This is a genomic window from Xanthomonas hortorum pv. pelargonii (assembly GCF_024499015.1).
Lineage (GTDB): Bacteria > Pseudomonadota > Gammaproteobacteria > Xanthomonadales > Xanthomonadaceae > Xanthomonas > Xanthomonas hortorum_B.
This window is the reverse complement of record NZ_CP098604.1, coordinates 2,299,851-2,415,193: the sequence shown is the minus strand read 5'-3', so window position 1 is coordinate 2,415,193 and position 115,343 is coordinate 2,299,851. Positions and strand designations below refer to the sequence as shown.

The 115,343-nt window shown below is 64.9% G+C and carries 90 protein-coding genes, 2 other RNA genes and 4 pseudogenes (2 of these 96 cut by a window edge); 55 read left to right on the top strand and 41 right to left on the bottom strand.

Translation table 11 applies throughout. The features are described 5' to 3' along the window. Positions 1-672, bottom strand: partial view of an acid phosphatase gene (locus tag NDY25_RS10590; protein WP_168959006.1) — the 5' portion only. The gene continues 186 nt to the left of window position 1, outside the view; the window shows 672 of its 858 coding nt (coding positions 1-672); the start codon lies at positions 670-672; the stop codon falls past the left edge of the window. 194 nt (positions 673-866) lie between these two features. Here NDY25_RS10590 and NDY25_RS10585 point away from each other — a divergent pair, with 194 nt between their 5' ends. Continuing rightward, a complete protein-coding gene (locus tag NDY25_RS10585) occupies positions 867-3,167 on the top strand; it encodes a TonB-dependent receptor (protein ID WP_251755174.1) in 2,301 nt (766 codons plus the stop codon). 97 nt (positions 3,168-3,264) lie between these two features. Here the strand turns inward: NDY25_RS10585 and NDY25_RS10580 are convergent. Continuing rightward, a non-coding RNA gene (locus NDY25_RS10580) (sX9 sRNA) lies at positions 3,265-3,341 on the bottom strand. A 77-nt stretch (positions 3,342-3,418) separates the two neighbouring features. Between NDY25_RS10580 and NDY25_RS10575 the strand changes: the two genes are divergently transcribed. After that, the gene (locus tag NDY25_RS10575; protein ID WP_168959008.1) at positions 3,419-4,519 is read left to right on the top strand and encodes a glycerophosphodiester phosphodiesterase; all 1,101 of its coding nucleotides are present in this window, start codon (positions 3,419-3,421) and stop codon (positions 4,517-4,519) included. Between the two features lie 79 nt (positions 4,520-4,598). Here the strand turns inward: NDY25_RS10575 and NDY25_RS10570 are convergent, their stop codons facing one another. Next, complete coding sequence (locus NDY25_RS10570; RefSeq protein WP_168959009.1) at positions 4,599-5,387, bottom strand: rhomboid family intramembrane serine protease; 789 nt, start codon at positions 5,385-5,387, stop codon at positions 4,599-4,601. 847 nt (positions 5,388-6,234) lie between these two features. After that, positions 6,235-7,191 (bottom strand): TerC family protein, encoded by a 957-nt coding sequence (locus tag NDY25_RS10565; protein ID WP_168959010.1) that lies wholly within the window; start codon positions 7,189-7,191, stop codon positions 6,235-6,237. Between the two features lie 318 nt (positions 7,192-7,509). Here NDY25_RS10565 and NDY25_RS10560 point away from each other — a divergent pair, with 318 nt between their 5' ends. The 3 genes from NDY25_RS10560 to NDY25_RS10550 all read left to right on the top strand — a co-directional run bounded on the left by NDY25_RS10560 (position 7,510) and on the right by NDY25_RS10550 (position 9,182). Next, positions 7,510-8,676, top strand: coding sequence for a class I SAM-dependent rRNA methyltransferase (locus tag NDY25_RS10560; RefSeq protein ID WP_168959011.1), 1,167 nt, complete (start codon positions 7,510-7,512; stop codon positions 8,674-8,676). 72 nt (positions 8,677-8,748) lie between these two features. Beyond that, a non-coding RNA gene (locus NDY25_RS10555) (sX9 sRNA) lies at positions 8,749-8,825 on the top strand. A gap of 39 nt (positions 8,826-8,864) precedes the next feature. Continuing rightward, positions 8,865-9,182: a hypothetical protein gene (locus NDY25_RS10550; protein ID WP_115041082.1), complete on the top strand. Its 318-nt coding sequence runs from the start codon at positions 8,865-8,867 to the stop codon at positions 9,180-9,182. Between the two features lie 89 nt (positions 9,183-9,271). On the opposite strand, the gene NDY25_RS23150 is transcribed toward NDY25_RS10550, so the two are convergent. Then, positions 9,272-9,412 (bottom strand): hypothetical protein, encoded by a 141-nt coding sequence (locus NDY25_RS23150; protein ID WP_256627926.1) that lies wholly within the window; start codon positions 9,410-9,412, stop codon positions 9,272-9,274. A gap of 375 nt (positions 9,413-9,787) precedes the next feature. Between NDY25_RS23150 and NDY25_RS10540 the strand changes: the two genes are divergently transcribed. The 14 genes and pseudogenes from NDY25_RS10540 (at position 9,788) to NDY25_RS10475 (ending at position 33,423) form a co-directional block, all read left to right on the top strand. Then, a complete protein-coding gene (locus NDY25_RS10540) occupies positions 9,788-10,375 on the top strand; it encodes an RNA polymerase sigma factor (protein ID WP_168959012.1) in 588 nt (195 codons plus the stop codon). A gap of 2 nt (positions 10,376-10,377) precedes the next feature. Further along, on the top strand, positions 10,378-11,361 hold the full coding sequence (locus NDY25_RS10535) for a FecR family protein (protein WP_256627925.1): 984 nt from the start codon (positions 10,378-10,380) through the stop codon (positions 11,359-11,361). 147 nt (positions 11,362-11,508) lie between these two features. After that, positions 11,509-14,277, top strand: a complete 2,769-nt coding sequence (locus tag NDY25_RS10530) for a TonB-dependent receptor (RefSeq protein WP_256627924.1) — start codon at positions 11,509-11,511, stop codon at positions 14,275-14,277. An 11-nt stretch (positions 14,278-14,288) separates the two neighbouring features. Next, complete coding sequence (locus tag NDY25_RS10525; protein WP_233366570.1) at positions 14,289-16,424, top strand: penicillin acylase family protein; 2,136 nt, start codon at positions 14,289-14,291, stop codon at positions 16,422-16,424. An 82-nt stretch (positions 16,425-16,506) separates the two neighbouring features. Then, positions 16,507-16,983 carry a hypothetical protein gene (locus NDY25_RS10520; RefSeq protein WP_023905845.1) on the top strand — a complete coding sequence of 159 codons (477 nt, stop codon included), beginning with the start codon at positions 16,507-16,509 and terminating at the stop codon, positions 16,981-16,983. A gap of 138 nt (positions 16,984-17,121) precedes the next feature. Then, on the top strand, positions 17,122-18,378 hold the full coding sequence (locus NDY25_RS10515; RefSeq protein WP_168959015.1) for a dipeptidase: 1,257 nt from the start codon (positions 17,122-17,124) through the stop codon (positions 18,376-18,378). 456 nt (positions 18,379-18,834) lie between these two features. Continuing rightward, on the top strand, positions 18,835-20,145 hold the full coding sequence (locus NDY25_RS10510) for an MFS transporter (protein ID WP_168959016.1): 1,311 nt from the start codon (positions 18,835-18,837) through the stop codon (positions 20,143-20,145). Positions 20,146-20,170: 25 nt separating this feature from the next. After that, on the top strand, positions 20,171-21,340 hold the full coding sequence (locus NDY25_RS10505) for a glycerate kinase (RefSeq protein ID WP_256627923.1): 1,170 nt from the start codon (positions 20,171-20,173) through the stop codon (positions 21,338-21,340). A 360-nt stretch (positions 21,341-21,700) separates the two neighbouring features. Next, positions 21,701-22,891: a sugar diacid recognition domain-containing protein gene (locus tag NDY25_RS10500; protein ID WP_168959018.1), complete on the top strand. Its 1,191-nt coding sequence runs from the start codon at positions 21,701-21,703 to the stop codon at positions 22,889-22,891. Between the two features lie 139 nt (positions 22,892-23,030). Further along, positions 23,031-24,779: a sensor domain-containing diguanylate cyclase gene (locus NDY25_RS10495; RefSeq protein ID WP_168959019.1), complete on the top strand. Its 1,749-nt coding sequence runs from the start codon at positions 23,031-23,033 to the stop codon at positions 24,777-24,779. 138 nt (positions 24,780-24,917) lie between these two features. Continuing rightward, positions 24,918-25,310 carry a DUF2628 domain-containing protein gene (locus NDY25_RS10490; protein ID WP_168959020.1) on the top strand — a complete coding sequence of 131 codons (393 nt, stop codon included), beginning with the start codon at positions 24,918-24,920 and terminating at the stop codon, positions 25,308-25,310. A 566-nt stretch (positions 25,311-25,876) separates the two neighbouring features. Next, positions 25,877-28,730, top strand: a pseudogene (locus NDY25_RS10485) (TonB-dependent receptor plug domain-containing protein). 454 nt (positions 28,731-29,184) lie between these two features. After that, entirely contained in the window at positions 29,185-30,543 is a 1,359-nt protein-coding gene (gene xopAH, locus NDY25_RS10480; protein ID WP_256627922.1) for a XopAH/AvrB family type III secretion system effector, read from the top strand. Between the two features lie 402 nt (positions 30,544-30,945). Next, positions 30,946-33,423, top strand: a complete 2,478-nt coding sequence (locus tag NDY25_RS10475) for a GH92 family glycosyl hydrolase (RefSeq protein ID WP_168959022.1) — start codon at positions 30,946-30,948, stop codon at positions 33,421-33,423. 350 nt (positions 33,424-33,773) lie between these two features. On the opposite strand, the gene NDY25_RS10470 is transcribed toward NDY25_RS10475, so the two are convergent. Both NDY25_RS10470 and NDY25_RS10465 read right to left on the bottom strand, forming a co-directional pair. Beyond that, positions 33,774-35,189, bottom strand: coding sequence for an amino acid permease (locus NDY25_RS10470; protein ID WP_074056183.1), 1,416 nt, complete (start codon positions 35,187-35,189; stop codon positions 33,774-33,776). Between the two features lie 334 nt (positions 35,190-35,523). Continuing rightward, complete coding sequence (locus tag NDY25_RS10465) at positions 35,524-36,147, bottom strand: glutathione S-transferase family protein (protein ID WP_168959023.1); 624 nt, start codon at positions 36,145-36,147, stop codon at positions 35,524-35,526. A gap of 355 nt (positions 36,148-36,502) precedes the next feature. Between NDY25_RS10465 and NDY25_RS10460 the strand changes: the two genes are divergently transcribed. The 4 genes from NDY25_RS10460 (at position 36,503) to NDY25_RS10445 (ending at position 40,008) form a co-directional block, all read left to right on the top strand. Next, complete coding sequence (locus NDY25_RS10460) at positions 36,503-38,089, top strand: DNA recombination protein RmuC (protein ID WP_168959024.1); 1,587 nt, start codon at positions 36,503-36,505, stop codon at positions 38,087-38,089. A gap of 242 nt (positions 38,090-38,331) precedes the next feature. Beyond that, complete coding sequence (locus NDY25_RS10455; protein WP_168959025.1) at positions 38,332-38,712, top strand: hypothetical protein; 381 nt, start codon at positions 38,332-38,334, stop codon at positions 38,710-38,712. A gap of 217 nt (positions 38,713-38,929) precedes the next feature. Next, positions 38,930-39,478: a glutathione peroxidase gene (locus NDY25_RS10450; protein ID WP_168959026.1), complete on the top strand. Its 549-nt coding sequence runs from the start codon at positions 38,930-38,932 to the stop codon at positions 39,476-39,478. A gap of 110 nt (positions 39,479-39,588) precedes the next feature. Further along, a complete protein-coding gene (locus tag NDY25_RS10445; RefSeq protein ID WP_168959027.1) occupies positions 39,589-40,008 on the top strand; it encodes a lysozyme inhibitor LprI family protein in 420 nt (139 codons plus the stop codon). A gap of 154 nt (positions 40,009-40,162) precedes the next feature. Here the strand turns inward: NDY25_RS10445 and NDY25_RS10440 are convergent, their stop codons facing one another. From NDY25_RS10440 to NDY25_RS10405, 8 genes are all read right to left on the bottom strand, one after another. After that, positions 40,163-41,776 (bottom strand): GMC family oxidoreductase, encoded by a 1,614-nt coding sequence (locus NDY25_RS10440; RefSeq protein WP_168959028.1) that lies wholly within the window; start codon positions 41,774-41,776, stop codon positions 40,163-40,165. 252 nt (positions 41,777-42,028) lie between these two features. After that, a complete protein-coding gene (locus NDY25_RS10435) occupies positions 42,029-42,817 on the bottom strand; it encodes an AraC family transcriptional regulator (protein WP_343243428.1) in 789 nt (262 codons plus the stop codon). Positions 42,818-43,285: 468 nt separating this feature from the next. Continuing rightward, complete coding sequence (locus NDY25_RS10430) at positions 43,286-44,347, bottom strand: MlaA family lipoprotein (RefSeq protein WP_168959030.1); 1,062 nt, start codon at positions 44,345-44,347, stop codon at positions 43,286-43,288. Between the two features lie 10 nt (positions 44,348-44,357). Next, entirely contained in the window at positions 44,358-44,651 is a 294-nt protein-coding gene (locus NDY25_RS10425) for an STAS domain-containing protein (RefSeq protein ID WP_168959031.1), read from the bottom strand. Then, complete coding sequence (locus tag NDY25_RS10420; protein ID WP_006451567.1) at positions 44,641-45,303, bottom strand: MlaC/ttg2D family ABC transporter substrate-binding protein; 663 nt, start codon at positions 45,301-45,303, stop codon at positions 44,641-44,643. The genes NDY25_RS10425 and NDY25_RS10420 overlap by 11 nt, the downstream gene beginning before the upstream one ends. Beyond that, positions 45,300-45,851, bottom strand: coding sequence for an outer membrane lipid asymmetry maintenance protein MlaD (gene mlaD / locus NDY25_RS10415; protein WP_023905821.1), 552 nt, complete (start codon positions 45,849-45,851; stop codon positions 45,300-45,302). The genes NDY25_RS10420 and mlaD overlap by 4 nt, the downstream gene beginning before the upstream one ends. A gap of 11 nt (positions 45,852-45,862) precedes the next feature. After that, a complete protein-coding gene (locus NDY25_RS10410) occupies positions 45,863-46,612 on the bottom strand; it encodes an MlaE family lipid ABC transporter permease subunit (protein WP_006451569.1) in 750 nt (249 codons plus the stop codon). Next, entirely contained in the window at positions 46,612-47,406 is a 795-nt protein-coding gene (locus tag NDY25_RS10405; protein ID WP_168959032.1) for an ABC transporter ATP-binding protein, read from the bottom strand. Before NDY25_RS10405 ends, NDY25_RS10410 begins: the two co-directional genes overlap by 1 nt. A 235-nt stretch (positions 47,407-47,641) precedes the next feature. Here NDY25_RS10405 and NDY25_RS10400 point away from each other — a divergent pair, with 235 nt between their 5' ends. Further along, positions 47,642-47,929 carry a DUF6916 family protein gene (locus tag NDY25_RS10400; protein ID WP_168959033.1) on the top strand — a complete coding sequence of 96 codons (288 nt, stop codon included), beginning with the start codon at positions 47,642-47,644 and terminating at the stop codon, positions 47,927-47,929. Here the strand turns inward: NDY25_RS10400 and NDY25_RS10395 are convergent. The 4 genes from NDY25_RS10395 to NDY25_RS10380 form a co-directional block, all read right to left on the bottom strand. Continuing rightward, the gene (locus NDY25_RS10395) at positions 47,922-48,485 is read right to left on the bottom strand and encodes a GNAT family N-acetyltransferase (protein WP_168959034.1); all 564 of its coding nucleotides are present in this window, start codon (positions 48,483-48,485) and stop codon (positions 47,922-47,924) included. The two genes, NDY25_RS10400 and NDY25_RS10395, sit on opposite strands and share 8 nt — an antisense overlap. A 14-nt stretch (positions 48,486-48,499) precedes the next feature. After that, positions 48,500-49,036: a phage tail protein gene (locus tag NDY25_RS10390; protein ID WP_168959071.1), complete on the bottom strand. Its 537-nt coding sequence runs from the start codon at positions 49,034-49,036 to the stop codon at positions 48,500-48,502. Positions 49,037-49,098: 62 nt separating this feature from the next. Continuing rightward, positions 49,099-49,626, bottom strand: coding sequence for a phage tail protein (locus tag NDY25_RS10385; protein WP_168959035.1), 528 nt, complete (start codon positions 49,624-49,626; stop codon positions 49,099-49,101). Positions 49,627-49,697: 71 nt separating this feature from the next. After that, positions 49,698-50,237 (bottom strand): phage tail protein, encoded by a 540-nt coding sequence (locus NDY25_RS10380; protein WP_168959036.1) that lies wholly within the window; start codon positions 50,235-50,237, stop codon positions 49,698-49,700. Between the two features lie 320 nt (positions 50,238-50,557). On the opposite strand from NDY25_RS10380, the gene NDY25_RS10375 reads away from it, so the two are divergent. The 7 genes and pseudogenes from NDY25_RS10375 to NDY25_RS10340 all read left to right on the top strand — a co-directional run bounded on the left by NDY25_RS10375 (position 50,558) and on the right by NDY25_RS10340 (position 67,801). After that, positions 50,558-55,738 carry a putative Ig domain-containing protein gene (locus NDY25_RS10375; RefSeq protein ID WP_425525864.1) on the top strand — a complete coding sequence of 1,727 codons (5,181 nt, stop codon included), beginning with the start codon at positions 50,558-50,560 and terminating at the stop codon, positions 55,736-55,738. A 154-nt stretch (positions 55,739-55,892) separates the two neighbouring features. Continuing rightward, positions 55,893-59,297 carry an exodeoxyribonuclease V subunit gamma gene (gene recC, locus NDY25_RS10370; protein ID WP_168959037.1) on the top strand — a complete coding sequence of 1,135 codons (3,405 nt, stop codon included), beginning with the start codon at positions 55,893-55,895 and terminating at the stop codon, positions 59,295-59,297. After that, on the top strand, positions 59,294-63,403 hold the full coding sequence (gene recB / locus NDY25_RS10365; protein WP_251756642.1) for an exodeoxyribonuclease V subunit beta: 4,110 nt from the start codon (positions 59,294-59,296) through the stop codon (positions 63,401-63,403). The genes recC and recB overlap by 4 nt, the downstream gene beginning before the upstream one ends. Further along, positions 63,400-65,804, top strand: a pseudogene (gene recD / locus NDY25_RS10360) (exodeoxyribonuclease V subunit alpha). The gene recB and the pseudogene recD overlap by 4 nt, the downstream one beginning before the upstream one ends. Positions 65,805-65,942: 138 nt before the next feature. Continuing rightward, on the top strand, positions 65,943-66,998 hold the full coding sequence (locus tag NDY25_RS10350; protein ID WP_168959040.1) for a virulence RhuM family protein: 1,056 nt from the start codon (positions 65,943-65,945) through the stop codon (positions 66,996-66,998). A 213-nt stretch (positions 66,999-67,211) separates the two neighbouring features. Next, entirely contained in the window at positions 67,212-67,493 is a 282-nt protein-coding gene (locus NDY25_RS10345; protein ID WP_168959041.1) for a type II toxin-antitoxin system RelE/ParE family toxin, read from the top strand. 17 nt (positions 67,494-67,510) lie between these two features. Continuing rightward, the gene (locus NDY25_RS10340; RefSeq protein WP_168959042.1) at positions 67,511-67,801 is read left to right on the top strand and encodes a HigA family addiction module antitoxin; all 291 of its coding nucleotides are present in this window, start codon (positions 67,511-67,513) and stop codon (positions 67,799-67,801) included. Positions 67,802-67,923: 122 nt separating this feature from the next. On the opposite strand, the gene NDY25_RS10335 is transcribed toward NDY25_RS10340, so the two are convergent. Further along, positions 67,924-68,667, bottom strand: a complete 744-nt coding sequence (locus NDY25_RS10335; RefSeq protein WP_168959043.1) for an SDR family NAD(P)-dependent oxidoreductase — start codon at positions 68,665-68,667, stop codon at positions 67,924-67,926. 218 nt (positions 68,668-68,885) lie between these two features. Between NDY25_RS10335 and NDY25_RS10330 the strand changes: the two genes are divergently transcribed. From NDY25_RS10330 to NDY25_RS10315, 3 genes are all read left to right on the top strand, one after another. After that, a complete protein-coding gene (locus tag NDY25_RS10330; protein ID WP_218974083.1) occupies positions 68,886-69,704 on the top strand; it encodes an AraC family transcriptional regulator in 819 nt (272 codons plus the stop codon). Between the two features lie 875 nt (positions 69,705-70,579). Continuing rightward, positions 70,580-70,987, top strand: a complete 408-nt coding sequence (locus NDY25_RS10320; RefSeq protein WP_168959045.1) for a hypothetical protein — start codon at positions 70,580-70,582, stop codon at positions 70,985-70,987. 34 nt (positions 70,988-71,021) lie between these two features. Next, positions 71,022-72,176, top strand: a complete 1,155-nt coding sequence (locus NDY25_RS10315) for an XVIPCD domain-containing protein (RefSeq protein ID WP_233366566.1) — start codon at positions 71,022-71,024, stop codon at positions 72,174-72,176. Positions 72,177-72,290: 114 nt separating this feature from the next. On the opposite strand, the gene NDY25_RS10310 is transcribed toward NDY25_RS10315, so the two are convergent. Continuing rightward, a complete protein-coding gene (locus tag NDY25_RS10310) occupies positions 72,291-72,623 on the bottom strand; it encodes a hypothetical protein (protein ID WP_168959046.1) in 333 nt (110 codons plus the stop codon). Positions 72,624-72,855: 232 nt separating this feature from the next. Here NDY25_RS10310 and NDY25_RS10305 point away from each other — a divergent pair, with 232 nt between their 5' ends. The 3 genes from NDY25_RS10305 (at position 72,856) to NDY25_RS23145 (ending at position 74,201) form a co-directional block, all read left to right on the top strand. Next, positions 72,856-73,140, top strand: a complete 285-nt coding sequence (locus NDY25_RS10305) for a hypothetical protein (RefSeq protein WP_168959047.1) — start codon at positions 72,856-72,858, stop codon at positions 73,138-73,140. A 456-nt stretch (positions 73,141-73,596) separates the two neighbouring features. Further along, complete coding sequence (locus NDY25_RS10300; RefSeq protein WP_256627919.1) at positions 73,597-73,950, top strand: hypothetical protein; 354 nt, start codon at positions 73,597-73,599, stop codon at positions 73,948-73,950. Continuing rightward, on the top strand, positions 73,887-74,201 hold the full coding sequence (locus NDY25_RS23145) for an ImmA/IrrE family metallo-endopeptidase (protein WP_425526353.1): 315 nt from the start codon (positions 73,887-73,889) through the stop codon (positions 74,199-74,201). The genes NDY25_RS10300 and NDY25_RS23145 overlap by 64 nt, the downstream gene beginning before the upstream one ends. Here NDY25_RS23145 and NDY25_RS10295 read toward each other — a convergent pair. Both NDY25_RS10295 and NDY25_RS23140 read right to left on the bottom strand, forming a co-directional pair. Next, complete coding sequence (locus tag NDY25_RS10295) at positions 74,191-74,757, bottom strand: alpha-glutamyl/putrescinyl thymine pyrophosphorylase clade 3 protein (RefSeq protein WP_256627918.1); 567 nt, start codon at positions 74,755-74,757, stop codon at positions 74,191-74,193. The genes NDY25_RS23145 and NDY25_RS10295 overlap by 11 nt on opposite strands. Beyond that, on the bottom strand, positions 74,681-74,989 hold the full coding sequence (locus tag NDY25_RS23140; RefSeq protein WP_425526363.1) for an alpha-glutamyl/putrescinyl thymine pyrophosphorylase clade 3 protein: 309 nt from the start codon (positions 74,987-74,989) through the stop codon (positions 74,681-74,683). Before NDY25_RS23140 ends, NDY25_RS10295 begins: the two co-directional genes overlap by 77 nt. 646 nt (positions 74,990-75,635) lie before the next feature. Between NDY25_RS23140 and NDY25_RS10290 the strand changes: the two genes are divergently transcribed. Beyond that, positions 75,636-76,742: an IS3 family transposase gene (locus NDY25_RS10290; protein WP_256627888.1), complete on the top strand. Its 1,107-nt coding sequence runs from the start codon at positions 75,636-75,638 to the stop codon at positions 76,740-76,742. 1 nt (position 76,743) lies between these two features. Here NDY25_RS10290 and NDY25_RS23135 read toward each other — a convergent pair whose 3' ends face one another. After that, the gene (locus tag NDY25_RS23135) at positions 76,744-77,220 is read right to left on the bottom strand and encodes a thymidylate synthase (RefSeq protein WP_425526362.1); all 477 of its coding nucleotides are present in this window, start codon (positions 77,218-77,220) and stop codon (positions 76,744-76,746) included. Between the two features lie 286 nt (positions 77,221-77,506). Further along, positions 77,507-78,343, bottom strand: coding sequence for a restriction endonuclease (locus NDY25_RS10285; RefSeq protein WP_168959051.1), 837 nt, complete (start codon positions 78,341-78,343; stop codon positions 77,507-77,509). A gap of 363 nt (positions 78,344-78,706) precedes the next feature. On the opposite strand from NDY25_RS10285, the pseudogene NDY25_RS10280 reads away from it, so the two are divergent. Further along, positions 78,707-79,602 (top strand): annotated as a pseudogene (locus NDY25_RS10280) (RluA family pseudouridine synthase). A gap of 26 nt (positions 79,603-79,628) precedes the next feature. Here the strand turns inward: NDY25_RS10280 and NDY25_RS10275 are convergent. Beyond that, entirely contained in the window at positions 79,629-79,874 is a 246-nt protein-coding gene (locus tag NDY25_RS10275; protein WP_014509625.1) for a helix-turn-helix domain-containing protein, read from the bottom strand. A gap of 111 nt (positions 79,875-79,985) precedes the next feature. Here NDY25_RS10275 and NDY25_RS10270 point away from each other — a divergent pair, with 111 nt between their 5' ends. Continuing rightward, positions 79,986-80,279: a hypothetical protein gene (locus tag NDY25_RS10270; RefSeq protein WP_168959053.1), complete on the top strand. Its 294-nt coding sequence runs from the start codon at positions 79,986-79,988 to the stop codon at positions 80,277-80,279. 47 nt (positions 80,280-80,326) lie between these two features. Here the strand turns inward: NDY25_RS10270 and NDY25_RS10265 are convergent, their stop codons facing one another. The 3 genes from NDY25_RS10265 to NDY25_RS10255 all read right to left on the bottom strand — a co-directional run bounded on the left by NDY25_RS10265 (position 80,327) and on the right by NDY25_RS10255 (position 83,107). Further along, on the bottom strand, positions 80,327-81,658 hold the full coding sequence (locus NDY25_RS10265) for an XVIPCD domain-containing protein (RefSeq protein ID WP_168959054.1): 1,332 nt from the start codon (positions 81,656-81,658) through the stop codon (positions 80,327-80,329). A 29-nt stretch (positions 81,659-81,687) separates the two neighbouring features. Next, positions 81,688-82,446 (bottom strand): hypothetical protein, encoded by a 759-nt coding sequence (locus NDY25_RS10260; RefSeq protein ID WP_168959074.1) that lies wholly within the window; start codon positions 82,444-82,446, stop codon positions 81,688-81,690. Between the two features lie 205 nt (positions 82,447-82,651). After that, complete coding sequence (locus tag NDY25_RS10255; RefSeq protein ID WP_074056314.1) at positions 82,652-83,107, bottom strand: hypothetical protein; 456 nt, start codon at positions 83,105-83,107, stop codon at positions 82,652-82,654. Between the two features lie 305 nt (positions 83,108-83,412). Between NDY25_RS10255 and NDY25_RS10250 the strand changes: the two genes are divergently transcribed. Further along, the gene (locus tag NDY25_RS10250) at positions 83,413-83,814 is read left to right on the top strand and encodes an antitoxin Xre/MbcA/ParS toxin-binding domain-containing protein (RefSeq protein WP_168959055.1); all 402 of its coding nucleotides are present in this window, start codon (positions 83,413-83,415) and stop codon (positions 83,812-83,814) included. An 82-nt stretch (positions 83,815-83,896) separates the two neighbouring features. Here the strand turns inward: NDY25_RS10250 and NDY25_RS10245 are convergent, their stop codons facing one another. Together NDY25_RS10245 and NDY25_RS10240 are read right to left on the bottom strand one after the other, a co-directional pair. Continuing rightward, positions 83,897-85,525 carry an alpha/beta hydrolase gene (locus NDY25_RS10245; RefSeq protein ID WP_425526361.1) on the bottom strand — a complete coding sequence of 543 codons (1,629 nt, stop codon included), beginning with the start codon at positions 85,523-85,525 and terminating at the stop codon, positions 83,897-83,899. Positions 85,526-85,686: 161 nt separating this feature from the next. Then, positions 85,687-86,124, bottom strand: a complete 438-nt coding sequence (locus NDY25_RS10240) for a DUF6393 family protein (RefSeq protein WP_233366564.1) — start codon at positions 86,122-86,124, stop codon at positions 85,687-85,689. A 390-nt stretch (positions 86,125-86,514) separates the two neighbouring features. On the opposite strand from NDY25_RS10240, the gene NDY25_RS10235 reads away from it, so the two are divergent. Next, the gene (locus NDY25_RS10235) at positions 86,515-87,075 is read left to right on the top strand and encodes a hypothetical protein (protein WP_168959057.1); all 561 of its coding nucleotides are present in this window, start codon (positions 86,515-86,517) and stop codon (positions 87,073-87,075) included. Positions 87,076-87,252: 177 nt separating this feature from the next. On the opposite strand, the gene NDY25_RS10230 is transcribed toward NDY25_RS10235, so the two are convergent. Next, the gene (locus NDY25_RS10230) at positions 87,253-88,365 is read right to left on the bottom strand and encodes a type II toxin-antitoxin system RelE/ParE family toxin (protein ID WP_168959058.1); all 1,113 of its coding nucleotides are present in this window, start codon (positions 88,363-88,365) and stop codon (positions 87,253-87,255) included. Further along, positions 88,352-88,558 (bottom strand): hypothetical protein, encoded by a 207-nt coding sequence (locus tag NDY25_RS10225; protein WP_006448389.1) that lies wholly within the window; start codon positions 88,556-88,558, stop codon positions 88,352-88,354. The genes NDY25_RS10230 and NDY25_RS10225 overlap by 14 nt, the downstream gene beginning before the upstream one ends. A 280-nt stretch (positions 88,559-88,838) precedes the next feature. On the opposite strand from NDY25_RS10225, the gene NDY25_RS10220 reads away from it, so the two are divergent. Further along, complete coding sequence (locus NDY25_RS10220; RefSeq protein ID WP_074056319.1) at positions 88,839-89,345, top strand: CcdC protein domain-containing protein; 507 nt, start codon at positions 88,839-88,841, stop codon at positions 89,343-89,345. A 68-nt stretch (positions 89,346-89,413) separates the two neighbouring features. Here the strand turns inward: NDY25_RS10220 and NDY25_RS10215 are convergent, their stop codons facing one another. Then, positions 89,414-90,679 (bottom strand): phospholipase D-like domain-containing protein, encoded by a 1,266-nt coding sequence (locus NDY25_RS10215; RefSeq protein ID WP_168959059.1) that lies wholly within the window; start codon positions 90,677-90,679, stop codon positions 89,414-89,416. Between NDY25_RS10215 and NDY25_RS10210 the strand changes: the two genes are divergently transcribed. Both NDY25_RS10210 and NDY25_RS10205 read left to right on the top strand, forming a co-directional pair. After that, positions 90,651-90,875: a hypothetical protein gene (locus NDY25_RS10210; RefSeq protein ID WP_233366563.1), complete on the top strand. Its 225-nt coding sequence runs from the start codon at positions 90,651-90,653 to the stop codon at positions 90,873-90,875. The genes NDY25_RS10215 and NDY25_RS10210 overlap by 29 nt on opposite strands. A 158-nt stretch (positions 90,876-91,033) precedes the next feature. Continuing rightward, entirely contained in the window at positions 91,034-92,395 is a 1,362-nt protein-coding gene (locus NDY25_RS10205) for an MFS transporter (RefSeq protein WP_115041031.1), read from the top strand. Positions 92,396-92,600: 205 nt separating this feature from the next. On the opposite strand, the gene NDY25_RS10200 is transcribed toward NDY25_RS10205, so the two are convergent. The 5 genes from NDY25_RS10200 to NDY25_RS10180 form a co-directional block, all read right to left on the bottom strand. Beyond that, positions 92,601-95,024, bottom strand: coding sequence for an FUSC family protein (locus NDY25_RS10200; protein WP_168959061.1), 2,424 nt, complete (start codon positions 95,022-95,024; stop codon positions 92,601-92,603). Continuing rightward, positions 95,021-96,481 (bottom strand): efflux transporter outer membrane subunit, encoded by a 1,461-nt coding sequence (locus tag NDY25_RS10195; protein WP_168959062.1) that lies wholly within the window; start codon positions 96,479-96,481, stop codon positions 95,021-95,023. Before NDY25_RS10195 ends, NDY25_RS10200 begins: the two co-directional genes overlap by 4 nt. Continuing rightward, positions 96,478-97,401, bottom strand: a complete 924-nt coding sequence (locus NDY25_RS10190; protein WP_168959063.1) for an efflux RND transporter periplasmic adaptor subunit — start codon at positions 97,399-97,401, stop codon at positions 96,478-96,480. The genes NDY25_RS10195 and NDY25_RS10190 overlap by 4 nt, the downstream gene beginning before the upstream one ends. Beyond that, positions 97,398-97,607 (bottom strand): DUF1656 domain-containing protein, encoded by a 210-nt coding sequence (locus NDY25_RS10185; protein ID WP_016902171.1) that lies wholly within the window; start codon positions 97,605-97,607, stop codon positions 97,398-97,400. The genes NDY25_RS10190 and NDY25_RS10185 overlap by 4 nt, the downstream gene beginning before the upstream one ends. A 94-nt stretch (positions 97,608-97,701) precedes the next feature. Further along, positions 97,702-98,157, bottom strand: a complete 456-nt coding sequence (locus NDY25_RS10180) for a MarR family winged helix-turn-helix transcriptional regulator (RefSeq protein WP_168959064.1) — start codon at positions 98,155-98,157, stop codon at positions 97,702-97,704. 130 nt (positions 98,158-98,287) lie between these two features. On the opposite strand from NDY25_RS10180, the gene folE reads away from it, so the two are divergent. The 6 genes from folE to NDY25_RS10150 all read left to right on the top strand — a co-directional run bounded on the left by folE (position 98,288) and on the right by NDY25_RS10150 (position 108,175). Next, positions 98,288-98,890 carry a GTP cyclohydrolase I FolE gene (gene folE / locus NDY25_RS10175; RefSeq protein WP_168959065.1) on the top strand — a complete coding sequence of 201 codons (603 nt, stop codon included), beginning with the start codon at positions 98,288-98,290 and terminating at the stop codon, positions 98,888-98,890. A gap of 173 nt (positions 98,891-99,063) precedes the next feature. Further along, complete coding sequence (locus NDY25_RS10170) at positions 99,064-100,533, top strand: DUF3375 domain-containing protein (RefSeq protein ID WP_168959066.1); 1,470 nt, start codon at positions 99,064-99,066, stop codon at positions 100,531-100,533. After that, positions 100,520-101,224, top strand: a complete 705-nt coding sequence (locus tag NDY25_RS10165; RefSeq protein ID WP_006452466.1) for a DUF4194 domain-containing protein — start codon at positions 100,520-100,522, stop codon at positions 101,222-101,224. The genes NDY25_RS10170 and NDY25_RS10165 overlap by 14 nt, the downstream gene beginning before the upstream one ends. Positions 101,225-101,288: 64 nt before the next feature. Beyond that, positions 101,289-104,681 (top strand): ATP-binding protein, encoded by a 3,393-nt coding sequence (locus tag NDY25_RS10160; RefSeq protein WP_168959067.1) that lies wholly within the window; start codon positions 101,289-101,291, stop codon positions 104,679-104,681. 4 nt (positions 104,682-104,685) lie between these two features. Beyond that, positions 104,686-105,867, top strand: a complete 1,182-nt coding sequence (locus NDY25_RS10155) for a Wadjet anti-phage system protein JetD domain-containing protein (protein ID WP_180336572.1) — start codon at positions 104,686-104,688, stop codon at positions 105,865-105,867. A 247-nt stretch (positions 105,868-106,114) separates the two neighbouring features. Continuing rightward, on the top strand, positions 106,115-108,175 hold the full coding sequence (locus NDY25_RS10150; RefSeq protein WP_251754895.1) for a TonB-dependent siderophore receptor: 2,061 nt from the start codon (positions 106,115-106,117) through the stop codon (positions 108,173-108,175). A 233-nt stretch (positions 108,176-108,408) separates the two neighbouring features. On the opposite strand, the pseudogene NDY25_RS10145 reads toward NDY25_RS10150, so the two are convergent. Together NDY25_RS10145 and NDY25_RS10140 are read right to left on the bottom strand one after the other, a co-directional pair. After that, positions 108,409-109,331: pseudogene (locus NDY25_RS10145) on the bottom strand (IS110 family RNA-guided transposase). A 346-nt stretch (positions 109,332-109,677) separates the two neighbouring features. Then, positions 109,678-110,451 carry a sulfite exporter TauE/SafE family protein gene (locus tag NDY25_RS10140; RefSeq protein WP_180336620.1) on the bottom strand — a complete coding sequence of 258 codons (774 nt, stop codon included), beginning with the start codon at positions 110,449-110,451 and terminating at the stop codon, positions 109,678-109,680. A gap of 114 nt (positions 110,452-110,565) precedes the next feature. On the opposite strand from NDY25_RS10140, the gene NDY25_RS10135 reads away from it, so the two are divergent. The 4 genes from NDY25_RS10135 to NDY25_RS10120 form a co-directional block, all read left to right on the top strand. Then, the gene (locus tag NDY25_RS10135) at positions 110,566-110,955 is read left to right on the top strand and encodes a YchJ family protein (RefSeq protein ID WP_168960076.1); all 390 of its coding nucleotides are present in this window, start codon (positions 110,566-110,568) and stop codon (positions 110,953-110,955) included. Positions 110,956-111,115: 160 nt separating this feature from the next. Beyond that, positions 111,116-111,322: a hypothetical protein gene (locus tag NDY25_RS10130; protein WP_006449007.1), complete on the top strand. Its 207-nt coding sequence runs from the start codon at positions 111,116-111,118 to the stop codon at positions 111,320-111,322. 311 nt (positions 111,323-111,633) lie between these two features. Next, complete coding sequence (locus tag NDY25_RS10125; RefSeq protein WP_256627916.1) at positions 111,634-113,796, top strand: lytic murein transglycosylase; 2,163 nt, start codon at positions 111,634-111,636, stop codon at positions 113,794-113,796. A 384-nt stretch (positions 113,797-114,180) separates the two neighbouring features. Continuing rightward, positions 114,181-115,343 carry the 5' portion of a TCR/Tet family MFS transporter gene (locus NDY25_RS10120; RefSeq protein WP_256627915.1) on the top strand. Its footprint extends 109 nt past the window's final position, so only the first 1,163 of its 1,272 coding nucleotides appear in the window; the start codon lies at positions 114,181-114,183; its stop codon lies beyond the right edge, outside the window.

The window sequence follows — 115,343 nt, the reverse complement described above, 5'->3', positions numbered from 1 at the left end:
GATGACATCGCTCTGCCAGTGCACGTTGCAGACCAGGCGGCTGTCGCCGAAGGCGCGGCCGCGCGCGAGCAGGGCATCGCGTTGTGCAGGGGCGAGTTCGGCCAGGATCAGGCCCCAGCTCCAGCCGATGGCGGTGTGGCCGGAGGGGTAGGAGCCGTTCTTGCGCAGCGCGTTGTCGTCGGCGGGCGTGCACATCGGTTGGTCGTTGCGCATGAACGGTCGTGGGCGTTGGTAGCGTGCCTTGGCCGCGCTGGTGCTGCTGCTGGCGTCGCGCATGCTGCGTTCGAGCAGGCGCAGCAGGTGTGGGGTGCTGGTCTGGTCGATCTGCACGCCAAGCGCGCAGCTGAAGTGACTGGCGGCAGCGGGGAAAGTCAGTGCGGCGTCCTGTGTGGCCAGGTTCCAACGCGGTGTGCCGCGCAACGCGAGCATGGCCTTGGCGATGGCTTCGTCGTTGGCCAGCGCGGCGCTGCCGTCCTGCGGCGGTGGCGGCACCAGGCGCAGGCTGTCGGGCAACTGTTCTTTTTCAAGATATCCACGCGCATCGGTGGCGATCACCGAGCCTGTCGATGCTGGTTTTTCCCGCGCGCTCAGCATGCCGCTGCCGACGACTAGCGCGGCGATGGCGATGCCGGTCAGCGTCCGAGAATAAGAGCGAGCAATGCGATGCGACATGGACCAACCCTCAACAACGCGCATGGAAGAGTCCGCAGATTACGACGCGCAGATGACATGTGCATGCCAGCGCAACGCAGCACTGGCGCGGGATACGCAGCGACTGTCGCAGCACTGTCATGTCCCGGTCGCATCGGCGCAAGACAGCTGTCGCACGCTTGCCGTCATCTTTTGACTCGTCTCCCATGCCGCTCATGCCCAAGACCCATCTCTTAAGTGCCGCCGTTCTTACCGCGCTCGTGTTGTCGCCGGCTGCCCATGCCGCCGATCCCGAGGTGACTGCCGACACTGGCACGACTGTGCAGCAACTCGATGCGGTCTCGGTGATCGGCCAGGGCGAAACGCGTCAGGTGCAGCGCATCACCCAGCAGGACATTCCGGTGTTGCCGCCTGGCACCAGCATCCAGAAGCTGCTCAACCGCATGCCGGGCGTCAACGTGCAATCCAACGATGCCTTCGGTGCCAACGAAGAGTCGCAGACCATCAGCCTGCGCGGCTTCAACGGCACGCGCCTGGGCTATACGCTCGACGGCCTGCCACTGGGCGACAACGCCTGCGGCAACTACAACGGCCTCAACATCAGCCGCGCGCTGATCGCCGAGAACTTTGGCGGCGTGGAGCTGGCCTCGGGTATCGGTGCGCTGGGCACCGCCTCCACCAGCAACCTCGGCGGCACTATCCAGTACTACTCGGCCGATCCGTCCAGCGTGTTCGGCGGGCAGGTATCGCAGACGCTGGGGTCGGATGCCAACCGCCGCACCTTCCTGCGTGTGGACACCGGTGACTACAACGGCTTTTCGGCATATGTGTCGGGCATCAACGCCGAAGCCGACATGTGGGCGCGTCCGGATTCGCCGACCACCACGCGGCAGTTCAATGCCAAGGGTGTGTACCAGTTCGACGGCGGCAAGCTGACCGCGTTCGCCGATACCTCGCGTACCTCGCAGGCGGATTATTCGTATCTGTCCAAGAGCGGCATGGCGCGTGGCCTGGGTTGGGACTGGAATCTGTACGCGCCGGACTGGAACCGCGCATTGGCCGCGGCGTATTGCGCACCGGCCACGCGGAATGCGGCACGCTGTGGTTTCAGTGGCGGCGTGGACAACGTCGACGATGCCTATTACCAGAGCCGCGCATTGCGCGACGACGATCTGTTCTACGTGGCCGGCGACTTCCAGCCCAACGATGCGATCAGCCTGCACACCCAGGTCTATCACCACGAAAACAAGGGTCAGGGCCACTGGTGGTCGCCGGGCCAGGCGTCCAATCCAGGCACGCCGCAGGCATTGCCGATCTCGATCCGCAGCACCAATTACTGGATCAACCGCACCGGCGGCATCGCCTCGCTCGGTTGGAATCTGGGCCCGCATCACCTCGAAGCCGGGCTGTGGTACGAGCGCAACCACCACGATGTGGAGCGCAATTTCTACTGGATCGATGGGCCGGTCAGCGACGACAAGTTCCTGCAGGATCCGGACCGCCGGTTGTTCTCGCAGAACTACGTCATCACCACCCGGCAGTTCTACGTGCAGGGCAACTTCAAGTTCTTCGATGAGCGCCTGAGCGTGGATCTGGGCATCAAGAGCCCGAGCACCGAAATGACCGCACGCGAGACACCGGGCATCGCAGTGGAAGCGCCGGTGGCGACCGGCTCGATCAAGGCCAGCGAGTCGGTACTGCCGCAGATCGGTTTGGGCTATCGCCTGGCCGAAGGGCAGGAAGTGTTCGCCTCGTACGCGGAAAACATCGCCGCCTTCCAGGGCGGCGGCGCCGGCGGTCCGTTGCTGGTGACCCAGGCCTCGTTCGATGCCAGCGTTGGTGCGCTGGAGCCGGAAAAGTCGCGCACCATGGAAGCCGGTTATCGCTTCGTGCGCGATCACTTCGAAGCCTCGCTGGTCGGTTATGACGTCACCTTCGATAACCGTCTGCTCTCGCTCAATCCCTGCGCCAGCATCCAGCAGGGCACCACGCCGGCGTGCACCACGCGGTTCTTCAACGTGGGCTCGGTGAGCAGCCGCGGTGGCGAACTGACCGTGATCTGGAAGCCCACCAGCTACCTGCAGTGGTACAACTCGGCCTCGATCAACCGTTCGACCTACGACGACAACTACGTGCAGAACGGTGTGACCATTGCCACTGCCGGCAAGACCACAGTGGATACGCCCAAGCGCATGTTCGCCAGCGAAATCGCCTTCAACTATGCCAACTGGAACGTCAATCTGCGCGGCAAGTACACCGGGCAGCGGTATTACACCTACACCAACGACCAGGGCTTTGGTGGTTACACCTCGTTCGATGCAGGCGCCGGGTACGACTTCGGCCAGGCCGGCGTGCTGCAGGGGCTCAAGCTCTCGCTTAACGTCACTAACCTCACCGACAAGCGTTACGCGTCCAACCTCACCGCGTTCGCCAACAGCGACCCGAATGGGCGTCAGTTGGCGTTCCATGCCAGCGCGCCGCGGCAGGTGTTTTTGACGCTGGATGCGAAGTTCTGAGTTAGGGATTGGGGAATCGGGATTGGGGATTCGTAACAGCGGGCCTTGTTGCTGCTTACTGATCTCCGATGCCGATCAACGTGGATAGTTTTAGAGTGGCTGACAAGACTTAGCGCGTGGCTGTCAGGCGGGTGCGGACGATGTGGAGGAAGCGGGGGTGTACGCGTCGTACATGCCGCAACGCCAATCGGCCGCGTTTGCCTGGCGATCACGCCTTGGTTTTGATGGCTGCTTTTTCGTTGGAGAAATGCATGATGCAGATCCACCGTGTTCTAGTGTTGGGAGCGATGATGGTCGGCATGAGCGGCCCCGCAGTTGCAGAAGCGCCGTTGGCGAAAACGGTGCAGATCTTTGCGCACCGTGGTGCCAGCGCGTTGCGCCCGGAACACACGTTGGCCTCGTACGCCAAGGCCATTGTCGATGGCGCCGATTTCGTCGAGCCGGATCTGGTGTCGACCAAGGATGGCGTGCTGGTGGCGCGGCACGAGAACGAGATCGGCGGCACTACCGATGTGGCCAGCCACCCTGAGTTCGCCGCGCGCAAGACCCGCAAGACCATCGATGGCCAGCCGATGGAAGGCTGGTTCACCGAAGACTTCAGTCTTGCCGAATTGAAGACGTTGCGCGCGCGCGAGCGGCTGCCGCAACTGCGTGGCACGCGTTGGGATGGGCAGTTTCAGATCGTGACCTTCGACGAGATCATCGATTTTGTCGCGGCCGAATCTGCAGCGACCGGGCGCACGATCGGGCTGATTCCCGAGATCAAGCACCCGAGCTATTTCAGTGCGCTGCATCTGGCGATGGAAGACAAGGTGCTGGCGAGCTTGCGTGCGCATGCGTACACGCAGAACGCGCCGGTGGTGATCCAGTCGTTCGAGACCGGCAATTTGCGTGACCTGCGCGGCAAGATCGGACGCACCAGCAACATCCGTCTGCTGCAGTTGCTGGGTGGCGCGCAGATGGCGCTGCCCGATGCGGGTGTGGGCAACGCGCCGCGCACGTATGGCCAAATGGTGACGCCCGAAGGGCTGAAGCAGATCGCCAGCTATGCCGATGCGATCGGCCCGGACATCCGCAGCATCATTCCGTTGGACGCGCAGCAACGGCTGGGCACGCCGACCAGCCTGGTGCACGACGCGCATGCGGCTGGATTGCAGGTGCAGCCGTATACGTTCCGTCCGGAGAATTATTTTCTGGCGATCAACAATCGCAGTGCCGGCGCGGTGACCGAGCGTAACGAGGCGGGCGCTTTGGCCGAGCTGAAGGCGTATCTGGATGCCGGTATCGATGCGTTCTTTGCCGACGATCCGGGACTGGCGCGGCGTGCGTTGAACGCGCATACAACGCGTTAAACGCATATGCGGTCTGTAGGAGCGCGCTTGCGCGCGATGAAGCGTTCCCGATGACGCCCCATCGCGCGCAAGCGCGCTCCTACGCTCCTGGCGGTCGTTCGCGCGGCGGGAAATGCAGCACCACGTTGTGCGAGCCGTCTTCCTGGCGTTGCCATAGCACCGGCACCTGGCGCGGCGGCGGCGGTTCCAGCACGTCGCGCTCGGCGGTGCTGACTTCCCAGGCGGCGTCTTCGTCCTCGTCGTCCCAGCTGTAGCGCGGCTTGGCTTGTTGCGGGTCGCGCAGGCGCAGCAGCAGTGCGGCGATCAGGCCGGCCACGGCGCCGCCCAGGTGCGATTGCCAGGACACGCCGGCTTCGTGCGGCAGGATGGTCAGCAGCATGCCGCCGTAGAACAGGAAGGCGATCATGCTGGTGGCGATCGCCGGGCGGTCGCGGCGCAGCAGGCCGAGCACGAACACCAGAAACATCAGCCCGTGGGTGACGCCGCTGGCGCCCAGGTGGCGGCTGCCGGGTTCGCCCAGCAGCCAGGCGCCCAGGCCCGAGCCCAGCCACAACAACGGTAGCGCCATGGCGGTGGCGCGCGGATACACGCTGCCGGCCAGCGTGCCCAGGATCAGCAGGGCCGCCGCGTTGGCGCCCAGATGCGCGAGCGAGCCATGCAGCAGCGGTGCGGTGAGAATGCCGAGCAGGCCGTCGGCCTGTAGCGGTGCCACGGCCCAGGCGCGCCAGTCGAACATGCCCTGGGCGGTGAATACCGCCACCAGCAGCAGCACGGCGGCCAGGCTGAAGTTGAAGGCACGCAAGACCCGGGAGCGATCCAGGCGGTCTTGGGTGGTGGCGTCGGCGGTGGCAACAGGGTGCGATGTCATACCTTCACGGATGGCGTCACCCGGGTTTTTTACAAGCCTATCCGGCGCGGGATAAGCAGGCCCGGCGACGGGATAATCCACTCCCGGCGACGATCTTTTGCGCATCACCCTGCGCCAGTGACCGGGCAAGGACCAGTGGAGATGGTCGGTGTGCATGTTTTCAACAAAGCAGCCGACCAACTGTCTGGTGCGGTGTCCTCGCCGATTGCGGGACCGTGTGGCGGCATGGATGCCGCCACCGAGCCTCCACGGACGGATTCACGGCGTGTCCCGCGAGCGGTGAGGGCACCGCGCCCTCGACTCACCTAGCTTTTGACTGTTGATCTGTCGCTTGGCTGCATGGCCCTTGCCCGCCCACCGTCGCGGGACACGCTGCAAGTACGTCCTTGTAAGCTCTTACGCGGCATCCATGCCGCGTAAGGTCCCGGGACGGTGGGCGGGCAAGGACCAGTCGAGATGGTCGGTGTGCATGTTTTCAACAAAGCCACCTACAAACTGTCTGGTGCGGTGTCCTCGCCGCTTGCGGGACCGTGTGGCGGCATGGATGCCGCCACCGAGCCTCCACGGACGGATTCACGGCGTGTCCCGCGAGCGGTGAGGGCACCGCGCCCTCGACTCACCTAGCTTTTGATTGTTGATCTGTCGCTTGGCTGCGAGGTCCTTGCCCGCCCACCATCGCGGGACACGCTGCAAGTACGTCCTTGTAAGCTCTTACGCGGCATCCATGCCGCGTAAGGTCCCGCGACGGTGGGCGGGCAAGGACCAGTCGAGATGGTCGGTGCGCATGGTTGGGAGCAGTGCATGCGGCGCTGCCATTTACGAATCCCCAATCCCCAATCCCGGCCCGTCAGTGCCGCGCCGGCTTTGGCGGACGCAGCAGGCTCAGCACGATGGTGAAGATCAGGATCGCCACCACCGCCGCCAGCGAGACCAGCACCGGGATCTTGTACAGATCGATGATCATCATCTTGGTGCCGATGAACACCAGGATCACCGCCAGGCCGTATGGCAGCAGGTGGAAGCGGTCGGCCATGCCGGCCAGCAGGAAGAACATCGCGCGCAGGCCCAGCACTGCGAACACGTTGGAGGTCAGCACGATGAACGGGTCGGTGGTGATCGCGAAGATCGCCGGAATGCTGTCCACCGCAAAGATCACATCGATCACCGCAATCAGGATCAGCACCACGAACAGCGGCGTGAACCAGCGCTTGCCGTCCTTGATCACGCTCAGCGCGTTGCCGTCGTACTGCGGGCTGAGCCGCAGATGGCCGCGCATCCAGCGCAGCACCGGGTTGGCTTCCAGATCCGGCTCCTTGCCGGCGGAGAACCACATCTTGATACCGGTCAGCAGCAGGAACGCGCCGAACACGTATAGCAGCCAATGGAACTTGGTCAGCAGTACCGAGCCTGCAAAGATCATGATCGCGCGCAGCACGATGGCCCCCAGTACGCCGATGATCAGCACGCGCTGGCGCTGTTCTTCGGGCACGCCGAAGTAGGTCATGACCATCAGGAACACGAAGATGTTGTCGACCGCCAGCGATTTCTCCACCAGATAGCCGGTCAGGAACTCCAGCCCGATCCGGTCGGCCGCCGCGTCGCCCATGCTGCCCTGCAGGTACCACCACAGCCCGGCGTTGAAGGCCAGTGCCAGCAGCACCCAGCCGATGCTCCACCAGGTGGCTTCCTTGAAGGTCACCTTGTGCGCGCCGCCATGGCGCATCAGCACCAGATCGACCATCAGCGCCACGATCACCACGATCGCGAAGCCACCCCATAACCAGACATTGCCAATGGTTTGCATAAAAGAATCCCGAAAAGTGAAACGACCTGGACAGCCGGTGGGCTGAGGCCTTGTGACACGGAAATCGTGGATTCCGGGTGACGGACCTTCGCCTGCGCGGCGAAGGTCTCGCTCGCAACCGGTGTGGGCCGGTTGCCGTTGCACCGGAGCGCCTGATGACAGGGCTCGTAATGACGGCGACAACGCTGGAGCGACTTCCCGAACGATGGCATGACCGCTGCGACGTTCTGTTGGCCGTTCCTGGGAGCTACTCCCCTTCTGAGCCCGATTCTGCGTTGCGGGCTCAGGCACGTCAATCCAGCCGGATACAATGGGCGGATGAATACTCCTGTCCCCGTCGTCCGACTCAAGAATGCGTGGCGCTCCAGCCACCCGTGGATCTTCCAGAAGCTGGTGGAAAAGCCCGCCGCCAAGCCCAAACCCGGCACCATCGTCGATGTGGTCGGCGTGGATGGGGAGTGGATCGGCCGCGGCTTCTACAACGGTCATTCGCGCATCGCCGTGCGCATCCTGGAAACCGATCAATCGGTGCCGGTGGATGCGGGCTGGTTCTCGCGCAAGATCGCCGCGGCGGTGAGCCTGCGCCGCGACTGGCTCAAGCTCGATGGCGTGTCCGACGCCTGGCGCGTGGTGCACAGCGAAGGCGACGGCCTGTCCGGCCTGGTGGTGGACCGCTATGGCGACCTGGTGGTGGTGGAGTTCTTCGCCGCCGGCATGTTCCGCCATCGCGAATGGATCTACGAGGCGCTGCGCGAGCAGTTCCCGGGTTGCCGCTTCCACAGCTTTGCCGACGAACACGTGCAAAAGCAGGAAAGCTTCGATTTCCACAGCAACACCACCACCGAAGCGGCGGTGATCACCGAGTACGGCATCAAGTTCCGCGCCGACCCGGCCGGTGCGCACAAGACCGGGTTCTTCGCCGATCAGCGCGAAAACCGTCAGTGGCTGAGCGAGCAGGTCAAGGACAAGACGGTGCTGGATCTGTGCTGCAACACCGGCGGCTTTGCGGTGTATGCGGCCGCACGTGGCGCCTCGGAGGTGCTGGGCGTGGACATCGACGAGGATGTGATCGCGTTGGCCAAGGGCAATGCGAAGCTCAACAACGTGCGCCCCAAGTTCGTGCAGGCCGACATCTTTCCGTGGCTGCGCGATGCGTCCAATCGCGGCGACCAGTTCGATGTGGTGATCCTGGACCCGGCCAAGATGACGCGCGACCGCGAGCAGGTGATTCCGGCGTTGAAGAAATACCTGGACATGAACAAGCTGGCGTTGGGCGTGGTCAAGCCCGGTGGCCTGTTCGCCACGTTCTCGTGCACCGGGCTGGTGGCCGAGCAGGAATTTCTGGACATGCTGCGCCGCGCCTCGTATTTCTCCGGGCGCACCATCCAGATCCTGAAAGTCGCCGGTGCCGGCCCGGACCATCCGTTCATGGCGCACGTGCAGGAATCGCGCTATCTGAAGGCAGTATTCTGCCGCGTGATCTAGCGCGGCGATCAAGAGCGACTAACAAACTACTGCGCGGCCGCCAGACGGGCGCGGCCGGTGCTCGGAATCGGCATGTACCACCCGTACACTCCGGTTCTGAGCGCGCCGTCCACGCCCACCTGACGACTGCTCGCTACGTTTTGTTAGCCGCTCTAAAAAACGCAGTCAACCCGTGGAGCGGCCAGTCGATGACACCGGACGATGACGAACGCAAGGCGCTGACCCGGTTGCTGCGTGAGATCGAGCGGCCCAATGCCAGTCTGCTGGCCAGCAACTGGCCGGTATTCGGCGTGTGGCTGCTGTTTTCCGGGGCCTTCATGTATCTGTTCCAGACCGGCAGCGGCTCGCCGTTGCATCCGTTGCTGCTGGCGCTGGGCTCGACCTGTCTGGGCGTGTTCGGCGCGTGGATCGTGTTCCGTTCGGTGTGGGCGCGGCAGTGGCCGCATGTGCGCGAGCACATCGATGTCGAGAGCGTGCGTGCGCGTTTGGCCGAGCTGGGCGACTGAAACCGCGTGTCACAGGCCATTCCCGGCCTGCGCGTATCGGTCACATCAGGCGATGACCTGCGGTTGGTTGCAGCTGCAGCGGTAACCGATCACCAACCCGCCGGCCGCGCGGTGATGTCCGACACCGCCTGGTGCAGATCGGCCCCGAATTCGGGATTTGTCATGGTCTCCGGATCGACATAGCCGTAGAACACGCCCGGCCCCCATAAACACCGTACTCGCTTGCGCATTGGCGCCGATCGTCGCGCCCGGATGCCACACGGTCAGACCGCCAAGTACCGCATTGCCGTGCACGGCTGCGCCCATCACCGTGGCGTGGGCAGTCGCGTGGCAGCGCGCTCTAGTGCGTGGCGCGCCTGCATAACCCAAAGCAGTCAGGTCATTGCCAACGGCCATTTCGTTGGCCGCATCTGACCGGACATTGTCGATTTCTGACGCGATCTGCGCGGGTAGTGCCATCGCAGCGAACCACCCGTCGGATGGCATGGCGGAGGTGCGTCGCTGACGCATCGTGACTTCAAGAGCAGGTCATTCGCTCGAATCCCCCGGAGAACGCAATGACTTCCTCACTTCGACGTGCGGGCACGTCAGCGGCCGCGCCCTAGATGCCGGCCATCGATTCCCAGCGTGCCACCTGGCTGGCGACGCAGATCCTGCCGCACGAGCCGGCGCTGCGGCGTTGGCTGCGCAAGCACGCCCCTGGCACCGTCGATTGCGACGATGTGATCCAGGAGACCTACGCCATCCTGGCCGGGCTGGGCGAGGTCGGCCATATCGCCAACCCGCGCGCCTATCTGTTCACCGCCGCGCAGTCGGTGCTGTTGCAGCAGGTGCGCCGCGCCAGAATCGTTTCGATCGAAAGCGTGGCGGAAATCGAGCGCCTGGACATCACACAGGACGAGCGCTCACCCGAGCGCCACGCCATTGCCGGTCAGGAGCTGCGCCGCATCGGCGAAGCGCTGTCGGCACTGCCGGACAAATGCCGCCAGGTATTTCTGCTGCGCAAGGTCGATGGACTGTCGCAGCGCGAGATCGCCGCGCGGCTCGGAATCAGCGAGAACACCGTGGAAAAACACATCGTGAAAGGATTGCGCCTGCTCATGGCCCGCATGGGCCATACCCGCGCATCTGCACCGGCCGCCGCACACGATGCGCTGCCCACGCGCCTCGCCGACCCGCAACGCGGCAGCTGAGCATGCGCACCATCGACGACATTGCCGCCGCCTGGGTGGCACGCGAGGATGGCGACCGGCTCACGCCGGCCGAGCGCGTACAGCGCGACCGTTGGTTGGCCGAAGACGTACGTCATCGCGGTGCGTATGCACGTGCGCACGCGGTGCATCTGCATTTCGATCGCGCGCGTGCGTTGGGCCAGGGTTTTACCGCCGAAGCGACGCAGGCACGGCGCACGCATCGACGCGGCACCTGGCTGGCCGCACTCGCTGCCAGCGTGGTCGCTGCGGCCACCGGCATGCTGGCATTGCAGCAGTCCGTCCCTGGACATGGCGCGCCGGGCAATGCAGCGCCCGGTAGCGGCCATCACCTCACCCGCATCGGCGAGGTGCTGCGGCTGCCGCTGGAAGACGGCTCGGCAGTGACGCTCAACTCCGGCTCGGAAGTAGTGGTGGAGTACCGCGCCGACCGGCGTCAGATCCAGTTGTTGCGCGGCGAGGCTTTGTTCGACGTGGCCAGGGATCGCCATCGTCCGTTCGTGGTGATGGCGGCTGGCTCGGAAGTGCGCGCGGTCGGCACCAGCTTCAGCGTGCGCCGCCGGCAGGACGATGCAGTCAAGGTCCTCGTGCGCGAAGGCACCGTCGAAGTGGATGCCGACCAGCGCGTACCGCAACGGGTGGCAGCCAACATGTTGGCGATGGTCAGCCCGACGCGGGCAGTGCAGCTGCAGCCGCTGGATGCGCAACGCGTGCAGCAGCTGTTGGTCTGGCGCGACGGCATGATCGCCTTCGATGGCGACACGCTGGCGCAGGCCGCTGCCGAATTCGCCCGCTACAACGACATGCGCATCCTGATCGACGACCCCGCCGTGGCGCGACGCACCGTGGTCGGCCTGTACTCGGCCAACGATCCGGAAGGCTTCGCACGCTCTGTCGCACTGAGCATGGGCCTGCAGATCGAGCACACCCGTGGCGGCATCCATCTGCGCGGGGCAATCGCGCAGTGATGCGTATCGATCGGCAGCGCTGCCGCCAGCACCTGCGATGGGTCCATGGCGGAAAAGCGGCGGCGACGCATCGAACACACAGGGGAGCCAGACAGCAACGGTGACAGCGATCAAACAGCGGCGCACGCGCGCCCGCGGAGAACAGTGATGCAGGCAGCAACAAGGCGTTTGAGCAAGGCCATCGGCACGGCCGTGGCGATGATGGCAGCGGGCCATGCGTTGGCCGCCTCACCGCAGGGGCGCACGTTCTCGCTGCCGGAGAGCAATGCCGTGGTGGCGTTGCCGGAGTTCGCACGGCAGGCCGGCGTGCAGATCGTGGCGCCGGGCGAGTATCTGCAGCAGGTGCGCACGCCGGCCGTGCAGGGCACGCTGGAATCGCGCGCGGCACTACGGCAATTACTGACCGGCACCGGATTGAGCGTGGTCGAAGACGACGGCGAGCGCATCACGCTGGCCTCGGCGCAGCCGATGACGGCCGCCTTGCACGGCCATCCCGGCGTGGGCTATGCACAAGTGGACGCACCCGCGACCACGCCGCCCGCAGACGCCGCAGTCGGCAATCTGGACGCCGTGGTGGTCACCGGCGCGCGCGGCGTGCAACGCACCGTCACCGAAAGTCCCACCCCGATCGATGTGATCGGCGCGGCGGAACTGGAAAAGACCGGTCGCCCGGGCCTGCTCTCGGCGCTCAACGATCTGGTGCCTTCGTTCAATGCGCCAGCCAAATCCGGCAACGGCACCTCGTATGTGATCGCCACCGGCGGCCTGCGCGGGCTCAACCCGGATCACACCCTGGTGCTGGTCAACGGCAAGCGCCGCCACCGCACCGCCAGCATCAACATCGCCGGCATCGTCGGGCGCGGTTCGGTGCCGGTGGACATGAGCCTGATCCCGGTGTCGGCGGTGGACCATATCGAAGTGCTGCGCGATGGCGCCGCTGCGCAATACGGCTCGGATGCGATCGCCGGCGTCATCAACATCCTCCTCAAGTCCGATGCCGACGGCGGCAAGGCCGACCTCCTGTGGGGCCAGAACATCGACCGCGCCGATGGCGACAGCAGCAGCGCCAGCATCGGCAAGGGCCTGGCGCTGGGCAGCGACGGCTTCGTCTATCTGGCCGCCGACGCCCGCTATCAACAGACCTCCAATCGCGCGGTGCCGGTGGCCGACGATTACCGGCTGTACTACCCGGTCAACGGCCAGCCGGACCCGCGCGAGGCCAGCGCCGACCGGTTGATCACGCGCAACTTCGGCCAGCCCTGGCAGAAGGGCGCCAACCTGTCCTACAACGCCGAACTCGGCCTGGGCGGCGACCTGCGCGGTTATTCCTATGCCACCTACAGCCGCCGCCTGAGCGACCTGGAATGGTCGTTCCGCAATCCCAATGCCAACAACACGCTGCAAGAGATCTACCCGGACGGTTACAGCCGGCGCCTGCGCATCGACGAGACCGATTACGAGTTCACCGCCGGCATCAAGGGCCTGTGGGGCGAGTGGGATTGGGACCTGGCCACCAGCTACGGCAGCAACGCCTCCGAACGCGACGGGCTGCACACGCTCAACGCCAGCCTGGGGCCGACCAGCCCCACTGAGTTTTATCTCGGCCAGCTGACCTCCACCGACTGGACCACCAGCCTGGACATCACCCGCGGCCTGCAACTGGCCGAACGCCCGCTGCAGGTATCGCTGGGCGTGCAGCACCGCTACGAAAAATACGAGATCCAGGCCGGCGAGCAGGCGGCGTATGCGGCCGGCAGCTACGTGTTTCCGGCCGGCCATCCGCGTGCCGGGCAGGCACCGCCGCCGGGTGCGCAGGGCGCAATCACCTTCCAGCCCGACGAAGCCGGCAGCCTGCATCGCAACAGCGGCGCAGCCTATGTCGACCTGACCTGGGACGTGGCCGACAGCGTGTCGCTGGGCCTGGCCGGCCGCTACGAGCGCTTCGACGATTCGGCCGGCGACACGGCAGTGGGCAAGTTCACCGCACGCTGGGCCATCACCCCCACCTTCGCGCTGCGTGGCGCCGCCAGCACCGGCTTCCGCGCGCCGGCATTGGCGCAGGCCTTGTACGCGGCCACCAACAGCAGCTGGCGCACGCTGGACAACGGCGATCGCGAGTTGTTCCTGGCCAAGACGCTGCCGGTGGATTCCCCCGCCGCGCTCGCACTCGGTGCCGAACCGCTGAAGCCGGAAGAATCCACCAACGCCAGCATCGGCTTCACCTACAACCCCACCCGCGCGCTCAGCCTCACCGTGGATGCCTACCGCATCGATCTGGACGATCGCATCGGCATGACCGGCTACATCACCGGTGCAGCGATCACCGACCTGCTCACCCGTGCCGGCGTGTCCGGGGTCGACAGCGCGCAGTACTTCACCAACGCCATCGACACCCGCACCGAAGGCGTGGACGTGGTGGCGACCTGGCGCATGGAAGCCGGCGACTGGGGCCGGGTCAACTGGAACCTGGGCTACAACTACAACAAAACCGAGATCACCCGCATCGCCGACAACCCGGCCGCACTGGACTCGCTGGGCGCCGGCTACGAACTGTTCGACCGTGCCTCGCGCGGCTATCTGTCGCGTACCCCGCGCAGCAAGTTGCTGCTGGGCGGCAATTGGGTGATCGGCGACTTCGCGCTCAACGTGCGCGTCAACCGCTTCGGCAGCTTCGACGTGCTGGAGAACAACCCGGCCAACGACGAGCACGTGCCGGCCAAATGGATCACCGATCTGGAGGCGTCCCATGCACTGTCCAATCGCATCACCTGGACGCTCGGCGCCAACAACCTGTTCAACCAATACCCCAAAAACATCGGCGTAGTCGCCAGTACCGGCAGCGGTTTCTACGTCACCAGCGTGCCGTATGGCTTCACCGGCGGGTCCTACTACACCAAGTTGACGTACACCTTTTGAGGAGTGATCCAGTGCCGCAATTGTCTTTGATGCGGGCGCGTTCGCGCAGCGCGTTCACCTACGCAGGGTTGCTGTTGATCGCGCTGGTATGCGCACCGATCGCTGCTCTCGCCAGCGCCGGCAAGGACAAAGGCGAGATCCTGTGGGATCGCTACGGCGTGCCGCATGTCTACGCCAGGACCGAGGCCGGCACCTTCTACGGCTTCGGTTGGGCGCAGACGCACAGCCACGGCAATCTGCTGCTGCATCTCTATGGCGAAGCGCGCGGCCGCGCCGCCGAATACTGGGGCGACACCTACATCGAACAGGATCGCTGGCTGGCCAGCAACGATGTCTACGCGCGCGCGCAGCAGTGGTACCGGCAGCAGGATCCAGGCTTTCGCGCCGATCTGGACGCATTCGCGCAAGGCATCAACGATTACGCCGCCGCACACCCGGATGCCTTGGACGCCGAGGTCAAGGTGGTGCTGCCGATCACCGGCGTGGACGTGGTGGCGCATGCGCACCGGCTGATGAATTACGTCTACATCGCCTCGCCTGCAAAAGTGCTGGGCGAGCCGCCCAAAGACGGCCAGGCGCGCGACGGTTCCAACGCCTGGGCGCTGATGCCCAAGAAGACCCGCGACGGCCACGCCATGCTGCTGGCCAACCCGCATCTGCCCTGGGGCAGCGGCTTTTTCACCTATTACGAAGCGCATCTCAACGGGCCCGGCGTGGATCTGTACGGCGCTACCCAGGTGGGCCTGCCGATCCTGCGCTTCGGTTTCAACAAGCAACTGGGTTTCACCAATACGGTGAACACGCTACTGGGCCAGACCACTTACAAACTCACACTGTCGGGCGAGGGCTATCTGCTGGACGGCAAGGTGCTGCCGTTCAAGCGTGAGACCAGGACCTTGAAGATCCGTCAGGCCGATGGCGCGCTGAAGGAAGAGGCGCTGCAAGTTCGCCAGAGCGTGCACGGCCCGGTGTTCGAGCGTTACGACGGAGCCACCGTGGCGCTGCGTGTGGCCGGCCTGGATCGGCCCGACATGCTCAAGCAGTACTGGGACATGGGCAAGGCGCAGGATTTTGCGCAGTTCCAGCGCGCGCTGAAACAGCTGCAGGTGCCGATGTTCAACATCGTCTATGCCGACAAGGCCGGCAACGTGCTGTTCCTGGACAACGGCATCCTGCCCAAGCATGCGCAGGGCGATTTGAAATACTGGAGCAGGCTGGTGCCGGGCGATACCGCGTCCACGTTGTGGAGCGAGGTGCACGGCTACGACGAGCTGCCCAAGGTGATCAACCCGGCTGGCGGTTTCGTGCAGAACACCAACGACCCGCCGTGGCTGGCGAGCTGGCCGCGCGTGCTGGAACCGAGCGCCTTCCCCGCGTATGTCGCACCGGTCGGGCCGATGTCGTTGCGTGCGCAGAACTCGGTAAAGATGCTGGCCGAACACGACAACATCGACTTCGACCAGTTCGTCGCGCTCAAGCGCACCGCGCAGGCGCTGGCGGCCGATCGCACATTGCCGCAGCTGTACGCTGCCGCCGCAGACAGCACCGATCCGGACATCCTCGCTGCGATCGCCGTGCTCAAGGCCTGGGACCGCCACTTCGAAACCGATAGCCGCGGCGCGTTGTTGTTCGAGGAATGGGCGCGCTTGTTCACTGGCGATGCGCGTTACCTTTCGCAAGCCGGCTATGCCACGCCGTGGTCGCTGGCCGCGCCATTGACCACACCCAGCGGCTTGAAGGACCCGGCACTGGCGCTGCGTCAACTCAAGCAGGCCGTGACCAGCACCAAACAGACCTATGGCGCGATTGATCGGCCGTACGGCGAGGTCTCGCGTTTCCATCTGGGCGAGGTCGATGTGCCTGGCCGCGGCGGTTTCGGCAACCTGGGCGCGTTCGATGTGATCACCTGGAATCCGCCCAACGCCGATGGCCAACGCCTGCCGCAGCACGGCGAAACCTGGGTGTCGCTGGTGGAGTTTTCCACGCCCATCAAGGCCAAAGGCTTGATGAGTTACGGCAATGCCAGCCAGCCCGGCTCGGCACACATCAGCGACCAGCTCGAGCTGCTTTCCAAGGGCGAGTTCCGCACCTTGTGGACCACCCGCGAGCAGGTCGAACAGCACCTGGAATCGCGCACCGACTTCTGACCATCACCTTCCGACGATGGCCCCACCTGAAGCCGCCACCCGGCATAACCGCCTGACATCCCAGCATCCAAGGACACTGCCCATGCGCACCTTTCTGACCACCGCCTTGTTCGCCATCGCAACGCTGACCGCCACCTCCACCGCATTCGCGGCCGACCCGCACGATGGCGCCTGGACGTTGGTGGAATCCAAATCCAATTGGAGCGACGGCAAGTTCCCCAAGGGCATGCGCCTGACCATCAACGTGCAGTTCTCCGACAACCGCATCGAATACCACTCCATCAACACCACCCGCCCGGCCACCCCGTACAAGGTCGATTACGTCACCACGCTCGATGGCAAACCCAGCCCGCTCAACGAGCAGGCGCGCTTCAACCAGATCGCGGTGAGCAAGACCGGTGCCGATACCTACCAGATCCTCAAGATGAAGGACGACGACGTGATTGTCGGCGAGTTCTGGACGTTTTCTGCCGACGGCAAGACGCTGATCCGCAATGGCGTGGGCAAGTCGCCGGAAGGCAAATCCAAGGCCTATCACGAGTTCTTCGAGCGCAAGTGATGCGTTGTGCGTGGTCGCAGGCGCTGGTGTCTGCGACTGCGCATCGCAGCGCGCCGCGCCGCGCCCCGCGTTCTGCGCAGAGATCGGCCGATCCTTGCGCGGCTATGATCGATCCACCCCCACCTTCTGCGAGCCGCCATGACCCTGCACCGCCTGTGCACCGCCATCTTCCTGAGTCTGGCCGTGGCTGCACCCAGCCACGCGCTGGAGTTTTCCAAGGCCGAGCTGGCGCGCGCCACCGCCTTGCAACAGCGCCTGGTCACGCTGGATTCGCATCTGGATACGCCGGCCAATCTGGAGCGCCCCGACTTCGACGTCTTGCAGGCGCATGCCGGCAACCGGCTGTCGCAGGTGGACTACCCGCGCATGGTCGCAGGCGCGCTCGATGGCGGCTTCTGGGCGGTCTACACCGGGCAAGGCGATCGTAGCGCGGCGGCGCATTTGCGCGACCGCGATGCCGGCCTGCAGCGGCTGATGAAGATCCACACGCTGCTGGCCGCGCAATCGCAGCAGTTTGCCTTCGCCACCACGCCCGCCGATGCCGCGCGCATCAAGGCCGATGGCAAGCGCGTGGTGTACATCAGCATGGAAAACGCCAGCCCGCTGGTGGCCGACCCTACGCTGCTGAGCTTCTATTACGCGCAAGGCCTGCGCCTGATGAGCACCGTGCATTTTCTCAACAACGAGTTCGCCGATTCGGCCACCGATCCCAAGGGCCCGGAGTGGAAGGGCTTGAGCCCCGCCGGCAAGCAACTGGTGCAGCAGGCGCAGGCGCTGGGCATCGTGATCGATCAATCGCACGCCTCCGATGCGGTATTCGACCAGTTGATTGCGCTATCGCCAGTGCCGATCGTGCTCTCGCACAGCGGTGCGCGTGCGGTCTTCAACCATCCGCGCAATATCGACGACGCACGCTTGAAGGTGTTGGCCGCGCATGGCGGCGTGATCCAGGTGAATTCCTATGGCGGCTATCTGGTCGACAGCGGCGCCAGCCCCGAGCGCAAGGCCGCCGAAAAGGCGCTCACCGACCAGTACGGCGGTTGGGAACACGTCAAGATCGCCGACGGCACCGCCCTGAGCGCCGCACTCAAGGAGCTGGATGCGCGCTACCCGATCAAGCGGGCGACCGAAGAGGATTTCTTCGCCCATCTGGAGCATGTGCTCAAGCTGGTCGGGCCCGAGCACGTGGGCATCGGCATGGACTGGGACGGCGGCGGTGGCGTGGTCGGCCTGGAAGACGTCTCCAAGCTCCCGCGCATCACCGCCTGGCTGCTGCGCAAGGGCTACACCGAACAGCAGATCGCCGGCATCTGGGGTGGCAACCTGTTGCGGGTGATGGGCCAGGCGCAGGCGTATGCGGCGGGGAATCGGGAATCGGGAGTATGGAATCGGTAGAGCGGGTTGTGCGGGGAGTCGGGAGTCGGGATTTGGGATTCGCAAAGCCAAGGCGGTCTACCGTGCGGGTGCGGGTGCGGGGTGCTGCGTCGGCTCGGCGGTATGGGGTATCCGCGCGTTGCCGCACTGGCTTCTCTGCCGGACGGGCTGACCGGGTGACTGGAGTGCACCGGCGCTGGCCGTCAGCCAGACGGTGACCTGGCCGTCGCCTTATTGGGCCAGCCAGCCCTGCATCCAACAGCATGATCGCCGTGGCGTTTTTCCTGGCCCGGCACGCGCCGAGCGTGCCCCCGATGGAAGTTGGGCATTTGCACAAAAACTCACACCTGCCTGCCCGCAAACAGGCAGCACCCTGACGATGCTTCCGGGAAAACGCTCAATCTAGAATGCGCCGACCCCCGAGTGTGGCGCCGCCGCGCCGTGCACCGGTGGGCCCACCGACTGCTGGAGCGTGCGATGACCCAAGCCACCCGGCCCCTGCCGCCCCCCGACGGTATGGGCCCGACCTACCGCAAGATCCTGTGGCGGCTGATCCCGTTCCTGTTCGTCTGCTACCTGTTCAATTACCTGGACCGGGTCAACGTCGGCTTCGCCAAGTTGCAGATGCTCGGCGACCTAGGCATGAGCGAGACCGTGTATGGGCTGGGCGCGGGCATTTTCTTCATCGGTTACCTGGCCTGCGGGGTGCCGAGCAATCTGATCCTGCAGCGCATCGGCGCGCGCCGCTGGGTGGCGATCATGATGGTCAGCTGGGGCCTGCTCTCCACCTGCCTGATGTTCGTGCGCACCCCGGCCGGCTTCTACACCCTGCGTCTGCTCACCGGCGCGGCCGAAGCCGGTTTCTTCCCCGGCATCGTGCTGTATCTGACGCGCTGGTTTCCGCGCGCCCAGCATGGCCGGGTCATGACCGTCTTCATGTCGGCCATCCCGATCTCCGGGGTGCTGGGTGGGCCGTTGTCGGGCTGGATCCTCAGCCACTTTTCGGCCGGGCAGGGCGGTCTTGCCGGTTGGCAATGGATGTTCCTGCTGCAGGGCCTGCCCACGGTGCTGCTGGGCATCGGGGTGTGGTTCCTGCTCAGCGATGGCGTGCAGCAGGCGACCTGGCTAGATACGCAGCAGAAACGGGCACTGACTCGCGCGCTGGCAGACGACGAAGCACGCAAACCGGCCGGCGCCTCCACCTCGCTGGGCGCGGTGCTGCGCAACCCGGCGGTGTGGATGCTGGGTACGGTGTACTTCTGCATCCAGAGCGGGGTGTATGCGATCAACTTCTGGCTGCCCTCGATCATCCAGGGCAGCGGCGTCACCGACCCGACCCGGATCGGCCTGATGAGCGCCATCCCGTATCTGGCCGCAGCGGTGTTCATGGTGCTGATGGGCCGCTCGGCCGACCGCCGCGGCGAGCGTCGCTGGCATCTGGTGATCCCGTTGCTGATGGGCGCAACCGGGCTGTGCATCGCCGCCAGCGTCACCGACAACCTGGCGCTGGCCCTGTTCGGCATGACCCTGGCCACGATGGGCGCGGTCAGCGGCTTGCCGCTGTTCTGGCCGCTGACCAATGGCTTTCTCACTGCCGCCGCCGCGGCCGGCGGGCTGGCGCTGATCAATTCCACCGGCCAGGTTGCCGGCTTCGTCAGCCCGTATCTGGTGGGCTGGATCAAGGACACCACCCACAGCACCGAGCTGGCGCTGTACGTGCTGGCCGGCGCCATGCTGCTGGGCGCCGCGCTGGTGCTGCGGGTGCCGGCGCGCGCGGTGAACCAGTGATGCGCCCATTCAAGCGAGTGTCCCCATGAAGATCGTCATCGCCCCCGATTCCTACAAGGAAAGCCTGTCCGCGCTGCAGGTGGCCACCCAGATCGAGGCCGGCTTCCGCGAGGTGTTCCCCGACTGGCGGTACCGCAAGGTGCCGGTGGCCGATGGCGGCGAAGGCACGGTCGACGCGCTGGTGGCGGCCACCGGCGGGCGGGTGATCGCCTGCACGGTCAGCGGCCCGCTCGGCAGCCCGGTGCCGGCGTTCTTCGGCCTGACCGGCGACGGCCGCACCGCCGTGATCGAAATGGCCGCCGCCAGCGGTCTGGCGCTGCTGCCGCCGGCCGAGCGCGCGCCGCTGCGCACCAGCACGGCCGGGGTGGGCGAGTTGATCCTGGCCGCGCTGGATGCCGGCGCGCGGCGCTTCATCATCGGCATCGGCGGCAGCGCCACCAACGACGGCGGCGCCGGCCTGGCGCAGGCCTTGGGCGTGCGGCTGCTGGATGCGCAAGGCGCGCCGATCGGCCCGGGCGGCGGCGCGCTGGCCGCCTTGGCGCGCATCGAGACCGACGGCCTGGACGTGCGCCTGCAGGACTGCCAGTTCGAAGTGGCCTGCGATGTGGACAATCCGCTGATCGGCCCCACCGGCGCCTCGGCCGTCTTCGGCCCGCAGAAAGGCGCCACCTCCAGCATGGTGCGCCAGCTCGATACCAACCTGCAGCACTACGCAAATATCTTGCAGCGCGACCTGGGCGTGCAGCTGCACGACCTGCCCGGCGGCGGTGCGGCCGGCGGCCTTGGTGCAGCGCTGGTGGCCTATCTGGGCGCGCAGTTGCGGCCCGGCGTGGAGATCGTGGCGCAGGCGCTCGGGCTGGAGGCGCTGGTCGCCCAGGCCGATCTGGTCATCACCGGCGAAGGCCGTCTGGACAGCCAGAGCCTGCACGGCAAGACCCCGGTGGGCGTGGCGCGGGTGTCGTTGCGGCATGGCAAGCCGGTGATCGCCATTGCCGGCTGCCTGGGCAACGGCGCCGCGCTGCTGCATGGCCACGGCATCGATGCGATGTTCGCAGTGGTGCATCGCGCCTGCACGGTGGAACAGGCGCTGGCCGAAGCCGCCAGCAACGTGCGCATTGCCGCGCGCAATGTGGCGGCGGCGCTGCAGGTGGGCCAGGCATTGGCGCAGGTGCCTGCGGGTGCCGACGTGCAGTGACGGCAGCGCGCGGGTGCGTCGCACGGGCCGTGTTCATGCGGCTCATCTCGACGCGGCACGAGAGTGAGGTTGCATGCCTGATGCGTGCGACCGATGCGCATCGGTCGGTGGTGCTGGCCTGGTTGGTACGAATTGCCTGCAGCTTCAAGCGCGCCGGTCTGCGGGCGCTGCAGCGCAGGGCACGTTCACCTAACCCGCACCCAGTCGAACCGCGAGCGGCCGCATCCTGTCAGCACAGTTGGAACACGCGCCGGGACACAGGCCGCAGCACACCCTCCACACAGTCACACACGTGCCGACCACGCACGCACCGAACATGCCACCGTGACCTCCCTCGACCGCGTCAACAGACCCCAGCCCATGCTCACGCTCGACCGCACCCTGGCGCAGTCCATCGTCGACCGCGCGATGACCATCATCGACGGCAACGTCAACGTGATGGACCACACCGGCGTCATCATCGCCAGCGGCGAGGCGGCGCGTCTGGGCCAGCTGCACGAGGGCGCGCTGCTGGTGCTGTCCCGACAGGGCCGGGTGGAGATCGATGCGGCGCTGGCGCAGCAACTGGATGCAGTGCGCCCTGGCGTGAATCTGCCGCTGATCGTGGATGGCCGCATCGTCGGCTGCGTCGGGCTCACCGGCGACCCGCAGCGGATCGGGCAACAGGCCGAACTGGTGCGCATGGCCGCCGAAGCCATGCTGGAACAGGCCGGCCTGCTGCGCCTGTTGGCCCGCGATGCGCGCCTGCGCGAAGAAGTCACGCTTGGCCTGATCCGCACCGACGGCCCGACCCCGGCGCTGGCCGGCTGGGCCGAGCGGCTCGGCATCGCGCTCGACCTGCCGCGCGTGGCCGCCGTGATCGAAGTGGAAAGCGACACCCTGGATCTGGACGCCATGCTGGTGGAGCTGCAGCGCCTGCACACGCTGCTCTCCACGCCCGAACGCGGCAACCTGATCGCGGCCACCGCGCTCAACGAACTGGTGGTGCTCAAACCGGCGCTGGACCGGCGCGGCCACTGGGACGTGGGCGAACAACGCCGCCGCGCGCACACCTTGCTCGAGCGCATGCGCGCCAGCAGCCCGCTGCGGATCCGTCTCGCCCTGGGCCAGTATTTTCCACAGCCCAACGGGCTGGCGTTGTCGCACCAGGTCGCGCGCACCACCATGCGTATCGGCAAGGCGCGTGCGCCGCAGGCCGATGCGTTTTTCTACGACGACTATCGCTTGCCGGTGCTGGTGGACGACCTGCGTCAGGCCTGGCAGGCCGATGAACTGCGCAAGCCGCTGCAGGCCCTGCTGGCACAGGAACGTCGCAGCCAGTTGTTGAAGACCTTGTCGGTCTGGTTCGGCGCCGGCATGCGCATGGCGCCCACCGCCAAGGTGCTGGGCATCCATCGCAACACGCTGGATTACCGCATGCAGCGCATCCAGCAACTGTGCGCGGTGGACCTGAGCAATACCGACGATTGCATGCGCCTGTATCTGGCCTTGCAGATGCGCGACGACAGTGCCGCCACCGAGGCGAACACGGACGCCAGTGCCACCGGCTGAGATGGCGCAATGGCCGCAGTGTCGGCGCGCACGCGCAGCTGTGTGCGATAGCGCACGGAACCTCGCATCGCCAGTCCCTGCCAGGTATGCCCACTCCGCTAGACTGAACGCATTGCCCGGGGCACGAGCGAGCTTTCCGTTGAATCAGTGCGACACCGCCGTGTCATCCACCGCCAGCGAGGCCGAGCGCCTTGCGCGTCTGGCGTTGTTGCAGGTGGTCGACACCGACGCCGAACCGTTCTTCGATGCGCTGGCCGCCGCCGCGCAGGCGATCGCCGGCACCCCGATCGCGCTGGTGTCGCTGGTGGACGAGCGCCGGCAATGGTGGAAGGCCAACATCGGCCTGCCCGGCGTCTCTGAAACCCCACGCGAACTGGCGTTCTGCGCCTACACCATCCAGGGCGATGTGGTGATGGAAGTGCGTGATGCGCCGGCCGACCCGCGCTTCTGCGACAACGCCCTGGTCACCGATGCCCCGGGCATCCGATACTACGCCGGCGCGCCGATCGTGCTGCCCGACGGCTTGCGCATGGGCACCGTGTGCGTGATCGACCAGCGCCCGCGCGCGCTGGAGCCGGCGCAGCTGCAGGCCTTGCAGCAGTTGGCCAGGGTCGCCGCCGAAGGCCTGGAGCAGCGCCGCGTGATGCTGGAACGCCAGGCCGCCAACGAACAACTGCAACAGCGTGTGCGCGAGAGCGAGGCGTTTCTGGAACGTACCGGCCGGGTCGCCGGGGTGGGTGGCTGGGAAGTGGATGTGGCCAGCGGCACCTTGACCTGGTCGGATCAGACCTGCCGCCTGCACGATCTGCCTCCGGGCTACAAACCGACCTTGAACGAGGGGATCGGCTTCTACCCGCTGGAAGCGCGCGCAGTGATCACCGAGGCGGTCGACGCCTGCGTGCGCGACGGCACGCCCTGGGATCTGGAACTGCCGCTGATCAGCGCCACCGGCCGGCGCCTGTGGGTGCACAGCACCGGCTCGGTGGAGCATGTGGACGGACGCACCCGCCTGATCGGCGCAGTGCAGGACGTGACCGACCGCCATCGCGCAGTGGATGCGCTGGCCGCCAGCGAACGCAAGTTCCGCAACATGTTCCAGTACAGCCTGGGCCTGATCTGCACCCACGACATGGACGGCCGCCTGATCAGCATCAACCCGGCCGCGGCGCGCTCGCTCGGCCGCCAGGTGGAGGGCATGGAAGGCCGCGCGTTGCAGGAGTTCGTGCGCCCCGAGCGGCATGCCGCCCTGCAGGGCTATCTGTCGCGCATGGTGCTCGACGGCCAGGATGCCGGGGTGATCGAGCTGGTCGCCAGCGACGGCAGCCTGCGCCACTGGCAGTACCGCAACGTGCTGGATATCGACTCCGAGGCCACCATCGTGCTGGCGCATGCCCAGGACATCACCAACCAGTACCAGCAGGAAAAACAGCTGCTGGAATGGTCGTTCACCGACCCGCTCACCAACTGCTACAACCGCCGCTTCCTGGACGAACTGGACAAGCGCGACCCCAGCGTGCGCTGGGGCTGCATTGTGGTGGATCTGGACAAGTTCAAACTGGTCAACGACACCCACGGCCACCAGCGCGGCGACGAGGTGCTGGTGCAGATGGCGTGGTTCCTCAATCAGCCGCTGCGCACCCAGGACCGTCTGGTCCGGCTGGGCGGCGATGAATTCCTGGTGCTGCTGCACCAGCCCACCCAGCCGCAACTGGACGCCCTGGCGCGCGACTATGTGGCCGCCAGCGCCGAGGCACCGATCCAGTTCACCCTGGGCACCGCCTTGCGGCATGACGGCGAAGCGCTGGCGGCGGTGGTCGATCGCGCCGACCGCTCGCTGTACAGCTTGCGCCGGGCACGCCGCGGCAGCGGTCTGAACGACCAGCGCTAGCGCCGCTCACCCGCCGCCCCGGCCGCGTGCCTCCAAGCTGACTGATCCGCCAGCGGAGCACGGCAGACAGCGCCAAAACGCGTGCCGATGAATACGCGATCGCCTATCATGTAACCGTTTTCAACTACATGGTTTGGAATGGACACCTTAGATCGCACCCAGCTCAGTCCCAAGTGGCAGTTCCGTTTCGATTTCTTCGACCGTCACGGCGGCCCCAAGGAGCCGGCCTACAAGGAGGCGCTGAAGACCCTGCCGTTTGGCGAAAAGGTCAAGGTCGGCATGAACTTCTATGCCTTCTTCTTCGGCGTCATCTATTTCTTCATCATCGGCCTGTGGCGCAAGGCGTTGAGCCTGATCGGCATCAGCCTCGTGCTGAGCATCGTGGCCTCGTTCCTGCCGGCCGCGTTTCAGAATGTGCTGTGGCTGCCGCTGTCGTTGTTGACCGGCATGATCGCCAACTACGCCTATTACCTGGACAAGGCCAAGGGCAGCACCAGCTGGAACCCGTTCGAAGGCATGCGCTGGATCTGAGCAACTGCGTCATCGGCGCGTCGGCCCCTCCCGCCGCCACGCCAGCGTCGCCCGGCCCGGTCACTGACCGGGCTTTTTTATGCGCGTTGTGTGCGCGATCGTCGGCGAGCAGACACGAACTGAAGCCCTCTCCCAGCGTGGCGATAATGCATTGCTTGCGCGCCATTGGCGCGCGTGCCTTGGAGCGGAGCGGGGGTTGGGGTGAGGCTACGGCCTACCGATACCGGCTCCTTTCCGGTGCGCTTTCCACCAGTACCGGCAACTGAAAGGCCGGCCGCTCTGCATGGAAACGACCTCATCCGTTAGCGCAACTGGCAAGTTCAGTGCCGCACCGGCTGAACGCGCCAACCGCCTGATCTCCAACGAATTGATCCAGATTTCAGCCGCTAGAGCCCGCCCGCTTTACTGCGCCGCAGTGTGCAGCCGGCATTTCAGAATGCTTAATCTTTGCCAACGCATCACATATTCCCGGAGCCGATTTAGGTCGATCCAAGCCAGCTAATCCCCGCAAGTGTTTGAAAGACGAAGTCTTTCCGTCGCACCACCACCCTCGACGAGACGCTTGAATGACCGATTACCGCCGTTGTCGCCCGCAGCTGCTTGCCCATGCCGTGCTGCTCGCATTGCTGTCACCCTCGCCCGCACTGGCCCAGCAGGCCAGCGCCCCGCAACAACTCGATGTGGTCACCGTCACCGGCTCGCGCATCAAGCGCGTGCAGGCCATCGGCGCAGAGGAGATCCGCGCGCAGGGCTTCACCACCGTCTACGACATGCTCGGCACCCTCAACCAGGCCATCGGCATGGTGGAGGCCGACGTCAGCAGGGGCTCGCACACGCCCAACGCCAGCCCGCTCAACCTGCGCAACCTCGGCCCCAACCGCAGCCTGTTGCTGGTCAACGGCCGCCGCGTGGCCGACTACCCGTTGCCGTACAACGGCCAGAGCAACGTCTCCAACTACAGCAACATCCCGGCCGCTGCGGTGGACCGGGTGGAAGTGCTCACCGGCGGCGCCTCGGCCATCTACGGCTCGGACGCGATCGCCGGGGTGGTCAACGTGATCCTCAAGCAGAACTACAGCGGCGACCAGTTCCGCATGCGCGGCGGCACCGCCACCGAAGGCGGCCGCGATACTGCCGATGTGTCCTGGGCCGGCGGGCGCACCGGCGCCAACTGGAGCGTGACCTACGCGCTGCAGCACACCAGCCGCGACCCGCTGTTCGGCCGCGACCGCCCGCAGATGGACGACGCCAGCGATGCGCCCTACAGCGCCTGGACCGCCGAGCAGCGCCGGGTGGGCTTTCGCCCCAGCAGCGGCATCGCCCTGATCGACAACGCCACCGGCACCTGCCAGGCCCCGCCGCCCGGCGCCTGCGAGTAGTTCGGCGGCGAGTACTATCTGGCCGACCGCCTGCTCTACAACCGCAATACCGGGGTGACCAGCAATACCGGCCAGCTGTGCGGGCTCACCGCCGACTACGGCAACTGGCTGCTGCGCAGCGGCAGCAAGGACCCGTCCGGGTATCTCTACGGCACCTGGGAATTCGGCAACGGTGTGCAGGCCTGGACCAACCTGGCGGTGTTCGATTCGGAGGCGCAATGGGGCACCTCGCCGCCCGCGGTGCAACTGCCGGCCGGACTCGATTTCCCCGCGTTCTACGATGTCACCAGCGACCAGCAACTGATCGGCGTGCGCCAGTTCACCGCCGCCGAAGTCGGCAGCCAGGCCGGGCTGCGCAACCGCAACCGCGAGCGCTCCTGGGACATCAGTGCCGGCCTGCGCGGCACCCTGGCCAACGGCCGTTTCGATTGGGACGCCTCGCTGGGCCGCTCGTATTACCGGGTGCAGGAGCGCATCTCCACGGTGAACTGGCAGCGCGCCAACGACTATTTCCTGGGCCCGCAACAGGGCAGCGTCGACGGCCTGCCGGCGTATGCGCTGGACCGTGCGCGCTGGTGGACTCCGCTGACGCCGGGGCAGTACGCGCAGATTGGCGCGCACTCGGTCAACCGCGCCGCCTCCTGGGTCAACCAGGGTGCGCTCAGCCTAAGCGGCACCCTGGCGCAGGGCTGGGCCGGGCCGATCGAATTCGCCGCCGTGGTCGAAGCCGCGCAGCAGGGCTACCGGCTCAACCCCGACCCGCGCGCCAATGTCGATTACGAAGTGCAGAACGTGGACCGCGGCGGCGGCGAGCGCATCCGCTATTCGGGCGGCCTGGAGTTCAGCGTGCCGCTGACCACCATGCTCACCGCCACCCTGGCCGGTCGCTACGACCGTTATGGCAATTACAAAGCCTATAGCGACGACGCCAACCTGCTCGACATCGGCACCCAGAAGGAATCCACCTGGAGCGCCGGCCTGCAGTGGCGGCCGATCGACAGCCTGCTGCTGCGCGGCAGCTACGCCACCAGCCTCCGCGCCCCGGACATGCATTATCTGCTTGGCCAACCCAGCTCGGCGCAGGTACGCACGCTCGACCAGTACCGCTGCATCGCCAGCGGCGCCTATCAGATCAACAACTGCACCGGCGACAACACCGCGGTGACCTATCCCTTCGCCATCAACCGCCGAGGCACCCCGGATCTGGATGCGGAGCTGGGCAATTCGTGGACGGCGGGGTTTGTCTGGGATGCGTTCGAGAACGTCTCGTTCACCGCCGACTTCTGGCGCATCCATCTGGAAGATGAGATCCGCGATATCGACGAGACCACTATCCTGCGCGACGAAGCCGGCTGCCGCACCTGGCTGACCATCACCCCCGGCCAGGCCTGGTCCAACCCCGGTGGCGCCGATTACTGCGCCTCGATCCTGGCCCGCGTGCAGCGCGATGGCAGCGGGCTGGACCTGTCGGCGCGCTGCCAGCTCAAGACCGCCATCGGCGATTTCCAGATGGGGCTCGATTACACCAACCTGCGCTCGATGCGCGAGCAAACCTACCGCACCGACCCCAACCCGGAGCGCCGCGACCGTGACATCCGCAGCAAGTCGCGCGGCAGCGTGAGCTGGCTGTCCGGCAACTGGAATGCCACCGTCTACGGCGACCGCGTCGGCGCGGTGCCCGGCGTGCGCTCGCACTGGGGCCTGGACCGGCTCGACAACCCCGGCGGCTGCGTGCCGTTCGCCGATGGCGGGGTGCCCGACGACCGCGCCGGCTGCACCGACACCGATCCCGCCAGCCCCCACCTTCGGCCAGAGCACCCGCAAGTATTACGGCCGCATCGGCCCGGCGATCACCTGGAACGTCAATCTGGGCTACCGCATCACCCCGGCGATGAAGCTCAATCTCTACGTCAACAACGTCTTCAAAAGCACCGGCTACAACCACAAGGACCCCTACAAGCTCGATTACGAGTTCTACAACAGCCGCCTGTTCAGCCCGGTCGGCCGCGAGATCGCGGCAGAGTACGTATTCGATTTCTGAGCCGACCATCACCCGCCGCATGTGGTCAGAATGCGGCTCGAAACCTCGGATCGGAATGGACACCTTCGGCCGCCATCGTCACAGCCGCGAGAGCAGTTCCGCTTTGAGCAGCGCAGTTGCGCGCAAACGCATCCCCGTGCTTCGGGTCCGGGGGACAGCGCCGGAACGGCTGCACTTCTGGTTAGGACACGCGGAACGCTTCGCTTGATGCGCATCACTTTCCCAGCCCTCGGTTGAATGCCAGTGGTTGTGCGCTATGTTCAGAACGACAGCTACCGTCGTCCTGCACTACCGGGTCTTATGAAGATCAACAAAGCGCCATCGCACAGCGGCATTGCCTCGTGCGATACACCGCAGTCGCCGGCACGCGGAGATGCGCCGCCGGCGCCGACGACCGCCGGCGCCGGCGGCCCCTGAGCGGCCTAAAAGGAAGGTGAGAAAGGCGCTTCCCGGCATGCTTTGTTCCGGCGCGAAAGAAACCACGAACGGTTCCGAAGCTGCGAGTCATCAGGCAGTGACAATGCAGCCGGCAAATGCGACCTTGGCAGGTATCGAAACGGCACTGTCCAGACCGGGCGAAACAGTGACCGTGGACCTGCAGCGCCACCGTCCCTCACACGCGCTGACCCCAGAGCAACGGATCAGTTCGGATGTACAGGTGCGTCTGCTCTACGCCGAAGAGCAAGGCGCACGCAGGCTGCACATCGAGAGCAGTCTCTTCCATGAGCCGGGAACTCAATCCGTCACCACGCACGGCTCCAAACCGTTGCTAAAGGCGGCGGCATCGGCGGCGCTGGCGCCGAGTACGCAGGGCCTGGACCACATGTTCACTTGCGTATCGCCACCAATCCGCAATGCACTGCCAGGACCTGTCGCGGAGAGCAAACTTTCGCCTACACAGATCGCGTTGACCGGCGTGGCACGGTGGCCAGACCCACGCGTCAACCAAGAGTCGACACCAGGAAATCAACAGTATGGTCGCCGCTTTTGTTCCACGGCCCGGGAAGGCGGCGCACGCATCGCAAGCGGGCAGATCCAGACCTTCCGGCAACTGTGGGATTTCTCGGGCGCAGCGCGTCATAGCTGGGCCACCCAGCAAACAGCGCAGCCAGGTGGTCCCGGCAAACCAAAAGAAGGGGATGCTCAGCCATTTGCGGCTGGTTACCCACGGCAGACGAACGTCACCACACCCCTCACAGCGCACTATGCGTATCTGCAACAACGAGCGCGCCAGCTTCCGCTGGTTCGGCAAGCCAATGGCCTTGCTGCGGACGCTGGGCAGACGATGCCCGACGGGTTCATGGCGCATGACGTCTTCGAAATGGTGGGCGAATTAAATGGGGAGAAGATTCCGCTCACCCAGCTACGGCTGGCAGTGAATCCAGACGACTTTCTCCATCCGCTCGCCCAACAGGGGCGGGCAGGACATCAAGGATCGGTTGAAGCCGGCGCTTTTCCGTTTTGCATCCAGCACACCCCTTTCGAACTGGTGCAGCCGATCATGAATCATGTCGAAAACTTGTTCGGCGAGCTGATTGCGCGACGCCACGATCCGGCCGAGCTGATGCCGGCGCTCGGTAACCTGCATTGGTGGATGGCACATGCGATGCCTGACCGGCGAGGAAGCGCCGCAAAGACCGAACTGGCCATCCGCGCCTTGGCTAACGCGCATGGGGTCGAACTGCCCCCATTCGCGCAGGGAAATGTGCCAGACCTGGAAGCCTTCGTTACCGATCGCGAAAGCTTCAATGCGCGTTACGCAAATCTGTTCGAACCGCCGGATCAACAAACGCCTGCATCCACGCGCGACTGACGCGCCGCCAGGAGTCGGCCGGAGTGGAAGTCGGTCCAAGAGAAGGGCAGGGCGTCATATCGTATGCCTTGCCCAATTCGTGACATACCGCCGCGCCGCCTGGGCTACTCCTCGTCTGTTTGGCTGAATTCGAGGGCAATTAGGACGTGGCAATCCTCCGCCGCGTCGCCATCGGCGCGTGACCGGGCTGATCATCATTCCCGGCGCGTGTTCTGTACCGAGTGAGTGCGGCGTAGAGCGGTGCGTCCAGACAAGGCAATTGCTGCGCCTGACGCCATCCGGGGTTGTGGCATGAGTCGGTCTTCGCGCACGCTCGTACTGCGCTGATCGCCGCGTCTTGCGGCGACCGGTACGCGCGATCCCACCTGCGGCCTCGGCCGCGCGCTCCCCCGAGGTGTCTGCATGCTCTTTGCCGTTGCGTCGTATCGCTCTTTGTTGCGTTCCCCAGCAACGCCGCGCTGGCGCCGCGCCGCCGCCGGCCTGTGCCTGCTCGGCATGGCGCTGTCCGCCCCGCTGGCCGCGCAGGACCCGGCGCAGGTCAATACCTTCATCGGCAGCAAGGACGACGGCAACACCTACCCCGGTGCGTCGGCCCCGTTCGGGCTGGTGCAGGTCAGCCCGATCGGCGCGCATTACGCCGGCTGGCGCTACGACGACCCGAGCATCCGCGGCTTCGGCCATTCGTTCCTGTCCGGGGCCGGTTGCTGGGAGCAGGGCGGCCAGGTTTCGGTGTTGCCGGTCACCGGTAGCATCGGCCCCGGCGGCGACTTCGATACCAAAGATGCCAAGGCCTTCGACCAGACGCGCTACGCCGCCCGCTACACGCATGATGGCGAGATCGGCCAGGCCGGCTACTACAAGGTGCGCCTGACCGACTACGGCGGCATCGACGCCGAAGCCACCGCGCTCACCCGCGCCGCCGCCGAGCGCTACACCTTCGCCCCCGGCGCCGACACCGGCCATGTGCTGGTCAACCTGGGCCAGGCCAACGACCGCCATGTGGTGATCGGCAGCCAGGTGCAAGTGATCGGCGACCGCGTGGTCGAAGGCAAACTGACCACGCAAAGCTTCTGCGGCGGCCACGAATACACCACCTGGTTCCGGCTGGAATTCGACCGCTCGTTCACCGCCCACGGGGTCTGGGGCGAAGACGGCGGCGTGCCCGATGCGCGCCACAGCATGGGCGGCGAACTCAAACCCAACGGCGCCTGGCTCAGCTTCCCGCTGGGCAAGGGCAAGGACGCACGTGCGGTGACCGTGGTCAGCGCCATCTCGCACGTGGACGCCGAAGGTGCACGCAACAACCTGCGCGCCGACGGCAGGCAGGGCGGCAAGCTGCTAGGCCTGGAGCAGATGCGCCAACGCGCGCAACAGGCCTGGCGCAAGCAACTGGCCAGCCTGCAGCTGGACGGCGCCAGCGCCGACGACCGCACCGTGGCCTACACCGCGCTGTATCACGCCCTGCTGCAGCCGCTGACCGGCAGCGACGCCGATGGCCGTTATCGTGGCTATGACGATGCCATTCACCGCGCCGATGGCTGGACCTACTACGAATATTTCTCGCTGTGGGACACCTACCGCTCGCAGAACCAGTTGCTGGCCCTGCTGCAACCGGCGCGTGCGCGCGATATCGGCCGCTCGCTGCTGGCCATCCACCAGCAAGGCGGCTGGTTACCGCGCTGGGGCTACGCCAATTACGACACCAACATCATGACCGGCGACCCGGTCACCCCGTTCCTGGTCGACCTGTGGCGCTTCGGCGCGCTGCAGGGCAACGAGGCCGAGGCGTATGCAGCGCTGCGCCAGAACGCCTTCGAACAACCGCCGACCAACTCGCGCCACTCCGGCCGCTCCGGCAATGCCAGTTACCTGGCCAACGGCTTCGTGCAGTACGACCGCGCCTTCCCCTCCAAGGGCATGGACGTGGACCCGCACCACGGCGGCTCGGCCACGCTGGAATACGCACTGGCCGACTGCGCGCTGGCGCAGATGGCGCAAGCGCTCGGCCACCCCGACGACAGCGCGCAACTGCGCCAACGCGGCGGCAACTGGCACCGCGTGTGGGACGCCAGCGTGCGCGATGCCGACACCGGCTTCAGCGGGTTTCCACGTCCCCGCCTGGAAGACGGCAGCTGGTACGCGCCCTCGGACGATCACTACAGCCCGCGCTCGCAGCACGGCTTCCACGAAGGCACCGCCTGGCAATATCAGTGGCTGCTGCAGCAGGACATCCCCGGCATGCTGCAGGCCATGCATGGCAGCGAACAGGCCGGCAAACGCCTGGACGCCTTCTTCGCCTACGACGACTTGCTCAAAGACCCGCTCACTGCTGCGCGTACGCACTGGGTAGTCGGCCCCTACAGCTACTACAACCAGTACCGCTACAACCCCAACAACGAACCCGACCTGCACGCCCCGTGGATGTACACGCTGATCGGCCAGCCGTGGAAGACCGCCACCGTGGTGCGCACCGCGCAGCAGTTGTTCACCAACGCCCCCAACGGCGTCACCGGCAACGACGATCTGGGCACGATGTCGGCCTGGTATCTGTTCAGCGCCCTGGGCCTGTATCCGGCGGTGCCGGGCAGCGGCGAGTTCCTGCTGCACGCCCCGCGCTTCAAGCGCGCGACGCTGGACCTGGGCAACGGCAAGCGCCTGCGCATCGACGCCCCCGGCGCGGATGGCCGCGCGCTGCAATATGTGGAGGGCGTGCGTTTCAACGGCACACCGCAGCGCCAGGTGTTCCTGGACTGGGCCCAACTGCAGCAGGGCGGCACGCTGTCGTTCGCGCTCACCAAGCAGGCGCCGACCCAAGGCTGGGGCACGCAAGCGGATGCATTACCAATCTCGTTCTGTGCCACGCCTGCAGCCGCGCAGTAACCGCAAGCATCAGGCCGACGGATGAAAGCCCCTCTCCCTGCGGGAGAGGGGTTGGGGTGAGGGTACGGGGCAAAGCCACTTACCAAATTGAATGACATGAGGCTTCACCCGGACCCTCATCCGCCCTACGGGCACCTTCTCCCGGCGGGAGAAGGGCACAGCTCACCTGCATTTGGCGGCTGAGTACTCATAGCAGCCGCGCAGCACAGCACTGCTAGCGCCAAGACCTTCCCATCGATGATTCACTCTTGAAGGCCCGTGGCGACGCGTTTGTCATGGTTGGCAATTGAAAGATGTATGAGGCGCCCCTCATCCGCCCTACGGGCACCTTCTCCCGGTGGGAGAAGGGACTAACCCGCCTTCCCCAAGCGACTATTCCGCCGCCCATACGCCACATACACCACCACACCCAGTACGTTCCAGACCAGGAACCACAGCTGCGTCGTACTCGGCAAACTCCAGAACAGATACAGACAGCCCAGGATCGCCACCGGCCCCACCACCCACGCCAGCGGCGTACGGAACGCGCGCGCGCGGGTCGGCTCACGCACACGCAGCACCAGCAGACACGCCGCCACCGCCGTAAACGCCGCCAACGTGCCGGCATTGGCCAATGCCGCAATCTCATCCAGCCGCGCTACGCCCGCCAACGCCGCCACCAGCACCGCGGTGAACAACGTCGTCGCCACCGGCGTACCGGTGCGCGCGCTGACCTTGGACAAGCCACGCGGCAGCAAACCATCGCGCGACATCACAAAGAAGATGCGGCTCTGCCCGTACAAAAACGCCAGCAGCACTGTCGGCAGCGCGATGATCGCCACCGCACCGATCACCAACGCCGCCTTGCCATGGCCGAGCTCGCGCAGGATCAGCGCCAACGGCTCCGGGCTCTTGCCGAACACGGTGAAGCTCATCGCACCCACAGCAGACAACGCCACCAGCACGTAGATCAGCGTGCAACCGATCATCGAACCGACGATGCCGATCGACAGATCGCGGCCCGGGTTCTTGGTCTCTTCGGCCGCAGTGGAGATCGCATCGAACCCGTAGAACGCAAAGAAGATGATCGCCGCCGCCGCCATCACCCCGCGCTCCACGCCATCGGGCCCCATCGCCTTGGAGAAGCCGTAGGGCATGAACGGCTGCAGGTTGGCGCTATTGAAGGCCGGCAGCGCGATCGCCACGAACACGCCCAGCGCGATGATCTTCAACACCACCAGCACTGCGTTGAGCGTGGCGCTTTCCTTGGTGCCGGCCATCAGCATGCCGGCCACCAGGAAGGTGATCACCACCGCCGGCAGGTTGACGATGCCGCCGGCGTGCGGCCCGGCCACCAACGCGTGCGGCAGCTCCACCCCCAGCCATTGCAGGAAGCCGACGAAATAGCCGGACCAGCCTACCGCCACCGTGCTCACCACCAGCGAGTATTCCAGCACCAGACTCCAGCCCACCACCCAGGCGATGCTCTCGCCGAGCGCGGTGTAGCTGTAGGTGTAGGCGCTGCCGGCGGCCGGCATCATCGTGGCCATTTCCGCATACGCCAGCGCCGCGCAGGCGCACACGATGCCGGCGGCCACGAACGACAACAGCACCGCCGGGCCGGCCTTGTCCGCACCCACGCCGATCAGCGTATAGATGCCGGTGCCCACGATCGCGCCGATGCCGAGTGCGATCAGATGCGGCCAACTCAGGCTGCGGACCAGCTGACGGCCAGCCTCGTGCACGGTGACCTGATCGATGGATTTGCGCCTGAGCCAAGACGACATGCGGACCTCGAAGGAACCAAAAGAATGCGCGAGTGTCGCCCAACGCGCTGCAGCAATGCTATCGGTGGTGATGTTGTTTGGAGTGGCGCGGAGCGGTTGCTACTTTTATGGACGGGGTTTGACGGCCTCTGAAAGGATTCCGTGAAGCCGTACCCTCACCCCAACCCCTCTCCCGATGGAAGAGGGGCTTTTGATTCCTTCTCCCATCGGGAGAAGGTGGTGCGCAGCGCCGGATGAGGGTACGGACAGGCGACGCAGCATCAGCTCGATCGCTGCCTGATCGATGCGTATTCCCCACCCACAACATGATGCGATCCGGCCAGGTCCAGCACCCCTAAGCCACCCCATTACACCCATGCAGCTGAAACCCGGCGCGCATCCCGAGCTGCGCGTAATACGCGGCCACCGCAGGCAGCACCGGCCGATCGATCGGGCTGGCAAACCAGCGCTGCGTCGATAAGCCCAACACAATATCGGCCACGGTGAAGTCTGCGCCAAGCACAAACGGACCGCCGCGCTGCAGCTGTGCGTCGAGGATGGCCATGTGCCGATTCCACTCGCGCACGCTGGCTGCAATCGCCTGCACATCGGTATGCGCCGCACTGCCACGCACCGTCGCCATGAACGCGTAACGCCAGGCGTTGTTGAGCTCGGTGGCCTGCCAATCCATCCATTGCTCGACCAGTGCACGTGCAGCGGGCGCACTCGGCAGCAGATCGTCGCGGTGGCTGCGCGCGGCCAGATACCGGCAGATGGTGTTCGACTCCCACAGCACCACCGTGCCATCGCGCATCACCGGCACCAGCGCATTGGGGTTGAGCGCGCGAAACGCCGGCGTGTCCACCGAGGCAAACCCGCTGCCATATGCGTGCAGCGTGTAGTCCAGCGCCAACTCCTCGCACAGCCACAGCACCTTGCGCACATTGATGGAGGTCGGCTTTCCGTAGAGTTCGAGCATGTGATCCTCAATAACCAATGGCGACATAGGGCGATGACGGCGGGCAATGCGCGCACAGTGTGGAAGCAGACGCTGCAATTCTGCATCCATGCCTGCCAACGTACATGCCACCACGCCCGAGTGGTCGCCCCTGCCGTAGCGTTGCCTTTACAGGGAGCTACGTGGTGCCCTGCATGCAGGTTGGAACCACGTCGGTGATAGGCGCTTCAACGCACTCTGCGCTGGCATGCCAAGCAACACAGGCAGTGAATCAAGATGAGAACTGCGCCACGGCGCAACCCGACACGCCCGTCATCCTGTGCACTGCGTCCACTCCCGACGCAGCCCTTGCGACGGTGCCCGTTACACTGCGCACATGTCATCCGAATCCCTGATCCTTCTCGGACTGCTCGTCGTAGTCCTCGTGTTGCAGCTGCTCGCGCTGCTGCGGCGTCCCTCTACCAGCGGCCTGGAGCTGGCGCTGCGCGCCGAGCAACGCGACGGGCGCGGCGAGTTGCGCGAGCAGCTCGAAGGCCTGGCAAGGCAGCAGGACGGCCGCCTGGAAACCTTCGCGCGTAATCTCACCGAGCTCTCCACGCGCACCGACCAGCGCCTGGACCTGCTGCGCGACGCACTCGGCGAAGACGCACGCAAGGCGCGCGAAGAAAGCGGCCTTGCGCAGCAACGCACCGGCGAACTGCTCACCTTGCGGCTGACCGAATTGCGCACCCAGCTCGAAGGCTTCGGCCAGCAGCAGGAAACCCGCATCCAGGTGTTCGGCCAGCAACTCACCGAATTGATCGCACGCACCGACACGCACATGGCCACCTTGCGCGAGGCACTGGCCGAAGACGCCCGCAAGGGCAGGCAAGAAGCCGGCGAGTCGCAGCAGCGCTTCACCGAGGCCTTGAGCCAGCGCTTGAACGAGCTCACCCAACGCAACGAGCTGCGCATCGGCGAGATGCGCGCCACGCTGGAACAGCAGCTGGCCAATCTGCAGAACGACAACGCCAGCAAGCTCGAACAGATGCGCGCCACCGTCGACGAAAAGCTGCAGACCACGCTCAACACGCGCCTGGATGCCTCCTTCAAGATCGTCTCCGAACGGCTGGAACAAGTGCAGCGCGGCCTGGGCGAAATGCAGCAGCTGGCCACCGGGGTGGGCGATCTCAAACGCGTGCTCACCAACGTCAAGAACCGCGGCGGCTGGGGCGAAGTACAGCTGGAGAACATCCTCGAACAGACGCTTACCGCCGAGCAGTATTCGCGCAGCGTGCGCGTGCGCCCGGACACCAGCGAAGCAGTGGATTTCGCCGTGCGCCTGCCCGGTCGTGGGCACGAAGACACCCCGGTGTGGCTGCCGATCGATTCCAAATTCCCGCGCGAAGATTACGAGCGGTTGCTCGATGCGCAGGAAGCCGGCGACATCGAGCAGATCCGCCTGCTCGGCAATCAGCTGGAACGCGCGATCCGCATCCAGGCCAAATCGATCAGCGACAAATACATCTGCCCGCCGCACACCACCGATTTCGCCGTGATGTTCCTCCCCACCGAAGGCCTGTACGCCGAAACCATCCGCCGCCCCGGCCTGGTCGATGTGCTGCAGCGCGAGCACCGCGTAGTGATCGCCGGCCCCACCACGTTTACCGCGCTGCTCAACAGCTTGCAGATGGGCTTTCGCACCCTCGCCATCGAAAAGCGCTCCAGCGAAGTGTGGGGGCTGCTCGGCGCGGTCAAGAGCGAGTTCGGCAAGTTCGCCGGCATCCTGGAAAAGGCCGAACGCCAGATCAACACCGTCGGCAAGACCCTGGGCGATGCCGGCCGCAAGACCCGCACCATCGAACGGCGCCTGCGCGGTGTGGAAACGCTGTCCAACGAACACTCGCAAGCGCTGCTGGACGACGCCGGTAGCGACGACGCCGGAAGCAGCAGCGAAGACGACAACAACGACGAGCAGGAGTAATCCGGCTGCGCACCGCAATACGGCACTGCCACTCCCAACCTGCCAACGGCACCGCAAGAGCGGGGACAACGTAGGAGCGCACCCGGGCGCGACAAGGCGTTACCGATAACGCCTCATCGCGGCCAGGGCCGCTCCTACAACGGCAGGCGTGCAACGTGTCATTCCTGCGCCCGACGCCAAGCACACCACGCAGACATCGCCACCGCGATGCTTGCACGCACCTTGTTCAAGAAGAGAGTGCCATGTCGCGTCGATGGATCTATGCAGTGGTCTGCGCCCTGCTGCTGACCGCATGCAGCAATACTCCGGCTGCCAAGCCGGGCGCTGCAGCGAGCGCCCAACCACCACCGCGCGCAGTCTCTGCTGATGCTGCCGAATGCACCGCAAAAGGTGGGCAACTACGCCCGGTCGGTCGCATGCAGACGGTGCGCTGCGTGGTGCCGTACGCCGATGCCGGCAAGACCTGCACTGACAACTCCGATTGCAGTGGCGATTGCCTGGCCACCAGCATCGTGCCCGCCGGCACCGCCACTTCGGGTACCTGCCAGCGCGACAGCGACCGCTTCGGTTGCCGCCAGGAAGTGGTCGGCGGCATGGGCCAGGCCGCGCTGTGCATCGATTGATGGCATTGCATGTGCTTAAGCGTTGGCACTGGCGGATCAGCTGATCCGCCAGTGCACGCAGTGGTCGCCAGCTGTCGCAATAGCCGGCCGCAGCAAAGCCAACTGCAGCAACAGAAAGTTGTAAGCAACAGCCAACCGCAAGCACCGTCAGACACCCGCATCGCTCGCTCGGCTTCAGCGGTTTATGCTCTCGGCTCTACCTGCCCAGGACGTACCGATGAGCCAGACGCTTTACGACATTCCCGTGGCCCGTATCGACGGTGAGCCCGCCACGCTGGCCGACTATCGCGGCAAGGTGTTGCTGGTGGTCAACGTCGCCTCCAAGTGCGGCCTGACCCCGCAGTACGAAGGCCTGGAAGCGCTGTATCGCGACAAGCAGGCGGCGGGTCTGGAAGTGCTCGGTTTCCCAGCCAACGACTTCAAGGGCCAGGAGCCCGGCAGCGAGGCGGAGATCGCCCAGTTCTGCCAGCTCACCTACGACGTGACCTTCCCGATGTTCTCCAAGATCGCGGTCACCGGCACGGACACCCATCCGCTCTATCGGCAGTTGACCAGCGCACACCCGCAGGCCACCGGCGACGGCCCGATGCGCGAAAAACTGGCCGGCTACGGCATCGAACCCAACCCGGCCCCCGGCGTGCTGTGGAACTTCGAAAAATTCCTGATCGCCCGCGATGGCCAGGTCATCGCCCGCTTCGCCCCCGACGTCCCGGCCGACGACGCACGCCTGCGGCAGGCAGTCGATGCAGCATTAGCGACTGCTTGAGCCCCTCTCCCCCCGGGAGAGGGGTTGGGGTGAGGGTACGGCGGACGGAACACGGATGCAGCAAGCAAGCCCAATCATCGCGCTAGAACAGACTCCAGTGGCCTATGTCGATGCGTTACATCCTTGTCATCCTGACGCTCCTCGGCTGCCCGGCATTGCAGGCAGCACCCCGATGCTTCAACCCAGCCACAACAGCGGAAAGCAATGCATGCTGGAATGACGAAGTCGGCCTATCGCAAGATCGTCTGACTGATTATCTGGGCGCCGCCCGCGAAAGGGCGATGACTGTCTTGAATGTTCCAGCCGACGCGTTCGACAACGCACAAGCGGCTTGGACAAAGTACAAAGATCTTCAATGCGGCAACGTACGCAAGCAGTGGGGCAATGCGACGGTTGGGCCGGCAAAGGCCGCAAGCTGCATCGTCGACCTCAACGATCAGCGGTCGCATGATCTATGGAAACACTATCTCACCTATGTCGATCGCACGCCGTCGATCAGGCCCGAACCTGCGTTGCGTTCTGGCAAATGACATTGCAGCTACGCGATGGCGCATCTGCCACGCTGATCGACTGGTCACGCAGCTGCACGCTCAAAAGAACGGCGACCTAACAAATCGCCGTTCTTGCTCAAGTGATCGAAGCGTTGCGCACACGGCGCGATGCGTCGATCAACAGGTCAACAGGTCAACAGGTCAACAGGTTGCCCAGGCGTTCGCCGATGATCACGCACGGCGCCATGGTATTGCCGGTCGTCACTCGCGGCATGATGGAGGCATCTGCGATTCGCAACCCGTCGATGCCATAGACCCGCAGCTGCGCGTCCACCACCGACATCGCATCGCGGCCCATCTTCGCCGTGCACGACTGATGCCACACGGTGGAGGCGGTATTGCGTACGAAGCCTTCGAGCGCCTTCCCGTGCAAGGCACCCGGCATGACCTCACGCTTCACGAAGGGACGCATGGATGCGCTGTTGCCGATTTCGCGACAGATCTCCACACCGCGAACCAGCGCCTGCACGTCTTCCGGTGCCGACAATGCGCCGGTATCGATCTTCAACGGGTCCATCGGGTCGGATCCGCTCAAGGTGATCGATCCACTGCTCTTGGGCCGCACCAGCCCAGGCAGCAACGACCATGCAGCAGCAGGCGGGTTGAACATCGCCTGCGCCTCGGCACTGGCGATCGGGATTTCCGCAAGGAATGTCTGCAGATCCGGCGTGTCCATGTCTGGATGACTCTTGCAGAAAAAGGTCGATTCGCCGGCATTGTTGCGCGGCGCATACGCTTGCTCATATTCCCAGATGCACCCCGACACCATCATGTGGTCCTGATAATTCTGGCCGACGCCCGGCAGGTCCTGCACCACCTCGATCCCGTGTTCGAGCAAATGACCGGCCTCGCCAATACCCGAATGCATCAGGATCTTCGGGGTGTGGAGCGCACCAGCCGAAAGCACGACTTCCTGCCTGGCTTTGATGCGACCAACCTTTCCTGCATGAAGCACTTCAACACCGACGGTACGCTTGCCTTCCAGCGCCACACGCAAGACATGGGCATGGGTCAGCACCGTCAAGTTCGGCTGTGCCATGAGTGGATAGACGTAGCGTCTGAAGATCGAGCGGCGATGCCCGTTTTCGATGCAAAGATTGGCGATGGCGGCACCGCTGCCGGCTTCCATCAAGGCACCGTTCTGGTCGTCGAATGTCGGTATCCCCAAGTGCGCTGCGGCAGACAACATGGCGGGCGCCACCGGATTCGGGTCGGGCGCCGGTTGCACCAGCACCAGGCCGCCGGTACCCCGGCGCTCGGCATCCGGCTCGCCGCGCCAGTCTTCGATACGCCGGTAGGTCGCCAGCGTCGCCTCATAATTCCAGGCCGCATCACCCGACTCGCTGGCAAAGTAGTCCCAATCACTGCGGTGCCCGCGTGCCCAGACCATGACGTTGATCGACGAACCGCCGCCAAGCACCTTGCCCATGGAGAGCGGGATCGCACGGTCATTCAAATGCGGATTGGGTTGCGCCTGAAATTGCCAGTCACGCTCGCTACCCAAATTGGTAAACCAGACCGAAGCGTCGCTGACGCTGGCCACATCGTCGCTGCCGCCCGCCTCCAGCAGCAATACGGTGATGTCAGGGTTTTGCGCCAGGCGGCGTGCGACAACCGAGCCCGACGTGCCCGAGCCACAGATAATGTAATCGTACTCGGCGGCCAGATTGTTTCTTAGGTGACGTTGATTATCGTCGACCCGCCGAGCAAACTCGGCGGTATAAAGTTCAGTGCGGTGCGCTTGCATGCAGAAATCCTAAAAACGTGTGCGGGCAGCATCGCCAAGCCCCAGGCGCGACGATACTTGCCGATAAGTCGGCGATGAAAAGAGAAGGAATGGGCGCACTCCGATTGCGCGCTCCGGGCATGAGTCAGTTGTTCAACAACGGATCGATTCTATGCCGCGTACCGTCGGATTCTTTTATCTGCAAGGCGCGTGGTACATGTCCGCAAGGCGCGTTTTGAAACGAGCAAACGCGTCTGTTTAAAGCATGCCTGCTCAACGTAGGCGCTGTACCTGCGCATTCGAAGGAGACATGGCATAGCAGGCCCGAAACGCACGGCTGAAATGTGCGGCAGTGGCAAACCCGCAACGCCAGGCGATTTCCTGGACGCTTGCGGCCTGCCCATTACTCTCGCTCAACAGGCGGTGGCCGTGCTGCAGGCGCACCTGCCAGACATACCGCATCACACCGCTGTCTTCGGCCCGGAACAGGCGCTGCAAATGTTTGACCGACACGTGCGCCGCTGCGGCAACTGCGGCGCTATCGAGCTGCTGATCGCCCAGATGCTGATGGATGTAGCGTTTTGCACGAAACACCACCGCCGCGCTACTGCGCTGCTTCACCGTCTCGGTGGGGGTGGCAAGTATCGCGTCCACCAGATTGAGCAACTGCTGCTCCATCAGATACCGCATGTGCGTGCTTGGCGAAACGTGCTGCGCGGCGATGCAATGAATCAGATCACGCGTGGCACGCATGTCCGCCGACTCCATATCCGGCACCAGCAAACCGTTCAACGCGTGGCGCAGGCCACGATCGCGTAAACCCGACTTTGGAATCCGCAACACCGTCATTTGGCTGCGTAAGGCAAAGGACTCGCTGAACGCACCACTCGGATCGAGCATGAACATGCTGCCGGCCGCAAAGCGCTGCTGCATGCCGGCCATTTCAATATCGACTTCACCGCCGGTCATGAGTTTCAGATACAGCCATTCCCCCTGCCACGAGGCCTGCTTTTCGCCAGCCGGTGCCAGGGCCATGGCGCTCAGGTCTGCCAGGGTCAACACCACATTCCCAAGATTCCAGTGTTGCGCCGTGGAATGTAGCGACTTCGATGCGTCGAACGCACAATACAAACCATGCCGCTCAAGCATGACCTCGGACCAGGCCGCTCGCGCATCGGCACTCGGTTCGAATCGGATGAGTTGTTGGTCCAAAGCGGTGACGGCCATGAAGACGTATCTCGGTGACGGCCTCGACATGCCGAGATACCGGAGGTGAGCCGACCAGGCGAGGCCACAAGGTTCCTGCGCTCAAGCCGCGTCACCCTACGCTGTTTCCCGATCAATTACCGACTGCGTGCTACGGCCCTGGTAATGGCCCAGGTTGGGGTCGGTATTGAATGGGGTAGAGGGCGCTTTTGAAATGCTCGGTAGTTTCGCCAGAGCTGTCGCACTCAGAGCCGCTCCAAAAACAAAAAAGCCCGGGATCGCTCCCGGGCTTTCGTAGTTACTTCAAACCGCAGACTCAACCGATCAACGAATCCATTGCGGAATCGGCATCGCATCCACCGGCACCGTGCTGTCCTTGTCTTCGCGCAGATAGTCGGGCAGCTCGGTGTTCTTTTCGCGATGGCTGCGCAGATCGCGCACGATCTGGTAGTTGCGGCGTTGCATCCAGGCATCGCGGGTCAGGGCGTACTCGTCCGGTGCCTGGTCGCGCAGCGAATCCAGCGACATCAGCTGCGAACGCGTATCCACCAGCTGCAAGCCCTGCAGGGCAAAGCGCGCACCGCCATCGTCGACCTGGCGCACCCACGACAGTGGAATATCGCCACCCAGGCCAACGGTGTCGCGCACGGTGCGTGGGCCGAACAGCGGCAGCTCGAAGTAACGCGAGTTACGCCAGCCCCAGGCACCCAGGGTCTGACCGAAGTCTTCGCTGCGGCGCGGAATGCCGGCTGCGGAGGCCGGGTCGAACAGACCGGCCACGCCCAACGTGGAGTTCATCACGAAGCGGCCCAGCGACTGCACCGCATACACCGGGTGGCCCTGCAGCAGCTGGTTGACCATGGTCAGCGGCGTGCCGAGGTTGTCGAAGAAGTTGGTCACGCCCAGGCGCGCCGGACTCGGCACCACCTTGGTGTAGGCGGTCGCCAGCGGACGCGCCACACCGCGGTCCACCGCCATGTTGAAGCGGTGCATGCCGCGGTTGTAGCGCTCCCACGGGTCGTAGGCCGGCGCGCCAGGCTGTGCCGGGGCATCGTTGCCGCCGGCTTGCGGCGTGGTGGGGCCATACAGCGCGTCGAAGTCGTCTTCAGCGGCGGTCGGCGCCGCTGAGCTGCCGCTGCTGGCATCGGCGCTGGCCTGGTCGCTAGGCGCAGCGGCAGTGACGGCAGTGGCCGGCAACGCGTCCGGTGCAGCGATTCCGGCAGCGGCCGGCTGCGCGGTCACTCCGGCATCGTCGCGGACCGGTGTTTCAGCGCCTGGCGCGATGCTGGTCGCAGTTGCGGGCGGGGCGGACTTCGGCGTCTGGCTGGCGCATGCACCAAGCAGCAGGCAGGCGGCCAACAAAGAGAGGGGGCGTAACTGGGTCATGGGGTGGCGCTCACGCCTGAAAATCGAAAGTAGGGGACAAGCGATAAGCGGCGCGCAATTCGTCCAGACCGGACGCCTCACCCACCACCGTAACGGTACCAGTGCTGCGCACGCGTGCAGCCAGTTCGGCCAGCATCGCCACGCCGGCACTGTCCAGGCGTTGTACACCGGACAGGTCGAGCGTGCGAATGCCGTCCAGCTGCGCGACCGCCTGCGGCCAGGCCGCAGTGACCGCCGCCCGGTCGAGCACGCCGGTGAGTGCCAGCGTGTCGCCGTTGCGTTGCACGGAGCTGTTACTTGCCATTGGCCGGTGCCGCACCGACCTGCAGATTGCCGCTGCGCAACTCTGCAGCGACCTTGGCGATGCCCTTCTCGCGCAACGGGCCGTCGAACTGGGTCTTGAAGGTCTGCACATAGGAGATGCCTTCGATCATCACGTCGAAGATTTTCCACTGGCCGCCGACGTTACGCATCATGTAATCGACCGGGGTCGGGTCGTTGCCGGCGCGCAGCAGGTCGGTGGAGACCTTGACGCCGCGGTTGCCCGGCAGCGCGCTCTCGGACTTGGCGCGGAAGGTCGGCTTGCCTTCGAAGTTCAGCAACGCGGTGCCGTAACGCTGCATCAGGTTATCGGCCAGCGCATCGGCAAACAGCTTGACGTCCGCATCGGAGGCGCCACGGCCGTTCACGCCAAGCACCAGACGTGCCGAGTAGTCGCGGTCGAAGGCCTTGTTCAATTCGCCATCGATGTACTGACGCAGCGCGGCCGGGTTGCCGCGGAACTCGGCGCGGCGCTGGTCCAGCGTGCTCAGGATGCGCGTGCTGCTGTCGATGACGGTCTTGGTGGCCGCGCCCTGTGCAGGCGCACTGGCGGCGGCTGGCTGGGCCAGCACGGTGGCCGGTGCGCACACCAGCAGGGTCGAGGCCAGGATGGCGGAGAGCAGGGTGGTTTTCATTGGTGGTGAGGTTCCGTAGAGGGAGAAGCGGGCGGGGCAGGCGGCGGGGCCTGGCCATCGGTGGCGGCCGGGGCATTGCTGCCACCACTACCGCCACCACTGAACATGTACTTGCCGACCAGCTGCAGCAGATCCACCGCCGGCTGGGTGAAGCCGATTTCTTCGCCCGGCTTGAGCGTTTCCGGGTCGCCGCCCGGCTGCAGCCCGATGTAGCTCTCGCCCAGCAGGCCGCTGGTGAAAATGCCGGCCGAGGTGTCGGCGGGCAGATCCTTGTATTTGTTGTCCAGCGACAAGGTCACCACCGAATCGAACTTGGTCGGATCCAGGCTGATGTCGGAGACCTTGCCGATGGTCACGCCACCGATCTTCACCGGCGCCTGCGCACGCAGCTGGCCAATCTGGCTGAAGCGCGCGGTCAGCGTGTACTGGCTGGAGCCGAAGCCCCAGCGCTGGTTGGTCGAGGCCACCGCCAGCACCAGCAGCGAGGCCAGGGTCAGCAGCAAAAAGGCGCCGACGGCGAATTCGAGTCGTGGTCCACGCATGGCCATAGTTATTCCACTCACCTAAACAACATTGCAGAAAGGACGAAGTTGAACATCAGCACCAGCAGCGAGGCGTTCACCACCGCGCGGGTGGTGGCGATCGAGGTGCCTTCGATGGTCGGCTCGGCGTGGAAGCCCACGTAGGCGGCGACCAGTGCGGCAGTGCCGCCGAAGATCGCCGACTTGAGCATCGCCACGCCAAAGTCGTCCCAGAAATCCACGCTGTTACTCAACCCCGACCAGAATGTGCCGTTGTCGATGCCCAACACGTGGACGGCTTCGAAGTAGCCGCCGGTGATCGCCAGCGAGCAGAACACGCCGGTCAGCAACGGCACCGTCAGCACCGCCGCCCAGAAGCGCGGCGCCACGGCCTTGGCAATCGGGTCGATGGCCATCAGCTCCAGCGCCTTGATCTGGTCGGTGGCGCGCATCAGGCCGAGCTCGGCGGCGATCGAACTGCCGGCGCGGCCAATGAACAGCAGCGCGGTCAGCACCGGTGCCAGCTCGCGGTACAGCGACAGCCCCAGTAAGGTCGACAGCGCATCCGACGCACCATAGGTGGTCAGCGTGCGGTAGCCCTGCAGGGTCAGCACCAGGCCGACGAAGGCGCCGCCGACGGCGATGATCGGCAGCGAGCGCGCGCCGACCTTGTAGATCTCGCGCACCAACTCGGCGATGAAGTCGCGCGTAGGCACCGAGCCGCGCAGCACGGTCAGCGAGAACAGCCCGGCGCGACCGAAGGCGCGGATCGATTCGACCATGGCCATCAGGCAGCACTCCGGTCGCGCCGCGGCGCCGCATCGAAGGCGATCGGGCCGTCCGGCTGGCCATGCAGGAACTGCTGAACCAGCGGATCGGTGCTGTCCTGCAATTGTTCCGGCGTGCCGGCGAACACGATGCCGCCATTGGCGATGACCACGGCCTGATCGCTGATCGGCAGGGTTTCGTGCACGTGGTGGCTGACGATGATGCTGGTCAGGCCAAGGCTGTCGTTGAGGCGCTGGATCAGGCTCATGATCACGCCCGAGGCGATCGGGTCCAGCCCGGTCAGCGGCTCGTCGTAGATCATCAGCGGCGGATCCAGTGCCAGCGCGCGCGCCAGCGCCACCCGCCGCGCCATGCCGCCGGACAACTCGCGCGGCCAGGCATCGGCAGCGGCGAGCAGGCCCACTGCATGCAGCTTCATCTGCACCAGGCGTTGCAGCACCGGTGCCGGCAGGCGGGTATGCGTGCGCAGCGGCAGCGCGACGTTGTCGGCCACGCTCAGGTCGGTCAGCAAGCCATTGCCCTGCAGCAGCACGCCGACATTGCGGCGCATCTCCAGCAGCGCACGGTTGCCGCGCGGGATCTCTTCACCAAACAGGGTGACAGTGCCGGCGACCGGACGCAGCTCGCCGGTCAGCGCGGCCAGCAAGGTGGACTTGCCGCTACCGGAGGGACCAAGCACGGCAGTGATGCTGCCGCGTGGCACGTCGAGCGAGACGTCGCGCAGGATCGTGCGACCGCCGCGATCGATGCGGACACCGGACAACTGCACGACAGGAGATGCGAACGCCGTCATCGAAGCCTTTAACAGAATTCCAACGCGATAGAGTAACCGTCACACGGCTGAACATAACCGAACCGGCGCGTGCAGTATTGTCGCATGACGCCTGTACCGCAGCAGACGGATTGCGGCCGATGCGAATGCAACAAGCCGTCTCATGCATGACGCGTTGCAACGTTCGAGCGCACGGATGTTGTGGCAGGTATGCCCGATGTGGATGATCGAATGCTCTGCCGACCAAGAGCATGCAATGGACCTACTGACCCTGGAGCACTTCGCAGGCAGCGTCAACGAAACCTTCTCGGCGGCATTGAACGAGGGCGAGATTCCATTCGTGCTGGTGGAGGCGCGCCCGCTGCCGGCCACGCAAGCAGCGCAACGCGCGCCGTTCTCGTTGTTGTTCCGCAACAGCTCGGCGTTTTTGTTTCCGCAACAGATCTATCAGCTGCGCCACACCCGGCTGGGCGAGGTCGGGGTGTTTCTGGTGCCGGTCGCCCGCGAGCGCGATGGCTTTCTGTATCAGGCGGTTTTCAACTGACGCTGGTCGGCGGCGCGTCGGCGGGCTGCCAGCGCATCGCAAGATGGGTCGCGCTGGTGTCGCCGGCAACAAACCCCAGACGTGCATAAAGGCGATGTGCAGCGGGATTGGCATGCGACACATGCAGCGCCAGGTCGCATCCCGCAGCGCGCGCCAGTGTTTGTGCATGCACGATCAGTCCCGTGCCCGCCCCTTTTCCACGCCAGGCGGGGAAAAGGCTGATATCGACCAGCAGGTGGTGCACTGGTGCGCGATGCAGATAGAACCGGCCGATGCGTTCGTGCAGCGTTTGCACGATCAGAAACTCGGCGTCGGGAAAGTGGTTTAGATAATGCGCGCGCTGCAGTGCGAACTGCTGATCCAGAAATGCGCGCTTGGCTGCTTCCTGCCAGGGCACGCCGGCGAGTTCGTCGCGGCGCGTGCTGGCGTACAGATCCCGCAGCCAGGGCAGATCTGCGTCTTGTTCGGCACGCAGGCAGAGACCTTGCGCAGCCAGCGCTGGAGCATGCAGCAAGGTGATACCCGGCGAGTCCGACGCGTTTGCAGCAAACGTCATGTGGCAGTTCGGCGTCAGCTGAATTGCGGGTATTCCCCGACCAAAGCGATGCAGAAATTCACCGCCAGATACGGCTGCTGGTTTTCGTGCGGTAAACCATTGCCGGTCGGTGTGATCATGGTTGGTGCACATGTCGCATCTGTCGGTGGCGACCCGAACGGGCGTGCACTGCCGCTGCCCATTGTCGACAGCGCCGAGCCGTTGGCGGGCATACCGGATTTCTTGGTCGCATCGGGCTGCGAGTAAGCGGTGATGCCATGATCATGAGGCGGGATCTGGGTGGTCAGCAGGCTGGCCGTGGCATTGCCGAACGTGCTGCCGATCTGCCGGGCGGTCAGGTTTGTTCCTTGTCCCTGTTCACAGCCGGCACGCCCGCTGAAGTTGGGTAACTGAAAGGTGCTCGACCCATTGCCGCCGTAAGTGATGCCGAGCAACGAGAACAACATGGTGTTCTGTTGCACGGGCAGCGTTGCGCCGTTGCAATACGCCCAATCGGCGGGATTGAAGTCGAAGCCGAACAACTGAATTTCGCCAACATACGGAGAGGTCATGTACGAGGTCCTCAAGTGCAACGGGAGAGGGGCTGTGCCCTGCCAGACGCGACAATAAAAACTCAACTCTGTTGCGGAAAGACACCGGCAGTTGCGATGCAGAACTGCACGGTCAGCGTTGGCATGGTGTTCTCGTGTGGCTGCCCGCCGCCAGTCGATGAGGTCGATTGCGGAGCCATCGCGATGGCGGTGGAGCCAGTGCCGTCAGACACGTAGAACACATCGCCACTGACAGCAGCAGGTAGCAAGCCGGCCGGTGCGGTCGAGGTCGCTGCCGCTGTCGTGGCCAATAGCGTGTGCGTATGTAAGGGCAGCTGTTGCTGGATGAGCGTGACGGTCTCGGTGCCGGAAATCTGACCGAGCGAGTAATTGCTCAAGCCGATTCCCTGGCCTTGATGGATCGGCAGGCGTCCGCGCAGGTCGGGGACGCCAAACGTGGATTGTCCGTCGCCGCCATAAGTGGTGCCGAGCAACATGTACAGCACATCGTAATCGGGAATCGACAGCAAACTGCCATCGCAGGCCTGCCAGCCCACCGGTGTGCGTGTGAACCCGAACATGCGTATTTCGCCGATAAACGGAATGCTCATGGGTGTCCTCCTTGGTCAATGCGACGGCTGCGCCTGCACTGAGGCAATGCCGGGTGCTTCTGGGCGTGGGCCTATCCCCGCGAGGGGAAGTAGCCGCTGAGTGCGATGCAGAAGTTGAGCGTGTTGTAAGGCTGCAGATTTGGATGTGACTGGTTGCCACCTGTCGGCGCGACTGTGCCCGGGCTCGTCGATACCAACGTGCCAGCGGCCGCATAGAGCGGCGTCGCTGCGCCACTGGTGTTATTGGCGAGCACGCGGCCTGCGGGACTGCGGCTGTTGCCCGCTGCAGAAGAGACATCCATCAGATGCGTGTGCGACGGCAGATTGGCTTGCAGCAGCGTCACGTTCTCGCTGCCGGCCAGCGCGCCAATCGGCGATGCTGCCGGTTGCCAAGCGGGGTCAACCGACGGCCCGTAACCAACTGGCGTGCGTCCGCGCATATCCGGCAAACCGAACGTGGCGCTCCCATTACCGCCATAACGGGTTCCCAGCAGCGAAAATAACGCTTGATTCTGTTGCACCGGAAGCAGTTGGCCGTTGCATTGCGCAAAATACTTGGGCGCGAAGCTGAAACCGGCCATCATAATCTGACCAACGAAGAGCTCGCTCATGCGGGTGTCCTTGACGTAGGTACAGCGCCGACATTATGTCGAGCGTCTCACTACAAGTAGCGTGAGGCGCGGTGCTTCGCAAGCGATTTTCTTTCGAAGCGGAGTGAACCATTAAAATATTATTCTTTATTCGTTAGTCAGTTCCTGTTCAAATGCGATCACAACGCCGGAGGGGAGAAATCTCACTAGGGCGGCGTTGTCTTCAGGCACGAGGATCGTTGCCGGCGCCGGGGTGGCGCTCTCCAGGGGTGTGGATCGTGACTACTCAGCGTGGGTTGATGACGGGCGCTACCGGCGGCCGCGTATGTTTCGTCGTGACGATGCTGCTATTTGCCTTAGCAGGGTTAATGCCGAACCTGGCAGCAGCGCAGGCGGCCTCGACATATTGCACGACCCGCAGCGCCACGGTAAATCAAAGCGGGTCAGTGACATTCGACGTCAGTAACTGCGACGGTCCGGACAATGTCGGCATGGGCGACGATCCCAGAAATCCCCTGGATGCCAACAACCGCGGCGTCACTCCGAATGGAACCATCGAGCTGAGCGGCCAAAGCGGTTCTGGCACGGAGACCGTCACCTATACCCATAACGGGAATTCTGCGACGTCGGATACGTTTTACCTGCGCGACCAGGAAGAAAATGTTCTTACCTTCAACATCACGATCACCGCCACGCGCACCGCCAGCATTGCGGTGAGCCCGGCCAGCCGCAACGAAGACAGCAATGCGGCTTTCACCTATACGGTCACGCTGAGCCAGACCAACAGCTCGGCCACCACGGTGAATCTGACATCTGGCGGTACTGCGACCAGTGGCGGCGATTACGCCGGTGCGGTGACCAGCGTCGTTGTACCCGCCAACGCCACAACGGCCAGCTTTCCGATCACCCCGGTCGCCGACGGCACTGTGGAAGCGGACGAGACCGTGGTGTTCAGCGTGGCCAGCGGCAGCGGCTACTCCATCGGCAACCCATCCACCGCCACTGCCACGATTCTCAACGACGATGCGCCTAGCGCATCGATTGCAGTCTCGCCGGCCAGTGTGGCCGAGGACGGCGCAACCAATCTGGTCTACACGGTGACGCTAGACCAGGCCCCGGTAAACGCCGTGTCGGTCGCTTTCAGCATCGGCGGCAGCGCGACCTCGGGTACCGATTACGCGGCCGTGAGTTCACCGCTGGTGATCGCGGCCGGCCAGACCAGCGGCACCATCACGATCACTCCGACCGCCGATGCCACTGTCGAAGCAGACGAAACCGTGGTGCTGACGGTAGTCGCCGGCAGCGGCTACGCGGTGGGCACGCCGACCAGCGCGACCGGCACGATTCTCAACGACGACGCAGTCGTTGTGACAGTGGGGCCAACAACGTTGCCTGCAGCGACCGCGGGCAGCGCCTACAGCCAGAGCCTGACCGCCAGCGGCGGCACAGCGCCGTACAGCTTTGCCGTCACCGCCGGTGCCTTGCCGGCCGGGTTGACGCTCAGCGCCGCCGGCGTGTTGTCCGGCACGCCCACCGCCAGCGGCACGTTCAACTTCACCGCGACCGCAACCGACAGCGGCTCGCCCACGCTCACCAGCGGCAGCCGCGCCTATGCGCTGACCGTGGCTGGCGCAACCGTGACGCTGCCGGCGACCACCTTGCCCAACGGCACCACAGGCCAGGCCTATTCGAGCGCACTCAATCCGGCGACAGGCGGCATTGCGCCGTACACCTACGCCGTCACCGCCGGTGCATTGCCGACGGGCATCACGCTCAATGGCAGCAGCGGCGCCTTGACCGGCACCCCCGGTAGCGTGGGCAACTTCGCCTTCACCGTGACCGCCACCGACAGCACCGGCGGCACGCCCTCGCAGGCTGCGCGCAGTTACACGTTGAACATCGTTGCCCCGACGATCGTTGTCGGGCCGGCATCGCTGCCGGCGGCGACCGCAGGCAGTGCCTACAACCAGACGCTGAGCGCCAGCGGCGGGACCGCGCCGTACTCCTTCGTGGTCAGCGCAGGCGCATTGCCGGCCGGATTGACCCTGAGCGCTGCCGGCGTGCTGTCCGGCACGCCTACCGCCAGCGGCAGCTTCAACTTCACCGCGACCGCGACCGATAGCGGCGCCACACCCACCAGTGGCAACCGGGCTTACACATTGACCGTGGCGGGGGCGACCGTGGTCCTGCCGGCGACCAGCTTGCCGGCCGGCACTGCAGGCCAGGCCTATTCGAGCGCGCTCAATCCGGCCACGGGTGGCATTGCGCCGTATACCTACGCCGTCACTGCCGGTGCCTTGCCGGCGGGCATCACGCTCAATGGCAGCAGCGGCGCCTTGACCGGCACCCCCGGTAGCGTGGGCAACTTCGCCTTCACCGTGACCGCCACCGACAGCACCGCAGGCACGCCTTCGCAGGCCGCGCGCGGTTACACCTTGAACATCGTTGCGCCGCCGATCGTCGTTGCGCCGTCTACGCTGCCGGCTGCCACGCGTGGGACGGCCTATAGCCAGGCCTTGAGCGCCAGTGGCGGCACCGCGCCGTACACCTACGCACTCGCCAGCGGCGCATTGCCGGCCGGCCTCACCCTGGCCAGCAATGGCACGCTGTCGGGTACCGCAACGGTGGAAGGCAGCTTCAACTTCACCGTGACCGCCACCGATGCGGGGAGCTTCACCGGCAATCAGGCCTACAGCCTGACCGTGGCCGGCCCGAACTTGGCATTGCCAGCGAGCACCCTGCCCGCAGGCACGGCCGGGCAGGCGTACTCGGCGGTGATTGCGCCCGCCACCGGTGGCACCGCGCCCTACAGCTATGCACTGACCGCCGGCGCATTGCCAGCTGGCGTTGTCGTAGACGTGGCGACCGGTGCACTCAGCGGCACGCCGACCGTGGCGGGCACGTTCAACTTCACCCTGACCGTGTCCGACAGCACGCCCAGCCCGGCGGCGCAGGCCAGCCGCAGCTACACGCTGACCATCGCGGCGCCCTCTATCGCAATTACTCCCTCTGCCTTACCTGCAGCCGTGCGCGGCACTGCCTATAGCCAAGCGGTGACGGCCAGCGGCGGTATCGCGCCGTATAGCTATGCACTCGGAAGCGGCGCGTTGCCGGCCGGTATCACCCTGGCCAGCAACGGCACGCTGGCTGGCACCGCGACGGTGGAAGGCAGCTTCAACTTCACGGTTGTGGCAACGGATGCGGGCAATTTCACCGGTTCACAGGCCTATGCGCTGACGGTGACCGGCCCGAATCTGGTGTTGCCGGCGTCAACGTTGCCGGCCGGCAACGCGGGGCAGGCATATTCGGCAGCGATAGCGCCTGCCTCCGGCGGCACCGCGCCTTACCGCTATGCACTGACCGCAGGCGCGTTGCCGAATGGCGTTGTTCTCGACACTGCGACCGGTGGGCTCAGCGGCACGCCGACCTTGTCGGGCGTGTTCAACTTCACCCTGACCGCCACCGACAGCACGCCGAGCCCGGCTGTGCAGGCCAGCCAGAGCTATTCGGTCACCATTACAGCGGCGACGCTGGTGCCGGGGCAGCCGACGTTGCCACCGGCGGTGCGCGGCAGCGCGTACAACCAAGTGTTGACGGCCAGCGGCGGCGTTGCGCCCTATCGCTACAGCATCGCCAGCGGCACCTTGCCGGCTGGCCTGACGCTGGCCAGCGACGGCACGCTGTCGGGCACGCCAACCACCCAGGGCACCTCGTCCTTCACCATCGCGGTGGCCGATGCCGGCAATGCCAGCGCCACGCAGGCCTACAGCTTCACGGTGAGTGATGCTGCGCCAGTGGCCGTGGCCGATGTGGCGGCCACCATGTCCGACACCGCGGTGACGGTGGCGGTGACCGCCAACGACACCGGCAACATCGCATCGATCGCCATTGCCACAGCGCCGACCAACGGCACCGCCGTGGTCAACGGGCTGGAGCTGGTCTATACGCCGGCCGCCGGTTTCGTCGGCACCGATGTGGTGAGCTACACAGTTACCGGTAGCGGCGGCACCTCGGCCCCGGTCACGTTGACCATTACGGTCAACGCGCGGCCGGTGGCGGTGTCGGTGACTGCCGCGGCAGTGCCGGGCGAGGCGCAGCAGGTCGATCTGACCCGCAATGCCACCGGCGGGCCGTTCGTGGCTGCGGCCGTGGTCGCGGTGCTGCCGGCCTCGGCCGGTACCGCCACCATCACCCGGACTGGCGGTACCGCCACTGCGGCGGCGGCGCGTGCCTCCGGCCCATCGCCGGCGGCGGCTGCGATGGCCGAGACGCCCACGTTCATGCTGACCTTCACCCCGAACCCGGCGTTCGTCGGCCAGGCCATGGTGCAGTTCACCTTGTCCAATGCGTTCGCCACGTCGGTGCCGGCCAGCGTGGTGTTCACCATCGCGCCGCGCCGCGACCCGAGCGTGGATGCGGAAGTGCGTGGCCTGATCGATGCGCAGTCCGAGTCCACGCGGCGTTTTGCGCGGGCGCAGATCGACAACTTCCAGCGCCGTCTGGAAGCCACCCATCGCGGCGGCAGCACCTTCAGCAACGCGGTGAGCTTCCAGCCGACCTCGCATTGCCGCCAGGCCGATCGCGGCATCAGTGCGCAGCCGTGCAGCCCGGATACGCAGGAGGCCGACAACGACTTCCGCGATGCGCCGGCAGTGGCGAGCAGCGGCAACAGCACTGCGCAGGGTCAGGGCGACCTGGGTCTGTGGGTGGGCGGTGCGATCCGCTCGGGTAGCCTGGACAAGCAGTCCAACAGCACCGGGGTGGACTTCCAGACCGACGGCCTGAGCGTGGGCGCCGATTACCGGGTGGCGCAGTCGCTGGCGATCGGTGCGGGCCTGGGTTGGGGCCGCGACGACAGCGATGTGGGCAGGAACGGCAGCCACTCCAAGGCCACCGCCTACACCATGGCGTTGTATGCCAGCTTCCATCCGGGCAAGGCGTTCTTCTTCGACACCTTGGTGGGCTACCAGTTGCTGTCCTACGACCTGCGTCGCTTCGTCACCGACGATAGCTCGATGGCCGAGGGCAACCGCGACGGCAAGCAGTGGATCGCGTCGGTGTCCACCGGTGCGGACCTGCAGCGTGGCGATCTGCAGATCACACCGTATGCGCGCGTGGATGTGGCGCGTGCCACGCTGGATGGCTATGTCGAAGACGGCGTGGTGCCGTTCGCACTGCGCTATGACGACATGGACGTGGCCACCACCACCGGCAACCTGGGCCTGCGGCTGGAATGGCGCCGCGACGTCGCCTGGGGCCGGCTGACCCCGCAGTTGCGCGTGGAATATCAGCGCGACTTCCAGGGCCGTGGCGATGCCACGCTGAGTTACGCAGATTTGAACGGCGGGCCGTTCTATCGCGCCGGTCAAAGCGCGTTCGATCGCAACCGTTTGATGGTGGGCATCGGTGCGGCGCTGCTGACCGAGCAGGGCCTGTCGACGCGGCTGGAATACCGCGGTATTACCGATGGCGACAACAACGACGATCAGACCTGGATGATCAATCTGGAAAAGAAATACTGATCGCGGCGAGCGTCATGCAATGAGGCAATGCGATGGGCCGGGCGGAAACGCTCGGCCCATCGCGTTTGTCTGCCGCGCCGATCGCCATCGTGCGGTCGCCGAGCGCATGCGCAAACAACGCAGTGCGCCTGCATCCGGCACAATGCACGTACGCATGCACGCCACTTCCGCGCCAGATTTTCGCCTCTATCCGTCAAACGCGCTGGATACGGTGGCCGCCTTGCTCGCACAGGAGCTGCGCCGGCCGGTGCCCGAACAACCGCTGCTGCAGCCGGAGGTGGTGCTGATTCCACAGGTGGCGATGCGGCGTTGGTTGCAGTCCACGCTGGCGGCCGAGCACGGCGTAGCGGCCAATCTGGAATTCCTCACCCCCGGCGAATTCGTCGCGCGCGCGCTGGAATGCAATCTCGGCCCGGCCGACGACGATCTGGACATGGCGACCACGCAGTGGCGGCTGTACGACGCGCTGCAGGCCGATCTGGGCAGCGACGCGGCGTTGGCGCCCCTGGCCGGTTATCTGTCCGACGGCGATGCGCTCAAGCCGTGGGCGCTGGCCGGCGAGCTGGGCAATGTGTTCGAGAAGTACCAGGCCTGGCGACGCGACTGGTTGCTGCGCTGGGAAGGAGGCGCCGACCCCGAGGATCCGCAGGCGCGGCTGTGGCGCAGCATCGCGTCCGGCCGGCAATACCGCGCGCGCCGCATCGGCCAGTATCTGGATCGGTTTGCGCGGGCCGATGGTCCGCTGCCGCAGGGCTTGCCGAAGCGCCTGTTTGCCTTCGCCATCCTCAACATCTCGCCCGACGTGCTGCGCGTGCTGGCCACGCAGGCGCGCGCGGGCACGCTGCATTTCTATCTGCCCACGCCCACGCAAGGCTATTGGGGCGATCTGCAAACCCTGTGGCAACGCCGGCGCGAAGACGGCGCGGTGCAGCTGTTCGCCGAGCAGGTGCAGGAAAACCCGCTGCTGCAGGCCTGGGGCGCGGCCGGGCGCGATTTCATGGCGCTGGTCGGCGACTACGAGGTGGTGCACCCGCTGGCCGAGATCGCCGCCTACGCCGATCCGCTGGAGTCCGGCCGCCGCGCACTGGCCGATGGCGGCCTGGGCGATAGTTTGCTGCGGCGGATGCAGAGCGACCTGTTCCATCGCCGCGCGCCGCTCGTGCCTGCGTTGTTGCCGGCGGTGAATCTGCACGACCCCAGCCTGCAGGTGCACGCCTGCCATACGCGGCTGCGCGAGTTGCAGGTGCTGCACGACCAACTGCGCGCCTTGCTTGACGACCCACGCTTCGACCCGCCGCTGCAACCGCGCGAGATCGCGGTGCTGTCGCCAAATATCGACCCGTACGTGCCGTATCTGGACGCGGTGTTCGGCAGCCACGGCAACGACGACGCGCTGCCGTACGCGCTGGCCGATGCCAGCCCGCTGGCGAGCGAGCCGCTGGCCGAGGTGTTCCTCACCTTGCTCGGCCTGCCGATCGCACGCTTCGGCCTGCACGAGATTCTCGACCTGCTGGCCAGTGCACCGATCGCCGAGGCCGCCGGCCTGGACGAAGCCGGGCTGGAACGCCTGCGCGGCTGGCTGCACGCGGCCGGCGCGCGCTGGGGGCTGGATGCGGCGCATCGGCGTCAGCACCAGGCACCGAGCGACGACGCCTACACCTGGCGCTTCGCGCTGGACCGGCTGCTGCTCGGCCATGCCAGCGGCGCCGACGACGACATCGACGGCGTGGCGCCATGGCCGCAGCTGGAAGGCAGCGCACTGGCTGCGCTCGATATCTTGTTGAAGCTGCTGCGCGTGCTCGAACGTCACCAGTCCGTATTGGCCGAAGCGATGATGCCGGTCGAGTGGCGCGAGCGTCTGCTCGGTCTGCTGGAGGCGCTGATTCCGACCACGCCCTCGGCACCGCGTGCGCAGCGCGCGCTGGACCGGCTGCGCACCTTGATCGACCAATTCGCCCGCGATGCAGTGCGCGCCGAATATGCCGGCACCGTGCCCGCCGAAGTGGTGCGTGCGCATTTCGCCGCAGTGCTGGGCGAGTCGGACACGCGCGCGCCGCTGCTCACCGGCGGCATCAGCTTCGGCCGCATGGTGCCGATGCGGCTGCTGCCGTTCCGCGCGATCTGCCTGCTCGGCATGAACGATGGCGACTTCCCGCGTCGCGACCCCGCTGCGGGACTCAATCGCCTCACCGCCGAGCTGGGTACCGAGCGTCGCCGGCACGGCGATCGTTCAACGCGCGAGGACGACCGCTTTTTGTTCCTACAGTTGTTCGCTTCCGCGCAAGAGGTGTTCTACCTGAGCTATCTCGGTGCCGATGCGCGCGATGGCAGCGCGCGCGAACCGTCGGTGCTGGTCAGCGAGTTGTTGGCCAGCGCTGCGCAATATCACCTTGACCCTAAGGCGATCGACACGCTGGTGGTGCGCCACCCGTTGCAGCCATTTGCCGCCGCCGCGTTCGGTGCGCTGGGCGAAGACGGTGCCGACCCGCGTCGCTTCAGTTATCGCCGCCAATGGCGGCCGGCGGTGGATAGCCTGGTCGGCCAGCGCCAGCCGCTGGCGCCATGGGTGGCCGGTGCGTTGCCGGCAGATGATATTGCAGTGCCGAGCAGCGTCTCGATCGACGAGCTGCGCCGCCTGTTCGCCGACCCGGCCGGGCAGTTTCTGCGCCATCGTCTGGGCATGCGCCTGCCCGATCCGGCAGGCGAAGACAGCGACCTCGAACCCTTGCTCGCCCCCACGCGCGGCCTGGACCAATACGGCCTGCAGCAGCATGTCTTCGACGCCGCGCTGGCCGGCGACACCGACCGGCTTTACGAGCGTCTGCGTGCACGTGCGTTGCTGCCGTCTGGCCCGTTGGGCCGACGCCAACTCGATGAGCGGGTGGCGCAACTGCGCCCGTATGCCGAAGCATTCCGGCAGTGGCGTGGCGAGGCGCCGGCCGAGTCGCGCCGCTTGCAGGTGCAGATCGGCGAGACCGAGGTGCACGGACGTGTGCCGGGTTGGTATGCGAGCGGCGTAGGGCGGGTGCAGGTCGGCGCGCTCAGCGGCCGCAGCGCGATCCGCCACGGCCTGGAATGGCTGCTGCTGCGCGCCGCCGGCGAGCACGCGCCGTATGTACGTTTCTTCGAAGACGAAGACGGTTTAGGCCCGCATCCCATCGACGCCGAACCGCTGTCGCATACGCAGGCGCAGAGCGCGTTGGCCGCACTGCTGCAGGTGTATCGGCAGGGCTTGCAGACGCCGCTGGCCTTCGCGCCCTACAGCAGCTGGAAATATCACCAGGCCGCGCGCAGCGACGATCTGGACAAGGCCGTCAAGGACGCTGCCGGGCAGTGGCAATCCAGCTTCGGCTGGAGCGAATCGCACAGCCCGGAACTGCGCCTGGTCCACCGCGGCCGCGACCCGTTCGCCGATGCGCAGCGCTTCGCCGAGTTCGCCATCACCAGCCATCGTGTGTACGACTTGCTCGAACGCGGCAACGCCGATGCCACGCTGGATCCGGAGCGTCTGATCGAGAGCTGGCGCCACTGGCACGGCGCGCAGGAAGACGCCGAATGAGTGCCAGCCCCGTCACCGACCCGTATCTGGAATTGCCGTTGCACGGCGTACGCCTGATCGAGGCCAGCGCCGGCACCGGCAAGACCTTCACCCTGGCCACGCTGTTCACCCGGCTGGTGGTCGAGCGTGGCCTGCGCATCGGTCAGATCCTTGCAGTGACCTTCACCGAAGCCGCCACCCAGGAACTGCGCCGCCGCATCCGCGAGCGCCTGGTCCTGGCCGCAACGCTGGTCCCCGATGCCCCATCGCCTTTCGTAGGAGCGGCCCCGGCCGCGACCAAACCATCAGCAACGCCGGTGCCTAATGGCACACCAGCTTCTGTAGGAGCGGCCTCGGCCGCGACCGACCTCGCCAACGGCCCGTCGCGGCCAAGGCCGCTCCTACACGAAGCGCCCGACGCCCTTCTCACCACGCACCCGGCGACCAGTACCGAAACCCCCGCCGCGACCGACCTCGCCGACGACCCGTCGCGGCCAAGGCCGCTCCTACACGAAGCGCCCGACGTCCTGCTCACCCGCACCATCCTCACCACCCACCTGGCAAGCGGCACCGAAACCCCCGCCGCCTTACGTCGCCGCTTGCAACAGGCGGTGGAAGAAATCGACTTGGCCGCCGTCTTCACCATCCACGGCTTCTGCGCGCGCGTACTGCGCGAACATGCGCTGGAAAGCGGCCAGGCCTTCGCCGCACCGGAACTGCTCGCCAACGACCGCGAACTGCTGGGCGAAGTCGCCGCCGATCTGTGGCGCCAACGCGCCGCCGACGCGGCAATGGCCGAAGACCTGATCGCGCTGTGGTCGGGCGGCCCCGATGCATTGGCCAGCGATCTGCGCACCTTGGTCCGTCATCCGACGCTATTGCCGGCGGTGGCTACAACCACCGACGATGCGGCCGCGCTGCTGCAGGCCGTGCAAGACGCCAGCACCGCATTGGTCGCCGCATTCCAGGCGCACGGCACCGCATTTTTCGAAGCGATCATGTCCGCCATCGACGGCGGCATCCTGAGCAAGGTCAGTTACAAACCCGAGTGGCTGACAGCGTTGTGGCATTGGTTCGACAGTTTCGCCGCCGCGCCATCGATGCACACCGCGCCGCACGCCAAGCTGATCAAACTCACCGCCGCGGAACTGGCCGCCGGCACCAACAAAAAGTTCGTCGAGCGCACGCCGGCCTCGCCGCTGAGCCACGAAATCGATGGCTATCTCACCGCGCTGGCCCGTGTCGAAGAATGGCGCACCCGTCGCCGCATCCGCCTGCTGCACGCATTGCGCGACGACGCCATCGCACGATTAGCATTGCTCAAGCGCCAGCGCCGCGTGCAGACCTACGACGACCTGGTCGATGGCGTTGCACATGCGCTGGAAGGCGCGCAGGCCGAGGCGCTGGTCACACGGCTGCGCGCGCAATACGCCATCGCGCTGGTGGACGAATTCCAGGACACCGACGACCGCCAGTGGGCGATCTTCTCCAACGTGTTCGGCGAAGGCCCGCTGGCACGTGCGGCGGGTCTGGAACCGGCGCTGTTTTTGATCGGCGACCCCAAGCAGGCCATTTATGGCTTCCGTGGTGGCGATGTGCGCACCTATCTGGCCGCCGCGGTCACTGCCGAACTCGCCCCGCCGCTGAGCCACAACTTCCGCTCGCGCCCCGGCGTGCTGGCGGCCATCGATGCGCTGTACGCGCAGGCCGGCTACAGCGATGCCTTCCTCACCGACGGCATCGCCTTCCACCCGGTGCAGCCCGGCACAAAGCGCAACGATGCCGACCTGCAGTGCGATGGCGCCACCGCCCCGGCGTTGACGCTGTGGCGCGCGCCGGAACCGCCGCCGCCAAGCAAAGGCAAGTCCAAACCCTGGAGCGCCGGCCGCGCCCGCGAGCTGGCCACCGCCGCCTGCGTGGCGGCGATCCGCGGCTGGCTTGCCGGTGGCCGCGACGGCAGTGCCACCATTTGCGGCCACCCGGTGCAGGCCGGCGATATCGCCGTGCTGGTGCGCAGCCACGGCGAGGCCACCCGGATGCAACAGGCGCTGGGCGCACTGGGCATCCCCGCCGTGGCGGCCGGCAAACAGAGCCTGTTCGCCACCGACGAAGCGCTGGAACTGCTGGCCCTGCTGCAAGCCTTGCTCGACCCCGGCGACGACAGCCGCCTGCGCGCCGCGCTGGCCACCGTGCTGATCGGCGCGGACGCCGCCGCCATCGCTGCGCTCGCGCACGATGGCGAGCGGCATCGCCGCTGGCAGCAGCAGGCGCTGGACTGGCGTGAGCGCTGGCAACGCGGCGGCCCGCTCGCCTTGATCGGCGACCTTGGCGCTGCGCACGGGCAACGCCTGCTCGCCCTGGTCGATGGCGAACGCCGCCTCACCAACTACTTGCAACTGGCCGAACTGCTGCAGGAGGCCGACGCCCGCGCACTCGGCCCGCACGGCCTGGTCGACTGGCTGTCGCGGCGCATCGCCAATGCCGACGACAACGACGAAGCCCAGCAGCTGCGGCTGGAATCGGACGCGCGCCGCGTGCAGATCGTCACCCTGCACAAGAGCAAGGGCCTGGAATATCCGCTGGTGTTCCTGCCCTACATCGGCATCGGCCGCAGCGACAAGGGCGCCGGCCGCCATTGCGTGGTGCACGCGCCGGACCTCGGACGCCAGCTGCATTGGAAGACTGATAAAGACGATCCAACCTGGAGCGCCGCCGAAGCCGCCTGGAAGCAGGAACAACGCGCCGAAGACGCGCGCCTGCTCTACGTCGGGCTGACCCGCGCCGAGCACGCGCTGTGGATCGCCAGCGGCCCGTTCCACCAGCACGAGCGCACCGCGCTGTCCGGCATGCTGCGCGCGCTCGATACGCTGCAGGGCGCCGCCGGCGAGGGCGCGGTGGTGGTCGACACGTCCACGCCGCCCGCCACCCTGCCGCGCCTGCCGCCACCGATCGAGGCGCAGGTGCCGCCCGCGCGCACCCCGCAGCGGCATATCGCCCCGGATTGGTGGGTCTACAGCTTCACCCAGCTGGCCAATGCCGACGCCGGCGCCGCCACCGACCCGATGGCCAGCGCCACCGTGGTAGGCAGTGGCGGCAGCGACGAGCCGTCCGGCAGCGAGGCGATCGCGGTGGCCGCCGAGGTCGACACCTTCGACCCACGCTTTGCCGGCAACCGCTTCGGCGTGGTGATGCACGACGTGTTCGAGCGCTGCGACTTCGCCGCCTGGCAAACGTGGCGTCCCGGCCTGCCCGCACCCGAGGGCCAGGCCACCGCCATCCTCGAGGCGCTGCAACGCGGCGGCTACGCCGAGAAAGAATGGGACGACGGCCTGGCCATGCTCACCGCCCTGATCGGCCACACCCTCACCGTCGCCCTGCCCGAAGGCACCACCCTGGCCGCCGTGCCCGAGCCGCAGCGCCGCAACGAGATGGAATTCCACTTCGCCATGCGGCCCACTCGCGTGGAGGCATTGCTCGCATTGCTGCATCGCTTCGGCGTGGTGAGCGACCGCCAGGCCTTCGGCGCGCGCCAGCGGCTGGAAGGCCTGATGACCGGCCTGATCGACCTCACCTACACCGTGGACGGCCGCTGGTACGTGCTCGACTACAAATCCAACCGCCTGCCCAGCTACGACGCCGATGCCCTGGCCCGCGCCATGGCGCACAGCGAGTACGAATTGCAGGCGCTGATCTACACCGTGGCCCTGCACCGCTGGCTGCGCTTCCGCCTGGGCGAGGCCTACGATTACGCCCGCGACTTCGGCGGCGTGCGCTACCTGTTCTGCCGCGGCCTGGATGCCACCCGTAACCCCGCCGCCGACTCCAGCTCCATCCTCGGTTCCGGTTCCGGTTCCGACTCCGACTCCGACTCCGACTCCGTCAACGGCGCCAGCTCCGTCTCCGGTTCCGACCCCGCCAGCGACGCCATGTCCGATACGCCTGCACCCAATACGCCTGTGCCTGGCATTTACGCCTGGCGCTTCAATCCGGCGCTGGTCCAAGCCCTGGACGCCCTGTTCGCCGGCAAACCCACAGAGCCTCTTTCCAGTGACGCCTTAAAGCCCCTCTCCCCTCGGGAGAGGGGTTGGGGTGAGGGTACGTCCACCATGGGAACGCCCACCCCATGAACCACCCAAACCTCCTAACCGCCCTCAACCAGGCCGGTGCCCTACGCACGCTGGATCTCGCCTTCGCCCAAAGCCTGCAACGCCTGGCCCCGGACACCGACCCACAGGTGCTGGCCGGCGCCGCACTAGCGTCACTAGCGGTCACCAGTGGCCACGCCGGGCTAGACCCCACCCGCGCAGCCATGCTGCTGGACCCACGCGACGGCCCAGCACCCACCCTCCCGGACCCCACCGACTGGCAACGCACCCTCGCCGCCTCGCGCTGGGTCGACCAACCGCATCCCGAAGACCCCGCCGCCGCCGACTGCCCGCTGGTCCTCGAACACGGCCTGCTCTACCTGCGCCGCTACCGCGAGTACGAACGCCGCCTGGCGTTAGGCCTGCAACGCATCGCCGCCCAGTCGCCGCCGCCCTTCGACGCAGCCACACTAGCGCCGCTATTCGCGCAGCTATTCCCGAACGCGACCCCAATCCCTCACCCCGTGGACCCATCCCCTCTCCCCCGGGAGAGGGTGCCCGAAGGGCGGGTGAGGGTACGGGCCTGCCCGAGCCATCTTTCTACCAAGAGGGTACGGGCCTGCCCGAGCCATCTTTCTACCAAGAGGGTACGGCCCCGCCCAAGCCATCCCCCCCAAGACGGCAAGAACCCACCCGCCCCATCCCACCACCAAGACCGCCAGGCCCAAGCCGCAGCCCTTGCCCTGCGCCGCACCCTGCTGCTGGTCACCGGCGGCCCGGGCACCGGCAAGACCACCACCATCGCGCGCCTGCTGCTGCTGCGCATCGCGCAAGCCCAGGCAGCCAATACCCCAGCCCCACGCATCGCCCTGGCTGCGCCCACCGGCCGCGCCGCCGAGCGCATGGCCGAGAGCCTGCGCGGCGCGGTCGCGCGCGCCATCGCCGATGGCATCCAGCTCCCGCCGAACCCCAGCACATCTGTTCTCGCATCAGCCGAGAACCAACCACTACCCTGGGAATCGCTCCCCACCGGCGCCAGCACCCTGCATCGCCTGCTCGGCGTCATTCCGGATTCCCCGCAGTTCCGCCATAACGCCGACAACCCGCTCCCCTTCGACCTGATCGTCGTCGACGAAGCCTCCATGGTCGACCTGCCGCTGATGTGCAAACTGGTCGAAGCCGTCGCCGACGGCACCCAACTGATCCTGCTCGGCGACGCCGACCAGCTGCCCTCGGTGGAAGCCGGCGACGTGCTCGCCGCCATCCTGCAGGCCGCCGGCCCCGGCGACGCCCTGCAGCCGCACGACGCCGATGCGCTGCAACCGCTGCTCGGCAGCGCACCCACTGGCAGCACGCCTGCAAGCACCCAGACAGGCGGCCACACCGTCAGCCACACCCACAGCGGCGGCCTGGCCGGCCACCGCGTGCACCTGCTGCGCGGCTACCGGCAAGCAGAAGACTTCGCACTCGCCCCACTGGCCGAGGCCATCCGCACCGGCGACGCCGACACCGCGCTGGCCCTGCTGCGCAGCGGCGAGCTGGCCGGCGTGCACTTCCACGAAGACGGCGAAGACCCGCTAGCCCTGGGCCGCGACGCACTGCTCGCCCACTGGCGCGCGCTGGCCGACGCGCAAGACCCGGCCGCCGCCCTGCGCGATGCCGCGCGCCTGCGCCTGCTCACCGCCGTGCGCGCCGGCCCGCAAGGCGCGCGCGGCCTCAACGCCCGCATCGAACAACTGCTGGCCGACACCGGCTCCGGCGCCCGCCGCCTCGGCAGCGCCTCGCCCTGGTTCCAAGGCCGCCTGCTGCTGATCACCGAAAACAGCTACCGCCACGGCCTGTTCAACGGCGACGTCGGCATCTGCCTGCGAAGCGAAGCGAGTCCCTTCTCGGGGCGAAGCGACGCGAGTCCTTTTCGGTGCGCAGCGACACAAACACTCCCTCGGAGCGCAGCGACGCGAGCACCGTTACAGCGCGTAGCGACGCAGCTGCGTCTTCCGGCCCAAGCCACGGCATCGGCACCGCAAACCGCGCCGACCCCGTCGCCGACAGCCGTGCCCAAGGCCCGTTAGTCGCCTGGTTCGAAGGCGACGGCGACGGCCAGGTGCGCGGCTTCCACCCCGCCGCACTGCCCGCACACGAAAGCGCCTTCGCCATGACCGTGCACAAGGCCCAGGGCAGCGAATTCGACACCGTCTGGCTGCAACTGCCCACCCGCGACGCCCGCGTGCTCAGCCGCGAACTGCTCTACACCGGCATCACCCGCGCCCGCCGCGCCCTGCACCTGGCCGGCAGCGAAGCGGTCATCCGCGCCGCGCTGGCAAGGCACGCCGCGCGCATCTCGGGCCTGGCGTGGCGGTTGGGTGCGCAGCAGCAGGCGGCACCCGCCAAGCCAGCAACAGAACCATCCACTGCGTTGCCCGTGCAGGGGTCGTTGTTCTGATGGACGCGAGCCGGCGCGATGGCAACAAGACTTACGGCAGAACAGCACGTTCGCCTATCACCGTCATCGGGCGTGCCCGGATAACCTCGTGGCCGAAGAACGCCTGGTTGTGCGGTATCGCCAGCATGGGAGGCATCGATGGCGAAAAAGCATGAAACCTCACTCGTCCGTTCGTCTGCGGCCGAATACCTGACCTTCGTGGCCGCCGCGGGCGAGGGCGGCGTGCAGGCGGCGTATGCCGACGAAAACGTCTGGCTGACGCAGAAGATGCTGGCGCAGCTCTACGACGTGGACGTGCGCACCATCAACTACCACTTGAAAAAGGTTTTCACCGACAGTGAGTTACAGCAGGAGTCAGTTATCCGAAATTTTCGGATAACTGCCGCCGACGGCAAGAGCTACAACACCAAGCACTACAACCTCGCGGCCATCATTGCCGTGGGCTACAAGGTCAATTCCGAGCGCGCGGTGCAGTTCCGCAAGTGGGCCACCACCATCATCGCGTCCTTCACGATCAAGGGCTTCGCGATGGACGACGAGCGCCTGAAGAACGACGGCACGGTGCTCGGCAAGCGCTACTTCGAAGAGCAGCTGCAGCGCATCCGCGAGATCCGTCTCTCCAAGCGCAAGTTCTACCAGAAGATCACCGACATCTACGCCACCGCCCTGGACTACGATGCCACGGCGCAGGCAACCCAAAGGTTCTTCGCCACGGTGCAGAACAAGCTGCACTGGGCCATCCACGGGCAAACCGCAGCAGAAGTCGTCTACCACCGCGCCGATGCCGGCAAGCAGCACATGGGCCTGACCACCTGGGCCGATGCACCGCGCGGGAAAATCCAGAAGTTCGACGTGGCGGTTGCCAAGAACTACCTGACCACCGGCGAGATGGCGCAGTTGCAACGCCTCATATCGGCCTATCTGGACCTGGCCGAGGACATGGCGCTGCGGCAGATCCCGATGACCATGCGGGATTGGGAAACGCGTCTGAATCGTTTCATCGAAGCCACCGACCGGCAGGTGTTGCAGGACGCAGGGCGCGTCACCGCCGAGATCGCCAAAGCGCATGCGGAAAGCGAGTTCGAAAAGTACCGTATCGTGCAGGACCAGCTGTTCGTGAGCGATTTCGATCGCGTGTTGCAGCAGCTTGATGCAGGAGACCGGGCGGACGGCACCGACGACGACTTGCGCTAGATCGAGGTGATGCAGGAAGCGTCAAGACGTCGGGCAAGCCGTGCTCCTCATCCATTGCCGGTTCTGGAGCCACTCCCAGCGAGCCGGTGCAGGGTGCATTGTTTTGATGGAGGTTGCGCCGCTCCAGAGCTTCGGCAAAGCGCCACGGCGGCAGGGTCGATCTCGCAGCCATAACGGTTTGCGTCATATAACGGATCACGTTATGGTCGGCACATGATCAGGAGCTTTGTCGACAAGGAAGCCGAAAAGATCTGGTTGGGTGAGCGCTCCCGCCGGTTGCCGGCCGACATCCAGCCGGTCGCGCGCCGCAAGTTGCGCATGCTCAACGCTGCCGCGCACCTCGACGATCTGCGTATTCCACCTGCCAACCGGCTGGAAGCGTTGAAGGGCGAGCGGCGCGGGCAGTACAGCATCCGGATCAACGACCAATGGCGCATCTGCTTCCGATGGATGGAGGGCGATGTTGCCGAGGTCGAAATCGTCGATTACCACTGAGCACGAGGCATCTGTCCATGACAGTCCTACCCAACATCCACCCCGGCGAAATCCTGCTCGAAGAGTTTCTCGAGCCGATGGGCATCAGCCAGAACGCACTGGCGCGGGCCACCGCCGTGCCGCCGCGCCGCATCAACGAGATCGTGCTGGGCAAGCGTGGCATCACCGCCGACACCGCCGTGCGCCTGGCTGCAGCGTTGGGCACGACCGAGCGGTTCTGGCTGGGCCTGCAGGCCGATTACGAACTGGAACAAGCGCACCGCGCGCTGGGCGACCTGCCGTCGCGGATCAAGCGGCTGGCGGCTTGATCCGTACCGTAGCCTGCGGGCACTCGCCGTGCTTCTGCCGCGCAACGCTTCCTGTCGCGATCTTGAGAAAAGCTGGAGGTCGTGCGTGCTATCGGCAAAAGAGCACTGTGATCGGGTAAGGCTTACACGTGATACCCACCCGCAACCTCAATGGACTGGGCGTTGATCCAGGCCGCGTCGTCGGACAGCAGCATGGCGATGACGTTGGCAACCTCTTCGGGTTCTCCAACGCGGCCCAGCGCTGTCTGCGCCGCCAGCATGGCTTCGAAGTCCGGCGTCAGCCCGCCGCCGAGTTCGGTGCGAATGGGCCCCGGCGAGACCGTATTGACGCGGATGCCGCGCTCGCCGAACTCCTTGGCCATGTAGCGGCTGAGTACCTCCAACCCGCCCTTGAACGCGGCATACGGCGCAACCCCGGCAAACGCCACGCGCGTGGTGGCACTGGTGAGGTTGACGATCGCCGCGCCGCGGCCCAGCAGCGGCAACAACGCCTGGGTGAGAAAGAAGGGCCCCTTGAGATGCACATTGAACAGACCGTCGAACTGCGCCTCATCGACGGTTTCGATGGGGTTGAACACCCCGTAGCCGGCGTTGTTCACCAGCCCGGCCAGGGTGTCCTGCTGCCAGACCGTGTGCAGCGTCTCCTGCACGGCCGCAGCGAACCCGGCGAAGCTGCGTGTGTCGCCTACATCCAGCGGTAACGCGATGGCCTTGCCGCCATCGGCCGCAATGCGCGCCACCACCGATTCGGCCGCAAGCGGGTTCTGGTGATAGGTCAGGATGACGCCCATGCCACGGCGGGCACTGGCCAGGGCGGTGGCGGCACCGATACCGCGGCTACCGCCGGTGATGACTGCAATATTCATGGCGTTGCGCTCTTGTATGAAGGTGTCCTCAGGCTAGAGGGCAGGGCGCCGGGGTGCCTGCCCGAAGCCGGCACAGGCCTGCCTGATCCTGCTTTTGCGGTTGCCGGGCGGGCCGCAACGTAGTCTGATAACAAATGAATTCAGCACTTATCGAGCTCAAGCGGCTCACCCGGCATGCCCAAAACCGCCGCACCGAGACCGGCATCCCGCGCGTGGCGATGGTGAAGGGCGAGGTGCCAGAGCACGCGCTGGCAGCGGTCTACGACCCGATGATCAACCTGATCCTGCAGGGCGGTAAGTCGATGACGGTGGGAGACCGCACGCTGCATTACGACCCGGCGAGCTACTTCGTCATGACCGTCGATCTTCCCGCCATCGGCAAGGTGCATGCCGCAGAGGACGGGGCGCCCTATCTTGCGGTTAGCCTCACGCTCGACCCGGAAACCATCGCCGCCCTGCTGCACGATCTACCCGTGCAAGCCGCCACCTCCGCGGCAGGCGCCGATGCGTTGTCGTTCTGCGTCGCCAGCATGACTGGGGAAATGCTGGACGCCTGGGTACGCCTGCTGGGCCTCATGGAATGCCCCGCCGATATCCCGGCACTGGCGCCTGCCTACGAGCGCGAGATTCTATACCGCGCATTGCAGGGCCCGCAGGGCGGCGTGTTGCGGGCCGTGGCAACGCCGGATTCCACGCTGGCACGGCTGCGCAAGGCGATCCACTGGATCCGCGCGAACTACGCCCAACCCCTGCGCATCGCCACGCTTGCCGGCCAGGCGGCCATGAGCGAGTCGGCGTTTCATCGCAACTTCAAGGCGGCAACTGCGCTCAGCCCGTTGCAATACCAAAAGCAACTGCGGCTGCTGCAGGCGCGCCAGTTGCTCACCGCGCATGGCAAGAGCGTCACCGCCGCCGCCATGGACGTGGGCTATGAAAGCGCAACGCAGTTCAGCCGGGAATACGCACGCACCTTCGGCCTGCCGCCTTCCCAGGACGCAGCGCGGATCCTGGAGACGTTTCGTGGCGTGGCGGTATGAAGCGTCCGAGCTGGGCCATCGCTGTAGCGGAAGCCAGTCGTCGTTGAAGCCCATCCACGCGGATCGTGGCTACAAAACTGCCGGCGTGATCGTCTTGCCCTGCAAAGCAGCCAAGTGCCGCGAGGCGCTGGCGCTGTTGATCGCTCAGATCGATGGCCTAGCGGCTCATGACGAACAGGCGGAACGCGCGTGCTCAACGCCTGGTGTTAGCCCTAAAAACGCGAGGTCAGGCGATCCGCCTGACCCCGTTCGCCGTCTGGCAGGCAGGGCGGCTTACTTGGCCTTCTTTTCCTGCTTGGCCGCGCGCTTTTCCTTCAGCGTCTTGGCCGGCTCTTTCTTCTGGCTCTTTTTCTGGTCCATCCCCTTGCTCGCGACACCCTCGTAGTTGCTGGATTGATCGGTCGGGCAGCGCCATGACCCTGGCGTGCCTGCGCACTGTAAGGCTTGCGCGCGCTAGATGGCAGGGGAGAGCAAGCGGAGCGACGGGCGGTGCCTCAGGCTTGGCGTTTCTTTGGGGGCAGGCGCCGGTCGATCGCCGCCGCCGGCAGAGCCACAAAGCAACGTCTGCAGACCGTAAAAGTTCGAACCTCCCGACATGCTGTCGCCGTTGGCGGCAGCGCTTTGGTTATTCCAGGTGGATATTGCCGTGCTAGATTTCCACGACAGTTCTAGCGCGGGATAGAGAGATGGCCCTTCGCATTCGAGGATCACATGGTCTGCCATTTGGCTGGGGACATGCAGCCTTCCCGCGAGCAATCTTGTTGCCGCTTGGGCTACTGGCGTGCACCCTCCATTCGGGATGTGTTTCTAGCACTCCACGCAGTCACTCAGCTGTAGCAGCTACCAAGCCCCCCAGTGAAACCAGGAGCAAAGACGTGACGGAACGCCTCAAGCAAGATTTGGATCGTTTGATCGGCACTGACTTCCGGGACATCGCGGCCATTAGTGCTCAGCTTCACACTCAACTCCGACCGACCCAGTCAGACGGGGAAAGAGAACTGCAAGTCAGCGAGAGCGGGACACTGGCTGGTGAAAAATTGCAGCGTATTGAGTTGAGTAATACAACAGGCAATCCATCACAAGGGAAATTAGTGATCGATTTCTTTCCGCCTGGGCCGGCCTTCGCAGATGCACCTTGGGTGGACGCTGTTCCTTACCCGCCTCGGCCAGACGCCCCCGATTCGAGAGCCTATTGGGTGATGAAGGTTGATGGTGCAAAAGTCACTTTCGGTCTGACGCAAGACCAGTCGCACTTGAGCTATATCTCGATTAACAAGCTGTAAGCTGAGTGTAGTTACTCGAGCAAAGGAGTGCATGATGGAAGCCAATGAAGAATCAAGATTTCAACAGCCGCAACAAGCGGCTGCATCTTCTGCCGGTGTACGTCCTGCCTCTCCGCTGACGGACCCCGCGCTCACGCCGCTTGTCAGTCAGTCGCCCACGCTTCAAGCAGGCCTGTCTCAGCTCAAGCGTGATGGCATAGGTGTTGTGTGGGGCAATGCAGGCGGGGGCACCTACATACTTCCTGACAAGCAAATCGTTATTGACCAGGACGCGATTGGCAAGGGTGAAAGACTTGCTGGATCACTCTCACATGAGATCGGACATCATCGATTTACCGAGGAACCCGATTATTCCTCCAAGCATGCATACGTCACCAACATGCTGCGCGGCGAAGCTGCCGCAACACTCAGTAATGCGTTGGTCCGGCGTGAGATTCTGAATCATCAAGGTCCCGATATCGGTATCGCTGGTAGCGGTACGAGACCAAAGCAGTACGAAGCAATTGCTGATCAGCAAATGGCAGGCAAAATCACGCGTGATGCAGCGTTGAATCAGATTGCCCAGGTATTCAAGACTGAGCAGCCTTCCGTTGGGCCGAGTAAGACGTACGAGCAGTATTACGGGGACTATTACGACAAGCACATTGGACCACTGCAGCGCAAACACGGTAGGCCGGAGCCAGGGTCTGGTACCGATAGCCTCGTCAACGATGTGAAACAGGACTTGCCGAGCCGTGATTCACAAGCGCCATTGTCGGCAAGGCCATCTCTGCCAACGCAGCAGGATCACGCAGATCACGCGCTATACCAACAAATCAAAGGTGGCGTGGAAAAGCTCGATGCGCAGCATGGCCGGGAGTGGGATGCATCAAGTCAGCGCATGACGGCCAGCCTGCTTGTGCTCGCAAAGGAAGAAGGCCTGACGCGTGTGGACCATGTGCTGCTCAATAGCCCAACAGACAAGCTTGCGGCCGGAGAAAAGGTGTTTCTGGTCCAGGGTACTCAGAGCGACCCAGCGCACCTTCGTGCCGACATGGCCACTATGCAGGCGGTGCAAACACCTGAAAGTCAGTCGTTCGAACGCGTGCAATCGATCAATCAAGCTCAATCGCAGGTGCGAGAGCAGCAGCAAGCGCTGGAGCAATCGCAACAGACAGTCACTGCGCCTGGGCCAACGATGACGCGTTGAGAGCGTTCGCGGACGTGCTTGCAAAAATATTGACAAGCCGGCAGACCCACAAACCCAAAACGCCCGCGTGCGACGGGGAAGGTCGGCACGCGGGCGCTGGCGACAGCGGCTGTCTTACTTGGCCGGCACGCGCTGGTACTGCTCGCCGCCGGTGTTGAGGTGGCCGTTGGCCGCGTCGATGGCGAAGTTCACCGTCTCGCCATCGTTGGTGACCTGCAACGCCCCGTCCTTGTAGACCGCCGGGTAGCTCTCGGTCTTGGGTTGGCGGCTGAAGAACTTCGGCGTGGTGCTGCGGACCATGAAGGTCTCGCCATTGCGCTCGATGTCCATCGTCTCTTCCTGCGTCTGCACGTTGACCCAGTGGCCGACGAACTTCTCGCCCTCCACCTTGGCGCAACCGCTCACCAGCAGTGCCGCGGCCAGCGCGGTGCCCATCCACTTCATCATCGTGTGTTCTCCAGTTGAGTCTGCGGCGAGGATGGCGGGTGGGGGATGTATGGGAGGTCAAGACACCGTAGCAACGGCGGCCTGGAGGACTACGTCTAACGCGTCTGGAAGATTTAACTAGATTCGGTCTTAAGCAATAAGGCGAACCACGCCAACGGCAGCGCCCACTGCAAATAGTGAGGTGAAGCTGACCATGTTTTGCAATTCAATGCATATCTAGTAGCATAAAACGGTGCACATAACTTTTAGCTCTATTAAGATCCGCGATCTATGCGAATGTAGCAGCCGGGCAGCCGATTTCTTTGGGCTAGATGAGGCTAAAATTCTCCAACGAGTTCTCGCAGACTTGAAAGCTGCATATTCGTTAGAAGAATTGCCGCCACTTTATGTTGTATCCAATCAAGGAAAATCTCAAATTAAAATAACTGCCGACGGATTTACCATCTCGGCTAACATAATGATGGTCGAAGTTGAAAAAATAATTGCGATCAAAATGAAAGGTCTGAAGTATGAGTGAATTTAGTTCCGCAGTCTCAGACTGGTCGAGTTCGCCTGCAGCGACAATTAAGGCGTTGCTCAGTAAAAAAAGTGGGCGACTTCTGATTTCGCGAAGCGGATTGGAATGAACGCTGTGGATGCTAATAAGTTATTAGACGGATTGCTTAGTATAGATTCTTTGATTGCTCAGGATTTAGAAAAAGTCTTAGGGGAAGTGCAAAATTCTGGTTGAAAAGAGAGCTCGAATACCGTGTTGATAGGGAAAACGAAGAAGCTTTAAATCCCGATCACTGGATCAAGACCTTGCCCGTTAAAGAAATGCGAGACTGGGGTTGGATTTCGGCTACTGACGACGCAGTAGCATCCTGCAAAGATTTTTTGCTGTGGAAACAGTAAGGGATTGGCGAATCAAGTATCAGGAAATTGCCTCTTCGTCATATTTTAGACGAACTTCCTCCTCCTAAATAAAACTGGAGTGGTTTCGGCCTGGCTCAGGTATCAAGAGTTGCAAGCATTTAAAATCGACTGTGCTCCATGGAGCGCCGCTAAATTTGAAGCATCTTTCGAAGAAATCAAATCGCTTACCTTCGAGCGTGAGCCTGCATCTTTTATACCCAAGCTCAGAAGGATATGTGCCGAATGTGGAGTTGCAGTAGTTGTGGCGCGTTCACCTGCTGGCTCCACTATAAGTGGCGCTGCGATGTTTTTGAATGAGTACAAAGCTGTAATTGCATTAAGTTTTCGTCATCTATCGGACGATCATCTTTGGTTTACATTTTTCACGAGGCAGGCCATCTTATTTTACATGCAAAGAACGGTCCTTTCGTAGACGACGAGGGTACACAATCAGCGGATGACAAAGAAGATGAAGCAAATCGGTTTGCAAGTGAAGTGATTATCTCGGCGAAAGATAGGTCGGAATTAATAAAGTCTAGATACAACAAGTTTGCCATCGTGAGAATCGCGAGAAAGAACAACGTATGCGCCGGCGTACTAGTTGGTCAACTTCAGAAAGGTGGGTACTTGCCATACAATCGAATGAATAATTTGAAGCGGCGTTACAGTTGGACTAACCTCTAAAAGCTACAAAGCAATGTGTACTTTTTTGCCAATTGCAGATTGCATCCTCGAAGACTTGCATTCCTACCTCCATTTCATTATTAAGAAGTGATACTAATCCTTCGATTTCGGAAGCAGACTTATTACTTCCAAAGAGAACTTTACTGCCCTTCAAAGGTCCAGTTGCTTGCGCGACGAACATTGATCCAGGTGCAATGTAGGCGATATCTAGCTTCCCGAGCATACACAGAAAGTCAAATTTACCCATTCTTGCAAATCTAGCCACGCTATTCATTTCATCGTACAGCCAAGCAAATGCAGCTTCTGGAATTGCCGCGCCTTCTTGATTTGCACGAGAAAACAAATTTTCATGGTTGCCATGGGTTGTTACCCAGTCCATATAAGTCGAAATAGCAGCTCCGGTCCCTTTTGATCCGAATGCGTCAAGGCTTTCATACTTTCGGTGATTACCAAAGCGGCCGCTAGCACGAAGAACGTCTTTATTTTGCGCTAACCAATCTAGAAGAATTTTTTTCGGAAATTGATCTCTTCCATGTCCATGGGCCTTCGGTATCACCTCGGTAAAAACATTTCACTAGATTCCATTTGGTGACTGGACGGTGGCCGAAATGCGTTGAAAGAAAAACGAGCCAAGCCGCCTCGTCAATATTACCAGCCGCCATGTGTACGCAGGCGGCTCGTAGTGGATCAAATATGGTCGTGTTCGGATCAGCGCGTAACGCACTAATTTTTCTGTGTTTTAAATTAATAACAAACTGAACTCTACGGATACTTTCAATTATCTGCATGCAGAGTGCCCGACGAGCAGCGGGATCATCTATTCCGGGAGCTTGTAGGCCCTTATTTTCCGCCCGCGTTATGGCGTCATCCACTAAGGCAACTGAGCTCGCATCATGTACAAGAAGCCGTGATTGTAATAAGGATTTAATCAGCATGAATTCAGTCCTGAGATGTGAAGTTAAGTGGTTCTTGTCTAATTGTTTGCCATTTAATCTGTCCAGCCCTTTTTGAAATGGCCTGTTCATATACGGAGGCGCTCATCTTGTTTTTAAGTTTTTCGATCGTCTCGCGATCCTTCTTTTATAACATTTATAAATTGCAAGCAGTCTCGCAAGGTCGAGCCAGTAATCTGCAAGTCCGCAAGGAAAAGCTGGAAGTGTTTGGTTTAGCCTGACCTCTCTTTCATACCTAACAAGCACCAGCATGGCAGCCGAGGGATCTTCCTCAGGCATTGCTGGCATAGGTACCTTCTCTTGATATCCCTCAGCTAAGTAATTTTGCGCCTTAGACTGTTGATTAGCATAAAGATGCAGGCTCCCAACACTATGAATATATTCCCCAAGTTCGACTCCAGTTCGTCTGTCGACTCCCCGTAAAATTGATCCATCCATAACTAGAGGTCTCCGGGCACACTAGCCACCAAGGAGACCAACGATGCGCAAGAGCAAGTTCACCGAAAGCCAGATTGTCGCCACGCTGAAGCAGGTTGAGGGCGGCCGCCAGGTCAAGGATGTGTGCCGTGAGCTGGGCATTTCCGATGCGACGTACTACGTCTGGAAGTCCAAGTACGGTGGCATGGAGGCAGCCGATGTGCAGCGCCTTCGCGACCTGGAGACCGAGCACAGCAAGCTCAAACGCATGTACGCCGAGCTCGCCATGGAAAACCATGCATTGAAGGATGTCATCGCAAAAAGCTGTAGACCCGGCGCACAAACGCCCGCTTCTTGCCTGGCTCGTCGAGCAGCATGGCTGGAGCGAGCGCCGGGCCTGTGCGGTCGTTGGCGTGGCTCGCTCGACAGTGCGCTATCGGCGTCGTCCCGATCGCGACGAGGAGGTCATTGCGCTGTTGTCCGAATTGGCCGAGCGTTTTCCCGAGCGTGGTTTTGGAAAGCTCTTTCAGATCATCCGCCGTCGCGGACATGTGTGGAATCACAAAGGGTGTGGCGCGTGTATTGCCTGATGAAACTCAATCAACGTCGTCGCAGCAGGCGCCGGGTCCCGACGCGTCATCCACAACCGCTGGCATGCGGAGAGCGACCCAATGCTGGATGGTCGATCGACTTCATGTCCGATGCGTTGTGGGATGGTCGACGCTTCCGCACGTTCAATGTCATCGACGATTTCAGTCGGGAAGCCTTGGCGATCGAAGTGGACTTGAATCTCCCGGCCGCCCGCGTCATCCGCACCTTGGAACGCATCGCAGCCTGGCGCGGCTACCCCGCCAAACTTCGCTTGGACAATGGCCCGGAGTTTGTCGCATTGGCCTTGGCCGAGTGGGCCGAGCGCAAAGGCATCGCCTTGGACTTCATCGAGCCGGGGCGTCCAATGCAAAACGGTTTTATCGAACGCTTCAACGGCAGCTACCGGCGCGGCGTGCTGGACATGCATCTCTTCCGCACGCTGAGCGAGGTTCGCGAACAGACCGAACACTGGCTGGCCGACTACAACCAGCAGATCCCGCACGACAGCCTGGGCGGGCTAACGCCCGCCGAGTTCCGTGATCAACATCAACCGCAGACCTCTAATTTTGGCTGGCATTGAATTACGGGGAGTCGACACGTCGACTAATTATTTCTTGGATCATTGTGAATGCGAAAACGTCATGCGGAAATCCAAACAAAATATCGTTTGATCGCATGGATACAAATAAATTCAATTTTCCCTGACGCATCAAAAACTGAAGAGTACATGTGCAGGGCGGGGAAAGAGCGCTATCTAAATCTTCAGCATCATAAAGTTGGATTACCGCCCTCCGGGTGGTGGGCTTTTCGCGGAGCAAATTAACAATTCCGTCTATCTGATTTTTGCCACGTAGGGCGAAAAGCCTCGGCCCATATGCACTAGGAACTGTCAAGCCATCTTCAGATTCTTGTCTATAGTTTTTCACATAGTAAGAAATCTGATCGAGGCGATTGCTGCCTCCCCAGTACCAGAACAGTTCTCCAAGGGAGCTAAAAAGTTGGCTTCTGCTAATGGCTCTGCTGAATCGCGCTCTCGGATCACTTATTCTTATTTGCACCCCGACTAATTCACGGTTTGAACCCTTTGTCGAATCCAATGAAATTGCTTTTTTGACTTTATTATCTTGCCCAATGCTTTATGGAGGGCGTCATCCATCGTTGCCGCTGATATTTCCATATGATCCCTGAGGACTTTTTTAAATTTCTGGGAGATTTCAAAAAAGCGTATTATTCTGATCGTATCGCTAGGGTGCTAGCTGTATGTCCCTGATCGACTGCGAACCAATCTAACTGACTAGCAAACATATTGTTTTCGAACGGACTTAAAACAGAGGTCAGCGCCACCTACGAAACTCCTCTGCATTTCGGGAACTGGCTGCAGCCTAGAAAGTGTTCGCTGGTGCGTCGGTTCCTTCTCTGTACAAGCACGCTGCCGCAGCGCGGGCAGCTCGGTTTGACGATGGTCACAGAGCCGGTAGCCTCAATTGAGGCGAAGACAGGTTCGACGCGTGTTGCTGCTGGAGTCGGCTGGGTTGCTGTTTGTTGTTGCACCGCGCGGATCATGTTCAACAACTGCTTGTCCCCAATGAGTTCAATGGGCTTGCCTTCAGCAAGGCGCTCGGCGTCCTTTGTGTAGGTGCCAATGCAGGCGATCTTTACCGCGTGAGCCTGGTGATGGGCGAGCAGGCCGAACATTTCTCGCACGACGCTGACTCCGACTTGCTGACGCTTCCATTGCTTGCATTGCACCAGCGTGCGGCGGCCGTCCTTGCGCAGGATCAGGTCGATGCCGCCGTCCGGCCCGCCCAGGCCGGTTTCTTCAACGCTGTAGCCCTGGCGGCGAAATGCTTCGCCTACCAACTGTTCGAACTGGCGCCAGCCGCCGGCGGCCAGGCTCTCCAGGCTTGTGCGTGTTTCCAGAAAGCGCCGCCGGCTGCGTGTGCCCAGATAGGAGAACAGCGCAGCAAGCCAGCAGACGCCGAGAAGCGTCCACGCCAATGGCGCGAACATTCCACTCGATTGCTGGGCGAAGCCTTGCGACAACATTCCGCCCTGGTGAGAGAACCACCAGCCGATGCCATAGCGCACCATCAGATACGCAGCGATTCCCGCAACGAAGCCAACCGGCCACGGCAATGCGGCTAACGCTTCGAATCCACCCTGTTTCTTTCTGCGTCCCATGCCAGAACCCCCGTTCCCGGTTTGAACATAGCCGTTGAAATGGGTTTTGTCAGCAGACCATGCGCGCCGTTGCGATCAATGCCTCATCAACACTCGGCACGACGCGTGCGCATGCAAAGAGGTGTGATCTTCGTGCCGAAGCTTGAGGTCGCTTGCGCATCCTTTAGTGCAACTGCGTGCAAATCAACCCGATGAAGCGGGCTGCGGTAGAGATCGTTGTGTACGCTTCGCAGTAATGCATGTGATGCCTGGCGCTCGAAAATCTCTTTCTGGATTGGAGAGCCGATACATCACTGCGGAGAGAATCGACGCGACAAGGTAGGATCCCAGCCAATCTGCTTGAGTACGCTTTTTGCTGTCGCCATGTCTGCTCCTCGCCCGACCCTTGATGGCATTCCTGCCAGCCAGTTCCAGCTCCCGTCCGGCCCTTGGCACACGGTGTGGGAGGCGCTGTGTGCGTGCTTTCCGGTCGTTGGTGCTGACACGTGGCGTGATCGCTTCGCGCGTGGGCGCGTACTGGATGCGCAGCAGCAGGCATTGGATATCGCTGCACCGTATCGGCTTGGTGCGGAGATCTATTACTTCCGCGAAGTAGCGGATGAGCCGATCATCACGGCAACGGAAACGGTGTTGCATGCCGACGCGCATATTGTCGTGGCCTGCAAGCCGCATTTCCTGCCCGTGGTGCCAGCCGGTGCCTACGTGCATCAGACGCTGTTGACCCGTTTGGCGCGGCGTTTCGATAACCCCGCGTTGGTGCCGTTGCACCGCATCGATCGCGACACTGCGGGACTGGTGTTGTTTTCGGCGAATCCTGCAACACGCGGGACCTACCAAGCGCTGTTCCGCGAGCGACGCATCCGCAAGCACTATTTGGCAGTGGCGCCGCCGCTACCTGGGCTGAGGTTTCCGTATGTGCATCGCAGCCGGCTGGAGCCGGGCGAGCCGTTCTTCCGCATGCGCGAGGGCGTGGGCGAGCCGAATAGCGAGACGGTGATCGATGTGGTCGCGCGGGCGTAGACACGTGGACGTACCGGCTAGAGCCGGTCACCGGGCGCAAGCACCAGTTGCGTGCGCACATGGCCGCGCTGGGCGCGCCGATTCTGCATGACCGCTTCTATCCCGACCTGGAAGATCAGAGGCCCGATGACCCGGCACGGCCGCTGCAACTCTTCGCGCATACGCTGGCATTCGATGACCCAATCACGGGCGAGCCGAGACACTTCACTGCAACTGTCGGGCCAATGAAGCAGCCATAAAGCAACCGCGCCACGTTTCTCGGGTGCTACTTCAGCTCCTGCTCGAAGTCGGCCACAAACGTGCTGACCGATGCACCACACGCGTTGCAGAAGTCGCGCAGTTGGAGAAGATCCATCCGCCGTTCCCCCCGCTCGACATCACTGACATAAGACTGGGGACGGCCCAAGGCGGTACTCAATTCGACCTGGGTCAGCCCGGCGGCGAGACGCAGCTCGCGCAGCTGCCGCAGCAGAATCGCGTAATCCTTCTTGTGGATCGACTTGGTGGGCATGGCTGCAAACGTGAAAGTCTGCCGCGACGCTATATCCCCTTTTCAAATATCCGAAAAAGGGATAAATTCGAGCGGCGGATATCTCATCCGCTCACGTCGAGGACGGATGCCATGACGACTACGAAAACTCGCAAGACGACTGCGCCAGAGGGCAGGGCGCAAACGCAGGAGGAACAGTTCACCTTCGGCGTCACCATCGAGCAGATCGATCGGTTCCACGCGCTGTTGCGCACGATCACCGCGCAAAGCGACATGGTGGCGGTGTGCAGCGGCAAGCCGCTGGACGCCACCAGTCTGTCGGTTCTGGGCGAGAGCATCTTCAATGCCGCCCGCGCGGTGCGTGGCATTGTCGATGAGATCGATGCGCAGCGGCTACACGCTGGCGGGGCAGACCCGACTGGCTGACGTGGCGCCGCAGGACCTCGCGCGGGTACTGGCTCCAATAACCAACATCACACGCTCTGCGTGCGCCCACCTTGCGTTGGTGCCTCTTGCTGTTGCGCCAGCGTCTGCGCGTTCTGCTGCTGCAATTGTTGGCGCTGGTCGATCTGCGCCAGTTCGCGGAACGATGCTTCCACTGGCGTAGTGACCGCCTGTCCGGTTGGCATTTGCGCGCGCAGATGCGCTGGGTTCCCTGGGTCGCCTTGGACAACGTAAACGGTTTGCCCCGACTGCGTTTGGTCACTGCTTCTGCTCAGCAGCACATGGTCCACACGCTCCAGCCCATTGGCCACCGCCAGCGTGGTCAGGCTGGCCTTCATGCAGGCGCTGCTCTGGTCCGATTGGCGGCCGAACTCGCGATCCAGAACATCGACCCCCGCGCTGCATTGCTGGTACAGGGCAAACCGCGGATGGCTAGGCTGGTCGGGTGCATACGAAGCGAGCGAAACGGCACGCGCCAGCGACTCGCTGCTGCTGGGCGGTGCATTTTCGGAAAGCAGAACGGGGCTGCGTGTGATCGGCAGGTTCCGGTAAGGGTCATTCGGATGAAATTCGTGCTTGAGCTCCTGCCGCTCCAATCTGAGTTGTCGCGTGTCATTGAGCAACCGGAGCTTGTCGGAATCATGGATCGGTTGGTATGTCGTGATGTCTCCTGTGAAGGTCACATCGTTCCATTGCCTGGTGTGCTTGTCGTACTCTGAATATGAACTCTTGCCACCAATCCTGTCTGGATCCGTGTTTGGCTGAGCCTGGGTTGCGACTCCTCTTGCCTCTGCCATATGCCCCATATACGACCCCGCATCCAGGTGTTGGTCGTTGTAGGTGTACATCGTGCGCCAGCTCGTCTCGCGTGCCCGGTTCAGGCCGAGCGCACTGTTGTCCAGCATCATCGTCCAGGCCTTCTCGGCCTCGCCTTCGCCACCATGGCGTCGTGCTGCTTGCAGAAACTCGCGTGGTGTCCAGGCGTTGGGGTCGATACGGTGCAACTGGAATGTGTGGTCATGCGCATCCTGCACGTCCCTGACGGGAAGATTGAGCGCAAGATCCGGGCGCCCGGCGTTCAGTTGGCTCCGGCGCTCATCGAGATCGTTCCGGATAAGGTCGACGCCGAACTGGTTCCATTCGCGCTCGCTCATCTTGATGCCGCCTTTGTGTGCGCGGTTGTCGGCGAAGATGTTGGCTGTCGCCCCGGGAGGCGTGTCGTTGCGCACCACGCCTAGCGCAAGCAGGCCATACCCGTCATTACCATTTTTCTTGCTGAGGTAGTTCCAGTAAAGCTCGCGATTCTCATTCTGCGCGTAGAAGGTGAGGATTTTAAGGTCTTCTCGATTGAGTCCTGACATGCATCCAACTCCTTGTCGCTAGCAAGCGCTCAGGTGCCAGCGTGCGCCGGCATGAAGTCTTTCAATGCACTCCGCGCGCGGTCCTGGATCTTCTTCCAGTCCTTCAATGCAACGCGCACATAATTGATCTCCACCGCGACCTTCATCTCCGGAATGACGAACACGTGCTCGCAGGTGGGAAGTTCCCGCTCCTTGCTGCGCACAAGCTTGCCCTCGCGGAACTCCACGCCCGACGGTTCGACCTCGCGGGACGTGCACTTGATGATGGTGTCGATGTTCCCTTTTGCGTCGCGGCTGACATACCAATCCTTGTAGTAGCTTGCGTCCATGATGGAATTGGACGGTTTCAGCCCTTGCGCTAGATAGTGCTCGCGGTACGCAGCGACGTTGGCGTAGTAGGGCGTGAGCCCATCCTTTTCTTCGCCCTTGATGCGCGTGCTGATGTCCGCTTCGGGAGTGTCCTGTGTTGCGCTGTCCGGTGTGTACTGCCGCCGAAGAAATGCATTGGGGTCCACGCGGTCAAGATAGCGATAGCCGATATTGACGGTGCGGGTGGCCACATCCAGCTTCAGGTGGGCACGCTCGCCAGGAGCGAACGCGTTCAACTCCGGGTACTCCAGATACAGCCCGAAGCTGCCATCGAAGTTCGGCCCCATCTGGTCGTCGAAATAATTGGCAGGAATCTGCAACTTGTACGGACCCAGGCACGCCTCCATGACCGGTGGCGGGCTGGTGCCGGGGTCTTGCGGGCCGCCACGTTGCCGGACGCATCCTTGTTCGTTGGTCATGGTGTTGGCGCCTGTTTGCGTTGCGCTGCAGCCCGGAACGGAGAAGCCCAGTGCCATGCATGCAAGCCCGGCCAAGGCCAGTGGGTGTCTCATGCATCCTCCTGCGCAGCATGCTGGAGTTGAGTATAGGCAGAGCCCGGACTGCAAGCGACGGAACTACATTGCGTGCAGCCGGGCGAATCGGTACCGCTATCGCGCGTCAGCCTCAACGCACCTTGTACAACACCGCCGCACCCGGCCGGGGCTCGAACATCGGCACGGTCTGTTGCTTGAGCGCGGTGCCCTTGGCGTCCCACACCAGCGTTTCGACCGGGTAGTCCTCGTTGCGGGTCATGTTGCCGATCTGCTGGACGATCACCGTCTTGGCGGCGGGCACTTCCGGGTTCCAGGCGAACACGCCCAGGCGGCCGTAGAACACAGCCGGCGCAGCGGCGTCCAGGCGGCGGTCGGGGCACATGACCAGGCCGCGTTCCAGCATCACGCGCAGCGCGCCGACGGGCACGGCCTTGACGGTGGGCGAGGTGCGGTCGGTGCTGTGGCCGGGGCAGACATTGGCCGAGCGGGTGAGCATGTCTTCGACCACTTGGCGGTCGGGTTGGGCCAGGGCCGGCAGGGCGGCGGTGGACAGGGCAAGCACGGTGAGAGCGGATTTCCAGGGCATCTGACAACTCCTCGCGAGGTGACACTCCAATACTGCAGCCCCTGCAAGCGCGGGCTGCTGCCAGTGACGCGCCCGGATGCTAGCAATGCGGGCGTTAAACACTGCGAACAGTGGCGCCGCTCATCGGCAGGCGCGTCCCACCAGCAACCGGCTGCCTAAGCCGCCGCCAGGTCACCAACGCCGCACATCCGGCCGGTGCGGAATGTAACGGCTGCTGACGCTCACAGCGCCTGTCAGGAGACTCCTGATTGAGCGGCGAGGGCGGGGCAGATAGCGTGCGCGCTATCACATTGCTGGACTGCCCCATGGAACGCGTCGACCTCATTGCATCACTGCTCACCGGCATGCGGCGTGCCGAAGATTTCCGTGCGCAGGCGTCCAGCTACAGCACCGCGCACAGCGAGCAGATGCAGGGCGAATACGGCAAAGCCGCCGACGCCGAGCTGGTGCTGTCGCTGTTCGCCTTTACGCCTGAGCACCTCAAGCTGCTGGGCAGCGCCGGCATCGAGGCCCTGGGCGAGATCGTTTGCCACGCCTGGGCCTTGAACGGCGGCAACAACGAGGCGCTGATCGGCTGGTTCCGCAAGCCCATGAACGCGCTGGACGGGCAGACACCCGCCGCCCTGGTGCGCGGCGGCCGCCTGCAGGTGCTGCTGCTGGTGCTCAGGCAGCAGCTGGAGTGGGAGTTGCCCAAGCGCTCGGCCTGAGTACCGACACTGCCGGCCGCCGCGCTTTGGCGTGTGCACGGCTGGCCCGCCGATCGACAGCGCCGGCCGTGCGTGGGCGCGCTTACCGCTTCGGTCGCGCCACGGCGTACATCTCCCAGGCAATCTTCTTCATCAGGGCGCTGCTGTCGTCGCCCTCCTTGTACAGATCGAAGTGGGTGCGGCCTTCCAGATAGCGGAAGTCGCTCTTGGCGCCCAGGCCGTCCAGCACCGCCTGGAATTTATGCGCGGCCCCATCCAGGTAGAACGTGTCGGCGGTGCCGACGATCAGGTGGATCTTGCCGTCCAGATCCGGCTTGAGCGTGGGCCACTGCGCGGCCACGCGCGCAGAAATGTCGTAGTGGGTGCGCCAGTAGGCCACCACGGCCGGGTCCACCTTGCCGGTGTCGCGGTCGAACATCGGCACCGGGCGGCCGTCGGGCCCGCGCGGGGAGAACACCCACTCGAGCGAGGTCATCTGGCCGCCGTACGGGCCTAACACGCGCTCGAGCTTGGCGAAGGTTTCCAGATCGGCCACCACCTTGCCCTGGTCGCGGATCAACGGGAACTGGCTGCCGTCCGGGCGCCGGTAGACGTTGGCATTGGGCGCGTACAGATCCGGCCCGGTGAAGTCGCGGAAGTCGCTCGAATCGGGCGAGGTGGACCAGGTACCGCCGAACAGCTTGGGGTAGCGCGTCTGCAGCCACAGCGTGGCCCAGCCGCCGGACGAATGCCCGTTCAAGAACCGGCCGCTGGCCTTGCCGTCCATCTTGTACTGGCGCTCCAGCGCGGGGATCAGCTCTTCGGTCAGCGCGCTGCCCCAGGGGCCGTTGTTGACCGAGTCGGCGAACTCGTGGGTGCCGGTGGGCGTGGCCTGGTCCAGGAACACCCAGATCATCGGCGGCATCTGCTTGGCCGCCATCGCGCTCCAGGTGGCCGCGATGCTGCCGGCAAAGCGGTTGTAGTTGCCGCCGAAGCCATGGGTGACATACACGGTGGGATAGCGGGCGGCGGCCTTGGCGTCGTAGCCCGGCGGGGTGAGCACGCGGGCGCGGATGGAGATCGGCCTGCCCCAGAAGGCGCTCAGTGACGGGCTCACCATCGAGGCATCCGCGCTATGCAGCCTGGCCTCCGGGACGGCGTCGCGGATTGCCTGTGGCGCGCGCGGCGACACCTGCCAGGGGTCGTCCGAGACCGGCACCTGCTTGCTGAGCCTCAGCGTGGGCAACGGCTTGCCCTTGCCTGGGGTCACTGCGGTGACGGCGCTCAACAGATCGCCGCCATCGCGGCCGGCATAGCCGTAGCTGTGGTCCGGATCCAGCACGGCCTGGAACAGATACGCGCCGGCCGGCAGCGCGGAAAACGCACTGGGAAAGGCGATGTTGTCCAGGTCGATCTCGACGCTGGCACCGGGCGCGAGCGCGGTGACCTCCTGCGCCGCCACGGCCACCGCAGTGGGGCGGAACGGGCTGACGTCCACCGCTTCCACCTTGCCGGCTTTGTCGTCCTTTCCATCCTTGGCCGCGGCCTGGGCGTCCTTGGCCAGGGTGGCAAAGACCAGCAGGCGCCCGGACACGGGCTGATCGCTCGCCCCGTCCAGCGTGACGCGCAGCAGACGATGGGCCGCTGCCGGTGCGGCGGCGTGCGCGCAGCAGGCGCACAACAGGCCAACGGCCAGACCCAGGCGGGGGCAAAACGATGCGGAAACATGCAGATGGAGCGCAGGTGGATGAGGCGGGCGCACACGGCCTGCGCAGACTGTAGCCAGTTCCCGGCCGGGCGCGCACTGCCATCGCGAGGACTGGTCAACGTATCCGATCTGCCTGCTCCAGGAATCAGATCATCAACCGGACGCGACTGACGTGCGTCGTTGGCTTACTGGTTTTTGATGTAGACAGCGTAGACGTGCGTCACTTTGCCGCTGGAATTCAAAGAAAAAGTCATCACGATGGAACGGGCATCGGGGTCCAGCATCGCCTGCCCCTTGTTGTCCCTGATGACCAGCTTGCCTGCGGTGTCTTCAACGATCTTTGACGTTGGAGACTTGCCGACCATCTCCAGCACCGTTGCTTTTGCTGTACCCAGCGGTATGTAGTTGCTGACGATGCTGCTCACGTCGACCTGTTGGAATCGAAAGGGCTTTTGGGAGGCATAAATCTCGTCGAGCATGGGCACTGCTTCTGATTTCAGGATGTCTTCCTGTGTCGAAGCGGTGAGTGCCGTCTCTGCATTGGTACAGGACAAAAGCGAGAGCACTGCGATTCCGATGAGTGCGAAGGTTGCAGCCCAATGGCTTGGCGTGATGCGTGGCATGGCGATCTCCTGATGCAGCTGATCATATGGATCAGATGTCTGCGAGCTATTCCAGGTAACCGCTCTATCTTGAGGGATGTCTGTTGCGAGCAACGGAGCGCTGTGTTCACTTCCGAAAGCCAAATTGCATCACGCAACGAAGTCGCTGAGACGATTTGCCGGGTTTGCGAGGCGTTGGTCTTCAACGATGAACACACCAGCGGCGTGGCCAGCTGGGTGGCGTAGGTGTGGTGCTTCTACACAGACGCATGTCGTCATCGAACGCAATCGATCATGTGCCGCTTGGCGTTATGCACAGGTGCCGTTGCGACTATCCATTCAAGGCGCAAGCCGCCGCCGCGCGAACAGCCGCTGCCGAAACCTTGCATCACCCACCAAGGAATGATCGAAATGAAACGTAAAACCAGCTATCGCGGTGCACTTGCGGCATATGGCCTCTCACTCCTGATCGGCGCGTTCTGCATGGAAGCGGCCGTTGCCGCGCCCGTCGCCAAAACGGAAAGAGTCACGCTGACGCAGGTCTTTGCCACGCTGCAGAACGGTCAGCAAGATCAGAACCCCGAAGACATCGCGGCGTGTCGCAAGCAGGTGTCGGCACCGAGTTCCAAGTATCTGGGAGTGGTGGTCACCTCCAAGTATTCCATCGACGTGCACTCCAAGATCATGTCTGCTTCCTCGTCGCTGCCCTCTCCTGTGGCCACGCAGCCGCTGATGCTCACGGTGCCGCTGGCGCCGTTGGGCTTGTCTGGGGAGTATGGCTTCGGTGCGTTTCGGCCGAGCGCGCTGCCCAACACTTATGTGCTGTTCTCGGTCGGGCTGGATTTCAAGGGGCCGCAGTCGTCTGTGCTGGTTCTCAACAGCGACAAAAACTACAACTGTCTGGTGACCAGCAATCCGGCGCCGTTCAACGGAGCACTGAGTACGAAGCTGGGACAAGACCAAGGGGGCTAATGGTTGCGACGGCCGAGTCGTCGTCGAACGAGCTGAGGACCTCTTCGGCTCGTTCGTCCGACGCCCTCAGAACTTTGCGCTAACGAAAGGCGCCGAAACGGCGGTCTTCGGCACGTGGTTTTGTGGATAAGCAGCGGTACTGCCGGCCGACAGCCTTGGCAAACAGAAACCCACCACTCACCGATACGGCCCCGGCCCACGCCACACCGGCTCGCCCTGCTTGTAGACCTCCATCATGTTGATGACTTCGCGGGCATCGCCGATGTCTTTCAGCTCGGGGGAGTCCGGCGGCAGCAGGCGGCATTTGCTGGAGCCGCGTTTGAGCGCGACTTCCAGCGGGCAGACCATGCGGTACTGGGTGCCTGGCAGGATGATGGCCACTTCCTTCATGCCTTGGTCGCGCCAGTTGCGCAGCTGGGTTTCGCTGCGCACTTCGTAATACACCTGGTAGCCGCCCACATCCATGCTGGGTTGGGCATTGTTGCGGTCGCGGCGGCGGCCTTCGCTGATGGTGGGCGTGTTGGACATGCCGTCTTCGGCGGCATCGGCTTCTTCTTCGAGCATGCCCGGTGGGCGGCCGGTCCAGGTCTGGGGGCGGCGCTGCGGCGGCGATGACGGTTCTGCCGGCGGTTGCGGCGGGGTGGGGCGCTGCACCGGTTGCGCCTGGCGTTGCTCGACCAGGCCGCCGCGGCGGGTGTTGCCTGCGGGCGGGATCGGGTTCTTGGCGGTCTTGACCAGGGTGGACTGCACCGGCGAGGCGGCCGGCGGCGGCTGCACGGGCGCCGGCATTGGCGACGGCGGGGTGGGCGCTGGCGAGGGAACGGGCTGGTCGGGCGTGGAGGTGTCGCCGACGAAATCCACCTTGGTGCGGCCACCGCTGGCCGAGCCCTGCGGCGGGGTCATGGTGGGTGTGGAGGCCGACAGCAGGATCAGCAGCATCAACACGTGCAGCAGGGCGCTGACCAGTGAGGCGATCCACGGGTCCAGGCGTTCGCCTTTCGGCTCGGTGCGTGGCAGCCAGTCTTTGGCGTCGACTTGAACGTGCAGCAGCTGCAGCGCGTCGTCGCGCACGCGGTAGACCAGCACGTACGGCGTCTGCTTGACCACCCATTCGCGAGTGCCGGCGACCCGGCCGGCGCGGCCGCGGCCCGGTTGCTCGGCTAGGGTGCGGGTGGCTTCCAGCACCTGCCGCGCCATCGCGGCGGCGGCGGTCGGGTTGAGCGCGTGGTAGTGATCCTGGGCGTATGCAAGTTGCTTGGCGGCCGGGACGGTCCAGTCACGCCGCAACATCAACGCCCCATTTGGCGAACAGTGCCGTGACCTGTGCCGGCGCGGCAACCGCGCCCTGATCCGCTGCGGCAATGCCGTCCAGCACCGCGGCCTCGAAGCTGGCGGTATCCACGACGCGGACCACGTCGTCCCATCCTGCCGCCTCGGGCAGCGTGTCGATCAGCGTGTGGGCTTCTTGCTTGATGGCGGACATGGCACTGCGGTGGGGGAGCTCTGCCGGCAAGTCTACCCGTGCGGCTCTGGTTCGCGTGTGGCAATGGCTTGCGCGCGGCTGGGGCGTTTACCGGCGGTGGCAGGCAGGCCGGTCCTGCGCGAAGGTCGGTTGTCTGTCGCCATTGCCGCGCGCGGCGGTGGCCGCCCGGGCAACCTGCCTGTGCGCGCAGAAAGTGACACTTGGCACCTTGTTCGCGTTAGCAGCTGGTTTCATTCTGCGGCGGTCGCCTCACCTGCATCTCACCTGGAAAGGAATCGCCATGCCCGCTGCTGCCATCGCACCGCTGACCCCGTATCTCTCGATGGCGGCCATCGCCTTTCTCTACTACCGGCGCATCCGGCGCAGCTTCGGCCGCCAGCAATGGAAGCCGGTGAGCACGGCGGTGCGTACCGTGGTGCTGGTCATTGCGGCGGCGGCGCTGGCGTACGCGGTCTATGGCTTGCCGCAGGTGCGGCCAGGGATCGCCGTGGGAACGCTGGTGGGCATCGGGCTGGGCGCGCTGTCGCTGCGCTACACGCATGCCGAATGGGTAGAGGGCCGTGGCTGGTACACGCCCAATCCGTGGATCGGCGGCGGGCTCACGCTGGTGCTGCTCGGGCGGCTGGCCTGGCGCTGGGCCGATGGCGCCTTCAGCGCGGGCGCGGCGGCGGCCGGCTCGCAGGCCAGCCCGTTGACGCTCGGGATTGCCGCGGCGCTGGTGCTGTATTCGCTGGTCCACGTTGGCGGGCTGTGGTGGCGGCTGCGGCAGCTTCGCTTGCAGGCGTGACCGCCTGCGCGAGTGTGCGGCGCTGAGCGCGGGTGCGCTCACTACCAAGCGGGGGGGAAGGCCGTTGCCTACACCTGCGAGCGAAACGGGATGACCAACTTCTCGCCCAGCTTCTGCCGCAGCGGCCGCTTGCGCCAGCGTTCCAGCGTGTACAGCTCGGCCCGTTGCAGGTCGCGCTCGAACACTTCGGTCATCTGTGCGGCCAGCGCGCGGTCGTAGACATTCAAGCTGGCCTCGTCGTTGAGGCGGAACGAGCGGATGTCGAAGTTGGTCGAGCCCACCGAGACCAGCAGGCTGTCGATGACCAGCAGCTTGGTGTGCAGCATGGTGGGCAGGAATTCGTGGATATCGATGCCGGCCTGCAGCAGCGGCTCCCAACTGGCCTTGGAGGCCAGCCGCACCGAGATCGCGTCGATATGCTTGCCGGGCAGCAGCACGCGGATCTGCACGCCGCGCGCACGCGCTTCCAGCAGCGAGCGGGTGATCAGTGCATCCGGCACGAAGTAGGCGGCGGCCAGATCGATGGAGCTGCGCGCCGCAGCGATGGCGATCAGATACATCAGGTGCATGCTCTCGCTGCCGCCCGCTGGCGAGGCCACGAACAGCTGCGCGTCGCTGTCGCCGGCCGGCGCCAATTCGGGGTAGTACTCGGCGCCGTTGAGCACGCGGCCGGTGGTCTTGATCCAGTTGTCGTTGAAGGCGGCCTGCACCTGCGCCACCACCGGGCCTTCGATGCGGTAATGCGAGTCGCGCCAGTGCTCCGGGTCCTGCGCATCGCCCATCCACTGGTCGGCCACGCCCACGCCGCCGGTGAAGCCGATACGGCCATCGATCACCAGCAGCTTGCGGTGGGTGCGGTTATTGACGCGGTGCAGGTTGTACCAGGTGAGCGGACGGTAGCGATGCACCTCCACCCCGGCCTCGGTCATGTCTTCGACCAGCGCGGCATCCATTTTCAGGCTGCCGCCCCAGTCGATGGTGACGCGCACCTTGACCCCGGCGCGGGCGCGCTCGGCCAGCGCCTGGCTGAACTCGCGGCCGATCTCGCCCGACCAGTAGATGTAGGTTTCGAAGGTGATGGTGCGCTGCGCGCTGCGAATGGCAGCCAGCATCGCCGGGAAGATCTCGTGGCCGTTGTGCAGCACCTGGATCTTGTTGCCGGGCAGGATCGCCGGGCCCAGCAACACCGACATCTCGCGCTTGAACTGCGGGTCGGACACGTCGTAGCAATGGCTCGGGATGTGCTCGAGCTTTTTCTCGGGCGTGGCGAAGTTGAGCAATAGCAGCCCCACCACCAGCGTGGTGATGACCGTGGCCACGATGATCCATGTCATGCATCCAACCCCTGTTCCGGACCGTTGCGGCCTTGAGCGGCCGGCATTCTGGCAAGGCGAGGGCGTGGGAACTGTGAAGGGGCAGGTGATGCGCGTGCTGCTTCGATCGCTCGGAGATGTGCAGCAAATCGCTTGCTGCGCCGATGCCGAAAGCGGACTGAAGCGCTACGAGCGACATCAGTACACGTCGGTGTAGAACGACGCGAGCGGACGCTCCGCGTTGGCTGCCTTCCGATCGTAAATCGGGCGGACTAGCCGCTTGCACGGCGCCCGCCTATGCGCCGAAATGCTTACATGCGTCACACAAGCGCGCACCTATACTGCCGGGTGTCCCACCCACAAGGTTCTGACTGCATGAGCGCACCCCCAACGTCCCCGATTGCCGCCGGTTCTGGCGCAGCTCCCGGTAGCCTTCGCCGTTCGGTGTCCAACACGCTCAAGGGCTCGGCCGGCAATCTGGTCGAGTGGTACGACGTTTACGTCTACTCGGTGTTTGCGGTCTATTTCGAATCGCAGTTCTTCTCCAAGGAAGACAAGAACGCCACGATGTTCGTGTGGGCGATCTTTGCGATGACCTTCCTGATGCGCCCGATCGGCGCGTGGTACTTCGGCCGGTTTGCCGACCGTTACGGCCGGCGCCTGGCGTTGACGATTTCGGTGTCGATGATGGCGCTGTGCTCGTTCGTCATCGCGATCACCCCGACGGTCTCCACGATCGGCATCGCCGCGCCGATCATCCTGTTGTTGGCGCGTCTGCTGCAGGGCTTTGCCACCGGTGGCGAATACGGCACCAGCGCGACCTACATGTCCGAGGCGGCGATTCCGGGCCGACGCGGGTTTCTGTCTTCGTTCCATTACGTCACGTTGGTTGGCGGGCACGTGCTGGCGCAGACAACATTGCTGGTGATGCTGCATTTCTTCGATGCGCCGCAGGTGTCCGAGTGGGGCTGGCGTGTGGCGTTCGGCCTGGGCGGCATCGGTGCGTTGGTGGTGTTCTGGCTGCGCCAGAGCATGGACGAGTCGCTGAGCTCCGAATCCATCGCCGATTCGCGCACCGGCAAGGCCAAGGCCTCTGGCTCGATGCGCGAGCTGTTCGTCAATCAGTGGCGCCCGCTGCTGCTGTGCTTCCTGATCACCGCCGGCGGCACGATCGCGTTCTACACCTACTCGGTGACCGGGCCGAAGATGATCCAGACCGCGTTCGCCGGTGGCGACGTGATGGCCGGCACCATCATCAACCTGGTCGCGCTGACGGTGCTGATGCTGATGCAGCCCATTGGCGGCTGGCTGTCCGACATCGTCGGGCGCAAGAGCCTGCTGGTGTTCTTCGGCATCGGTGGCGTGCTCTACACCTGGTTCCTGGTGATGGAGCTGCCCAAGCAGACCGACTGGCTGACCGCTTTCGCGATCCTCACCGTGGGCTTTGTGATCCTGACCGGCTACACCTCGATCAATGCGGTGGTGAAGGCGGAATTGTTCCCGACCCACGTGCGCGCGCTGGGCGTGGGCCTGGGCTATGCGTTGGCGAACTCTGCGTTCGGTGGCACTGCACCGTTGTTGTACCAGGCCTCGTTGAAAACGGGCCACGTGAGCGAGTTCGTGATCTATGCCACGGCGGTGATCGCGGTGTCGTTGGTGGTGTACATGTTCTTCCTGACCAACAAGGGCAGCAACTGGCTGGATGACGAAGCGGCGATGCATCAGCGCAAGCGGTGATGTGTTGCGTGCGGGCTGAGCCGTTCCCTTCTCCCTGCGGGAGAAGGTGCCCGAAGGGCGGATGAGGGTACGTGCGAAGCCTCGTGTCATGTACCGCGAGTGGCTTCGCCCCGGACCCTCACCCCAACCCCCGCTCCGCGCCCCGGCCCGCGCTTGCGGCGCGGGCGCTCCAAGGCACGCGCGCCAGTGGCGCGCGAGCAGTGCCTTATCGCCCCGAGGGGAGAGGGGCTAAAGCAGGCGGCTTTTGTGTGATGTCTTTGGGCTGCTGTACTGTCTTTGCAAACACGCTGTAACGCAGCCCAATCAAACCCAGCAGCGCTTCATCGCGATGCGTCCCTGCCGGTACCTTGCCCACGCGCGTCAGCGACGCATCCAGGCGATCGCGTAGCGCATCCGGCCCAGGCAATGGCCGCTTGTGTGCAACCTGCTGCCGGTAATGCGCCGCAACCTCGGCCAGGATCGCGTCAACCGCCTCCCTGCTCGGCTGCGGCAACCCGTGTCGCGCGCTGCGCAGCTGCAGGATGTTCAAGCCCACACGCACTTCGTTGAGCATATCCACCGAGGCCAGATCGCTGCCTTCCGGCGTCAGTGCCAAGCGTGGTGCGAGCAAGCCAAGCAAGTCCAGCATGCGGTAGGCGAACTGTTGCCGGTCTTGTGCACCGTGGCCTTCCGCAGCCTCGGCCAGCGTGCGCCAGCCCTGGCGTACCAGGCGGCGCGCGCTCCATTCCGCACCCACCGAGCGAAACAACCGGGTGAGCACCACGGCAAATCCGATGCCCAACACCATCGCCACCGCCGCGTTGACGAAGCTCTGGATGTTGGCGTTATAGGTGTTCTGCAAACTCAGCAACGCGGTGAGATTCACCACCAGCGGCAGTGCGATCAACATGCTCTTGGGGCGATGCAGCAACGCGCCGATCGGCAGGAACACCGCCGCCAGCACCAGCACCAGCATGGGGAAATCGTGGATGGCCGGAAAGATGCCGAACAGATAGATGCCGGCCACCACGCTGGCCACCACCGCCCAGGTCAGGAACGACAGCATGCTCGGCGCAGGGTCGTCCTGTGCGGCGAAAAACGCGGCAGTCACCGCCGCCATCATCGCGCCGTTGCCGCCGCCTTCCCACCCGATGCCGATCCACAGCACGCAGTACGCCATCAATGCGAAGCCCGCGCTCAATGCGGAAAACGCAGCCATGCCGAAATCGATATGGCGTGCGGTGCTGGCAGGTGCCGGTGCATCGGCTGTGTCGCGCGGTGACCCGGTAAGTCGCTGCAATAGCGAGAAGCGCTGACGTGCCTGTGCAGTGGGCTCAAGCAATGCAGCCTCAGCCTGCTCTGGTGGAACTGCGATTGCAGCATCGCGCTGTGACCAGCCCAGGCTCTGCAGCAACGAAGACTGCATGCGCGAACGCGCAGCGGGTTCGCTTTGCGCGGCCTGAGTTCGTTCGGGTGAGTCAGCCGTTGCAGCATCACGTTGTGACCAGCCCAGGCGCTGTAGCAACGAGGGCTGCGTGCGCGAACGTACATCGGGATCGCTTTGTGCAGTGTCAGCCCGGTTGGATGATTTCACCGTTGCAGGTTGTCTCGCCGCGCTCGGCATCGCACGCAGCACCGGAGTCGCCGTGCCGTGCACCACCGCCTGCTCTAGCGTGCGGCAGTCTTGCCATAGATCAAGCAGTTCCTGCAGGCGCAGCAGCAAGCTCGCCAGCAGCAGATCTTCGATGTCCTGATCCACCACCGGGCGCAGTGCGGTGATGCGTGCGCGCAGCGCGTCGACCTCAGCGTCGCTGCGTGCGTCCTCGCCCCGATCCACCCAGGCCGCGACGTCTTCCAGTAGCGCGGCAGTCTCAGGCGGCAACACAGAGCCATCGCGCTGCAACGCATCCAGCCGATCCGCGATCGACGACAGCACCGGCAGCAACAACAGCATGCGTGCGCGCAGGTGTTCCAGCGTGGGCGCGGCACCGGCATGGCGTGGGTCGTCGTGGCGCACGAAGGCGATCAAGGCCTCGAACTGCACCAGATCTGCCGCCAGGCGATTGCGCGGCGCCTGCGATGGGCCGCGCTGCAGCACCTGCCGGCACCATTGCGCGGCGTCCTGCATCCAGTTGCCGATGCGCGCGGTGAGCATCGGTCGCACCGAGGCGGGAAACACCAGCGACGCGAACAGCACCGCCATGACCGTACCCAGAATGATCTCTTCGCTGCGCGCCACCACGGTGTCGAAGATGCCTTCGGGCGATGTCACTGCAGGGAAGCCGATGAACGCGGTGGTGTAGCCGGCCAGCAGGAACGCATAGCCGCGCGGGCCGCGATTGAGCAGCGCCAGGAACAGGCAGGCCGACAGCCACAACGCCATCGCCGCACTGAGCAGCAATGGCGTCTCCACCAAGTTCGGCAACATCACCAGGGTCGCCGCGCCGGCCAGCAAGGTGCCGAGCACGCGGTACACGCCCTTGGCGCGGGTGGGGCCTAGCAGCGGTTGGGAGACGATGTAGACCGTGGCCATTGCCCAGTACGGCCGCGACAGATTGCCGGCCAGCCCCACATACAACGCCGCGATCGAGGCGGCGAAGGTCTTGGCCGAAAACAGCCAGGCCTGGCGATCGCGCAGCAGCGTACTCATCGCGCAGCAGTCGTGTCGGTGTGGCCGGCCGTGGTTTCCCAACCGCCGCCCAGCGCCAGGAACAGCTGCAGTTGATCCTGCGAGACCTGCGCCTGCGCATTGGCCAGCGTCATGTCGGCCGTGGCCAGCGTGCGCTCGGCATCCAGGCTGGACAGATACGGGGTGCGCCCGCCCTGATACAAGCGCCGGTTCTGCGACGAGGCCAGCTCGGCCTGTTGCTGCGCCTGTTCGAGCAGATGCAGGCGGTCCAGATCCTGCGCGTAACGCGACAGCGTGGTCTGCACCTCGCGCAGCGCCTGCAGCACGGTGTTGTCGAACTGCGCCAGCGCCACGTCCGCGCCGGCTTCGGTGGCACGGATGCGAGCTCGCGCACCGCTGGACGGCAGCGTCCACGAAATCAGCGGGCCGAGCGACCACGCATGCGTGGCCGGCTCGCCGAAATCGGCCAGCAACCCGGTGGCGCCGATCGAGCCGCCCAGGCGGATATCCGGATACAGCTCGGCAGTGGCCACGCCGATACGCGCGGTGGCTGCCGCCAGCCGCCGCTCGGCCTGGCGCACGTCCGGGCGACGCGCCAGCAGCGCGCGGCCGTCTCCAATCGGAATGGGTTGCTGCAAGGCCGGCGCATCCGCGCAGCGGTCCACACCGGCAGGCACTTCGCCAGGCGTCTTGCCGAGCAGCGCGGCCAGTTGGTAACCGGCCGCCTGGCGGCGCGCGCGCAGCGGCGGCAGCGCCGCTTCCAGCATCGCCACCTGCGCGGTGGCGCGGGCCAGATCGGGCGGTGTGCCACGTCCGGCATCGATCAGGCGTTGGGTAATGTCGCGGCTGCGCTGCTGCAATTGCAGCGAATGCTCGGCCACATGCAGCTCATGGTTGGCGTGGCAGATCTCCACATAACTGCCGGCGACCTGCGCGGCCACGTTGACGCGGGCCAGATCGATCGCGGCCTGGGCGACTTGCGTATCGGCCTGCGCGGCCTCGGCGCCGCGTTGCAGCTTGCCGAACAGATCGAACTGGTACGACACCCCGAACTTGCCGTCGGCCAGGTTGAACACCGGCAGCTTTTCTTCCTGCAGGAAGGCTTCGGCCGAGACCTGCGCGCGGCTGACGCCGGCTTCCACTTCGTAATCGAAACCGCCCGCGTCCAGCGCCTGTTCGTACACCGCGGCGGCGCGGCGCAGGTTGGCACCGGCGACCTTCAGCTCGACGTTGTCGCGCAGCGCCTGTTCGATCAGGCCATCCAGCATCGGGTCCTGATACAGCGCCCACCAGCGTGCCGGCAGCGGCGCGCCGGGGTGCACCTGGTCGTTGCCAGTGTCGAGAAACGCGGCGTTGGCGGCCGGGCGCTGGTAGGCCGAATCGTCCGGCACGGCGTAGTTCGGGCCGACCGTGGTGCACGCAGTTAATGCAGTCAGTACCGCCGCCAAACCGAAATGACGAAAAACAACGTGCTTCATGGCGCAGCCTTCGCCTGCACGCGGGCAGGCGCTGTGCCGCCAATGCCACGCGCGGCATCCGGCAAGATGGTCACGGTTGCAGTGCGGCCAGCAATCAGCTGCACATGCGCCGGTACCTGATCCAGCACGATGCGCACCGGGATGCGCTGCGCCAGCCGCACCCAGTCGAACGCCGGGGTGACGTTGGGCAACGCGCCGGCGCTGCCGCTGCGGTAGCGATCTTCGATCCCGGCGGCAATGCTCTGCACATGCCCGTGCAAGGTCACCGGCTCGCCCATCAGATGCACGTCCACGCGCTGGCCGGCGTGCACGCCGTGCAGGCGGGTCTCTTCGAAATAGCCATCGACGCGGAACGAGCCGGTGTCCAGCACCGCCACCACCGGGCGGCCGGCGCTGACGTAATCGCCCACCCGCACGGTGCGGTCGCTGACATGGCCATCGGCGGGGCTGCGCACCTGCGTGCGGTCCAGATTGAGCTGGGCCAGGTCCACCGCCGATTGCGCGGTGGCCACGGCGGCCTGCGCCTTTTGCACATTCGAGCGGCGCACCTCGGCATCCTCGGCGGCGACCAGGTCCTGCAGGCTGCGGTCACGCGCAATTTCGCGGCGCAGCTGGCTCAACGTGGCCTGGCGCTCGGCCAGCGCGGCGCGCGCCTGTTCCAGCGCGATCGCATAGCGCGCGCGGTCCACCACGAACAGCAGCTGGCCGCGCTTGACCGCCTGGTTGTCGTCCACCGCCACCGATTCCACCAGCCCGGACACATCCGGCGCCACCTGCACCACATCAGCGCCCACGTGCGCATCGCGCGTCCACGGCGCCTCCATGTAGTAACGCCACAGGTGCTGCAGCACCAACGCGGCCACCACCACCATCGCCAGGGTCAGCAGCGCCGGCCCCGCGGTCTTGATCAGCTTTTTCACGATTGCATCCAACGGGTAAGGGAAAACAGGCCGCCCAGCAGCGCGATGTACAGCGCCAGGTTGAACAGCGCCGGGTGCCAGATATGCCGGTACGCACCGGCCCGGGTCAGTAGCGCGCCGATGGCGCTGTTGAGCAGGTAGGCCAGCGTCATCAACGCTAGCAAGGTGGGTACGAACACACCGTAGAGACTGAATTCGCCGTACATCGCTTACTTCCTGAAGAGAAAAAGACGCCCCGCGGCGTGGTGCGCGCCGGCCATCTGCACTGTCATCGCGCGCCGCACGGGCCGCGCATGGCGCTTAGTCGGACTGGCCCAGCCGCGCATGCGCCTGCGCGATCTGCTCCCACAAGGTCAGCACCGTCTGTACCTGCGTTTCGCTGAGCGTGCCGAACACCTCCGCGCGCAGCGCATCCAGGCGGAGTTCGATGCGCCCGACCAGCGCCTGGCCTGCATCGGTGAGCCACAACTGGTTGGCGCGGCGGTCGCTGCTGTCGGCCTCGCGGCGCACCAGCGCCTGCGCGCACAGCTTGTCCAGCAGTCGCACCAGCGAGGGGCCTTCCATGCCCAGTTGCTGCGCCAGCGTCACCTGGCGGATACCGCCGCCGGAGCGGCCGATCATCAGCAACGGCCCGGTGCAGGCGCTGGACAGGCCAAATTCGCCAAGCGCCTGGTCGGCCAGCCGCTGCCATTGGCGGGCGGCGACCAGCAGCCCGGAACTGAGCTGCGCACGGGAGGACAGAGGGGGATTCGTCATAATCGATAGGATGCTATCAATTCAATAATGAATCAATAGCTGCTGAACCCGTGCAAGCCGGCGCAACCGCCACTGGGGCGGCTGGCCTGTCCTCGGGTACCATGCTCGCCCCCTTTGGGTGCACCTGCGCATGAGCCAGTCCGACCAGCCCGATCCGTCCGTCACCCAGGCCCAGGCCGAAGAAGCCGTGCGCACTCTGCTGCGCTGGGCCGGCGAAGACCCGGCCCGCGAGGGCCTGCTCGACACCCCGCGCCGGGTCGCCGAGGCCTATGGCGACTGGTTCAGCGGCTACCGCGAAGAACCGCGTGCGTACCTGGAGCGCACCTTCGAAGAGGTGGCCGGCTACGACGAGCTGATCGTGCTGCGCGACATCTCCTACGAAAGCCATTGCGAGCACCACATGGCGCCGATCATCGGCAAGGTGCACGTGGGCTACCTGCCGCGCGGCAAGGTGGTCGGCATCAGCAAGCTCGCCCGCGTGGTGGAAAGCTACGCGCGCCGCTTCCAGGTGCAGGAAAAGATGACCGCGCAGATCGCCCAGTGCATCCAGGACGTGCTGCAACCGCGCGGTGTGGGCGTGGTGGTGGAAGGCTCGCACGAGTGCATGACCACCCGCGGCATCCACAAGCGCGGCGTCAGCATGGTGACCTCCAAGATGCTCGGCAGCTTCCGCGAAGACGCCCGCACTCGCGCCGAGTTCCTGCAGTTCATCGAAGTGGGCGGCAAGCGTTGAGGCATGCCTTGCTGGCGCACGCAGCGCGCTAACGTGCGAGCAGTCCATCCGGAGCTGGGAGACCGCATGACCATCGCATCCATCGGCCCGGCAGAGGTGTTGCGCAAGCGGCCACGCTGTCGCCGGCCACACACCGCTCGACCGGCGCGGGGCCTGAGCCACGGTGCGCCCGCATGAAGGTCCGCGCCCGTATCGCGCGCTACCGCAGCCTGCGCGACGACCCGTTGTGGAAACTGTTGGCCGCCGACCATGCACCGGAAGTGATCGGTCTGCTGCAGGCCTTGCTGCTGGACGGAGAGCGTCTGCTGCCGGCAGCGGTGCTGCACGAGCGGCTGCAGCGCCTGCTCGACGACATCAACGCCGAGCATCTGGCGCGCGACCTGCCGCGCACCGCGCAGGCGTATGTCGCCCACTGGCTGGCGCAGGGCTGGCTGGAGCGTCGCCTGCCCGAGGGCGCGCAGCAGGAAGAGTACGAGCTGTCCACGCAGGCCGCGCAGGCGATCCGCTTTGTCGATGGCCTGGAGCATAGTCGCGGCGCGGCGACCGAAAGCCGGCTGGCGCTGGTGATGCAACAGCTTGCCCAGCTCGCGGCATTGACCGAGACCAACCCGGATGCGCGGTTGTCGGCACTGCGCGACGAGCGCGATCGCATCGATGCGGAAATCGCGCGGGTCTCAGCCGGCAAGGTCGCCTCGCTGGACGGCAAGCGCGCGCTCGAGCGCACCCGACAGGTGATCGCGCTGGCCGACGAATTGACCGAAGACTTCCGCCGCGTGCGCGACGACTTCGAACAACTCAACCGGCAATTTCGCGAACGCATCATCGATGACGAAGGCGAGCGCGGCGAGGTCCTGACCCGGCTGTTCGAAGGCGTGGATGTCATCGGCGACAGCGAAGCCGGGCGCAGCTTTCAGGCGTTCTGGGCGCTGCTCAACGATGCCGAACAAAGCGCGCAACTGGACGCCGCGCTGGAGACGGTGCTGGCGCGCGCGTTCGCACGCAAGCTCGATCGCCGTGAACGCAGCTTCCTGCGCGGGCTCACCGGCACCATGCTCGAACGTGGTGGCCAGGTGCACGATGTGATGCAGCATTTCGCGCGCAGCCTGCGCGGTTTCGTGCAAAGCCGTGGCTATCTGGAACAGCGCCGGCTCAACCGCTTGCTCAAACAGGCGCAGGCCGAAGCACTGACCCTGCGCGAACATATCCCGGCCCAGCGCTTGATCGGCCGCAGTTTGATGTTGACCACCAGCCGGCTGCGTTCGCTGGCGCAATGGCGCCTGCACGACCCGCGCCAGCAACAGGTTGATGGCAGCGTCCAGCGCAACGAGGCGGCCGCCATCTCGCTGGACAGCGTGGGCGATCTGGTCGCGCAATCGGAGATCGATTTCCGCAGCCTGCGGCGTGATCTGTTCGAGTTGCTGGCCACCCAGCCGCAGCTGTCCATCGCCCAGGCGCTGACGCAACGCCAGGCCACCCAGGGCCTGGGCAGTGTCATCGGCTATCTATCGCTGGGCACGCGTCACGGCGTTGTCAGTGGCGACCAATTCGAAGTGGCGCAATGGCGCGGCAGCGACGGCCAGTTGCGTCGCGCGCGCATTCCGCTGATCTGGTTCACCCAGGAGAAACGCAATGAACTGGCATGAGCACGATCCCGATGCCGAGTCCGAACTCGCCCACGACGCTGCCGAGGGTCAGACGCCTGCCGTCGCCAGCACCGGCCTGTTCGCCGGCGACACCGGGCAACTACCGGTGGAGGCGCGTCGCGCGCTGTGTCAGTTGCTCAGTGGCCCCAGCGTGGACGCGCAGCGGCATAGCCGCCTGTGGCCGGCCCTGCTGCGCAGTGAAGCCGGCATTCGCAGCGCCTTGGCCGAAGTGTTTCTGGAGCTGGTGCTCGATCGCGAGGCCGGCATCGCCTTCACCCGCCAGGCCGAGACTGGCGAGCTGGAAGCGCCGGTACTGCTGCGCTCTTCGCCGCTGACCTTCATCGACTCGGTATTGCTGCTGCACCTGCGCCAGCAATTGGCCGAAGCCGATGCGCGTGGTGTCCGTGCAGTGGTGGAAGAAGCGGCCTTGGGCGAGGCGCTGGCCGTCTACGAAAAAAACCTGTCCACCGACCGTGCCGGCTTTCTGCGCCGGGTGGCCACGGCGGTGCAGAAGATGAAGGACAACCATGTCCTGACCCGTCTGCGCGGCGAAGACGCACGCTATGAAATCTCCCCAGCGCTCAAACTGCTGTTCTCGGCCGAAGATGTCGCCGCCCTGGGGCAGGTCTATCGCCAGTTGCGCGACGGCCCGGCCGGCGGCGAGGACGAGGCCGACCCCGCGCACGCCTAGCACTGCCACCGCACCACCCGCGTAAGCGCAGGCCTACGCTTTTCTGGCTTCCCGGACCGTATCGATGACCTCCTCTGCCGCGCCCTCCAGCCTGTTCGCCAACGATCTGCCCGACGCGCGCCTGCAGCAGTTCCGTATGCGCCGCCTGCAGGTGCACAACTGGGGCACGTTCTCCGGGTTGACCGAAGTGCCGATCGCCGAACGCGGTTTTTTGTTCGTCGGCCGCTCCGGCTCGGGCAAATCGACGCTGCTCGATGCGATGTCGGCACTGCTCACTCCGCCCAGCATCGTCGACTTCAACGCCGCCGCGCGCGAGGCCGAACGCAGTGGCCGCGACCGCAACCTGGTGTCGTACGTGCGCGGCGCCTGGGCCGACCAGCAGGACAGCGCCTCCGGCGAAATTGCCACGCAATACCTGCGCAAGGGCGCTACCTGGACCGCGCTGGTGCTGGAATACCGCAACGGCGAGGACCGCGTGGTCAGCCTGGTACGGCTGTTCTGGATTGCCGGCAACAGCGCGGCCACCGCTGACGTACGCAAGCACCACATGGTGGCCGAGCGCGCCTTCGATGTGGCGCAGGACCTGGCGGGCTTCGATCTGGATCTGCGCAAGCTCAAGCAGCGCCTGCACGATGTGCATCACTTCGACAGCTTTGCCGGCTACGCCGAGCGTTTTCGCCACCAGTTGGGCATCGGCAACGAGATGGCGTTGCGCCTGCTGCACAAGACCCAATCGGCCAAGAACCTGGGCGATCTCAATGCCTTCCTGCGCGGCTTCATGCTGGAAGAACCCAAGACCTTCGATGCGGCCGAGCGCCTGGTCGGCGACTTCGCTGAACTCGACGGCGCCCACCATGCCGTGGTGACGGCGCGGCGCCAGGTGGAGACCCTGCTGCCTGCGCGCACGCACCACGCCGAGCTGATGCAACTGCGCCGCCAGCGCAGCGAGCTGGAAGAACTCAAGCTCGGCATCGACGCCTACCGCGAGCAGCGCCGGCTCGCCTTGCTGGACGCGCGCCTGCAGGAATTGGACGTGCAAGACCGCGGCCTGGCCGGCGAAGAAGGCCAGCGCCGCGCCGCATTGGACAACCACACCCGCCATCTGGACGATCTGGAAGCGCAGCGGCGCGCGCAAGGTGGCGAACGCATCGATGCGCTGGAGCGCGAACAGGGCCAGCTGCAGGCCGAGCGCGACCGCCGCGCGGCCAAGCGGGCCCAGGCCGAACAGGCCTGCCGTGCACTGGAGCAGGCCCTGGCCGACAGCGCGCATGGCTTTGCCGAACAGGTCGCGCAGGCGCGCGCCGCGCTGGAAGATGGCCAGCGTGCCGCCGCCGAGCTCGATGAAGCGATCAGCGAGCGCATCGCCGGCAAGCACGAGGACAGCAAACGCTTTGCCGAGGTGCGCGCCGAAATCGAGGCGTTGACGCGCAACCCTTCCAATATTCCTGCGCCGATGCAGAGCCTGCGCGCGCGCATGAGCGCCGACACCGGCGTGCCGGAGGCGGCGCTGCCGTTCGTGGGCGAACTGATCCAGGTGCGCGAGGAAGCATCCGCCTGGCGCGGCGCCATCGAGCGCGTGCTGCACGGCTTTGCGCAATCGTTGCTGGTGGACGAGCGGCACTACGCCGAGGTCGCCGACTGGGTCAACCGCACCCAGCTCGGCACACGCCTGGTCTATTACCGCGTGCGTCACAACGAGCAGGCACTGAGCGGCCGCGAACCCGGCAGTGCCTCGCTGCTGCACAAGCTGGAGCTGCGCGATCACCCGTTTGCCGGCTGGCTGCGGCGCGAGCTGGGCAAGCGCTTCGATTACGACTGCGTGGACTCAGCCAAGGCCCTGCGCCATGCCGAACGCGCGATCACCCGCGAAGGCCAGGTCAAGCATCCGGGCGAGCGTTACGAAAAGGACGACCGCCACGCGGTGGGCGACCGCCGCCGCTGGCTGCTGGGCTTCAACAACCGCGACAAGCTGGCCTTGTACGAGCGCGAAGGCCAGGAGCTGGCACAACGCATCGCCGCCTGCGACGCCGAGGTCGCCGACCTGCGCGCGCGCCGCGAACGCGATGGGCAGCGGCGCCTTGCCCGCAACACGCTGGCCAACCTGGGCTGGGACGAAATCGATGTGGCCGCCGCGCTGCAGCGCCTGAGCCAGATCGCCCAGACCCTGCAACAGCTGCGCGAAGGCGACGCCAACCTGCGCGCGCTGGGCGAGGCGATCGACCGCACGCGTGCCGACATCGCCCAGGCCACGCGCACCTATGAGGGCGTGCGCACCGAGCGGATCACGCTGGGCGCCGAACGTACCCGTCTGGAAAAACAGCATCTGGAATGCGCCGATGCGCATGCGCGCCTGGTCACGCCGTTGCAGCAGCAGGGCCTGGCCGAGCGCTTGCTCAGCCTGGGCGAGTTGAGCCTGGATAACCTGCAGGACCGCTTCCGCACGCTAGAGCGTGGCCTGGACGCGCAGCTTGGCGTCAGCAAGGACGAACTGACCCGCCTGCAGCAGGCCTTGATCGGATGTTTCCGCCGCTACTTCCAGCAATGGCCGGAAGACAGCGGCGATCTGAGTCCGACGTTGGAAGGCGCCGACGATTTTCTCGCCCGCCTGCAGCGGTTGGAACGCGATGGCCTGCCGCAGCACGAGGCGCGCTTTTTCGATCTGCTGCAAAGCCAAAGCAAGAACAACCTGCTCGCCTTGCAACGCCACACTGCCGAAGCGCGCAAGTCCATCGCCCAGCGTCTGGATGAGGTCAATGCCAGCCTGGAACAGGTGCCGTTCAATCACGGCACCTTGCTGACCATCGAATTGAGCGACCGTCGCCTGCCGGAAGTGATCGAGTTCCATCAACGCCTGCGCGATGTGCTCGGCCATCACCAGACCGAACAGCGCGAGGTGGCCGAACAACAATTTGCAGTGCTGCGCGAACTGGTACGCAAGCTGGGCTCGCAAGAGGGCGAGGACAAGCGCTGGCGCGAGCTGGTGCTGGACGTGCGCCTGCATGTGGAATTTGTCGGCGTCGAACTGGACGCCGCCACGCGTCAGCAAGTGGAGATTTACCGCAGCGGCGCCGGCAAATCCGGCGGTCAGCGTCAGAAACTGGCAACCACGTGTCTGGCCGCCGCATTGCGCTATCAGCTCGGCGGCGAAGACGGCGAACTGCCGCGCTATTGCGCGGTGGTGCTGGACGAAGCCTTCGACAAGGCCGACAACGAATTCACTGCGCTGGCGATGAACATCTTCGAAAACTTCGGCTTCCAGATGGTGGTGGCCACGCCGTTGAAATCGGTGATGACGCTGGAGCCGTTCATCGGTGGCGCGTGCTTTGTCGAGATCAGCGGGCGGCACGATTCAGGCGTGTTGCTGATTGAATACGACGAGCAGTCGCGCCGGCTCAAGCTGCCCGAACGCACCCGCAGCGCGGCGGCCAACATCACTGCGGTGGCCGAGCAGGAGTGAGCTGATGGCGCGCGCCGATTGCATGCTGTTGCCAGCTGCCGCACTGCAGGCATTGCGCGGGCAATGGCAACGCCAGCGTGGCGACTGGTTGATCGGTGCATCGGCGCCCAGGCCCATCGCCCTGCAGCCACCGACCCAGGCGCAGGCCAGCGCCCGCTTCGATGCCTTCGGCGACTGGCTGCGCAGCTGGCAGCGCGTCGACTTGCCGGGGCGGGTGGAGTACCGCGATGTGCTGTGGTCGCAGCTGGGGCCGCAACGGCTGCCGCAGACCTGGGTGGTCGAGACGCCGGCCGATGCGGCGGCAGCACTGCAAGAACACGACCGTTGGCAACGCGCCAGCGCGCGCTGCGCCAGTTTGCAGGCGCATTGGCCGGAAGCTGCGGGATTGGCCGCGCGCCTGCGGCGCCAGTTCGATCTGCTTGCCGACAGCGCGCAGGCCGATATCGACCGGCTGGTCGCCGTGGTCGACTGGCTGCATCGACACCGCGACAGCGGCCTGTTCCTGCGCCAGCTTCCCATTGCCGGCATCGACAGCAAATGGGTGCACACGCGTCGCGGCATCATCGCCGACTGGCTGGGCGGGCTGCGTGGCATCGCCGAGCCGCGTAGCTTCGACAGCCTCTCCGGCCTGCGCCGCGCACCGGATCGGGTGCGCCTGCGCCTGCTGGATCCGGCGCTGAGCCAGCAACTCGGCGGCCTGGCCGATCTGAGCGTGCCGATCGAACAGCTGGCCGCGCTGCGGTTGCCGATCGAACGCGTGCTGATTGTCGAGAATCTCGACACCGGCCTGGCCTGCGAAGCGTTGCCGGGCACGGCGCTGCTAATGGCGCGCGGGTATGCCGTCGACTACGTGCGCAACATCGAGTGGCTGCGCACGCTGCCGTTGTTCTATTGGGGCGACATCGATACGCACGGGCTGGCGATCCTGCACCGACTGCGCACGCATGCGCCGCAGACCGTGGCGCTGCTGATGGACCAGGCCACGCTGCTCGCCACGCCGCGCGCCATGTGGGGCCACGAACCCCGACAACATCGCGCCCATCGGCTCGCCGCGCTGACGCCGGACGAGCAGCTGTTTTATGCGCGATTGCGCAGTGGACACTTCGGCGCCGCACCGCGGCTCGAGCAGGAGCGCATCGCCTGGAGTCAGGCATGGCCGCAGATCCAGGCGGCGTTGCGCGGCTAGTCGCTGGGTACCGCTGTCAGGTGTGTGGTGCAGGCGGGCAGCTTGCACTGAAGGCGCTGCTGCAATCTGCTGGCTCGCAGGCGCGCCTGCAGCTGCACAACGTCGTTGGATGGACACGACGGCTGCGCCCAGCACGTCATCGCGGTGAGGATCACGGTCGCGAACCGCTCATTTAAAGATAAGAATCGTTATCATTAGCGGCCCGGATGTGCCCGCCAGTGCGCACATCGTCCCGCTGAAGATCCCGATGACCCCACTGCCTGCGCCTCGCCACCTGTTGTTCGTGTCCCTGTTTGCCGCCATGCCGGCCGCTGCCCAGGAGGCCAGCCTGCTCGACGCCATCGTGGTCAGCGAAAAGCGCGCCTTGTATCGGCCGGAAAAAGCCGCCGGCGCTACCCGCACGCAGACGCCGGTGGAGCGCATTCCGCAATCGATCCAGGTGGTGCCGCGCTCGGTGATCGACGAACAGCAACTCACCCGGCTGGTGGATGTGGTGGCCAATGTCTCCAACGTGCAGCCCGGCGGCACCCAGGGCAATCGCTCGGAAACCTTTGTCATTCGCGGCTTCGAGGCGTCCTCGTATGCGGTGGACGGCATCCTGCTCAACCCGGCGCAGAACTTCACCGAGACCGTGCGCGATCTGGCCAACGTCGCCCAGGTGGAAGTGCTCAAGGGCCCGGCCGCAGTGTTGTACGGACGCGGCGAGCCTGGCGGGGTGATCAATCTGGTCACGCTGCGCCCGGACGCGGTGTTCGGCGGCAATGCATCGGTGCAGGTGGCCGAACACGGTCTGCGCCGCGTGCAGTCCAGCGTCACCGGCCCGCTGAGCCCGACAGTGTCGGCACGGCTCAGCGCCGCCGCTCAGCAGACCGGTAGCTTTCGCGCTGCGCAGGCTGATGGCGATCGCGTGTTCGTCTCGCCCTCGTTGGCATGGCGGCCGAACGAACAGCTGCGGGCCGATCTGGATCTGGAATACACCCGCCAGACCAGCCCGGGCGATCGCGGTCTGGTCGCCATCGACGGCGTGGTGCGTGGCCCGGCCGAGCGCAGTTTTGGCGAGCCGTGGTCGCGCAATCACGGCACCTCGCGCACCGCACGCGGGCGCATCGAAGTCGACGCCAATGACTGGCTGACGCTGCGCCAGATCCTCAATCACCAGGACGGCGACAGCGGCCGCGACGTGGCCGACTTCACCGGTTTCAGCGCCGATCGTGCGTTTCTGCAACGCCGCGCGGTGCGTCAGGACCAGCTGGTGCGCGCTACCACCTCGCAGACCGAGGCGCTGGTGCGTTTCGAGACCGGCCCACTGCGCCATCAGGTGCTGGCCGGCGCCGAATACGTCGATGCGCATCGCCAGACAGATGAAGCGCGCGCGCCGCTGGCCCGCATCAGCGTGACCAATCCGGTGCAGGGCGCATTGCCGGGCACCTATGTGCCGGCGCGCGCCATCGAGGTCGATGCGCGTTACGCCGCGTTGTACGTGCAGGATCAGATCAGCATCGGCGAGCGCTGGGATGTGCTGGCCGGCGTGCGCTGGGACGATGTGCAACAGACCACCATCGACAACGGCGCGCGCACCCGCGAAGACGGCCGGCGCGCATCGCCACGCATCGGCGTGGTGTGGAAGGCCGCGCCGCAGCTGTCGCTGTACGCCAATACGTCCACCTCGTTTCGACCACGCAGTGCCAACCTGTTCGCCGGCGGCAGCGCACCGCCGGAAACCGGCCGCCAGTATGAGATTGGCCTGAAAAGCGCGCTATTCGACAACCGCGTGCTCGCCACCGCTGCCGCATTTCAGATCACAAAGGAAAACGTCGCCACCAGTGATCCGGACAACGATGGCTTTGTGCTGGTCACCGGCCAGCAGCGCGTGCGCGGGCTGGAAATGGACATCACCGGCGAGCTCACCCAGAACTGGCGGCTGATTCTGGGCGCCGGCTATCTGAACGCACAGGTCACCCGCGATACCGTCATTCCGGAGGGCAATCGCCTGCGCGGCGTGCCGCGCGTCAGTGCCAGTCTATGGAGCACCTACCACGTCGCCAGCGGGCCGCTGTATGGCCTGACCTTGGGCGCAGGCGCGGTGCATGTGGGCGAACGCGAAGGCGATCTCGCCAATAGCTATCGCATTGCCGGCTACACACGTTTCGATGCCTCGGCGGCATACCGCTTCGGCGGCCGTTATCAACTGGCGCTGATGCTGCGCAATATCGCCAATCGTTTCTACATCGAGCAACCGGTGACGCAGACCACCAACTACCCGGGCGCACCGCGCACCTTGTCGGCAACGTTGAGTATGGATTTCTAAGCGACTAAGAGTCGCCAACAAAACTGTACGCAGCCGGCTGATCTGTAGCTTGGCCGCAGGGCCCTTGCCCGCCCACCAGCGCGGGACACGCTGCAAGTACGTCCGTGTAGCAACTGTGTTGATCAGGACCTCAACCCGCGACCTTTGAGCGGTTTCCTTCAGGCGCGTTCATCGGTAGGTGCCGGCCGCTGGCCGGCACGCTTTTTGCGTTTGCGCATGGCCGTCAAATGCGCTCAGGCGGGCTGCATGGCGGCTCTTTCATCGCGCACGCGCGCATTGAGGATGACCAGCATCTTGCGCATCACCGCCACAAGGGCGACCTTGCCCTCCTTGCCGCGTGCCCGCAGCGCTCTGTAAAAATCGCGCAGACGTGGCTCGTGCCGAGCTGAGGACATGGCCGCCATATACAGCGCCTGTCGGATGTCGGCTCGGCCTCCGCCAATCCCCCGTTTACCTCGCATCGCGCCGCTGTCGCGCGAGAGCGGGGCAACACCAACCAATCGGGATATCTGCTTTCCGCTGAGCGTCCCAAGCTCTGGTAACCGGCACGCCAGCACGGCCAGCAGCACCGGACCGACCCCTTTGAGCGTCTTCAACGCAGCCAGGTGCGGTCGCTCGGTGAGCAGCGTCTTCAGCTGCCCGGCGATCAGTTTGTCTAACCGCGCCACACTGCGCACAAGCTGGTTCACGTTGCCCTGCAGCAGCTTGCGCAGCGCTTTTCCGCAACCTGCTGCAGCTGCTGCCTTGCTGTTTTCAACAGATCCACCAGTTGCCGACGGGCACGCACATGCTCGCCCAGATCGCGCTGCCATGGTTCCAGTGGAACATACTGATGGAGCTCCATCTTCTCGGCCATGCAGGCCAACATGGCGGCGTCCAGCCGGTCGGTCTTGGCCAGTCCCAAACCGTTGGCCAAGTTGCGTGCCCGTTGCGCATTGACGCGCGCCACCGGCAATGCGGCGTGATGCAAGGCATCCAGCGCTGCCAGCTCGTAGCCCCCGGTCGCCTCCAGCACCACCTGCCGCACCGACAGCGTATTCAGCCAATCGACAAGCTTCCGATGACCGCCTGCGGTGTTGGTGAACTGACGGGTCTGGCCTCGAAAAACCGCAACGTCAAGAGAGTGTTTGCACACATCGATCCCGATTCCGCTCATGGGAAATCTCCGCTAGGCTAGAAATGTCGAGAGCTCCCTCGCTTGCCCAGTCTTATCGTTTCGAGTGTCACCTCGGGCAACTGTTCGGGCGAATCAAGGGAGAATCCGGCGTGGGTACCAAGCTACACGGCGATCGCTGAGATCCAGGCTCTCACGGTGGCCCACGCCGGCTCTCGACACCTAAACTGCCAGATTCCGAACAGATAAGGCTCTTACGCGGCATCCATGCCGCGTAAGGTCCCGCGACGGTGGGCCGGCAAGGGCCAGTCAAGAAGGTCGGTGTGCGTGGTTGCGGGCAGTGCGCGCCGCGTGGCCGTTCGATGCGGTGCGGTCTGGCTCGCGGTCGTCAACGCAGCAGATCCCAGCCCATCTTGCCGATCAGCACGATCACCAGCACCAGGAACAACTTGCGGATCAGCGGCGTGCCACCGCGCAACGCCATTCGTGTACCGGCCACTGCACCGGCCACGTTGGCCACCGCCATCGGAATGCCGATCGCCAGCATCACCTGCCCGCTGGGCAGGAAGAACGACAGCGCTGCCAGGTTAGTGGCCAGGTTCACCACCTTGGCTGCGGCCGAGGCGCGCAGAAAATCCAGCCCGAAAAAGCGGATGAACAAGAAGATCAGAAAACTGCCGGTGCCAGGACCGAAGAACCCATCGTAAAACCCGATTGCCGCGCCCATTGCCAACGCAGTGATCAACTCGCGTCGACCGATCTCGCGCGGACGATGCAGCGCACCGAAATCCTTCTTGATCAGCGTGTAGATCAACATCGCGATCAGCAGCACCAGAATCAGCGGCCGCACCGCCTGCTTGGGCAGCAGGCTGACCGCCGTCGCGCCCAGAAACGAAAACGTAAACGCCGCCGCAGTGGCATACAGCACCGGCCGCCACGGAAAGCGCACATTGCGCGCATACCGCCACGCCGACGCCCCGGTGCCGAACATCGCGCTGAACTTGTTGGTGCCCAGAATCAGCGACGGCGCCTGCTGCGGCAAGGTCGCAAACAACCCAGGTAACTGGATCAACCCACCCCCACCAACCGCCGCATCCACCAACCCGGCAATGAAGGCAATGCACAGCAGCCACGGCAACTCGGTGGGGATCAGTTCCAGCAAGACGGCGCTCCGCACGACGGGGACGACAGCATAAACGCGTAGAAACCCGCCTCCCGCCTCCCGCCTCCCAATCCCCAATCCCCAATCCCCAATCCCATCCCGCACAATCGCCCGATGCCGACCTCCACCCCCACCGATCCCTGTCCCTGTGGCCGCGCCGCCACCTACGCGCAGTGCTGCGGGCACTACCACGCCGGTGCCGCCGCGCCCGATGCCGAAACCCTTATGCGTGCGCGCTACAGCGCCTACGTGCGCCGCGATGTGGCCTACCTGCTCGCTAGCTGGCATCCGTCCACGCGCCCACCCGAGCTGTCGCTGGACGAAGGCGGCCGCACCACCTGGCTCGGCCTGAGCGTGCAACGCGCCATCGAGACCGGCACCGACACCGCCGACGTGGAGTTTCTGGCCCGTTATCGCATTGGCGGCGGCAGCGCGGTGCGCATGACCGAACACAGCCGCTTCGTGCGCGAGGACGGTCACTGGTATTACCTCGACGCGCGCTGAGCAGGGTCCAGGCTTGAAGTAATGCCGCAACAGGCCGCAGACCGTGAAGCCATTCAGCCCGACGAACGGCATGGGCCGGTGCGGTTTGTCGACGCCACGTTCGCGGCCGATCCCGGAAGCTTGCCGCCTCGGCGGAGCTCGCCGCGGGGCGGACACGATCATGGCAACCTTCAATCTCTGGCAGTGGGTGCTTGTGGCCATCGCGGTGTTCGCGATCGTGCTGCCGGCGTGTCTGGCCACTGCGATGGTCTGGTTCGGTCCCCGTCACGATGCGCCACGCAGGGCCCGCGCCCGTCGCGTGTCCGACGCCAGCCCCTCCGCACCGGCGCTGTCGCTGCTGACCGGCATCACCGGCGACGGCAGCTAAGCCCGGCGATCAATGCCGCCGCGCTGTGGCTGCGTCTCTGCCAGGCGGACCGGTTCAAGACCTCGGCATCGGCGCGCACTATCCCATCTGACACGCCTCATAGAGCGTCAGTGCTGTCCTTACCGGTCTCAAAAGCGCGTGTACTACGCCGTCACTCCCGCGTAGCGCCACCCACTCCCGCGCCTCACGCTGCTGCAGCGACAGCGCGACCTGCACGCCTCGAACCACCCAGGTTGGCTATCCTCGTCGGCTCGACTTGCCGCAGGAGCGCTCCACCGCATGACGTCCGTCTCTACGCCGGCCACCACGCCATGATGCCGATCCGGTGCGTCCTGCCCGCTATGCTGGCGCTGCTGCCGCTGATCGCCTGTGCCGATCCGGCCTTCGACCGCTGCCTGGCCGGCCTGCAGACCCAGGCAGCCGCCAAAGGTGTGGAGGCCGCCAACTTCCAGCGCTTCACCGCCGGCCTGGTGCCGGATCCCAGCGTGTTGCCGCTGCTCGATGCCCAGCCCGAATTCACCACCCCGATCTGGGATTACCTCGCCAGCCTGGTCGACAGCCAGCGTGTCACCGACGGGCAGGCCATGTTGGTCACCCACCGCGAGTTGCTGACCCGCCTGTCCGAACAGACCGGCGTGGATCCGGCCACCATCGTGGCGGTTTGGGGCGTGGAGAGCGACTACGGCCGCGTCACCGGCAAGCGCCCGTTGCTGGTCTCATTGGCCACGCTGTCGTGCGCGGGCCGCCGTCAGCCGTTCTTTCGCGGCGAATTCCTGGCCTTGCTCAGCCTGCTGCAGCAAGGCGATCTGTCGCCGGATGGCCTGGCCGGCTCGTGGGCCGGCGCCTTCGGGCAGACCCAGTTCATGCCCTCGACCTATGCCCGCATCGCGGTGGATGGCGACGGCGACGGCCGCCGCGATCTGGTCGCCAGCATTCCCGACGCGCTGGCCTCCACCGCCAACTATCTGGTCAAGGCCGGCTGGGAGCGTGCCCGCCCCTGGGGGATGGAAGTGCGCCTGCCCGCCGGCTTCGATGCCAACAAGGCCGGCCGCACCCGGCGCCAACCGCTGCAGACCTGGCAACTCGCAGGGCTGCTCGGCACCGATGGCAAAGCCTTGGCACCGACCGGTGTGCCCGCCGATACCCCGGCGGCGCTGCTGCTACCGGCTGGCCCGACTGGCCCGGCGTTTCTGGTGTTCCGCAACTACGACGCGATCTACGCCTACAACGCCGCCGAAAGCTACGCACTGTCGATCGCCTTGCTCGCCGACCGCCTGCGCGGCGGCCCCGGCCTGGTCGCGGCCTGGCCCACCGACGACCCCGGCCTGGGCCGCCCCGAACGGCGCGAACTGCAGCAATTGCTGCTGGCCCGCGGCCACCTGATCGGCGAGGCCGACGGCATGGTCGGCAGCGCCACCCGCCGCGCCATCCAGGTCGAGCAGACCCGCCTGGGCCTGCAACCGGCCGACGGTCGCCCCGGCCAGCGCATCCTCACCGCCCTGCGCGCCGCCCCGCCGGTCACTGGCGCCGCCGCCATCCGGGCCACCGCGTTCAAGCTGCCGGCCGCCTATCCCGCATTCGCCCAATCCCCCATCGTCCAGAAGGCACCCCCCATGTCCGACCTCACCGGCCTGCGCACAGGCGATTTCCACGGTTTCCCCTCGCTGTTGATCGACACCCCGTTCTCCACCGCCGCCATCAGCCTGTTCGGCGGCCAGCTGCTGTCGTTCGTGCCCAAGGGCGGCCAGGACGTGATGTGGCTGTCGCCCACCGCCAAGCAACCGCCCACCCCGATCCGCGGCGGCGCGCCGGTGTGCTGGCCGTACTTCGGCCGCCAGGACCAGACCGGCGAAGTGCCCGCGCACGGCTTCGTGCGCACCGTGCCGTGGCAGCTGACCGACAGCCGCCGCGAAGACGACGGCACCCTGGTGCTCACGCTGACTCCGCCCAGCTTCGACGACCTGGCGCTGCGTTTGCGCATGACCCTGCGTATCGGCCGCACGCTCGAACAAAGCCTGATCACCGAGAACACCAGCCAGGCCCCGGTGCGTTTCACCCAGGCATTGCACAACTATTTCCGTGTCGGCGACGCGCTCAAGGTCAGCGTGCAAGGCCTGGACGGGCTGGACTATCTCGACAAGTACGAGAACTACGCCACCGCCCACCGCCAACAAGGCGACTGGAGCCTGCGCGATCCGCGCGACCCCGGCCGCAGCGACCGCATCTACACCAACGCCGGCGGCCGCTACACCCTGACCGACCCGGTGCTCGGCCGCCGCATCGTCATCGCCACCCAGGGCAGCCGCTCGCTAGTGGCCTGGAATCCGGGCGAAGAAGCGGCCGCCAAGATGGCCGACGTGGGCGCCGGCTGGCGCGACTACGTCTGCCTGGAAGCGGCCAACGCCGGCCAGGACGTGATCGAACTCGCGCCCGGCGGCAGTCACACGCTGACCCAGACCATCAGCGTCGAGTAACCGCAAGATTCGCCCAAGGCACGCGCAGAGCCCGCGCTGCTTTCGAAGAAAATAAAGAGGCAGCTATGACTCCCTTCTCCCTCGGGAGAAGGTGCCCCGAAGGGGCGGATGAGGGTACGCGCGAAGCCAGGTGGAATTTGAGTGCACGTGTGGCTTCGCCCCGTACCCTCGCCCCAACCCCTCTCCCGGCGGGAGAGGGGCTTGAACGACATCGCAATGATCTTGCGCTGGACGCATAGACCAGGCTCTTCGGACGCACACGCCAAGCGCTTCCCTTCTCCCCTCGGGAGAAGGTGCCCGAAGGGGCGGATGAGGGTACGTAAGCCCATCCCCACCGCTCAATCCACCGCTACACTCGCCGCTTCGCCCCCTGCGTGCCGCGCGATGTCCATTTCTCCCGATTCCGCATCCGCTCCTGCACCGGGCCGGCGCCGCGCCGCGCTGATCTTCATCTTCATCACCGTACTGATCGACGTGCTGTCCTTCGGCGTGATCATTCCGGTGTTGCCGGATCTGGTGCGCCAATTCACCGGTGGCGACTACGCCGTGGCCGCCGGCTGGATCGGCTGGTTCGGCTTTCTATTCGCCGCCATCCAGTTCGTCTGCTCGCCGCTGCAGGGCGCCTTGTCCGACCGCTACGGCCGCCGCCCGGTGATCCTGCTCTCGTGCCTGGGCCTGGGCCTGGACTTCATCCTGATGGCCGTCGCGCATTCCCTGCCGATGCTGCTGCTGGCGCGGGTGATCTCCGGCGTATGCTCGGCCAGCTTTTCCACTGCCAATGCCTATATCGCCGATGTCACCCCGGCCGATAAACGCGCCGGCGCGTTCGGCATGCTCGGCGCCGCATTCGGAATTGGCTTTGTCGCCGGCCCGCTGATCGGCGGCTGGCTGGGGAGCATCGGTCTGCGCTGGCCGTTCTGGTTTGCCGCCGGGCTGGCGCTGTTGAACGTGTTGTACGGTTGGTTCGTCTTACCCGAATCGCTGCCTGCCGAACGCCGCACCGCCCGCCTGGACTGGTCGCACGCCAACCCGCTTGGCGCGCTCAGGCTGCTGCGCCGCTATCCGCAGGTGTTCGGCCTGGCCTCGGTGGTGTTCCTGGCCAATCTGGCGCACTACGTCTACCCCAGCATCTTCGTGCTGTTCGCCAGTTACCAATATCACTGGGGCCCGCGTGAAGTGAGCTGGGTGCTGGCCGGTGTGGGCGTGTGCAGCATCATCGTCAACGCCTTGCTGGTCGGCCGGCTGGTGCGCTGGCTGGGCGAACGTCGCGCACTGCTATTGGGCCTGGGCTGCGGGGTGATCGGCTTTGTCATTTATGGGTTTGCCGAAAGCGGCACTGCGTTCCTGATCGGCGTGCCGATCAGCGCGTTCTGGGCAATCGCCGCACCGTCCGCGCAGGCCCTGATTACCCGCGAGGTCGGCGCCGATGCGCAAGGCCGCGTGCAGGGCGCGTTGACCAGTCTGATCAGCCTGGCCGGCATCGCCGGTCCATTGTTGTTCGCCAACGTGTTTGCCTGGTTCATCGGCAGCGGCGCCCCGTTGCATCT

Coding starts and splice junctions, on each gene's coding strand:
- NDY25_RS10585 (WP_251755174.1), top strand. CDS start 867: ATGCCCAAGACCCATCTCTTAAGTGCCGCCGTTCTTACCGCGCTCGTG.
- NDY25_RS10575 (WP_168959008.1), top strand. CDS start 3,419: ATGATGCAGATCCACCGTGTTCTAGTGTTGGGAGCGATGATGGTCGGC.
- NDY25_RS10570 (WP_168959009.1), bottom strand. CDS start 5,387: ATGACATCGCACCCTGTTGCCACCGCCGACGCCACCACCCAAGACCGC.
- NDY25_RS10565 (WP_168959010.1), bottom strand. CDS start 7,191: ATGCAAACCATTGGCAATGTCTGGTTATGGGGTGGCTTCGCGATCGTG.
- NDY25_RS10560 (WP_168959011.1), top strand. CDS start 7,510: ATGAATACTCCTGTCCCCGTCGTCCGACTCAAGAATGCGTGGCGCTCC.
- NDY25_RS10550 (WP_115041082.1), top strand. CDS start 8,865: ATGACACCGGACGATGACGAACGCAAGGCGCTGACCCGGTTGCTGCGT.
- NDY25_RS23150 (WP_256627926.1), bottom strand. CDS start 9,412: ATGCGCAAGCGAGTACGGTGTTTATGGGGGCCGGGCGTGTTCTACGGC.
- NDY25_RS10540 (WP_168959012.1), top strand. CDS start 9,788: ATGCCGGCCATCGATTCCCAGCGTGCCACCTGGCTGGCGACGCAGATC.
- NDY25_RS10535 (WP_256627925.1), top strand. CDS start 10,378: ATGCGCACCATCGACGACATTGCCGCCGCCTGGGTGGCACGCGAGGAT.
- NDY25_RS10530 (WP_256627924.1), top strand. CDS start 11,509: ATGCAGGCAGCAACAAGGCGTTTGAGCAAGGCCATCGGCACGGCCGTG.
- NDY25_RS10520 (WP_023905845.1), top strand. CDS start 16,507: ATGCGCACCTTTCTGACCACCGCCTTGTTCGCCATCGCAACGCTGACC.
- NDY25_RS10515 (WP_168959015.1), top strand. CDS start 17,122: ATGACCCTGCACCGCCTGTGCACCGCCATCTTCCTGAGTCTGGCCGTG.
- NDY25_RS10510 (WP_168959016.1), top strand. CDS start 18,835: ATGACCCAAGCCACCCGGCCCCTGCCGCCCCCCGACGGTATGGGCCCG.
- NDY25_RS10505 (WP_256627923.1), top strand. CDS start 20,171: ATGAAGATCGTCATCGCCCCCGATTCCTACAAGGAAAGCCTGTCCGCG.
- NDY25_RS10500 (WP_168959018.1), top strand. CDS start 21,701: ATGCTCACGCTCGACCGCACCCTGGCGCAGTCCATCGTCGACCGCGCG.
- NDY25_RS10490 (WP_168959020.1), top strand. CDS start 24,918: ATGGACACCTTAGATCGCACCCAGCTCAGTCCCAAGTGGCAGTTCCGT.
- xopAH (WP_256627922.1), top strand. CDS start 29,185: ATGCTTTGTTCCGGCGCGAAAGAAACCACGAACGGTTCCGAAGCTGCG.
- NDY25_RS10475 (WP_168959022.1), top strand. CDS start 30,946: ATGCTCTTTGCCGTTGCGTCGTATCGCTCTTTGTTGCGTTCCCCAGCA.
- NDY25_RS10470 (WP_074056183.1), bottom strand. CDS start 35,189: ATGTCGTCTTGGCTCAGGCGCAAATCCATCGATCAGGTCACCGTGCAC.
- NDY25_RS10465 (WP_168959023.1), bottom strand. CDS start 36,147: ATGCTCGAACTCTACGGAAAGCCGACCTCCATCAATGTGCGCAAGGTG.
- NDY25_RS10460 (WP_168959024.1), top strand. CDS start 36,503: ATGTCATCCGAATCCCTGATCCTTCTCGGACTGCTCGTCGTAGTCCTC.
- NDY25_RS10455 (WP_168959025.1), top strand. CDS start 38,332: ATGTCGCGTCGATGGATCTATGCAGTGGTCTGCGCCCTGCTGCTGACC.
- NDY25_RS10450 (WP_168959026.1), top strand. CDS start 38,930: ATGAGCCAGACGCTTTACGACATTCCCGTGGCCCGTATCGACGGTGAG.
- NDY25_RS10445 (WP_168959027.1), top strand. CDS start 39,589: ATGCGTTACATCCTTGTCATCCTGACGCTCCTCGGCTGCCCGGCATTG.
- NDY25_RS10440 (WP_168959028.1), bottom strand. CDS start 41,776: ATGCAAGCGCACCGCACTGAACTTTATACCGCCGAGTTTGCTCGGCGG.
- NDY25_RS10430 (WP_168959030.1), bottom strand. CDS start 44,347: ATGACCCAGTTACGCCCCCTCTCTTTGTTGGCCGCCTGCCTGCTGCTT.
- NDY25_RS10425 (WP_168959031.1), bottom strand. CDS start 44,651: ATGGCAAGTAACAGCTCCGTGCAACGCAACGGCGACACGCTGGCACTC.
- NDY25_RS10420 (WP_006451567.1), bottom strand. CDS start 45,303: ATGAAAACCACCCTGCTCTCCGCCATCCTGGCCTCGACCCTGCTGGTG.
- mlaD (WP_023905821.1), bottom strand. CDS start 45,851: ATGGCCATGCGTGGACCACGACTCGAATTCGCCGTCGGCGCCTTTTTG.
- NDY25_RS10410 (WP_006451569.1), bottom strand. CDS start 46,612: ATGGCCATGGTCGAATCGATCCGCGCCTTCGGTCGCGCCGGGCTGTTC.
- NDY25_RS10405 (WP_168959032.1), bottom strand. CDS start 47,406: ATGACGGCGTTCGCATCTCCTGTCGTGCAGTTGTCCGGTGTCCGCATC.
- NDY25_RS10400 (WP_168959033.1), top strand. CDS start 47,642: ATGGACCTACTGACCCTGGAGCACTTCGCAGGCAGCGTCAACGAAACC.
- NDY25_RS10395 (WP_168959034.1), bottom strand. CDS start 48,485: ATGACGTTTGCTGCAAACGCGTCGGACTCGCCGGGTATCACCTTGCTG.
- NDY25_RS10390 (WP_168959071.1), bottom strand. CDS start 49,036: ATGACCTCTCCGTATGTTGGCGAAATTCAGTTGTTCGGCTTCGACTTC.
- NDY25_RS10385 (WP_168959035.1), bottom strand. CDS start 49,626: ATGAGCATTCCGTTTATCGGCGAAATACGCATGTTCGGGTTCACACGC.
- NDY25_RS10380 (WP_168959036.1), bottom strand. CDS start 50,237: ATGAGCGAGCTCTTCGTTGGTCAGATTATGATGGCCGGTTTCAGCTTC.
- NDY25_RS10375 (WP_425525864.1), top strand. CDS start 50,558: ATGCTGCTATTTGCCTTAGCAGGGTTAATGCCGAACCTGGCAGCAGCG.
- recC (WP_168959037.1), top strand. CDS start 55,893: ATGCACGCCACTTCCGCGCCAGATTTTCGCCTCTATCCGTCAAACGCG.
- recB (WP_251756642.1), top strand. CDS start 59,294: ATGAGTGCCAGCCCCGTCACCGACCCGTATCTGGAATTGCCGTTGCAC.
- NDY25_RS10350 (WP_168959040.1), top strand. CDS start 65,943: ATGGCGAAAAAGCATGAAACCTCACTCGTCCGTTCGTCTGCGGCCGAA.
- NDY25_RS10345 (WP_168959041.1), top strand. CDS start 67,212: ATGATCAGGAGCTTTGTCGACAAGGAAGCCGAAAAGATCTGGTTGGGT.
- NDY25_RS10340 (WP_168959042.1), top strand. CDS start 67,511: ATGACAGTCCTACCCAACATCCACCCCGGCGAAATCCTGCTCGAAGAG.
- NDY25_RS10335 (WP_168959043.1), bottom strand. CDS start 68,667: ATGAATATTGCAGTCATCACCGGCGGTAGCCGCGGTATCGGTGCCGCC.
- NDY25_RS10330 (WP_218974083.1), top strand. CDS start 68,886: ATGGTGAAGGGCGAGGTGCCAGAGCACGCGCTGGCAGCGGTCTACGAC.
- NDY25_RS10315 (WP_233366566.1), top strand. CDS start 71,022: ATGGAAGCCAATGAAGAATCAAGATTTCAACAGCCGCAACAAGCGGCT.
- NDY25_RS10310 (WP_168959046.1), bottom strand. CDS start 72,623: ATGATGAAGTGGATGGGCACCGCGCTGGCCGCGGCACTGCTGGTGAGC.
- NDY25_RS23140 (WP_425526363.1), bottom strand. CDS start 74,989: ATGCAGATAATTGAAAGTATCCGTAGAGTTCAGTTTGTTATTAATTTA.
- NDY25_RS10290 (WP_256627888.1), top strand. CDS start 75,636: ATGCGCAAGAGCAAGTTCACCGAAAGCCAGATTGTCGCCACGCTGAAG.
- NDY25_RS10285 (WP_168959051.1), bottom strand. CDS start 78,343: ATGGGACGCAGAAAGAAACAGGGTGGATTCGAAGCGTTAGCCGCATTG.
- NDY25_RS10275 (WP_014509625.1), bottom strand. CDS start 79,874: ATGCCCACCAAGTCGATCCACAAGAAGGATTACGCGATTCTGCTGCGG.
- NDY25_RS10270 (WP_168959053.1), top strand. CDS start 79,986: ATGACGACTACGAAAACTCGCAAGACGACTGCGCCAGAGGGCAGGGCG.
- NDY25_RS10265 (WP_168959054.1), bottom strand. CDS start 81,658: ATGTCAGGACTCAATCGAGAAGACCTTAAAATCCTCACCTTCTACGCG.
- NDY25_RS10260 (WP_168959074.1), bottom strand. CDS start 82,446: ATGACCAACGAACAAGGATGCGTCCGGCAACGTGGCGGCCCGCAAGAC.
- NDY25_RS10255 (WP_074056314.1), bottom strand. CDS start 83,107: ATGCCCTGGAAATCCGCTCTCACCGTGCTTGCCCTGTCCACCGCCGCC.
- NDY25_RS10250 (WP_168959055.1), top strand. CDS start 83,413: ATGGAACGCGTCGACCTCATTGCATCACTGCTCACCGGCATGCGGCGT.
- NDY25_RS10240 (WP_233366564.1), bottom strand. CDS start 86,124: ATGCCACGCATCACGCCAAGCCATTGGGCTGCAACCTTCGCACTCATC.
- NDY25_RS10235 (WP_168959057.1), top strand. CDS start 86,515: ATGAAACGTAAAACCAGCTATCGCGGTGCACTTGCGGCATATGGCCTC.
- NDY25_RS10230 (WP_168959058.1), bottom strand. CDS start 88,365: ATGTTGCGGCGTGACTGGACCGTCCCGGCCGCCAAGCAACTTGCATAC.
- NDY25_RS10225 (WP_006448389.1), bottom strand. CDS start 88,558: ATGTCCGCCATCAAGCAAGAAGCCCACACGCTGATCGACACGCTGCCC.
- NDY25_RS10220 (WP_074056319.1), top strand. CDS start 88,839: ATGCCCGCTGCTGCCATCGCACCGCTGACCCCGTATCTCTCGATGGCG.
- NDY25_RS10210 (WP_233366563.1), top strand. CDS start 90,651: ATGACCGTGGCCACGATGATCCATGTCATGCATCCAACCCCTGTTCCG.
- NDY25_RS10215 (WP_168959059.1), bottom strand. CDS start 90,679: ATGACATGGATCATCGTGGCCACGGTCATCACCACGCTGGTGGTGGGG.
- NDY25_RS10205 (WP_115041031.1), top strand. CDS start 91,034: ATGAGCGCACCCCCAACGTCCCCGATTGCCGCCGGTTCTGGCGCAGCT.
- NDY25_RS10200 (WP_168959061.1), bottom strand. CDS start 95,024: ATGAGTACGCTGCTGCGCGATCGCCAGGCCTGGCTGTTTTCGGCCAAG.
- NDY25_RS10195 (WP_168959062.1), bottom strand. CDS start 96,481: ATGAAGCACGTTGTTTTTCGTCATTTCGGTTTGGCGGCGGTACTGACT.
- NDY25_RS10185 (WP_016902171.1), bottom strand. CDS start 97,607: ATGTACGGCGAATTCAGTCTCTACGGTGTGTTCGTACCCACCTTGCTA.
- NDY25_RS10180 (WP_168959064.1), bottom strand. CDS start 98,157: ATGACGAATCCCCCTCTGTCCTCCCGTGCGCAGCTCAGTTCCGGGCTG.
- folE (WP_168959065.1), top strand. CDS start 98,288: ATGAGCCAGTCCGACCAGCCCGATCCGTCCGTCACCCAGGCCCAGGCC.
- NDY25_RS10170 (WP_168959066.1), top strand. CDS start 99,064: ATGAAGGTCCGCGCCCGTATCGCGCGCTACCGCAGCCTGCGCGACGAC.
- NDY25_RS10165 (WP_006452466.1), top strand. CDS start 100,520: ATGAACTGGCATGAGCACGATCCCGATGCCGAGTCCGAACTCGCCCAC.
- NDY25_RS10160 (WP_168959067.1), top strand. CDS start 101,289: ATGACCTCCTCTGCCGCGCCCTCCAGCCTGTTCGCCAACGATCTGCCC.
- NDY25_RS10155 (WP_180336572.1), top strand. CDS start 104,686: ATGGCGCGCGCCGATTGCATGCTGTTGCCAGCTGCCGCACTGCAGGCA.
- NDY25_RS10150 (WP_251754895.1), top strand. CDS start 106,115: ATGACCCCACTGCCTGCGCCTCGCCACCTGTTGTTCGTGTCCCTGTTT.
- NDY25_RS10135 (WP_168960076.1), top strand. CDS start 110,566: ATGCCGACCTCCACCCCCACCGATCCCTGTCCCTGTGGCCGCGCCGCC.
- NDY25_RS10130 (WP_006449007.1), top strand. CDS start 111,116: ATGGCAACCTTCAATCTCTGGCAGTGGGTGCTTGTGGCCATCGCGGTG.
- NDY25_RS10125 (WP_256627916.1), top strand. CDS start 111,634: ATGATGCCGATCCGGTGCGTCCTGCCCGCTATGCTGGCGCTGCTGCCG.